Genomic DNA, 89,592 nt, shown 5'->3' on the forward strand with positions numbered 1-89,592 from the left:
GAACTGGGCCATCTGCTCATCCGCCCGGTCCGCCAGGACGAGCCCGAACCCCAGGTGAAGGTGTTCCCGTCCTGGCTGCGCCAGCGGATCGAAGCCGTCATCTGGACGCTGAAGAACCAGCTCGGCCTGGAGCGGCACGCCGCCCGCACCACCGAGGGCCTGTGGGCGCGCACCTGCCAGCGGGTGTGCGCGCTCAACGCCGCGATCTGGCACAACTGGTTGATCGGGGCCCCGGTCAAGCGGTCATTGATCGCTTACGACCACTGACCAGGACACCAATTCCCCATCAACGATCTAGCGGAGGCCCCCGGCGGAGCGACGCGCCCCGCCGGGACCCCGCCCGGCCCGGTCTTCGGCCGGCCCGGCGTTAGGCCGGCCGCTCCGCGCCGCGCGGGGTGTAGACCACCGACCGCGCCCGGCGCGGGGTGACCACCTCGCGCAGGGCGGGGTCGACCAGCAGCACCACGGGGACGATCCGGTTCTCCTCGACCGGGTACCAGGCGGGCAGCGCCGCCTCGATCGCGGCCCAGGCGGCGTCGGTGTCGCCCTCGGCCGCCAGGGCGCGGGCGGCGGCCAGGGCCGCCTCGAACTCGGGCGGCTCGGGGAGTTCCCGCCCGGCCAGCCAGTCCGCCGCGGCGGGGTCGTCCAGGGCGTCGCCCTGGGGCACCGGCACGCCTGGCAGCATCTCGGCGAGCTGGGCGGCCCAGTGCCGCCGGGCGTCGGCCGGGGTGGCGGCGTTGAGGTCGGACTGGCTGCGGTCGAGGTAGAGCGGCACGGCCTCGGCGCGCAGCCGCTCGGCGCCCACGGCGGCGGCCACGTGCTCCCGGTGCAGCACGTGGCGCAGGTCGTGGTGGCTGAAGCGGGGCTCGGTGAACGCCTCCAGCAGGACGCGCAGGTAGGAGGCGGCGCCGGAGCCCTTGTCCTCGGCCTTCTCGTAGGCGTCCAGCGCGCCCTGGACGTCGCCGCGCAGCGCGGCGCGGTTGCCCTCGCGCAGGAGGTCGTCGGCGCCCTCGGGGTGCACCGGGTTGCCCGAGGAGCCCTCCAGGGACTCCCAGCCGCGGCGCTCCTCGACCACGAGGTCGGCGAAGGAGCGGAAGCGGTCGCTCAGGCCGGGGAACCAGCTCGCCCAGATGTAGGCGGCCCACTCGCCGTCGGGCGAGACGTCGCCGGCGTCCAGCACCCAGTACTGGGCGTCGCTCTCGCCGGAGATGAAGAGCGCCGGCCCCTTCAGTCCGTCTTCGTCCAACACGTAGTCGGGCTCCAGGGGCTGGTCCGGGTGCTCGTGCAGCCAGTGGACGTCGGCGGCGCCCAGCAGCTCGTAGGTGAACCCGCTGATGTTGGTCCAGCCGTTGGAGGCGGCGAGGAACGCGCGGTAGCTGGGCGGCAGCGCGGTGCCCAACCGCTCCTCCAGCGCCGCCAGCTCGTCCTCGGTGGCGCCCTCGAACCCCAGCCAGGAGGCGGCGCGCTGGTCGTCGGTGACGTCGATCAGGTCGTCGCCGCTCACCCGCAGCATGTCGGCGCTGTAGGAGGACAGGAAGGCGCGCCAGTCCTCGGGGGTGGTCAGCCGGGACGGGTCGGAGAGGACGGCGGGCGGTCGGCGGCCCTGCTCCACGTAGCCGCGGAAGGGGCCGGAGGCGGGCACGATCGGCTCGGTGGAGGGGCGGGCGGCGACCCCGGCGTAGGGCTCGGGTGCCCGTCCCGGCGCGTGGCGGTGGCCGGCGAAGGACTCGTGGAGGGGGCCGGAGGAGAAGAACCGCACCCGCTCGAGCTGGGTGCAGTCGGCGCCGCCGTTGCGCAGGACGCGCAGCCGGAAGTGGCGGTAGGGGGTCTCGCGCGCGGGGCCGGTGATGTCGAAGCCGCGGAGGTGGTGGCGGTCGGGGAACACCTCGTCGGTGCGGGTGTCCAGCTCGGTCCAGGTCTCGCCGTCGACCGAGCCGCTGAGCACCCACTCGCGGGGGTCGCGCTCGGCGAAGTCGTTGGCGGAGGTCAGCGTGTAGTAGCGGACCACCACGGGTTCGACCATGGTGAAGTGCAGCCAGCAGGGGCCGGGCTCCGGCGCCAGCCACTTGTCGGAGCGCACGTGCAGGACGGACTCGGCGACCTCGCCGGCCTCGGTGAACTCGGCGCTGGCGGCGACCTCGCGCACGCTGCCGGTGACCTCGCCGCCGGCGGGCAGCCCGCCGGTCCGCAGCGCGACGGCGCCCCCGCCGCCGGCGCGGTCCGTCCAGGACAGGCGGGTCAGGGTGGCGCCGCCGTCGGCCACGAGCAGCGCCAACTCATCGCCGTCGGATCCCCCGGTGGTGACGGCGAACCGCTGCGGTTCGGGGTCGACGGCCGGCTGCACGGCGTGGCCGCGCCACTCCTCGGGGGTGCCGCCGGCGGCGGTGCGCACGCCGAGGAAGGCGGACATGTCGGGCGCGAAGGAGACCACCGCGTCGGCGCCGCCGATGTCGCGCCAGGAGAGCTGGGCGAGCGCGACGGGCTCGCCCGGCTCGAAGCGGAGGGTCAGCGTCCGGTAGGCGTGCCACTCCCCGCCGCCGAAGGGGCGGCGCTCCGTGCGGAAGGCGAGGGCGCGCGGTGCGGCGGCGTCCGAGTCGGGGGACTCGGGGGTGTCGGCGGCGCCGGGGGCGTCGGCGGTGTCGGGCATGGTGTTCCTCGTGGGGACGGGCACCCGGGAAAGGGGGCGGGGGGCGGGGGTTTTGACGGTTCGGCTCGAAAGCGCGAGCAGACTACCGCCCGGCTGCGACAACACCCGCCGGCCCGCCGGCGCCGGTCCACTGTGGCGGTGGTCACGGCGTTCCGCGCGTCCGGCTCCCGCCGGGGACCGGCCCCCGGCACCCCCGGCGGCCCCGCTCCACGGGCGCGCGGCACCGCCCGCCCGCCGCCACCTGCACCGCGCCCGCCCCGGTCGCGGGCCGGCGGGGGTGCGGGGGCGTGCCCCGCGCGGCGCGGCGCATCCGGGCCGCGCCGGTTAGGGGCGGGTCGGACCGCACCCCGCCGCCGGCCGAAACACCGGGTGCGGAACCGCGCGGGCCGGCGTGCCGTTGGCGCGGGTGACGACGGACGCGCCGCCGCCCCGGCCGGAGCGGGGCCGCACACGGGCGCGTCCACCCCCTTGAAAGGGTCAGGATGGGCTTCAAACGTTTTCTCGCGGCCTTCGGCGTGGGCGGCCCGAGCGTCGACACGGTGCTCACCGGGCGCGGCACTCGCCCCGGCGCGCTGCTGGAGGGCCACATCGAGTTGACCGGCGGTGAGGCCGAGGCCCGCATCGACGAGATCGCCGTGGCTTTGGCCGCCCGCGTCGAACTGGACTCCGACGACGGCGACCAGGCGGCGGGCGCGGAGTTCGCCCGGGTGCCGGTGGTCGGCCCCCTCACCCTGGCGCCGGGCGAGCGGCGCTCGCTGCCGTTCCGCTACCCCGTGCCCTGGCAGGCGCCCATCACCGACGCCGCCCACGGCCCGCTGCCCGGCGCGGTGCTGGGGCTGCGCACCGAGGTGGTGATCGCGCGCGCCCCCGACAAGGGCGACCTCGACCCGGTGCGGGTCTACCCGCTGGCGGTGCAGGAGCGGGTGCTCGACGCCTTCGCCCGGCTCGGGTTCACCCTCAAGCGCACCGACATCGAGACCGGGCACCTGGCCGGCACCCGGCAGGAGTTCCCGCTGTTCCAGGAGATCGAGTTCCACCCGGCGCCGCACTACGCCCACGAGATCGGCGAGGTCGAACTCACCTTCGTCGCCGACCCGCACGGCATGGACGTGGTGCTGGAGTTCGACCGGCGCGGCGGCATGTTCACCCCGGGCGGCGACCTCTACGGCCTGTTCCGCGTGGAGCACGCCGACGCGGACCGGCTGGACTGGGCCGAGGCGGTGGCGTCGTGGATCGACCACGCGCTGGACCGCCACCGCGCGCTGTTCGGCCACGAGCACCACGGCCACGGCGGCTACCACCCCGGCCACGACGACGACCACGGCGGCGGGATGGGCGCCGTGGCCGGGCTGGCGCTGGGCGCGGCGGGCGGCCTGGCGGCCGGCTACGCCGCCGCCGAGGTCATGGACGAGGTCGGCGACCTCTTCGAGGGCGAGGAAGCCGAGGAGACCGAGGAGTAGGCCGGCGCGGCGCCCGGGGCCGGGCGGACCGGGCGGGGGCGGGCGCCGTCCGTGCGCCCGCCCCGGCGGCCCGCCGCCCGGTTCACCGCCCGGTTCACCGCCCGGTTCACAGCAGGTCGCGCGGGCAGGTCTCCGACCACTCCCGGGAGAACACCCGGCGGTCGCCCTCGTAGGCGTCCAGGGTGGCGTGCACCAGGAACTCCTCGGCCGTGCACGACAGCACCGTGCGCGTCACCGTGGTGGTCTGCCAGTCGCCGCGCCCGAACCGCATGGTCCAGGTGGACTCCCCGCGCGCCGAGGTGAAGTCGTCGGCGAAGGACTCGTACTCCTCGTAGGCGCGCCGGCCCACCTCCATGCCGACGTCGTCGTAGCGCACCGTGCCGTTGTCCTTGACGATCTCCAGCGCCGAGCGGTAGTCGACCAGGTCGCGGCGGACCTCCCAGCGGTGCTCGTCGGGCTCCAGCCGGGTGGCCGAGGCGCGCGGCGTGCCCTCCGGCGCGCCGAAGGGCTCGGGCTCGGTGCCCTGGGGGGCGTCCAGCGGGCGCACCGGCAGCAGCAGCGCGCTCTCGTGCGGATAGACGGTCAGCAGCGCGGGCTCGGGCGGCGGCCAGGCCAGCGGCCAATAGGAGCTGGACAGCGACAGCCGGATACGGTGACCGGCCGGGAACGCCTGCGCCACCCCGTTGAGCTGCACCCGCACCCGGTAGCGGCGGCCGGGCTCCAGCGGCTCGGGGTTGTCGTGGCTGTCGCGGTGGGTGAGGTTGAGCAGGCCGTAGGTCACCCGGGTGGCGCGGCCGTCGGGGGCGACGTCGGACAGCCGCGCGGCGACCATGGCCACCGGCCGGTCGGCCGACACCGACAGCTCCACCACCGGCGCGCCCAGGATCTCGGTGCGCTCGGCGAGCACGGGGGTGTTGAACACCAGCGACCCGCCGTCCTCCTCGCGCTGGTCGTAGGGCAGGTCGGGCGGGGCGTTGTAGGAGGCCCACTTGCCGGCGAACTGGCCCACCGACAGCGGCGAGCGCACGGTGAGCCCGCCGCCGGCGGCCTCGGCACCGGTCTCGGCGTGCAGCTCCGTGGCGGGTCCGCCGCCGGCGGCGGACCCGGGGGGCGCCTGCGAGGGCTCGATGCGGTTCTCGCTGAGGGGGTAGGCCCGCACGTCCACGTTGGGCGAGGGCAGCTCGGGCTCGCCCACCCAGCGGCCCGGCCGCTCCTCGTACGAGGTCGAGGGGGGCACGCTGTCCTGCATCCAGGCGCGCAGCATGGGGCCGTCCATGACCCCGTTGTCGACGCCCTTGAGCCAGTGGTCCCACCAGCGCACCACCTCCTGGAGGTAGCCGATGGCCGGGCCGGGCTCGCCCAGGTGCGGGAACTTGTGCGACCAGGGGCCGATCAGCCCCTTGCGCGGGACCTCCAGGCGGGCCAGCAGCCGGGTCACCGCGTTGGAGTAGCCGTCGGCCCAGCCGCTGGAGGCCAGCACGGGGCAGGCCACCGCCGCGTAGTCCTGGCAGACCGAGGCGTGCCGCCAGTAGTCGTCGCGGCGCTGGTGCTCCAGCCAGCGCAGCACCCAGGGCCGGGTGCCCTCCAGCCGCTCGGTCCACATCTCGCGCCAGCGCTCCCCCACGATCTCGGGGTCGGGCGGGCAGGTGCCGTGGGCGAACATGGTGCCGGCCTCGGCGAGGTTGTCCGACAGCAGGCAGCCGCCCATGTAGTGCATGTCGTCGGCGAAGCGGTCGTCGGTGAAGGACGCGATGACGATCGCCTTGAGGTGCTCGGGCCGCCGCGCGGCGACCTGGAGGGCGGCGAAGGCGCCCCAGGAGATCCCCATCATGCCGACGTTGCCGTCGCACCAGGGCTGGGCGGCGATCCAGTCGATGACGGCCTCGGCGTCGGCCTGCTCCCGCTCCAGGTACTCGTCGGCGAGCACCCCCTCGGAGTCGCCGGTGCCGCGCAGGTCCACACGCACGCACGCGTAGCCGTGGCCGGCGATGTAGGGGTGGTGGATGGAGTCGCGCACGGAGGTGAGGTCGCGTTTGCGGTAGGGGATGTACTCCAGGACCCCGGGCACCGGCTCCTCCTCGGCGGAGGCCGGCCGCCAGATGCGGGCCGACAGCCGGACGCCGTCGGGCATCGGGATCCAGACGTGCTCCTCTTCCTTGATGGCGTGCGGCAGCGCGGTGACCTCGCGCATAAGGCCGTGGTCCTCCCTCTCGGTCCGGGGGCGGCGGTCTGCTCGGGGCGAGCCTGCCCGGGGGCGGCCCCGGGCGGCGGGCCGGCTCAGCTCCCGGGCGCCTCGATGTGGTCGAACTCGAAGGTCAGCTCCTCGACGCAGCGCTCGTACTTGGCGCGCAGGGCGGTCTCGTCCTCGGCGCCGATGAACAGGTGCGCCAGCTCGAAGCTGTAGCTGTCCTGGTCGATCATGTCCGACAGGCGCTGGCCGGGCCGGGGCACGACCTTGATCTTGAGTCCGGGGATCTCGGCGGTGAGCCGGTCGATCTCCTCCTGGTCGGGCACCGCCACCACGCGGGCGTCGGTGAAGCGCCGGTAGTACCACTTGGCGGCCAGCGGGTAGCGGCCGCGGTTCTCCGGCATCCGGGGCTCGCGGCCCAGGCCCAGGCTGATCATGAAGTCGTGGTTGGGCAGGCCGTCGACGTACTCGAACAGCTCCGCGTGGGACTGGGAGTGCCGGGCGTTGATCTCCAGCAGGTTGATGTCGCCGGTCAGGGGGTCGTAGAAGAACTCGATGCTGTAGGTGGCGGAGTCCAGGCCCACCTGGGTGATGACGCGCCGGGAGATGTCGTCCAGCCGGGCCACCACGTCGTCGTCCAGCACCGAGGGGTACTGGTGGCGCAGGAACACGGGGCTGCCCGGGTAGTCGACGGAGTCCAGGACCCCGTAGACCACCACCTCGCCGTTGTGCACGTAGCCCTCGACGGCCACCTGCACGCCGCGCAGCGCCTCCTCGGCCAGGCACGCCTGCCCGCCGGCCTCGGCCACCTCGGGCGGCAGGTCCAGGCGGGAGAGGATGCTCTCGAAGGGCCGCCCGATGCGGCCGATGCCCTCGCGGATCCGGTCGACCGCCTCGGTGAACTCCTTCTCGTCCTCCACCCGGAACGCCAGGTCGGAGGAGAACGACTTCACCGGCTTGAGCCACATGGGGAACTCCAGGCCCTCGGGGGGCCGGGCGGGGCCCTCCAGGTCCACCAGGGCGAAGCGCGGCAGCTCGGAGATGACCTTGCTCTGCTCCAGGCGGCTCCAGTACTTGTGCTCGCACTTGACCACCGACTCCAGGCTGGTGCCCGGCAGGCCGTACTCGGCGGTCAGGATCGGCACCAGCATGCTGACCGGGAAGTCCCAGTAGCCCACGATGGCGTCGATGCTGCCGTCGAAGGAGTCGAGCTGGGAGCGCGCCTTGTCCAGCAGCGCCTCGATGTCCACCTCGCCCTCTTGCAGCTCCCCGGGGTCCAGCAGCCCGTGGAACCGCAGCCGCGCCGCGTCGGGCACGTGCGCCAGGGTCTCGCGGTTCTTGTCGTCGAGTCCGACGACGAAGACGTTCTTGTGCTCACTCGTGTCCATCTGGCCTCATTTCCCGTCGTCCGCTGGGGCGCGGGCTACCCCGACCGGCGCGGAACTACCGTCCGCCCGCGCCGATCCAGGGGGAGACACCCGCCACAGCGGCCCCGGGGCGGCGGTGGGGCGGGTGCCCGCGGGCGGCGGCGGAAGGCGCGCACCACCAGGGGAGGCACGGGTTGCCGCGCACCGCGACGGGCCGGTCGCGGCGCGCGCCGGCGCCGAGGGGAATCGAGGGGATACCGGTGCGCGAATCCGCCGCCCGGTCCGCGCGGCGCGCGGACCGGGCGGCGCGCGGACCGGGCGGCGGGGTCAGTACGCCGAGCCGAGGACGCGCGGCGGCTCGGCGCCCCCGTCCGGCGGGATCCGCGCGGCCGTGCTCGGCGTAGTGCGGCAGGGCCGCCTCGTGGATCGCCGCGACGGGTTCGGCCCCGCGCCGCCGCGTCGGCCGACCGGTTCCGGTCGCTCACCATCACCGCATTTAGATACGCGCACGTATCTTATGGTGATATTGTTGGATACGCTCCCGTAGCTCACCGAACGGCGGTACCACCATGGCCAACGACATCCCCCCGCCCGCCCCCGGCGTGCGGCGGCCCCCCACCGCACCGGCGGCCGGCGCCGCCGCCGCGCCCCCCGCGCCGCTGCCGGCGGCGCGGCGCGACCTCGCGCCCGACCTGGCCCGCGGCTTCATGCTGCTGGTCATCGCCGTCGTGCACGCCCACCTGTTCCGCGTGACCACCGGCGCGGGCGGGCTCACCCTCGACGGCACCCTCGACATCGCCGCCACCGCCGCCGTGGCGCTGTTCGCCGAGAACCGGGGCTACCCGATGTTCGCGGCGCTCTTCGGCTACGGCCTCGCCCAGATCTTCCGGCGCCGCACCGAGGAGGGCCGCGACTGGCCCTGGACCCGCCGCCTGGTGCGCCGACGCGGCCGCTGGCTGATCGTGATCGGCGTGGCCCACACGGCGCTGCTGTTCTACGGCGACATCATCGCCGTCTACGGCCTCATCGCCGTGTGCTTCGCGGCGGCGCTGCGCTTCACCGACCGCCGCCTGCTCACCCACGCCTTCGTGTGGATGGCGGTGGGCAGCCTGGCCTACTCCGCCGTGGAGAACCTGGTCTTCGGCGCCGCCCAGGAGTCGGCGGGCGGCCAGAACCCCGGCCCCCTGCTGGACGCCGTGTTCCGGCTGATGACGCTGCCCGTCATGTGGCCGATGATGATCGCCATCTCGGTGTTCCCGTTCCTCATCGGCGTCTGGGCGGAGCGCCGCCGGCTGCTGGAGGAGCCGGAGCGCCACCGCGCCTTCCTGGTCCGGGTCGCGGCGGGCGGCATCGGCCTGGCGGTGCTCGGCGGGATCCCGCAGGCTCTCGTCAACACCGAGGTGTGGAGCGTCGGCCCGGTGGCCGGCGCGGCGCTCTTCTGGGTGCACGTGCTCACCGGCTACGCCGGCGGGTTCGGCTACGCCGCCGCCATCGCCCTGGTGGCGCTGCGGCTGGGCCGCCGGCGCGGGGCCGTCGTCTCGGCCCTGGCGGCGACCGGTCAGCGCTCCATGACCGCCTACCTCCTCCAGTCGGTGGTCTGGGCGGCGCTCATCCCGCCCTACGCCCTGAACATCGCCCCGCACCTGAGCGACGCCCAGGCCGTGGGCCTGGGCGCGGCGGTGTGGCTGGGCACGGTCGTGGTCTGCGACATCCTGCGCCGCACGGGCTTCCGCCAGGGCCCGGCGGAGTGGTTCCTGCGCCGCATGACCTACGGCCGCCCCGCCCGCACCCCCCGCACCTGAGCGGCCCCCGCAGTGCCCGCAGTCCCCGGAGCCGCCCCCGCCCTAGAGCGTGGGCGGTTCCGGCCGCCTCCCGAGCACCCCGCCGGAGCGCGGGGGCCGCGCGGGCGGGGCGGAGTGACGGGTGGACCGCGGTCCCCGCCGGGGCCGCTGTTGGGAGCGGCGCCCGGTCCGATGCGCGGGGACCGCGGCCGCCGGGGCCGGCCGGGTTCCCCCGGCCGGGGTCGGGGGCCGGGGGCTACCCGGCGCGGTCGGGGCGGAACAGGGAGGTGGGGACCGCCGCCGCCATCGCCGCCATTCCCGCGTCGTTGGGGTGCAGGTGGTCGCCGCTGTCGTAGGCGGGGCGCAGCCGGAGGGGGTCGGCGGGGTCGCGCATGACGCGGTCGAAGTCGATGACCGTGTCGTACTCCCCGCTGGTGCGGATCCAGTCGTTGACCCGCTGGCGCTTGGCCTCGTTCTCCGCCGAGTGGAAGCCGAGGGTGTCGCCCTTGAACGGCAGGATGGTGCCGCCGTGGGCGCGCAGCCCGGCGGCGTGCGCGCGGGCGATGATCTGGCGGTGCGCCCCGATGATCTCCTCGGCGCTGACCTCTTCCGACTCCGGCGCGGAGGTTCCCGGGTGGCCGAGGTCGTTGACCCCCAGCAGCACGATGACGTGCTCGGCGCCGGGCTGGGCCAGCACGTCGCGGTCGAAGCGGCGCAGCGCGCTCTGCCCGAAGAACGCCGCGTAGCCCTCGGCGTCGCTGCCCGGGGGCGGGTTGGGGTCGTGCAGCAGCCGGTTGCCGGCCACGCCGAGGTTGAGGACGCCGGTGTGGCGCAGCCGCTCGGCGAGCAGGTCGGGCCAGCGGTTGTTGGCGTTGACGCGGGTCTCGGCGCCGTCGGTGATGGAGTCGCCCAGGGCCACCACCGCGCCGGCGCCGGGGGTGCGGGTGCGCACGCTGACGCCCGAGAGCAGGTGCCACTGCGTCATGGTCGCGGTGGCCTCGACCGACGCGGCGCCGGTGGCGTTGCCCGAGGCGACCACGTTCTCCTGGTAGGAGAAGGCGTGCAGGGTCGTGACGGGGGTCTCCTCGGGCAGGTAGACGCTGACGACGAGGTCGGCGCGGGGCGGGACGCGGAGGTCGACGGGGTCGCTGAGCAGCGGTGCGCCGGCGGGCACGGTCACCGAGGTCTGCCCGTTGAAGGTCACCGCGCGGTCGGTGGCGGGGTCGATATCGGTCCCCGAGCCGCCGTCGCGGCGGGCCACGCGGACCTCGCCGACGCGCAGCGGGGTGTCGCCGAACTCGTTGGTCAGCCGCAGGCGCAACCGGTCGCCGCCGATGCTGGTGCGCACCACTTGGCGAACCGTCTCGTCGTGGAGCACGGGGGTGGCGGAGGCCGGGGTGGCGGTGGGCACGGTGGCCCAGGTGCCGACCCAGGCGCCGCCGCGCCCGGCGGCGGCGGGGCTGTCGGCGGTGGGACTGTCGGCGGCGGCGGGGCCGGTGGCGGAACCGGTGGCGACCGCGCCGCCGAGCAGGAGCAGCGCACTCACCAGCACGACGGCGACGCGCCGCCGCGCGCGGGAGAGGGCGGAAGTGGAGGTGAAGGCGCGGGTGAAGGCATGGGCGGGGGCGGGGGGCACGGTACCTCCTGGTCCGGGTCCGGGCTCAGCCGCGCCGGGCGGGACCGGTGAAGTGCCAGCCCTCGGCCCTCAGCCGGGGGATGACCTGGTCCACGGCCTCGACGGTCTGGGACCGGTCGCCGCCGCCGTCGTGCAGGAGCACCACCGCGCCGGGGGTCGCGCCCTCCTCCAGGCGCCGGACGAGTTCGCCGGTGCCGGGCGGCTCCCAGTCCTCGACCGCCAGGCGCCAGCCGAGCGGCTGCATGCCCATGTCGGCGGCGACCTGCGGGGTCTGCCCCCAGGCGCCGTAGGGGGCGCGGAAGTAGGGGATGCGGGCGTGGGGCACGGCGTCGCGGATGGCGGCGTTGGTGGCGCGCAGGTCGGCGCGGATGTCGGCGGCCGACCAGGTGCTCATGTCGTCGTGGCGCATGGTGTGGTTGCACAGCGTGTGCCCGGCGCGGGCGATGCGCCGCACCAGGTCGGGGTGTTGGCGGACGTGCTCGCCCCACAGGCAGAAGACGGCCCGGACCCGGTGCTCGCGCAGGACCTCCAGCAGCCGGGGGGTGTTCCTGGGGTCGGGCCCGTCGTCGAAGGTGAGGGCGAGGGCCTGGCCGCCGCGCGCGGTGGAGTCCACGATGTCGGGGGTGGCGCCGGTGGGGCCGGAACCGTTGGCCTGAGCGGGCGCCGCGGCACAGAGGGCGAGGGCGACGGTGGAGGCGAGCATGAGCGCGAGCAGTCGTCCCGGCCCGCGACGGCGAACGGTGGTCACAGGATCTCCTTGACCGCACTGGGGGATGTTTTCCGGAAGTTTCCGGAATGTAAGGGCAACATAAGGAGACGCTGGCGCCCTGTCAACGGTCCTTCACGGATTCGCGCGGCACAAGGGGAGCATGGCGACCGCAAGGAGGAAGGGAGGGGGTGTGACCCGGCGGCGGGCGAGCGGCCATCGCACCGCACGACAGTGGTCGAGGTCGGCGACGAGACAGCAGCGGCAGCAGGGGTCCGGGCGGGCGATCACCGGCCCCGCGCCTCGGGGGCCATGGCCTTCGCCGGAACAGGGCGACAGCCCCCGCCCGGCCTGCCACCAGCCGCACCGCCGACCGGGCCGCCCCCGACGCCACCCGGGCCGTCCGCCCCGCAGCCCGCTGACCGCGCGACTGGACCCGCGCCTCGGCTCGGCGGACCGTCGCCACCCGTTGGACCAGGGACAATCCGCCCGGGAGGTCGGGGAGAGGGCCGTCAGTCCGAAGCGGAGGGCGGTGGAGCCGTGCTGTCGCGGACGACGAGTTCGGTGGCCAGCTCGATGCGCGGGCTCTCGATCGCCTCCCCCCGCATGAGGCGGTGCACCGTGCGGACCGCCAATCGCCCCATCTCCGCCAGGGGCTGGCGGACCGTGGTCAGCGGCGGCGAGGACCACCGGGCCTCCGGAAGGTCGTCGAACCCGACCACGCTGACGTCGGCGGGCACCCGCAGTCCTCGGCGGCGCAGGGCCTCGTACACCCCCAGGGTCATCTGGTCGCTGGCGCCGAACACCGCCGTGGGCGGGTCGGGCAGGGCGAACAGCCGCTCCCCCGCCCGGAAGCCCGACTCGTAGTCGAACTCCCCCTGCATCACCAGCCTGTCGTCCACACTCAGCCCGGCGGTCTCCAGCCCGGCGCGGTAGCCGTCGAGGCGGGCGCGGCTGGACCACAGCTCCGGCCGCCCGGCCACGAACCCGATGCGGCGGTGGCCCAGCCCCGTCAGGTGGTTGGTGGCGCTGAGCCCGCCCGCCCAGTTGGTGCAGCCGATGGTGGGCACGGCCAGGTCGGGCACGCCGACGGGGTCGACGACCACCGAGGGCACGTGCAGTTCCTCCAACTCCGCCCGCAGCGCGGAGTCCAGGTCCGTCGTGACGAGGATGGCGCCGTCGCTCGCGCGCGAGCGGACGTTGTCGAGCCACTGGCGGGCGGAGCTGGCCCGGCGGTGGATCGCCGAGACGACGATCCCGCCGCCCGTGCCGTGGGCGGCGTCCTCCACGCCGCGGATGATCTCGACCGCCCACGGGCTGTCGAGGTCGTTGAAGACGAGGTCGAGCAGCCCCACCCGCGCCTCGGGGCGCGCGCCGACCGCCTCACCGGCCTTGCTGCCGCGCCGCCGGTAGCCCCGGGCGCGCAGCAGCGACTCGATGCGTTCCCGGGTGGCGGGAGCGACGTCGCCCCGGCCGTTGAGCACGCGCGAGACCGTCGGCGCGGACACGCCCGCTTCCGCGGCGATGGCGGAGATGGTCACGGCAGGGGTCGGGGTGTCGGGCACTGCTCCTCCTTCGTACCTGCCCAGCCTACGAGCGCTCGCCCGCCGCGCCACCGGTCGGGACCCCTCGGCGGGAAGCGGTGTCGGCGGCCCGAGCCGTGCCGGACCCGGGTCTGGGCACCGCCCATGCCAACGCGCCGGACCGCCGCCAGGCTCCCGACCGGCGGTATCCCGCACGGTGAGGCCCCGTCCGCGCCCGCCACCGGCGCGCCCCCCGGCGCCTCTGCGCAGGCAGGGGTATTGACGGTCGCCGGGGCACCGCCTAGTGTCCAACGTCGCCGTACTCCGGAATTTTCCGGAAATCTCCGACGGCCGACCGAATGGGAGTCCCCCATGCAACCCATCCGCTTCGTCACCGCCGCCCTCGCCACGACCGCCCTGCTCCTGCCGCTGGCGGCGGCCCCGGCCGCCGCCGAGCGGCACCACGGCCACGACGGCCGCCACACCCCGCCCCACTCCAACGCCAAGTTCGACCGGCTGCGCTGGGCGGCCCCCCAGGACGTCGTCATCGGCACCGCCGTGGCCGGTGGCGGCCACCACCTCGAACAGGACTACCCCGACCCCTTCACCTCCGACGGGCGCTACCGCCGTGTCCTCGCCCAGCAGTTCAGCTCGGTCTCCCCCGAGAACCAGATGAAGTGGGAGTACCTGCGCCCCGAGCGCGACCGCTACGACTTCGCCATGGCCGACCGCATCGTGGACTTCGCCGAGCGCAACGGCCAGGCGGTGCGCGGGCACACGCTGCTGTGGCACAGCCAGAACCCCGCCTGGCTGGAGGAGGGCGACTTCACCGACGCCGAACTTCGCGAGATCCTGCACGACCACATCACCACCGTGGTGGGCCGCTACGCCGGGCGGATCGACCAGTGGGACGTCACCAACGAGATCTTCGACGAGGCGGGCCAACTGCGCACCGAGGAGAACATCTGGCTGCGCGAACTCGGCCCCGGGATCATCGCCGACGCGTTCCGCTGGGCGCACGAGGCCGACCCGCACGCCGAACTCTTCCTCAACGACTACGGCGTGGAGGAGGCCAACGCCAAGAGCGACGCCTACTACGACCTCGCCCAGCAACTCCTGGCCGACGGCGTGCCGCTGCACGGGTTCTCCACCCAGGCCCACCTCAGCCTCGACTACCCGTTCCCGCACGGCCTGGAGGACAACCTCCGCCGGTTCGACGACCTCGGCCTGGCCACCGCCGTAACCGAGATGGACGTGCGCATGAACGTCCCCGAGAACGGCCGCCCCACCCGCGCCCAACTCCGCGAGCAGGCCGACTACTACCGCCAGGGACTGTCGGCCTGCCTCGCCGTCGAGGGCTGCGACTCCTTCACCATCTGGGGCTTCACCGACAAGTACTCCTGGGTCCCCGTCTTCTTCGAGGGCGAGGGCTCGGCCACGGTGATGACCGACGACTACACCCGCAAGCCCGCCTATTACTCCCTGTGGTCCACCCTCAAGCGCGCCAAGTACGACCACGACCGCGAGTGACCCGTACACCCGCCCCCACCTGAACCCACGCCAACCCCCGGGGCTCGGCCGACCGGCCGAGCCCCGAGCCGTGCCCGGGGGTCACCGTCGCGCATGCGTGCGGTCCACCGCGCGGTGGGCGTGTGCTTCCGGGAACCCCGGCCTCGGTTCTGATCGTTCGGATGACGAACCCGGGCGCGGGGCGCCGACGCGCCGCGGATTCGGTGCTCCGGTCGTGGCCGACGGTGGGGGTGGGGTGGTGGGACGGTGGGGTGGTTGTGGGAATACCACTAGCAACCCTGTGGCGGACGGGCTCTGCTGGCGGCTTTAATGAAGCGGCGGGGCTGCGCCCGCTTTCCGCACCCCCTGTGGACTTGAGGAGTACGGTGTCGATCCTGCAACCGGACATGAAGCGCATCAAGCTTGAGGTGCCCGACGCTCCGGAGTTCGCGGACATTCGCGACCTTGACGGTACGTGGACCGAGGTGGCCGATCCCAAGAGCGGCTACCGGTTCAAGCGGGGCAACGTGACCTTCCGTTTCTCCTCGACGGGCCACACCGTTGACGAGAACGGGGTCAAAGCGGAGGTGTTCACCGCCACCAGTGTGCGGTGACCTGCCATAACGGGGAGGACGGCGGGCCGGTCGCGGCCCCTCCGGCCTCCCCGCGGGGGCGGCGGTGACCCCCACCGCCGCCGTCCCCCCACTGTCGTTCCCGCTCCGCCGTGCCCGGCTTCCGACGCCCGGGCTCCCCCGATGCCCGACTCCCGGGTTCCGACGCCCGGCTCCCGCTCCCTGCTCCCCGATCCCCGGCGCCTTCCCTGTGCTTGCTGCTACGGGGGCGGGCTTCCCTGCCCGTCTTCCAATGCGGTGGGTGATTGACCAGCCACCTGGCGCGACCGCGTTCTGATTGACGGTCCCCTTTTGCGCTACAGGCGGTAGATGGTCGCTTACTTAGTTCGATTTTCGTCAAAAGCGGTATTGACTCCCGACACAAGGGCGCGTAGCTTCGTGGCCTGGCTCACAGTGGCGGACCACCCGCCATCGAGGGCCGCCGCACCACCCCCACCACACCCCCGTCGCGTCCGCGCGCCGACCTCCGCAGGAGCAGCCGTGTCCTCTCCGGGCGACATCCTCGACCTCATCAGTCGGGGTGATGCCGGAACCCGCGCCGAACTGGCCCGGGTCACCGGCATGGCGCGCTCCACGGTCGCCCAGCGCGTGGACACCCTCATCGCCTACGGGCTGGTGGAGGAGCACGAGACCGGCGCGTCCACCGGCGGCCGGCCGCCCCGGGTGCTGCGCCTGGCCACCGAGCGCAACTGCGTCGTGGGCGTCGACCTCGGCGCCACGCACTGCCGCGTGGCGCTGATGGACATCGGCGGCCGCCTCCTCGCCGACCGCGAGGACCCCCTGCGCATCACCGAGGGCCCCGAGCCCGTGCTGCGCCACATCGACGACCGCATGCACGAACTCCTCGCCCAGGCCGGCCGCCCCCTGGCCGCCGTCAAGGCCATCGGGATCGGCGTCCCCGGCCCCGTGGAGTTCGCCACCGGGCGACCGGTCAACCCGCCGATCATGCCCGGCTGGCACGAGTACCCCATCCCCGACTACTTCACCAGCCGCTACGACCTGGAAGTCCTGGTCGACAACGACGTCAACGCGCTGGCCCTGGGCGAGGTCCGCCACGGCAGCACCGCCGCCGACAACCTGCTGTTCGTCAAGATCGGCACCGGCATCGGCTGCGGCATCATCGCCGGCGGCCGGCTGCACCGGGGCGCCCAGGGCGCGGCCGGCGACATCGGCCACATCCGGGTGCCCGGCGCCGACTCCGCCGCCTGCCGCTGCGGCAACACCGGCTGCCTGGAGGCGGTGGCCGGCGGCGCCGCCCTGGCCGCGCGGCTCACCCAGGCGGGCGTGCCCGCCGCCGACGGCCGGGCCGTGGTGGACCTGGTCAGCAGCGGCGACCCGATGGCCGTGCGCCTGGTGCGCGAGGCCGGCCGCGACATCGGCGACGTCCTCGCCGGGCTCGTCAACTTCTTCAACCCCGAGGCGATCGTGGTGGGCGGGGTCATGGCCGCCGCCCACGAGCACCTGCTGGCGGGGGTGCGCGAGGTCATCTACCAGCGCTCCCTGCCGCTGGCCACCCACCGGCTCACCGTCGCGCCCACCGAGGCCGGCGAGGCCGGGGGCGCGCTGGGCGCCGGGCGCCTGGCCATCGACCACGTCCTGGCCCCCGACAACATCGACCGGGCACTGGCCGCGCACGCGGCCGGCGCCGCACCGGCGGCGCGGTAGCGGACCCCCGCTCCCGCCCCGACCCCCTCCCCGACTCCCGACTCCCGACCCCATCCCCCGAAGCCGCACCTTCCCGGATCCCCCCGATCCCCCGACCCCGCTATCCCCCCATCCCGTCCGAAGTACATGGAGGCCCCACGATGGGTTCGATTCCGCAATGGCGCACCCGCAGGCACGCGTTCGGCGCGCTGGCGGCGGCCGGCGTGGTGCTCGCCGCGACCGCGTGCAGCACCCCCGAGGCCGGCGGCGGCGACGGCGGTGAGGGGGCGTCCGACGGCCCCTTCACCATCGGCGTCAGCAACGGCTTCATCGGCAGCGAGTGGCGCGAGCAGATGCTCTCCGTCCTTGAGGACGCCTTCGCCGAGTACGAGAGCGAGGGCGTCGTGGACGAACTCGTCGTGGAGAGCGCCGACGTCGACGTCAACGGCCAGATCCAGCAGATCCGCAACCTGATCCGCTCCGACGTCGACGCCATCATCGTCAACCCCAACTCCCCCACGGCGCTGGACGAGGTGTTCGCCGAGGCCGCCGACCAGGGCATCCAGATCGTCGCCATCGACCAGGCCGTGGAGTCCGAGCACGTCACCAACGTGGTCATCGACCAGGCGGAGTGGGCGTCGATCTCGGCGGAGTGGCTGGCCGAGGAGGTCGGCGAGGGCGGCGAGATCATCGCGGTCAACGGCATCGACGGCCACCCCGCCAACGAGGACCGCTGGTCGGGCGCCCAGCAGGTGTTCGAGGAGGCCGGCGTGGAGGTTGTGGCCAACGACTTCGCCGAGTGGGACCAGAGCCAGGGCCAGACCGTCACCCGCGACCTGCTCTCCAGCAACCCCGACGTCGACGGGATCTTCGTCCAGGACGGCATGGCCCTGGGCGCCATGCAGGCCCTCCAGGCCGAGGGCCTGGAGGACGAGGTCGCCATCACCGGCGAGGCGCGCGTGGGCTACATGAAGGAATGGGACCAACTGCGCCAGGACAACGAGGACTTCTCCAGCATCGGCGTGCCCAACCCGCCCTCGGTGTCGGTGTCGGCGCTGCACGTCGTGGTCCGCATGCTCCAGGGCCAGGAGTTCCGCTCCGACGCCCTCGACGGCAACACGCTCTACCTGCCGATGCCCGAGACGGTCACCGACGAGAACTTCGACGAGCGCTTCGCCGAGGTCGAGGACGAGCCCGACGCCTACGCCGTCGACCACAGCATCACCCCCGAGGAAGCCGACTCCTACTTCCAGTAGGCAGCACTTCCGGCAGCCCGCCGCCGGTGCCGGGGCGCGCAAGCGCCGCCCCGGCACCGCCCCGGCACCGGCGACCAGGACAGGGAGACATCGTGGACACACCGCCGTTTCTGCGGATGAGCGGCGTGCGCAAGCGCTACGGCGGCGTCACCGCGCTGGCCGGCGCCGACTTCGAGGCCGAGGCCGGCACGGTGCACGCCGTGCTGGGCCCCAACGGCTCGGGCAAGTCGACGCTGCTGAAGGTGCTCACCGGCGTGGTGGCGCCCGACGCGGGCGAGGTGCTGCTGGAGGGCCGCCGGCTGCGCCCGCGCGGACCCCGCGACACCCTCGCCGCCGGCGTCAGCGCCGTCTACCAGGAACTGTCGCTGATCGAGGAGTTCAGCGTCCTGGACAACCTGGTCCTGGGCGTGGAGCCGACCCGGTTCGGCCTGCGCGACACCCGCGCCGCCCGCGCCCGCGCGCTGCCGTGGCTGGAGCGCTTCGCCCCCGCGTTCGGCGGCCGGGTGCCGGCCGACGAGCGCGCCGCCGACCTCGACCCCGGCGAGCGCCAGATCGTGGAGATCTGCAAGGCCCTGGTGCGCGAGCCCCGCGTGCTGGTGCTGGACGAGGCCACGGCCTCGCTGCGCCGCGCCCAGGTCGACGTGCTGTTCGAGGTGGTGGGCGAGCTGCGCGAGCGCGGTGTGCTCATCCTGTTCATCACCCACCGCCTGGCCGAGATCCTGGCGCTGTGCGACCGCGCCACGGTCATGCGCAACGGCGCGGACGTGGCCACGGTGACGGTGGGCGAGACCCCCGAGCGGGAGCTGGTCGAGCTGATGTCGGGCGGCACCCCCCGCACCCCCGAGACCGATACCGGCACCACCGGCACCGCCGCCGCCGGCGCCGGGTCCGCCGCACCCGCGGGCGCGAGGACGGACGCGTCCCGGGTGCGGCCCCGCGCCGCCGCCGCGGCACCGGGTGGCGAGCCGGCGGCGGCCGAGCCGCTGCTGGAGGTGCGCGACCTCTCCGGCGACCGCGTCGACGGCGTGTCCTTCCAGGTCCGCCCCGGCGAGGTGCTGGGCCTGGGCGGCCTCCAGGGCCAGGGCCAGTCGGAGCTGATGGCCATCCTCTTCGGCGCGCGCCGGCGCTCCGGCGGCACCGTGCTGCTCAACGGCCGCCCGGTCCACCCGCGCTCGCCCAAGCAGGCGGTGCGCGCCGGGTTCGCCTACGTCCCGGGCAACCGGGGCGCCCAGGGGCTGGCGCTGGGCCGACCGATCCTGGAGAACTTCGCGCTGCCCTCGGTGGGCCGGCGCGCCGGGCTGGGCGTGGCGCTGTCGCGGCGCCGCGAGATCGCCGCGGCGCGCGCCGTGGCCGAGCGCATCGGCACCCGCTACGGCTCCCTGGACGACCCGGTGTCCACGCTGTCGGGCGGCAACCAGCAGAAGATCGTCGTCGGCAAGTGGTTCCCCACCGAGCCGGTGGTGGTGCTGATGGACGACCCCGCCAAGGGCATCGACCTGCGTGCCAAGGCGGAGATGTTCGCCGTGGTCGCCGAACTGGCCGCCGCCGGTGCGGCGGTGGTGCTGGGCGCCAGCGACGACCGCGAGCTGGTCGAGGTCTGCGACCGGGTGCTGGTGCTGTTCGAGGGCCGGGTGGTGGACGAGGTGTCCGGCGACCGGCTCACCGAGGACACCCTCATCGCCAGCTCCATGCACATCGCCGGGCGCGACACCGGCACCGGGCACCCCGAGGCGACCTCGGCGCTGCCCGAACCCGACCGGGCGCCCGCGCCCGCCGCCGGAACCGGAACCGGCGGTCCCGCCGGCGCCCCCGGCGCGGCCGACGGCCCCGCGCCCGAGCCCGCACCCTCCGACCCGGGCGGCCGCGCGTGAGCGCCGCCGCCGCGCACTCCCCGACCCCGGCCGCCGCGCGGCCGGCCCGAGACCGAGGAAGGCCATGACAACCCCCAGTCGAACCGAGGCACCGGGCGCCGCGGCGGGCGCGCCACCGCCGCCGCTCCTGCTGCGGGCGGGGCGGTCGGCGCTGTCCGCGCGGATGCCGACCCTGGCGGTCGCCGCGCTGCTGGTGGTGACCGTCGCGGCCTCCGCCGTGCTGCAACCCAACTTCTTCTCGGCCTACTCCATGACGGCCAGCTTCGCGACGTTCCTGCCGCTGGCCACCATCGCCGCCGCCCAGACCATCATCGTGCTGGCCGGCGGGATCGACCTGTCGCTGGGCACGATCGTCACCCTGGCCGCCGCCGTGTCGGTGGTGCTGATGGACGGCGACGACGCCCGCCTGCCGCTGGCGCTGGCCGCCGGGCTGGCCACCGGCGCGGCCTGCGGGCTGGTCAACGGCCTGGTGGTGGCGGGCCTGCGGCTCCAGCCGATCGTGGCGACCTTCGCCACCAGCTCGGTCTTCGGCGGCGCGGCGCTGCTGGTGCTGCCCCAGCCCGGCGGCGAGGCGTCGCCCGCCCTCACCGAGACCTTCCGCATGGTGGTGGCGCTGTACGTGCCCGTGCCGGCCGTGCTGCTGGTGCTGCTGTGGGCGGCCTGGCGGCTGCTGCGCCGGCACCGCTTCGGCCAGTACCTCTACGCCGTGGGCGGCGGCGCCGACGCGGCCTACACCTCGGCGGTGCCGGTGTCGGCGGTGCGGGTGTTCTCCTACACCGCCGGCGGCCTGGTGGCGGCCCTGGCCGGGGTGGCGCTGCTGGCCGACTCCGGCGCGGGCGACCCCACCCTGGGCACCGAGCTGACGCTGGGCTCCATCGCGGCCCTGGTCATCGGCGGCACTCGGCTGCGCGGCGGGGTCGGCGGCGTGGGCGGCGCCCTGGTCGGCGCGGTCGTGCTCTCGCTGATCCAGGGCCTGGTGTTCTTCGCCGGGGTGCCCACCGACGCCCGGGAGTTCGTCTACGGCTGCATCATCATCGCCGCCATCGCGCTGGCCGGGCTGCTGACCGCCCGCGGCGCGCGGCGGCCCGCCCACGCGGGAGGCCCCCGATGACCGTGTCCACCGCGCCCGAGCAGGCGCCCGACCAGCCCGAACGCCCCGACCGGCCCGGCGCGCCCGCGCGCCCGCCCCTGGCCCGCCGCCTGCTGCGCGACCCCGTGGTGGTCTCGGGGGCGCTGGCGGTGCTGCTGTGGGTGGTGGCGGCCCTGTACTCCCCCGAGTTCGCCAGTTGGGGGCAGGTCGTCACCCTGCTCACCGTCGCCTCGTTCCTGGGCGTGATCGCCATCGGCCAGACGCTGGTGATCATCGCCGGCGGTGAGGGCATCGACCTGTCGGTGGGCGCCACGGCCACGCTGTCGGCGATCGTGGCCTCGCGGTTCATGGACGGCTCCAACGAGGGCTTCGTCGTGGCCGTGCTGCTGGCGCTGGGCGCCTGCTGCGTGGTGGGCGTCGTCAACGCGGTGGGCGTGCTGGTGTTCCGGGTGCCGCCGCTGGTGATGACCCTGGGCATGATCGCGGTGGTCACCGGGTTCATCCGGCTCTACACCGGCGGCCGGCCCGAGGGCTCGGCGGCGCCGCTGCTGCGCACGCTGGTCACCGGCGACACCGTCGCGGGGATCCCCGGGGTGCTGTGGCTGTGGCTGGGCCTGGCGGTGCTGGTGGTGTGGCTGCTGCGGCGCACCTCCTTCGGCTGGCGGCTCTACGCCGTGGGCGGCAACCCCACCACCGCCTACCTGTCGGGGGTCAACACCACCGCCGTGCGGTTCTCCGCCTACGTCCTGTCGTCGCTGTTCGCCGGGGTCGGCGGCATGCTGCTGCTGGGCTACGCGCAGAACGTCTACACCAGCCTGGGCACCGACTACATGCTCAACAGCGTGGCGGCGGCCGTGATCGGCGGCACCGCGCTGGTGGGCGGGGTGGGCGGCTACCTCGGCACGGTCATCGGCGCCATCCTGCTCACCGTCCTCGACTCCCTGCTGCGGATCATGCAGATCGGCGGCGGCGAGTGGGGCGACGCGCCCCGCCAGATCATCTACGGCGTGGTGCTGATCATCGTCCTGACCGCCTACGGCAGGCAGAAGCGGCTGCGGCAGTGATCGGCGACCCCGATCACGCCGCGGCACCCGTCCACGGATATGGAGTGACCAACGTGACAGCACAGGCGAGCGGCCGGCTCGGAGTCGGCATCGTCGGCAGCGGGTTCATCGCCGACTTCCACACCCGCGCCTTCCGCGGCGTGCGCGACGCCGACGTGACCGCGGTCTGCGGGCGCACCGAGGAGCGGGTGCGGCGCATCTGCGACCTGGCGCGCGAGCTGCGGGTGGGCGACCCCACCGCCTACGCCGACGTCCGCGACATGGTGCGCGACCCGGCCGTGGACGCCGTGTGGGTGACCACGCCCAACCACGTGCGGGTGGAGACGGTGCGCGCCATCGTGGAGGAGGTGACCTCGGGACGGGCATCCCTGCGCGGGATCGCCATCGAGAAGCCGCTGGGCCGCACGGTCGCCGAGGCCGAGGAGGTGCTGCGGCTGGTGGAGAGCGCCGGGCTGCTGCACGGCTACCTGGAGAACCAGGTGTTCGCGCCCGGGGTGACCCGCGCCCACGAGCTGGCGTGGAAGCGCGGCGCGGCGGCGTCGGGCACCCCCTACCTGGCGCGCTGCGCCGAGGAGCACAGCGGGCCGCACAACGGGTGGTTCTGGCAGGGCGACAAGCAGGGCGGCGGCGTCCTCAACGACATGATGTGCCACAGCGTCGAGGCGGGGCGGTTCCTGCTGACCCCGCCCGGGGTCTCGGCCGACGAGTGGCTGACCCCGGTCAGCGTGGACGCCACCATCGCCAGCCTGAAGTGGTCGCGCCCCTCCTACGCCGACGAGCTGGCGCGCCGCTACGGCCCGGAGGTGGACTACCGCACCCGGCCCTCGGAGGACTACGCGCGCGCCACGGTGGTCTTCCGCAACGGCGACGGCGACGAGGTCGTGGCCGAGGGCACGACCTCGTGGAGCTACGTGGGCGCGGGCCTGCGGCTGACCTTCGAGCTGCTGGGCCCGGAGTACGCGATGTCGGTGAACAGCCTGGACACCGAGGCCCGGGTGTTCCTCAGCCGGGAGATCGCCGGGCGGCCGGGCGAGGACCTGGTCGAGAAGCAGAACGCCGAGGGCGGCCTGATGCCCGTGCTGCCCGACGAGGCCGGGGCCTACGGCTACACCGAGGAGAACCGGCACATGGTGACGCGGTTCCTCGACGGCGTCGCCCCGGCCGAGAGCCTGGCCGACGGCCTCCAAGTGACGCGGCTGCTGATGGCCGCCTACCTGTCGGCCCAGGAGGGCCGCCGGGTGGACCTGACCGATTCGGCCACGGCGGAGAAGCTGGCCGGTTTCGTGCCCGACGTCGCCCAGGGCACCTGGCGCTCGGGCCGCTGACCCGCGCCGGCGTCGGTCCGGCACGAGCGCGCGCGCCCGGTCCCGCGGGGGCCCGGACACGCGAAAACGCCGAGGGGGCGCAGGGCGCCCCCTCGGCGTCGTGCTTCCCACGCGGGTCGGGCCCGGGTGACCAGGTCAAGGAACTCGCAGGCGAACGCGGCGGCACTACGAGGGAGGCGGCGAGGAGTCGGTCCGGTTCACACCTGCCCGGCATCCGCCTTGACCAGGCGCACGAACGCGGCCCACTCCGCACCGGGAAAGGCGATGTGCCCGAGCCGGCGATACCGGGTGTCGCGCACCAACACCGCGCCCGGGGCGTCGGCGACCTCCACGCACTCTCCCCCCGAGGCGTTGCTGTAGCTCGACTTGCGCCACACCGCCTCCATGGCTCTCACGTGAACTCTCCTCTCGCGGCCTCGATCAGCTTCCGTGACTCCCTTGGCGGCAGCGCCACTCCGCGAATGTCACCGAGGAGACGAGCGTACTGCGAGACCTCTTCAAGAGCCTCCACAGGTGCCCCCGACAGCGGAGTCTCCATGTAGAGGATGTCGGCACCCTGCACGTACAAGAGAGTGAAGGGTCCGCTCAGTCCAGGGTTGTTCTCGGTCGCCAGCGGAACGATCTGAAGGGTCACCCGAGAGCTTTCGCTCGCCTCCAGTAGGTGGTCAAGCTGCGCGCGCATGATTCTCGGCCCCCCTACGGGACGCTGAATCGCGGTCTCGTCCAGGACGAGGAGCAAGAGAGGCGCGTGGTCCGAAGCGAGAATCGACTGCCGAGCCATACGCGCCTGCACGAGTTCCTCAATCTCGGCGTCAGTGTCCATAGGCCGACCGTCGCGCAGGATGGTACGCGCGTAGTCCTCTGTTTGAAGCAGGCCGTGAACAAGTAGAGGTTGGAACGACTTGATCTCGGTTGCCTGCTGTTCGAGAGAGACGACACCGCGAAACCATGTCGGAAAACCGTTGTGCTCGCTCAGGCGCTCCAACGCCCGCACGAGAGTGCCACCGGTAGAAAGCACCTGGTCGATTCGTTCCACGTGCTCCCGTCTTGCACCACGGGCTCCACGTTCCATTGCACTGATCATCGCGTGCGACACCGATATCTCCCTGCCCAACTGCTGCTGCGAAAGCCCAGATTGGTCGCGTATCCTGCGGAGTTCCCGACCGAACCTGACCCATTTGGGGTTGGTGCGCTCAACCATGTTCGCATGGTACTCAACCACACTGCTACGCACCTGAATTCTCCTGAACCGAAATCGTCTGTTCGGTCGAATCCCTGGAGATGCGTCCGAGTCGCAGGGATCGTTATCACATCAACGCTCTCTACTTCTCCCGAGAGCGGCCCTGACCAGTGCTGACATCACCGGACAGGGCCTAAGCCCCCAACCTGCCACGGACAGGCGAGGACCTGATGACCAAGATAATCCGCCCACGGCGTTCCGCCCGAATTCGCCGTTATGTGTTGCTCACACCATTCCAGACCCGCCGGGCGGTGCACTGACCATGCAGGTCTACAGCACCACCTTTCCCGGGCGCCCGGAATGCGTCGCCGAAGTGCGGCACTGGCTGGAGAGCATGCTTTCCCCCACCGACCACCCCGCGATTCCCGACGACGCGCGGGCCGCCGCCGTCCTGCTGCTCTCCGAACTGGCCACAAACGCCCTCCGCCACGCCCTCACCTCCGCCACCGGCGGCTACGGCATCCGGGTCGCGCTCGCTCCCGGCAGCATTCGGGTCGAGGTCGAGGACGGCGGGCCGCGCGACGACCCCCACCACCCGCCTCGGCCGCGCGACGCCGGTCCCGACGACGAGTCGGGGCGGGGACTGGTGCTCGTGGCCGCCTTCGCCGACGAGTGGGGCCGCCTGCATCCGCGCCACGGCATGTACTTCCGCCTGCGCTGGCCCGCGCCGCCCGCGCCCGCCCCGCGCGACCGGGCCGCGCTCCGGCCCCGGCGGCCCGCACACGGCCCGCTGCGCATGTAGGGCCACAGGGCGCAGAGCCGTGCGACGGGCTCCTTGACGCCCTCCCGTCGCCGCCGTTTTTGGAGGGGGGTGGCGACGGGAGGGCCTTTCCCGGCCGGTTACGGCTCCGCGGTCGGGTCGTCAGCGGCCCTCCAGGGCTCCTTCCAGGCGGGATTCCAGGGTGGCCAGTTCGCTGTCGGGGGGTTGGCCGTCGGACTGGCGGAGGAGGCGGTTGAGGTCGGTGTAGAGGACCTCGGTGTAGCGGGCGTAGTAGGGGCTCGTGGGGCGGTGGCGGGCGTTGGCGACCTCGTCCAGGAGGAGGCGGGTGTACTCCGCCCCCCGGCGGTCCTCCACCGAGGCGCCGGACTCCCCGGTGCCGCCGGGGCACGGCCCCTCGACCGCGCCGGTGTAGGCGTCCTCGCGGGCGGGCGAGTAGCCGCCGCAGTAGAGCAGGCGGCGCTGCTGCGCGGGCGCCGTCAGGTACTCCACCAGGTCCCAGGCCGCCTTCTCCTGGTCGGAGTCCCGGCTGACCGTGAGGCTCTGGCCCCCCAGGACGCTCTCGCCGGGCAGCGGCACGACGTCGAACTCGATGGGGTCGGCGCCCGCGTCGCCGCCGGGTCCGCCCCCGGCTCCGTCCCCGTCCTGGCCCTCGACCTCGGCCGGCGGGCCGCCCGCCTCCTCGCCGCGCGCCGGTTCGGCGGCCGGATCGCGGGCCAGCACGTCGTACCAGCCGGGCCAGTTGCGCATGGCCACGACCTCGCCGTCCACGAAGTGGCGGAAGCTGTCGTACTCGGTGGCGCCGTCGGTGAGGACGCCGGGGTGCACCGTGCCGTCGGCCAGCCCGCGCGCCACCAGGTCCACCGCCGCGCGGCCCGGCCCCGAGGCGAACGCCACCGGCCGGTCCTCGTCGGCCTGGCCGCCGCGCATGCCGTACATCAGCTCCAGCATGTTCACGGTCAGCCCCTCGTAGGGAGAGAACTGGCCGCTGTAGCCGTAGTGGACCCCCTCGGCCTCGGCGGTGACGCGCAGCAGGTCGAGGGTGCCCGCCCAGTTGCGCCCGTGGAGGTCGGCGGCATCCACCAGGTCCGAGCGGTAGTAGAGCAGCCCCACGTCGGCGATGAAGGGCACCGCCCACACCCGGTCGTCGTAGGTGACCGAGGCGATGGAGGGGCCCAGGACCGCGTCGACCGCGACGTCGCCGGGCACCGGTTCGATCCAGCCGTTGCGCGCGAACTCCGCCGTCCACTGGTTGTCGATGTTGAGGACGTCGTAGGAGAACCCCTCGGTCTGGGTCCAGCGCACGAACTCCGCGTGCACGAGGTCGGCGGCGCTGGAGATCTCGACCAGTTCGGCGCGCGGCTGGCCGGGCGCGCGCCGGTCGTTCCACTCCTCCACGAACATCCGGTAGAGGCCGGTGCCCGAGACGTCCTGCCCGGTGACCACGGTGATGGTGGCCGGGGCGGCCGCGCCCATCGGCCCGGCGGCCAGCAGCGTCCCGGTCACGGCGAGGGCGGTCACGACGGCGGTGACGGCCGTGGCCACCACCACGCGCGGCCGGCGGTGACCCATCAGCAGCCAGTCGAGCGCACGGGCGGACCCGCGCGGACCCGGCGGGCAGGAACGATCGCCGGACGCGGACGGCGGCGATGCGGTCATCCGAAACCTCCCTCTTCCCGCACCGGCATGATTCCGACGCCTTCCCGCACCGGCGTGCGTCCGAGGCCCGGCCGCGCGGTGCCGACGTCGCGGGGCGCGCACCGGGCGGTCACGCGCGGTGCGGCGGCACGGGCAGCGGTCCCGGGAGCGGTCGGGGTCATGGGGTTCGCGCCTCCCCTAGCACCCGTAATGCCGCCTCGCCGGGGCTGTCGGCGTCGGCGGGGACGCACTCGACCAGGGGGTGGGCGGCCAGGCCGGGAAGCCCGGCCACGTCGCAGGGGTCCACGCGGCCCCAGCGGCGGGTCTCGTCGCCGACCGCGACCAGCCGCACGCGCACGCCCGCCGCGTCGAGGCGGTCGGCCGTCTCCCCCGCGCCCAGGCCGCCGCCGGCGGGCTCCCCCACGCCGTCGGTGAAGACGACGAGCACGGGCGCGGCGGCCGCGCCCTCCTCCTCGCCTCCGCCACTTCCGCTGCCGCTTCCGCCGCCGGTACCCTCGGGCGCCTCCTCCCCCGACCGGGACTCCGCCCAGGCCGCCAGCGCCTCCGCGCCCTCGGCGACAACCTCGCGCAGCGGCGTCGACTCCCGGTCGGGCGCGAGCGCGGTCAGCTCCCGCAGGACCAGCCGGCCGGTCTGGTTGGCCGGCTCCACCAGCGCGGCGGCGTCGGCCGCCGCCGCGCCGCGCCCCTGCGGGAACGCCCACAGCCCCAGCGCGTCGCGCGGGCCGGCCGACTGCGCCAGCACGGCGGCCTCCTCCAGCGCCGTGTCGAACTTGCGGTTGGGGGTGCCCATGGACGACGACCGGTCGACCGCCAGCAGCAGCGCCGCGCTGCCCTGCGAGGAGTCGTAGAGGTCGAGCACCGCGCCCGCCGCGTCGCGCCACGCCTCGGGGTCGCCCTCGGGGTTGGGCAACTGCGCGGGCGCCGAGCCGATCCCCATTGTCACGCGCCCGTCGCCGGCCTCGTTGCGGTAGCCCGCGTAGGCGCCGGCCGCCGACGGGCGGGCGCCGGCCTCGCGGTAGGGCCGGTCGAAGGCGTGCGGCGGGTACTCCGTCATGAAGCCGTCGAGGTAGCGCTCGAAGCGGCGCAGCTCGGCGCCGAGCTGGGGCGCCTCCGTCACGGGCCGCGCCGAGCGCGCGTCGGCGCCCGCGCGCACGCCCGTGACGCGCACGAACGGGTGGTCCAGCACGGGCAGCTCGGAGGAGTACAGCGCGGTCAGCTCCGCGCCGGAGTCCGCCGGCTCCGGGCACGCGGCCCGCCAGGTGCCGCCCTCGGCGGCCTCGTACACCGCCGCCTCGGTGGTCAGCGCGGCGACGGGGACGGTGTCGTCGGCGTGCTGGGCGACCTGGCAGACGAGGTCGCGCTCGCTGTGGGCGGTGAGGCCCAGGGAGAGGTCGTGCTCGATCTCGGCGGCGCGGTCGGCGTCGAGCAGTTCGCCGCCGGGCGCGATGGCGCCGTTGGCGGCGTACAGGAAGGCCGTGTGCAGCATGGCGGCGGCGGAGTCGCCGGGGTCGGCGCGGGCGACGCGCACCCCTGCCGGGCCGACCGCCTCGATCAGCGCGGCGTAGGGGTCGTCCACGACCACGGCGTCGGGGTCGTCGCCGGTGACCTCGTCGGCGAGTTCGCGCGGCACGGCCAGCACGAGCGGGGTCAGGCGGGTGGCCTCGCCGACGTCGATCGCGGTGACCTGGGCCAGCGGCGCACCGCCGTCGGGCGAGGCGGTGGCGGCGGGGCTGTCGGCGCTCCCGCCCGCTCCGGCGGCGCTCCCGCCGTCCGCCTCGCCGGCCACCGTGGGCGCGCCGCCCGCGCCGCGCTGGGCGAGGGCGTCGCGCACCATCAGCGCCTCGACGGTGGAGTCGGGGATCCAGACGTGCGGCAGCGGCCCGAGCCGGGAGTCCCAGGTGCCCAGGAGGGCGTTGCGCATGCGCTGGCCGTCGTCGACGGCGTAGACGGTGACGCGGACCCCGCGGCAGCGCTCACCGGGCTCGGCGGCGCCCGAGCCGCCCTCGGCCGCGCGCTCCTCGGCGAAGGCGGCGGCGACGGCCTCGACGGCGGGCTCGCTGTCGGGGGTGGTGGCCACGACGATCTCGGTCGGCGGCGCGCAGGCGTCCTCGAACGGGGCGGCGAGCAGGGCGCCCAGCAGGACGAAGACGGCGACCGGCACGAGCACGTAGCGGACCAGGGGCACGGCGATGCGCGGTCTGCCGTCGCGCTGCGGGAAGAGGGCGGCCAGTCGCCGCCGCAGCCGCTTCGCGCGCGTGCCGGAGCGGGAATCCCCGGAGTCCGCCGGCGCGGGCGGCGCCAGCAGCGCCCACCACCACACCCCCGCCACCAGCCACACGAACACCGACCCGGCGAGCAGGTACCAGAGGGCCCGCACCCCCCACTCGGGCGCCGAATCCGGCACCCCGGCCCCCAGGACACCGGAGGTCAGCGTGGCGATGCCCAGGCTCAACCAGGTCAGCTCGCGCAGCAGCCCGGTCAGCGGCGTTTCGCCGCCCCGCGGACTCGACTCCTGCACGCCGCCGACCTCCTGCCAATGCCGCCCGCCCGCACCGGGGGACGACGGTCGCCGCCACGGCGGATGTGTGGTCCGAAATATACGGTGTTCCCTTATAACGGAAACAGCACCGAAATCGCGTGGCCGGATGCGGACTGATCGGATCAGTACGAGCGCGGCAACCGGCACCGCGAAGCCGTGCACCCAGCGCCACCACCGCTTTTCCCTCACCGGTCGGCGAATGGATCTTGTCCGGAGCGGGCGCCTTTCCGCCGATGGAGCGGTGCCATTGCGGATCCGCCCCCGGATTCCGCGTAATACGTCCGCAATGCGGCCCCGAGGACGCGTTAGGGCCGCGCGCCGCCCCGGTGCCCGTTTCCTTTCGAGAGGTTTCCGAGAGCGGGGCGGGTGCGGGCGGCGGGGCGGCTCTCGGTGGCCACCCCGCCGGGCTCTTTCTCGGCGGGCGGGCTCAGCGGCGGTGGCGGCCCTGGTGGCGGGCGGTGGGGCGGCACCTGCGGCGGGTGGCGAGGGCGACCACCGTGGCGGCCGCCGCCAAGGCCGCGAACGCGGTGATCAGCAGGCGGCGACTTTCCGGCGGAATCAGGGCGGGGCGGGTACGCTGGGATTTCATGGTTCTCCCTCTTCGGGTGGATCGCCGAGGGGGTCGCGTTCGTTGCCGGCAAGCTGGGACGCGGCCCTCTTCTTTTCCGGTGCGGACGGCGGTGGCGGGCCGGTCGGGTCGGCGCGGCCGTTCACCGCTGCGCGATGAGCGTCATTTGCACGTGCATATGCACGCCGATTCTATGCCGTCGCCACTTCCCCGGCATCAGGTTCGGCGAATTTCGCCGTGCGGCCGATAGGGTGCGGATCGGGCGCCCGCTTCCTGAGCCTTTCCGGGCCACGTCCTGCGCTTTTTGAGGGTGCGTCCCTTGACTTTCCAGGTCACGGGGCCGCGCACCTTTCCCCCGGCGCGACCCGCACGCTTCCGGGGCGTGCCGAACGCTTCCCCCGGCGCTACCCGCGCGCTTCGGGGGCACGGCGCACACCTTTCCCGGCGCGACCCGCGCCCTTCCGGGTCACTCCCCGCGCGGGGCTAGCCCGTCGAACGCCAGTGTGGTGACCGCCTCGGCGATGGCCGCCGCGTCGTAGCGGCCCTCCGGGCGGTACCACTCCACCAGCGAGTTCACCATGCCGAACAGCAGCCGCGCGGCGAGGTCCGGCGGGATGTCGGTGCGCAGGGCGCCCTCCTGTGCCGCCGCGCGGACCAGCCCGGCCAGGGCTGCGTCGATCCGGCGGCGCCGCCGCAGCGCCTCCTGCTCCGCCTCGCTGTTGCCGCGCACCCGCAGCAGCAGCGTCACGGCCGGCAGGTGCTCCACCAGCACCACCACGCTGCCGCGCACCGCCTCCTCCAGCCGCTCGTAAGCGGTGCCACCGCCCTGCTCGGCCCGGGCTGCGGTGTCGATCACGGCCGTCAGCGCGTCCAGCGCCTCGTCCAGCGCCGCCTGGAGCAGGTGCGCCTTGCTCGGGAAGTGGTGGTAGATGGCCGACTTGGTCAGCCCCAGCTCCCGCGCGAGGTCGCCCACGCTCGTGCCGTCGTAGCCGCGCCGGTTGAACAGGTCGATCGCGCGGCGCAGCACGGCCTCCTGGTCGTACCCGGGCCTTCCGCGCCGCGCCGCCGTGGTGGTGGGCGATGGCCGTGGCATGGGAACAGGCTCTCATATCGGACGTCGCGCCTCGCGGCGGGCGCCGCCGAGCCGGCCGCGCCGCCATGGCGGAGAATGCCCGTCATGAGTGACCACTACGAAGTCGTCTTCTCCTGCTTCCTGCGCGACGACACTCCCCGCCCGGTCCTCGCGGAGCTGCGCTGGCACCTGGGCGTGGACCCCGAGCCCCCCGAGACCGTCGACGTGGACCGCGACCCCGACCCCCTGCTGGACCCCGACCCCGACAGCCCGCTGCCCGGCGGCGACGTGGGCCACCTGCGCCGCCAGACCCGCGCCGAGGAGCCCGACGCCGACCCCGGGCTGCTGGAGCGCCTCCTCGACGGCCGCGAGGAGCGCCACGCGTGGGGCCTCTACAGCCGCAGCTACTGGCTGGACGACGACCTCGGCCGCGTCTCCGACGTGCTGGACCTGGTGGCGCCCCACGCCGACCACTCCGGCTACGCCGGGCACCACCGCGACGTCTACGGCACCGAGGTCACCCTGTTCGTGCTGGACGGCCGCGGCGGCTACGAGGTGCGCAAACCCGGAGCCTGAGGCCGCACCCGCCCGTCCCCGCCCTGTCCGCGCGCCCGCGCCCGGCACCGCGCCCGGCGGCACCCGGCCGGACCTGTCCCGAGATCGGGTCCGGCCGGGGCCGCCCCGGGCCGCGCGCCGCGCGGCCGCTAGAACTCCAGCACCAGCCGCCCCCGCACGCCCCCGGCCTCCAGCAGCCGGTGCGCCTCGGGGGCCTCCTCGGCCGGCAGGGTGCGCGCCACGCGCAGGGTCACCACGCCGTCCTCGGCCTGCTGCCGCAGGCGGTCGAGCTTGGCCCGCTCGCGGGCGTAGCGCACCACCAGCACGGGGTGGTAGGTGATGCCGCGCGCCGCGGCCGGGGGGTCGTCCGCGCCGTCGTAGCCCCGCACGGTGACGATGCCGCCGCCATCGCGCACCGCGCCGCTCACCGCCGCGTCCAGCACCGCGCCGTCGGCGAGGGCGTCGACCCCCTCGGGCACGGCTTCGCGGATGCGCTCGGCCACGCCGGCGCCGCGCGGCACGACCACGTCGGCGCCCAGCTCCGCCACCAACTGCTCGTCCTTGGGCGCGGCGTCGGCCACCACGCGCAGCCCGTCGGCCTTGGCCAACTGCACGACGTAGCCGCCGAAGGCGCCCGCCGCCCCGGTGACGGCGATGGTCTGGCCGGGCCGCAGGTCGAGCACGTCCAGGGCCAGGCGCGCGGTCAGCCCGTTCATGGGCAGGGTGGCCGCCGCCGCGTGGTCGGCGCCGGAGGGCGCGCGCACCACCGACTCCGCCGGCAGCACCAGGCTCTCGCTGTAGGCGCCGTGCGCGCCGTCGGGCACCACCACGGCCATCACCCGGTCGCCCACGGCGAGGTCGGTGCCGGTGCCCTCGCCGATCTCGTCCACGACGCCGGCGGCGTCCATGCCCGGGACGTAGGGCGGCGGGTCCTTGCGCTGGTGCCTGGCCCGCGCGCCGTTGCGGACGAAGGTGTCGGTGGGGTTGACCGCCGCCGCGCGCACGCGGACCCGGACCTCCCCCGGCCCCGCGTGGCGCTCGGGTACGTCGAAGGGGCGCAAAGCTTCCGGTCCGCCGTACTCGGCTACTCCGATGACTCGCATACCCCCGCCAACACGGGGGCCCGGGCGCCGGATTCCCGGGGCGCGACGCCGCAGCGGGGTCCGCCGCCTGGAGGCACGGGAGGCGGTGGAGCCCCGCCGCGGCGGTGCGGCGCTACGGGTAGCGCTTCCCCATCCCGCCGGACCGCCCGCCCGCACGGGGGCGGCGGGCCGGCGCCTGGCGGCCGCGCAATGCGCGGCGGGGCGGGCACGGGAAACGCTTTCCGCAGCGGCGCGGCATCCCGTCCGCCCCGACGAGCCTACGCCGACCCGCTCTGATCTGTAAACACGGGACTACGAGGAGTGTTGACAGCCCCGGGCGGCTCGCGCAGACTTTCCAGCGGGGTGTGCGCGGCAGCCGGAATCCCGGCCCCGGCCGCCGCGCGCCAGCGCCCACGCGAAAGCCGGGCGGTGGCGCCCACGAAACGCCACCGCCCGGCCCGTTCACCACCTTCCGGCGCGGCCCCGCCGGGGCCGCGCCGGCCGCCTCAGGAGGACATGAACTCCTCGTAGGCGGCCAGCACCTCGTCGGTCTCGCCGTCCATCACCAGGTTGCCGCTCTCCAGCCACAGCACCCGGTTGCAGGTGTCCTTGATCGACTTGTTGCTGTGGCTGACCAGGAACACCGTGCCGGCCTCCTCGCGCAGCTTGCGGATCCGCGCCTCCGACCGCTTGCGGAACTTGCGGTCGCCGGTGGCCAGCGCCTCGTCGATCATCAGCACGTCGTGCTTCTTGGCCGAGGCGATCGAGAACCGCAGCCGCGCCGCCATGCCCGAGGAGTAGGCGCGCATCGGCAGCGAGGAGAAGTCGCCCTTCTCGTTGATCCCGGAGAACTTGATGATCTCGTCGCGCTTGGCGCGCGCCTCCTCGGGCGTCATGCCCATCGCCAGGCAGCCCAGGATCACGTTGCGCTCGCCGCTGAGGTCGTTCATCAGCGCCGCGTTGACGCCCAGCAGCGAGGGCTGGCCGTTGGTGTAGACCCGCCCGCTCTCCGGCGGCAGCAGCCCGGCGATGGCGCGCAGCATCGTGGACTTGCCCGAGCCGTTGGAGCCGATCAGGCCGATCGCCTCGCCCCGGTAGGCGGTGAAGCTGACGCCCTTGACGGCGTGCACCTGGCGGCCGCCCTTGGGCTGGCGCCCGGTGACGAACCGCTTGAGCCGGGTGCGGGCGCCCTCCTTGGCGGCGGGCGCGGCGCGGCCCTTGGCCCCGGCGCCGCGCAGCCGGTAGACCACGTGCAGGTCGTCCACGATGACGGTGGGCCGGCGGTCCTCGGCGGCCGCCGCCTCGGCGGCGGGGGCGGCCTGCTCCCCCCGCTCGGTGGTGTCCTCGGTGCGCTGCTCAGTCACGGCCGTACTCCTCCTCAGCCCGCCAGAAGTAGATGAATCCGCCGACGAACGCGAGCAGGGCCCAGCCCAGCGCGAGCGCCCAGACGTGCGGGGGGAGCTGGGCGGAGGTGAAGCTGTCGATGAGCGCGAAGCGCATCAGGTCGATGTAGACGGCGGCGGGGTTGACGTCGAGCACCACCTGCACCCAGCGCGGGGCGTCGGCGGCCATGATGTCGATGCTGTACATGACGCCCGAGGCGTACATCCAGGTCCGCAGCACGAACGGCAGGAGCTGCGAGGCGTCGCTGACCTTGCTGCCGATGCGCGCGGCCCACATGGCCAGCCCGGTGTTGAACAGCAACTGCACCAGCAGCACCGGCACGATCAGCAGCCAGTGCAGCCGGGGCACCTGCCCCATGGCCACCACGATGACCGCCAGCACCGCCATCGACACCAGCATCTCGCGGAGCTGGATGATGACGGCCGAGATCGGCATGGCCGCACGGGGGAAGTGCAGCGCCCGGATCAGGCCGCGGTCCCCGGAGATCGCCTTGACGCCCGCCATCACGGAGTTGCGGGTGAAGGTGAAGATGAAGACCCCGGTGACGAGGAAGGGGATGAAGTCGGGGACCCCGCGGCTGGTGCCCAGGAGCAGGCCGAAGATGAGGTAGTAGACCGCCGCGTTCAGCAGCGGGGTGAAGACGTGCCAGAGCTGGCCGAGTCGGGCGCGGGTGTACTTCGTGGTGGAGCGCGCCTTGGCGAACTCCGTGATGAAGTAGCGGTGCTGCCATAACCTGCGGATGTACTCGACCAGGTTGGGCCGGGCGCCGCTGACGGACAGGCCGTACCTTGCGGCCCGCTCCGCGGCGTCGGACTCCGGCCGCTGGTGGGCGGCGACTCCGTCTAGTGCCACGCGTCTGCTCACTTCGGATCTTTCGGCGATTAAGGGTGGGCCGGGCTCCCGGCCGGCTCGGCGCCCAAGCGCATACGACAGAACGCAACCGTTTCGTCGCCTCGTAGCGTAGGGCGGAGTAGGACAGAACGCAACCGTTTCGTCCCTACGTTAGTATGGCCGCGTGACCGCCGCTGAGAGACCCACGTCGCGCCGCGCCCCGGCCGGGGCCGCGGTGCTGCAACGGGATGTCACACTGGCGATCCAGGCCGCCGTCTTCGCCGAACTGGCCGAGCACGGATACGGGCGCATGTCGATCGAAGCGGTGGCCCGCCGCGCGGGGGTCGGCAAGACCGCAATCTATCGCCGCTGGAACTCCAAGCTGCAAATGGTGATCGACGTGGTCTCGACGGCCGCCGTGAAGGTCATGCCGGTGCCCGACACCGGCAGCCTGCGCGGCGACATCCGCGAACTGCTCGACGCCGGCGCCCAGGCGATGCGGCACCCGCTGGCCTCGCAGATCGTACCCGACCTCCTGGCCGAGGCCGCCCGCAACCCCGACATCGCCGAGACCCTGGAGAAGGCGCTGCGCGAGACCCAGCAGGGGGTCAGCGCCGTCATGATCGGCAACGCCGTGGAGCGCGGCGAGCTTCCCGCCGACACCGACGTCGAACTCGCGCTCGACATGGTCTTCGGCCCGCTCTACTGGCGCGTGGCCGTCACCCGCAGCCCGGTCTCCCCCGACTACCTGGACCGCCTCGCCCAGGGCGCCGCCGCCGCCCTCGTCGGCGCGCACGGCGTCGCGCCCTAGCCGCGCCCCTCGATCCCGCCCTTCCGGGTCCGGCCGGCCCCCGCCGCGCGCCCCTCGCGCGCCCGCCGGAACCCCCGCTGTGCCGCCGCGCGCACCGCCCGCCGCCCGTGCACACCGCCCTTCCCGGGTTGTCAGCACGCCCCACTTGAGACCGGTTTGTTACGGAACATCGGCCGCCGGAACGGAAGCCGAGCTGGGAAACACCGCCCCGCTAGCAGGTGAACCGCTTCGACGGACGGCGGCGCGCCGGTGCTCACTGTGTGTGCATTGACACATCCGCAATGCCGCTGTCACGATTCGGCTACGTGTGGGAGCGCTCCCAATCCCGTTCCCGATCCGGCTTCCGACCCGCTCCCGCACGCGTGGAGACCCGCGCAGGAACCCTCGTCCATCCCCCTCATCCCCCATCCCCCTCAACGCGAGGACTCTCAATGAGCCCAGTTTCCCCCCGCGTCCGACACGCGGCGGGGGCGGTCACGGCCGCCTCCGCCCTGGCCCTCTCCCTGCTCGCCGGCGCGCCCGCCGCCGCCGACGAGGCCGAGCAGGTCGTCAACGGCGGCTTCGACAACGGCACCACCGGCTGGTGGCACACCGAGAACACCCCGGCCGAGGTGGTCGACGGCCGCCTGTGCGCCGAGGTCGAGGGCGGCACCGTCAACGCCTGGGACGCCATCGTCGGCCAGGACGACATCAACCTCACCGAGGGCGAGTCCTACGAACTCACCTTCACCGCCTCGGCGACCACCGACGTGGCCGTGCGCGCCCTGGTGCAGGAGCCGGTCGAGCCCTACACCGCCTACCTCGCCGAGCGCCCCGTGCTGAGCGGCGAGGCCCAGACCTTCAGCTACGTCTTCACCTCCGGGGCCACCCGCGACGACGCCCAGCTCGCCTTCCAGCTCGGCGGCGCCGACGAGGCGTGGACGTTCTGCCTGGACGACGTGTCGCTGACCGGCGGCGCCGAGCCGCCGGTGTACGACCCCGACACCGGCCCGCCGGTGCGCGTCAACCAGGTCGGCTACCTGCCCGACGGACCCAAGAACGCCACGCTGGTCACCGAGGCCACCTCGGCGCTGCCCTGGGAGCTGGCCGACGCCTCCGGCGAGGTGGTGGCCGAGGGCCAGACCGTGCCCGAGGGCGAGGACCCCAGCTCCGGCGAGAACGTGCACTCCATCGACTTCGGCGACTACACCGGCGAGGGCACGGGGTACACGCTGACCGCCGACGGCGCCACCAGCCACCCCTTCGACATCTCCGGCGCCTTCTACGAGGACCTGCGGGTGGACTCGCTGTCGCTGTACTACCCCCAGCGCAGCGGCATCGAGATCAGCGACGAGATCATGCCCGGCTACGGCCGCGAGGCCGGCCACGTGGGCGTGCCTCCCAACCAGGGCGACACCAGCGTGCCGTGCGCCCCGGGCTCGGGCTGCGACTACGAGCTGGACGTCTCCGGCGGCTGGTACGACGCCGGCGACCACGGCAAGTACGTGGTCAACGGCGGCATCTCCGCCTCCCAGATCATGAGCGTGTGGGAGCGCACCACCTACGCCGACACCGCCCGCCCCGACCGCCTCGGCGACAACACGCTGCCGGTGCCCGAGCACGACAACGGCGTGCCCGACGTGCTGGACGAGGCGCGCTGGGAGATGGAGTTCCTGCTCAGCATGCAGGTGCCCGAGGGCGAGGAGCTGGCGGGCATGGCCCACCACAAGATCCACGACGCGGAGTGGACCGGCCTGCCGCTGATGCCGGCCGACGACCCCCAGCCGCGCTACCTCCAGCCGCCCTCCACGGCGGCCACGCTCAACCTGGCGGCCACCGGCGCCCAGTGCGCCCGCGTGTTCGAGCCCTACGACGCCGACTTCGCCGCGCGCTGCCTGGCGGCGGCCGAGACGGCGTGGCAGGCGGCGCTGGACAACCCGGAGATCTACGCCCCGGCCACCGGTGTCGGCGGCGGCCCCTACAACGACGACAACGTCGAGGACGAGTTCTACTGGGCGGCGGCCGAGCTGTTCCTCGCCACCGGTGAGCAGTCCTACGAGGACGCCGTCATGGACTCCCCCCAGCACACCGCCGACGTCTTCACCGCCGCCGGCGCGAGCTGGGGCGCGGTGGCGCCGCTGGGCCGGATGAACCTGGCGGCCGTGCCCAACGACCTGCCCGACCGCGACCGCGTGGCCGAGTCGGTCGTGGCCGGCGCCGACCAGTACCTGGAGGCGATGGCCGAGCACCCCTACGGCCTGCCCTACGCCCCCGAGGACGGCGAGTTCGTCTGGGGCTCCAACAGCCAGGTCCTCAACAACATGGTGGTCATGGCCGCGGCCTTCGACCTCACCGGCGACCGCGTCTACCGCGACGGCGTCGTGGAGGGCATGGACTACATCCTGGGCCGCAACGCCCTCAACCAGTCCTATGTGACCGGCTACGGCGAGAACGCGGCGGAGAACCAGCACAGCCGCTGGTACGCCCACCAGCTCGACCCGGACCTGCCCAACCCGCCGCCCGGCACGCTCTCGGGCGGGCCGAACTCGGTGGAGAGCACCTGGGACCCGGTCGCCCAGGAGAACCTGGAAGGCTGCGCGCCGCAGTTCTGCTACATCGACGACATCGAGTCCTGGGCCACCAACGAGCTGACCATCAACTGGAACGCGCCGCTGGCGATCGTGTCCTCGTTCATCGCCGACCAGACCGGCGGCGGGGGCGACCCGGAGGACCGCACGCCGCCCAGCGCGCCGGGGGCGCCCACCGCCTCCGACATCACCGCCGACGGCGCGGTGCTGAGCTGGGACGCGGCCACCGACGAGGGCGGCAGCGGGCTGGCGGGCTACGACGTCTACCGGCAGACGGGCGAGGGCGCCGAGCGGGTGGGCTCCCCTGAGGAGCCGGAGTTCGCGCTGAGCGGGCTGGAGCCCGAGACCGAGTACACCTACCACGTGGTCGCGCGCGACGGGGCGGGCAACGAGTCCGAGCCCAGCGCGAGCGTCACGTTCACCACCGCGCCCGAGGGCGGCGGGGACGCCACGTGCGCCGTGGACTACCGCACCCACGACTGGAGCGGCGGGTTCACCGGGTCGGTGACGGTCACCAACACCGGTGAGGAGCCCATCCGCGCCTGGGAGCTGGCGTTCGACTTCACGGCCGGACAGACGCTCACCCACGGCTGGAGCGCGGAGTGGGCGCAGCGCGGCACCACCGTCACGGCCAAGGGGATGTCGTGGAACCGCGACATCGCCCCGGGCGCCTCGGTGACCGCCGGCTTCAACGGCCGGTGGAACGGGAGCAACCCCGCGCCCGAGGAGTTCACCGTCAACGGCGAGAGCTGCGCCTGACGGCGGACCGGCCGGGCGTCCCGGCGCGGCGGCGCCGCGCCGGGACGCTGACCCCCATCGGCCGGCCCGCGGCGGCCGGGGCGCCCCCCACCCCCGCCCCGGCCGCCGTTCCCGCCGCCCCTTGCCGCGTTGGCGCGGGGGCGGGCGGCGGGAACACCTCATGGTCCGGCGGGGGCGAGCGCGCACGGGCCGGGGCGGGGACACGGCACACTGCCCGAGGGCCGGAACCCGGCGCATGGCCCGAGGGCACCTGGGCAGCCGTCCCCCATGGACACCACGCGGACGCTTTCCGTCCTGGCCTCCGCCGCCGGGCGGGGCATGCTCGCCGGCGTGGCGGGCACGGCGGCGATGACGGTCTCCAGCACCCTGGAGGCGCGGCTGCGCGGCCGGGGCTCCAGCTCCGCCCCCGAGCAGGCGGCGGGCACCGTGCTGGGGGTGCGCCCCCGCGACGAGCAGGGCGAGCGGCGCTTCAGCACCCTGGCCCACTGGGGCTACGGCACGATGTGGGGCGCGGTGCGCGGCGTCATCGGAGCGGCCACCGGCGCCGCCGGGGCACCGGCGGCCCTGGCCCACCTCCTCGTGGTCTGGGGCGCCGAGCAGGTCGTGCTGCCGTCCACCGGCGCCGCTCCCCCGGCCTGGCGCTGGGGCGCCGCCGAGGTCGGCATCGACCTGCTGCACCACGCGGTGTACGCGGCCGCGACCGGCGCGGCCTACGACCTGCTGACAGCGGCGGCGCCGCGCTAGGGGCGGCGGCGGCCGAGGCGGCGCACCGGCCGCTGGGGCGGCCGCCGTTTCGGTCTCCGGGCAGGGCGGGCCGGCCGCGACGCCGGGCATTTCCCGCTCCGGGCGGGGTAGGCCCATCCGCGCGCCCGCCGGACACGCGCGCGGGCGACGCACCGCCGGGCGGGAGCGGCGCCCGCTCCCACCGCCGCCCGGCCCCACCCCTCGCCGCCGCAGCGCGGCCCGGACCAGGAGCACGCCCATGCCCCACCACGACGCCCGCCCGCCCGTCGTCCTGCTGCCCGGTTTCTGGCACGGCACCTGGTGCTGGAGCCCGGTGGCCGCCGAACTCACCGCGCGCGGGCGGCGCGCCGTCGCGGTGGACCTGCCCGGGCACGGGCTGGAGGCCCGGCCGCCGGCGTCCGCACGGGCGCGGCCCTTCGACCCCGAGGACTTCGCCACCGAGCCGTCGCTGACGGCCGGGATCACCCTGGAGTCGGCGACCGAGCACCTGCTGGAGCGCGTGGAGCGCATCGGCGGCGGCGGGCCGTGCGTGGTGGTGGCCCACAGCGGGGCCGGGCCGGTGGCCGTCCAGGCGGTCGAGAAGGCGCCGCACCTGTTCGCCCGCGCGGTGTACGTGTGCGCGTTCATGCCCACCGCCGGGCTGCCCGCCATGGCCTACATCAGCGCGCCGGAGAACGCCGGGGAGAAGGCCACGCCCGCGCTGCGCGCCGACCTCTCGACCGTGGGGACGATGCGGCTCGACCCGGGGTCCCCCGATCCCGACTACCGGGTGCACCTGCGCGACCTGTTCTACAACGACGTGGACGCCGCCGTGGCCGACGCGGCGATCGCCCTGCTCTCCCCCGACGGCCCGATCGGGATCATGGCGGGCACCACCGAGGTCACCGACAAGGGCTGGGGTTCGGTGCCGCGCACCTTCGTGGTGGGCACCCGCGACAACGCCGTGCGCCCCGACCTCCAGCGCCGGTTCATCGCCGAGGCCGACGCCCGCTTCCCGCGGACCGCCACCGACATCGTCGAACTGGACAGCTCCCACGCGCCGTTCCTGTCGATGCCGGAGCGCCTGGCCGAGGTGATCGACACGGCCGACGAACGCGACGGTCGAGACGGGCGTGCCTGAGGCGGCGGGGGCGGCGGGCGTGAGGAGCACGGCGGGCCGCCTGACCGCCCTCAGCCGTAGCGGTCGAACCGCTCGTCGTCGGCGAAGCCCCGACGGGCGCGGCGGGGGGCCGGGCGGGCGGCGCCCGCGCGGCGCTCGGCGACGGCGAGCATCAGCAGGATCGCGAACACCGCCGCGCCCACGCCCACCATCCACACCACCGTGGGCGCGTCGGCGCCCCGGTCCCCCGGAACCGCAGCCGCGCCCGGCGGCAGGGTGGCGGCCAGCAGCAGGCCCTCGCCCGCCCGCAGCGGACCGGCGGTGAACTCGGCGCGCTGGTCCCCCGGCTCCGCCGCGCAGGGGCGGCGGGCGCCGGGCGCGCCCGCGCGGCACTCGGCCGCCGCCACGCCCCCGGCCGCACCAAGGCGCGCGCGCACCCGGTCCACCGGGAGCGTCCCGCCGGTCGGCCACAGGGCGTGCTCCAGGCGCGTCCGGCCGCCCGGGAGGGCGGACAGCAGGCGGTCGTAGCGGTAGTGCAGGACGACCGTGCGCGGGCCGCGCGCGTCGGTCGGGGCGGCGGTGGGAGCCAAGGCAGGGGCGGCGGTGGGCGAGGCAGTGGGCGCGGTGGGCGCGCCGCCCAGGCGCACCGTGGTCGCCGCCGCCGTGGCGGTGACCGCGACCGGCCCCAGTCCCGCGTCGTCGGCCACGCGCACCCCGGTCAGGCCCAGCGGCCGTACCTGCCCGCCCACCCGCCCGCGCGCCGGGATCTCGCGGCGCACCGGGCGGGCGGACGGCCCGCCGAGGCGCAGGGTGACCTCCTCGCGCACCCGCACCGCGCCCTCCTCGGTGACGGTGATGTCGACGTCCAGCCGCGCGACGGCGTGCCCGGCCGCCGCCGGCCCCGGTGCCCGCTCGACCGCTCCGGCGGCCGGTGCCCCCGGCCCGGCCGCCGCCAGCAGCGCCACGGCACACACCGCCGCCGCCCGCACCACCCACCCCGCGCGCCGCCGCGCGCGGCCCGCCGCGACCCCCGGCCCGGTCCCCGCCCCCATCGCCCGCCTCATACCCCTTCGGATCGATCCGGCGCCGCCGGGGTTCCCGCGCCGCGCGGGCGCGCGGCGTCCGCATGCGGACACGCTCGCGGGAACCGACGTCACGCTGCGCGTCGTGACGCACCCCACTCAACGCGCGGGCCGCGTGACGGATGAAGACGACATATCGGGTAGGGACCCTCCGGACCGCACCGTCGTAGGGAAAAGGGGTCTGGCACATGCAGGGGTGGCCGTGGTGGGCCAGTGCGCTGGTGATGGTGGCCGCCGCCGCGGCGCTGTTCATCGGGGGCGGACCGTTCACCCGCCTGGTGGACCGCCTCGCCGACCGGACCGGCATGGGCGGGACCCTGGCCGGGATCATCCTGGTGGGCGCGGTGACCGCGCTGCCCGGCCTGATCACCAGCGTGCTGGGCGCGGCCCGGGGCGACGCCGAGTTCGCGATGAACAACGCGCTGGGCGGTATCGCCCTCCAGACGGTGTTCATCGCGCTGGCCGACGTGTTCTACCGGCGCGCCAACCTGGAGCACGCGGCGGCCTCGCTGCCCAACCTGCTCGCGCCCATCGGGCTGTCGATCATGCTGTCGACCGTCCTGCTGGCGGGCGCCGGACCGCAGATCACCGTGTTCGGCGTCCATCCGGTGTCGCTGCTGCTGGTGTTCCTGTACTGGTACTGGCTGCGGCTGTCGCGCAAGGTCGGCGACCACCCCATGTGGCGGGTCGAACCCACGCGGAACACCCAGCACGACGACCCCGACCCCTCCGCGCGGCGGCCCGGGGAGTCGCTGCGGTCGATGTGGCTGAAGTTCGCCGGGCTGGCGGCGCTGGTGGCCCTCACCGGGTACGCCACCGGCGAGGCGGGCCTGGCGCTGACCGAGCAGACGGGGCTGTCCAGCGGCGTGGTGGGCGCGGTGATCACCGGCTTCGTGACCTCGCTGCCCGAACTGGTGACCGTGCTCTACGCGGTGCGCATCCGCGCCCTGCACCTGGCCATCGGCGACATCATCGGCGGCAACGGGTTCGACGTGCTGTTCCTGTCGGCCAGCGACGTCGCCTACCGCGAGGGCTCGGTCTACGGCGCCATGACCGAGGGCGTGGTGCTGCTGGTGGCCCTGGGCATCGTGCTGAACCTGCTGGTGGCTGCCGGGCTGATCCGCCGCCAGGAGCACGGGATCGGCTTCGAGGGCGTGGCGATGTTCGCCTTCTACGCGCTGGGCATCGGCTTCCTGATGGCCATGGGGTAGGGCAGCGGCCGCCCCCCATGGGCGGCCGCGACGACCGCCGCCCCCAGCCTCCGCCCGCCCTCGGCGCCCCCGGCCCTCATCCCGGCTGGGCGCCGCCGGGGGCCGCGGTGCTGCCCGGGGTGGCGCGGAGCAGGTCGGGTTCGATGTAGATCAGTCCGGCGATGGGCACCGCCGCGCGGATGCGCTCCTCGGCGGCGTTGATGGCGCGCACCACGTCGCCCGCGTCGTCCCGGACGTCCACGGCGATCTTGGCGGCCACCAGCAGCTCCTCGGGGCCGAGGTGCAGGGTGCGCATGTGGATCACGGTGTCGACGTCCTCGCCCGCCAGCAGCGCCCGGCGGATGCGCCCCACGTGCTCGGGGCTGGCCGACTCCCCGATGAGCAGGCTCTTGACCTCCAGCGCCAGCACCACGGCGATGGCCACCAGCAGCAGCCCGATCGCGCCGGTGCCCAGGCCGTCCCACACGCCGTTGCCGGTGACCAGCGTCAGCCCCACGCCCAGCAGCGCGAACACCAGGCCCAGCAGGGCGCCGGTGTCCTCCAGCAGGATCACGGGCAGCTCGGGCGCCTTGGCGCGGCGGATGAAGGCGAACCATCCCGAGTCGCCGCGCACCTGGTTGGACTCGCGCACGGCCGTGCGCAGCGCGGTGCCCTCCATCGCCATCGACACCAGCAGCACGGCCACCGGGACCCAGTGCCAGGCGGTGATGGGGTGGGGGTCGGCGATCTTGTGCCACGCCTCGTACAGCGCGAAGCACCCGCCCAGCGAGAACAGCACGATGGCCACGAGGAAGGCGTAGATGTAGCGCTCGCGGCCGTAGCCGAAGGGGTGCTCGGCGTCGGGGCGGCGGCGCGCCCGGTGGCCGCCCACCAGCAGCAGGGCCTGGTTGCCGGAGTCGGCGACGGAGTGGATGGACTCCGCCAGCATCGCCGACGACCCCGTCAGCAGGTAGGCGACGAACTTGGTGGCGGCGATTCCCAGGTTGGCGCCCAGCGCCGTGACCACCGCCCGTGTGCTTCCCTCAGCGCTCATGACTTCCCCCGTCGGCGTCCGAGATCCCCGCGGTCTGCGCGAACCCGCGCATCCTACGCTCGTATCCGCCGACGTGCGCAGGCGCCCCGCCGGTCCTTGCCCGGCCCCCCGGACCCCCGTCCCCTCGACCCCCTCAGTCCGCCGTGGCCGCCAGCACCACCACCGGCCGGGTGCCGAGGGTGTGAGAGAAGCCCATGGGCCCGGGGTTCTCCACGGGCTCGGCGACGGTGCAGTCGCCCAGCACGCGCCCCACCCGGCCGCCCTCCGGCAGGGACGGGGTGATCTGCTCGCAGGCGTAGTCGCCGATCAGCAGGGTCTGCACGCCGGTGCCCGAGTAGTCCATCAGCATCTCGCCCTCGCCCGCCGCGAACGCCTCGGCCAGATCCATGGCCTGGCCGCAGGACATGTCCCACACCTGGGGCCGGACCTCGTAGCTCTCGCCGTCGGCCTCGACCCGACCGCAGACCGGCGTGACGATGAGGGAGCTCACCTGGGGCAGCGCGCCCTCCGTCGCCATGGTGGTGTCGGGCGGCTGGGGGTCGGCGATCTCGGGCGCCTCGTCCACCGCCGTGAACTCGACGCTGATGCGCCACTCCTCGTGGGTGTGCTCCAGCCGCAGCGGGTCGCCGGTCTCGGCGTCCACCCACAGCCGCCCGGTGGTCTGCGAGCGCTCCACCCGGCCCTCCGACAGCACGCGGGCGGTCATGGGGCCGGAGAACACCTGCGCCGCCACCCCGCCGACGTCCTCGGTCTCCTCCTGCTCCACCAGTTCGCCCGACTCCGCCAGGGAGGTGAGGGCGTCGGCGACCATCTGGGGGCCGTAGTCGCCGGCCGGGTAGTCGGCGGGGTCGGCGTAGGCGGGCGCCTCGCCGGTGGCCTCGTCGGCCGCGCCGTAGACGTAGACGGCGCCGTCGACGTTGGCCACGGCCACCACCGACTCCGCCGGCCGGCCGCGGCCCCGGGTGGAGGCGTCGCCGGGGGTGAAGTAGCCGCTGGCCAGGAACACCGGCCGCGCTCCGCCGGCGTAGGCGTACTCCATCTCGGTGCGGCTCGCCTCCACCGCCTCCTCGGGCGAGACGCCCAGGGCGGCGGCCTCCTGCTCGGCGTGCTCGGCGGTGTACTGCCGCACGACCTCGGCGGAGAACCCGCGCCCCTGCTCCAGGCGCTGCGCCGCCGCCTGCACGGTCTCCTCGGGGCTCGGCCCGGCCCAGGCGGTGTAGCCGGCGATCCCCCCGGCCACCACTCCCCCGCCCACCACGATGGTGGCGGTGGCCGCCGCGATCTTGCCCAGCGCGATACCGGCGGCCCCCTGGGCGGCCGCGCCGCCGGCGCCGGTGGTGCCGGCGCCGCCCAGGCCGCCCAGCGCACCCGCGCCCGCTGCGGTGCCGCCCGCTCCGGAGCCTCCGGCGCCCGCACCGGCGCCGCCGGCCGCACCGGCCAGGGCGTTGGCCCCGGCCAGGGTCGCGCCGACCGCGGCGGTGCCCGCCCCCAGGGTGACGCCGGCGGCGGCCGCCCACAGCGCGGGCTCGTGCCAGCCGGCGTCGATACCGCGCCAGTGCCGGGCCAGCGCCGAGCGCAGCCGGTCGGCCAGTGGCCGGGCGCGCTCGGGCCGCCCGTCGGGCGACTCCTCGTCCTCGCCCTGGACCAGGTCCAGCAGCGCGGTGAACGCCTCCAGCGCGGCGGGGCGGTCCTCGGGCCGCTTGGCCAGCGCCCGCTCCACCAGCGGCAGCAGGTCCGCGGGCACCCCGTCGAGGTCGGGCTCGCCGGTGAGGACGCGCTCCTTGAGTTCGGCGGCACTGCCCGTGCCGAAGGGGGCGCGCCCGGTCGCGGCGAGCACGACCAGGCCGCCCCAGGCGAACATGTCGACCGGCGGCGCGGCGGGCGCGCCCCGGTAGCGCTCGGGCGCCACCCAGCCGGGGGTGCCGTAGGAGGCGCCCGCGTCGGCGCCCTCGGCGTCGTCGGGCGCGGTCGCGATCCCGAAGTCGACGATTTTGGGGCCGTCGGGCGCCAGGATGACGTTGCCGGGCTTGATGTCGCGGTGCACGATCCCGGCGGCGTGGACGGCGGCCAGCGCCTCGGCGGTGCCGGCGGCGAAGGCCCGCAGCATGTCGCCGTCGAGCGTGCCGACCTGGCGGACGTGCTGGTGGAGGGTGCGGCCGGCGATGTAGTCGGTGGCCACCCACGGGCTGGGCGCGTCGGGGTCGGCGGCGTGCACGGCGGCGGTGCAGACGCCGTTGGCGCGGCGCAGCAGCGCGACCTCGCGGGCGAAGGCGGCGCGGAAGGCGGGGTCGGCGGCGTGGTCGGCGTGGACGGTCTTGACGGCCAGGCAGCGGCCGTGCGGGTCCAGCCCGCCGTAGACGGCGCCCATGCCGCCGGCGCCGATGCGGCCGACGATCCGGTAGGGGCCGATCGCGCGGGGGTCCTCGGGCCGCAGGGGGTTCAGCTCCACGGGGAGCGGGGCGGCGGCGGGCGCGTCGTCGCGGGGGTGTGAGGGCTCGCCGGGAGTGGCGGAGGCGCCGCTCATGGGGTGGGGGGGCCTTTCTGGTGGTACGGGCCAAAGCGCGCGGTGGCGCGCCGGGGGTCGGGTGGGCCCGGCCGCACCGGCGCGGCACCGGCGGACCGGGTGTGTGTGCCGCCGCGGCCGTGGCGCCGCGGAACGGACGGGATTCAGCGGGCCGCGCCGCCGCGCGCCCACACACCGGTCGTGAGGGTGGCCTTGCAGCGAAACGGTAGATTACGGCACTGACCGCCGTCGCGCCGCTGGCCACAGGCGGCCACGCGGCCGGCGCCGCCGGCGCGGGGCGCGGGCGGCTCAGCCGCCCGCGCCCCGCCCCGCGGCCGGCTTCTCGCCCGCTCCCGCGTCCGGTCCCCCGCCGTCGGCGGCGGTGCGGTACTGCGCGGTCTCCAGGTGGGCGAACTCGGTGCGGCGGTAGGCGGTGTGGGCGGCCAGCGCCCGCTGCCATGAGTCGGGGGTGGCGCGCTCGGCCTCGCGCAGCCGGGCGTTGGGCAGGGCGATCAGCGGCACGAACGGGGCGATGTCCTCGGCGGGGATCCCCAGCGCGTCGGCGGCGGTGTCGCCCTGCATCAGCCGGGTCAGGGCGTGCAGCATGCGGCGCGCCTCGGGCTCGGCCAGGCCCAGCAGGGAGCCCAGTTGGCCGCCGGCCAGGGCGTCGATGAGGGCGTGCACCAGGGCGCGGGCGTGGTCGTCGGGGGGGTCGTTGGCCGCCTCCAGCAGGTCGAGCAGGGCGCCGGCCGTGGCGTGGTCGGCGGCGCCGGCGTGGAAGTCGGGGTCCACGCCCATCAGCGCGGCGACGGTGTGCCAGTAGCGGTAGAGGTCGCGCTCCTCCTCAGGGGTGAGGGCGATCCCCACGCGCGCCAGCGCGCGGAAGGGCACCACGGTGAAGTCCAGCCAGGTGCGCGCCAGGTCGACCTGGTTGACGGGCACGCCCCACCGCGCGGTGTCCCAGCCGCGCCTCTGGGCGGCCGCGCGCACGCGGGCGTGCAGCAGGCGCACCTGGACGCTGTCGACGTAGCCGGGCGCGCCCACGCGCAGCCCGCCGGGCAGGATCGCGTTGACCCGCCACAGGCCGGTCTCGGCCAGCCGCCGCTCGGCGTCGCCGGTCAGGCGGCCCGTGCCGGTGAGGACCCGGGCGATGGCCGGCGCGCTGTAGGTGTGCACCAGCGAGCCCAGCGCGAAGCTGATGCGGCTCCAGAAGGCGTCGACGGTCATGGACGCGACGTCGCCGCGCTCCAGCAGGGCGGGGTCGGCCGCCGCGACGGCGGCCTCGGCGTCGGCGAGCAGGGCGGCGACGGCGGGCGGGGGGTCGGTGAGGGCGGCCAGGCCCTCGCGCAGGCCGGTGGCGAGCGCGGCGCGGGCGGGCGCGGCCGCGCCGCCGGAGAGTTCGGCGACGGCGGCGTCGGCGAGGGGGTCGCCCATGGCCAGGCCCCGGCTCAGCAGCCGCGGGCCGGCCGCGCCGTGGCGGGCCGCCACCGCCTCGGGGTCGCGCAGCCGCGGCGCAGCGGTGGTCGAGGGGTTGTCGGTCATGGCTGCCTTCCCACCGTCGGCCCACGCCGTGGGCATGATCACCGAGCGCAGACTACCGACTACGCGAACGTGTCGGCGCCGGGGTCGGTTCCCGGCGCGGTGGAGGGCGCCACGGGGCGGCAGGGGGCGGGCCGGCAGTGGAACTGGAACCCGCAAATCGCGAAATTCCTTCACATCTCACCGCGGAAGTGCGGCGGACCGGCTCCCCGGACGGGCGAAGGGGGCGAAAAAGGGTTCGACCGAATTACCCGGAGAGGAGGTGTACATACGGTTCGCCGGTGTCCATCCCGGCTATTTTCCCCGCGCCGTTGCCCCGAGAATAGCGCGAACCGGCGGCGGTCACCGAGGGTCACGTCCGGGGCGGCCGAGCGGCCCCGCGCACGGCATCACCCAATGCGCGGGCACATGCAGTGTTTCCTGGTGGTTCGCCCCCGCCTCGGCCGATGCGGATGCAAACACACCGGCGGAATTGCGCAAGTTGATCTTCGGGCGCCGGCGCGGCATTCCGGTCGCGGACGCGGGCCGGCGGCAATGAGTTCGGCCGCTGGCCGACATCGGCCGGTGGACGGCGGCCACCTTGCGTGCGTGCCAGGATACAAAGGGAGAGGCCACCGGCACCCCGGCAGGTCAGCACCATGATCGAATCCGGGGCAGGTGCGCGGAATGCCGGATCGGCGCGCCCGCGCACCGCGTTTTCCCCGGCTTATCGCCGGGGCCGTCCGGGCGGTGGCCTATGCTGATCGACGTGCGGGCGGTTCACAATGACCGCGCCCACCTGGGGAAAGCAACGGCGCCGTCCCCGCATCCGGCCACGGCATATGTCCGGCACGGCCCCGCCCCCTCGGGCCGTCGAAACTTCAACTTCCCGAAACAATGGCAGCAGGACAGGGAAATCCGGCCGTGATAGGAAATCCGAAAGCATGAATGAGTCTTCAATTCCTGTTCACCCGGACACCGCCGCCGCTATGGTGGAGTCGCATCGGGGCGCCCGCCGAGCCCGGTATCCCAGTGCCCCCGGCACGTGAACTCCCCCACCGCGGCCACCCCGCCCGGTTCGCTGCCAAAACCCGCAGAGGAATGGCTCACGGTCATGATGGTAAAGTCCGGAAGGCAGCCGAGTAAGCCCCCGCGCGGCGCACGGGCCGCGCAGTCGCCACCCTTCTCCCACCGTCCCGCAGTTGCACCGACCGCACAGCGTGACCGTATTCCCTTCGTGGCACACCGCAACTTCCGGCAAAGCGCTCCGTGAGGTTCCGTTGACTATTCGGATTGTCTTGGCAGACGACCACACACTTTTGCGTGAAGCGCTCCGTGAGGTTTTGCTGACGGAAGGCGACTTCCGAATCGTCGGTGAGGCCGGCGACGGCGAGTCCGTCGTCGACTGCGTCTCGCGGGTGCGCCCCGACGTGGTCCTGCTCGACGTCGACATGCCGCGCAGCTCCCCCGTGCAGACCGCCACCCGGCTCCAGGCGGTGTCGCCGGGCACGGCCGTGATCGTGCTGACCATGTACGACGAGCCCCAACTGGTCAAGGACATGCTCCAGGTGGGCATCAGCGGCTACCTGCACAAGGGGATCAGCCGCCGCGACCTGATCGCGGCCATCCACAGCGCCGCCAACGGCCAGCAGCAGGTCACCATGTCGGTCTCGCGCGACACCATGGTGTCGGTGGGCTCGGGCTCCTCGGGCCTGCTCTCCGAGCGCGAGCAGGAGGTGCTGTCGCTGGTGGCCGTGGCCATGAGCAACCGGCAGATCGCCATGCGGCTGTCCATCACCGAGGGCACCGTCAAGCGGCACCTGCGCAACATCTTCGGCAAGCTCGGCGCCGAGTCGCGCATGGACGCGGTCAACAAGAACAAGGCCGTGGTGGCCGAGCGCTACCACCGCCGGGCCTGACCGCCGCCCCGCCCGGCCCGCCCGCCGCGCCGCCGCCCCCGCTGTCCCCGCCCCGCGCCCCGGCGGGTCCCTCCTGGTGGAGCACGCGGTGCGCCGCCCCGGCCAGCAGGCGAAGTGGGCTACCATACACGCCGGTACGCCCGGAAACGCGCAGCGGGCAAGGGGACGGCCGCCTGGGGAACCGCGGCACGGAGAGTGTAACCTTATGGATAGCGATACTGTCCGCTATCACAGTGGACCGTGCGCGTGGCCACCGAAGGCGGCGACAACGTAGGGAGGCCGGTCCATGCGGATCGCGGAGCTGAGTCGGAGTACAGGCGTGCCCGCGCCCACGATCAAGTACTACCTGCGCGAAGGACTCCTTCCCCCGGGCGAGCGCACCAGCCGCAACCAGGCCCAGTACGACGAGCGCCACGTGCGCCGCATCAAGCTGGTACGCGCGCTCGTGGAGGTCGGCGGCCTGTCCATCGCCACCGCGCGCGACGTGCTGGCCCGCATGGACGCCCCCGAGCACGGCCTGCTCACCTCCCTGGGCAAGGTCCAGTTCGCCATGTCCACCCCGCCCTCGGCCACCGTCGAGGACGAGGTGTGGGACGAGGCCGTGCGCCGCGTGGACGAACTGATCGAGCGCCGGGGCTGGCGGTCGGTGCCCTCCAACCCCGCCCGCAGAACCCTCGCCTCGGTCCTGGCCACCCTCCAGCGCCTGGGCCAGACCGACAAGCTCGACCTCCTCGACAGCTACGCCGACGCCGCCGAGCGGATCGTGGACGACGAGATCGAGGTGCTGCTGCGCCGCCCCGACCTCGACAGCCTCGCCGAGGGCCTGGTGGTGTGGATCGCCCTGGGCGACGTCATGTTCAGCGCGCTGCGCCGCATCGCCCAGGAGAGCGCCGCCACGCCGCGGGTGCCCGACTCCAACGGCCAGGCGCCCGCCGGGGCCGGGGCCGACGCGGCGGACACCGACGCCGACGCCGACGGCGACGGCGAGGACCCCGGTCCCGAGCCCGCGAGCCCGGCACCGGAGTCCTGATCCCTCCGGCGCTCCGCCCGCGCGGGCGGAGCGCCGCTCAGCCGGCGGCCGGCGCCGCGTCCATCAGCCGGCGCAGCTCGGCCACCGCCGCGCCGGTGTCGGCGAACCGGATCGCCTGCCAGCCCGCGGCCACCGCGCCCTCGCAGTTGTTGGCCAGGTCGTCCACCAGCAGGCACTCCTCGGGGCGCACCCCGGCGCGCTCGGCGGCCAGGTCGAACATGTCCCTGCCGGGCTTGCGCCGGCCCACCTCGAAGGACATCACCACGTCGTCGAAGACCGACTCCGGCGGCACCATGCGCCGCCAGTGCGCGTCCCAGGCCGGGGGCATGTTGGAGAGCATGCCGACGAACACGCCCCGCGCGCGCAGCGCGTGCAGCTCGTCCAGCCACGCCTGGTTGGTCTCGCGGTCGTCGAACCAGGTGTCGGCCAGCGAGATCAGGGAGGCGTCGATGCCGTCGGACTCGCGCAGCACCTGGGCCACCTCGTCCAGCCACTCCCGCTCGGTCACCAGCGGGGTGTCCAGCGGCAGCATCATGTCGTCGGTGCCGTAGCGGGCGGTCACCGCGAACACGGCGCGCATCAGCGGCTCGGGCGGCAGCTTGGTCTTGGCGCAGAACGCGGCGAAGGTGTGCTCGACCGGCGGGGTGAGGACACCGCCGAAGTCGGTCCAGACGGCCTTGATGGTGGTCGGTTCGATCGTCACTGGGGTGTCCCCGTTCAACTGTGCGCGCGCTGGGCGCGGCCGGTGGCGTGGGTGGTCGGGCGGACGGCGGGTGGCGGGGGTGGGGGGTGCGGCGGGGCGCGGCGCGGGGCGGGGGGGGGGGCGCCCCCCCCCGCCGGGGGGGGGGGGGCCCCGGGGGGGGGGGGGGGGGTGGGGGGGGCGCCCCCCCCCCCCCCGGCCGGGGGGGGGGCCCCCCGGGGGGGGGGGCGGCGGTGGTGCGGGGTCAGGCCGCCGGCGCCGAGGTGGTGGGGCGGGCGGTGCCGGTGCCGGTGCCCGCGCCGGCGGGCGCGCCGTACTCGGCCGGGCGCGTGGCCAGGCCGCCCAGCAGGGCGCCCAGGCAGGCGGTGAACACCACGGTGCCGGTCCACATCTCGGCCGGCCAGCGGATGCCCTCGGCCAGGTGCAGGCCCAGCAACTGGAAGGACCACACCAGGGCGGGGAACAGCGCGCCGGCCAGCGGCAGGCGCAGCAGCGCGGTGGTGCCCCGGCGCCGGTCCAGCAGCACCAGCAGGCCGTCGGCCGCGGCCGCGCCGGCGATGGCCATGACGGCGGCCAGGGTGTGGACGTCGGGGAGCTGGTTGATCGCCAGGAAGTAGACGATCACGCCGGTGGTCACGGCGGTGCCCATGCCCGGCAGGGCGGCGCGGCGGCGCAGCATCAGGATCAGCGGGATGGTCAGCAGCAGGGTGGTGATGAAGTAGGCGGTCACGCCCTGCACCGCCACGTACTCGTCGGGGGTGTCGACGATGCCGCCGTAGTCGCCGAGTTGGGGCGCGTAGGCCACGGTGGGCGCGCCGGTCATGAACGCCGACACGTAGGTGAGCAGCACGGTGGCGGCGATGGCGGACATGGCCGCCGAGATGATGCCGGTCGCCGCGCGCCAGCCGTTCTCGCCCGAGGCCCACCAGGACCGCAGCGGGCTGGTGACCAGCAGCAGGCCGCCGATGCTGACCAGGGTGTGGCTGGGGCTGAAGGAGGGCAGCAGGCCGATCTCGATGCCCAGGATCTGGTGCCAGAGCATGTCGCCCACGCCGCCGGCGCCGAAGACCAGCACGCCCAGCGCGCCCACGCGGTAGCCGTTGGGCCAGCCGTCCCACCACCAGCGGGGATGGCGGTCGCGGCGGCGGTAGGCCAGCAGGAACGTCCAGACCACGGTGGCCAGGAACCCGGTGTAGAGCACGGCGTGCCACCAGGTGAAGAAGCCCTCCAGGGTCTCAATGACGTTCTTGTGCGCCCAGCCGTCGAGGGTCACGCCGAGGGTCATGACGCCGCCCAGCGCGACGGTGACCCAGTCGTCGCGCTGGGACGCCATTCCGCTGCCGGCGCTGAGCGGGCCGGAATCCCGGCCGAGAACGGTGCTGCGGTCCATGTGGCCTGCCTCCTCGGATTCCGTCGGGGTCGCCGCCCGCCGGCCGCGGCGCTGTTTTCCCCCGGCCCGGCGGTGTTCGCGTCGTACGCGCACGCCCGGTGGCCGAGAGTAAGCGGCGGACCCGCCCGAAAACCAGCTTGGAATTACTTTGCCAATGGATTCTCGCACGCAGTGCTCAAGCAGCGGTGAATCGCCGATCAAAGTGCGATGCAATGGCCATACAGGTGCTCCTACACCGCAATGACGCCGCTTGCGCAGGTCATCGCCGCAGCTAGATTATGGCGTTGGTGGCGAATCCAGCAAGAGCCGACGCCGTTGACGCGGCTCCCTCAGCGGATTTCCCCGTTGATTTTCCGGCACTCCCCAGCATTACCCGGATTTCCCCAGCTTTCCAGTTCCCCCCTGTTTTCCAGTCCCCGGCCAGCTAAGGGTAGGCGTAGATGAAGGTTGTCCCGAAGGCGTCGACTCTCGTCGAATCGCTTTCCGCACAGGCGCGGGAGCGCGGTTCGGCGACCGTCTACCGGTTCCTGCCGGACGGCGAGAACGAAAAACGCGCGCTCACCTTCGCCGAACTCGACCTGGAGGTGCGGGCGATCGCCGCGCACCTCCAGCGGGCCGTGGCCCCCGGCGCGCGGGCGCTGGTGCTGACCTCGGAGGCGGAGGACTTCGTCCGCGCGTTCCTGGCCTGCCAGTACGCCGGGGTGGTGGCGGTGCCGGTCTACCCGCCGCTGCCGCTGAACTCCCCGCGCAAGGTCGAGACGCTGCGCGCCATCGCCCGCGACGCCGGGGTCGCGGCGGTGCTGTCCAGCTCCACCGCCGGCTACCGGGCGCACTTCGCCGAGGCGGCCCCCGAACTGGCCGCCGCCGCCTGGATCGCGGTGGACACCGTGCCCGACCACGACGCCGCCGACTTCCGGGCGCACCGCGCCGAGTCGTCCGACGCGGCGTTCCTCCAGTACACCTCGGGCTCCACCGCCCTGCCCAAGGGCGTGGTGGTGACCCACGAGGCGCTGATGCACAACCAGGAGTACATCCGCCGCGCCGGGGACTACACCCCGGACACGACGATCGTGAGCTGGCTGCCGCTGTTCCACGACATGGGCCTGATCGGCACCGTGCTGCCGGCGGTCTACGTGGGCCTGGAGGCGGTGCTGATGCCGCCGCTGGCGTTCGTGCAGCGGCCGGTGCGCTGGCTGCGCGCCATCACCCGCTACCGCGCCACGGTGGCCGGCGGCCCCAACTCCGGCTACGACCTGTGCGTGCGCCGGGTGCGCCGCGAGGACCGCGAGGGCCTGGACCTGAGCGGCTGGCGCATCGCCTTCAACGGCGCCGAGCCGGTGCGGGCGGCGACCCTGGACGCCTTCGCCGCGGAGTTCGCCCCCCAGGGGTTCGCCGCGCGGGCGTTCTACCCCTGCTACGGGCTGGCGGAGAACACGCTGATGGTCACCGGCTCGCGGATCTCGGGCGGGGCGTCGGTGGTGGACGTGGACCTGGCGGTGCTCCAGAGCGAGCGGCGGCTGGCCCTGGGCGGCGGCCACCGGCTGGTGGGCTCGGGCCGCCCGCTGGCGGGCCGGCGGCTGGCGGTCGTGGACCCCGACACGCACCTGGAGGTGCCCGCCGGCGCGGTCGGCGAGATCTGGTCGGCCGGCCCCGACGTGGCCGCCGGCTACTGGAACAACCCCGAGGAGACCGAGCGCACCTTCCGGGCGCGCCTGGCCGACACCGGTGAGGGGCCGTTCCTGCGCACCGGCGACCTGGGGGTCATGCACGAGGGCGAGCTGTATGTGTGCGGCCGGATGAAGGACGTGGTGATCGTCGAGGGCCGCAACCACTACCCGCAGGACATCGAGGCCACCGTGGAGGCCGCGCACCCGGCGGTGCGCGTCAACTGCGTCGCCGCCTTCGCCGTGGAGCGCGACGACGCCGAGCGCCTGGTGGTGGTCGCCGAGATCGACCCCGCCCACCGGACCGTGGACCTGGCCGAGGTCGACCGCGCGGTGCGCGGCGCGGTCGCCGCCGCCCACAGCGTGCCCGTCGGCGAGGTCGCCTTCGTGGCGCCCGGTGCCGTACCCAAGACCACCAGCGGCAAGGTGCAGCGCCGCGCCTGCCGCGCCGCGTTCGAGCAGGGCGCGCTGACCCCGGCCCGCGGGGCGTCCGCCCAGGGGTCGCGGCACTACGAGGGAGCCAAGTGATGTTTGACCGCGATGCCGTCGCCGACTGGCTGATCCAGCGGATCTCGGAGGTGCTGGAGGTGCCGGCCGAGACGGTGCTGCCCGACACCCCGTTCATGCAGATCGGCCTGTCCTCGGTGCAGGCGGTGGAGCTGACCGACGACCTCCAGCGCTGGACCGGGCTGACCATCCCCCCGACCTTCGCCTACGACTACCCCACCATCGCCGAGGCCGCCGCGTTCGTCGCGGCCGAGGCGGCCGGCGCCGTGCCCGGCGCCCCGCCCCGGGCGGCCGCGCCGGCGGTGTCCTCCGGCGAGCCCGTCGCGATCGTGGGCATGGGCGCCCGCATGCCCGGCGGCGGCGGGCTCGCGGGCTACTGGGCGACCCTGCTGGAGGGCGTGGACGCCATCAGCGAGGTCCCCGCCGACCGCTGGGACGCCGCGGCGCTGTACGACCCCGACCCGGCGGTGCCGGGGAGGATGAACACCCGCTGGGGCGGGTTCGTGGAGGGCGTCACCGACTTCGACAACGCGTTCTTCGGGCTGACCGCGCGCGAGGCCGGGCGGATGGACCCCCAGCAGCGCATGGTGCTGGAGGTCGCCTGGGAGGCGCTGGAGAACGCCGGGATCGCCCCGGCCGGGCTGGCGGAGTCGGCCACCGGGGTGTTCATGGGCGCCTCCACCTACGACCACGGCGCGGCGCTGCTGGCCTCGGGCGGGGAGTCCGAGCCCTACGACGGCACGGGCGGCGCGCTGAGCGTGGTCGCCAACCGGCTGTCCTACTGCCTGAACCTGCGCGGCCCCAGCATGGCCGTTGACACCGCCTGCTCCTCCTCGCTGGTGGCCGTGCACCTGGCCTGCCAGGCGCTGCGCAACGGCGAGGCCGACCTGGCGATCGCCGGCGGCGTCAACGTCATCACCAGCCCCAAGATCGCGCTGAGCTTCAGCAAGGGCGGCCTGATGGCGCCCGACGGCCGGTGCAAGACCTTCGACCACCGCGCCGACGGCTACGTGCGCAGCGAGGGCGTGGGCGCGGTGGTGCTCAAGCCGCTCTCGCGCGCGCTGGCCGACGGCGACCGGATCTACGCCCTGGTGCGCGGCGGCGCCGTCAACCAGGACGGGCGCACCAACGGGCTGGCCGCGCCCAACCGCCTGGCCCAGGAGGCGGTGCTGCGCGCGGCCTACGCGGCCGCCGGGGTGGACCCGGCCGAGGTCGACTACGTCGAGGCGCACGGCACCGGCACCGCCGTGGGCGACCCCATCGAGGTGGGCGCCCTGGGCACGGTGCTGGGCGCCGGGCGGCCCGCCGACCGGCCGCTGCGGGTGGGCTCGGCCAAGTCCAACGTGGGCCACCTGGAGGCCGCGGCGGGGGTGGCCGGGCTGATCAAGACGGCCCTGGCCCTGTACCACCGCACGCTCCCGCCCAGCCTGCACTTCGAGAAGCCCAACCCGATGCTGGGCCTGGACCGGCTGCCCGTCGCCGTGCAGACCGAGGCGGCTCCCTGGCCCGAGCGCGCGGGCGGCGCGCCCCTGGCCGGGGTCAGCTCCTTCGGGTTCGGCGGCACCAACTCCCACCTGGTGCTGGCCGCCGCGCCCGAGCCGGCCGGCGGCGCCCGCTCGGTCGCCCCGGCCGAGGCCGCCGCCGAGACCCCCGGCGTCACCGCCGAGGAGCCGGCCCCCGCGCGCACCCACCTGGTGCCGGTGTCGGCGCGCACGGAGGCCGCGCTGGCCCGCCGCGCCCGGGAGTGGGCGCGCCTGGCCCGCGCCAACGCCCACGACCCCTCCTGGCTGCCGCGCGCCGCCGCTGCCGCCGCCCTGCGCGGCGACCACGACCGGCACCGCGCCGCCGTGGTGGCCGCCGACGCCGCCGAACTGGCGGCCGGGATGGACGCCGTGGCCGCCGGGGAGCGCTCCGCCGACGTCTGCGGCCCCAACACGGTGTCGCGCCGGACCCGCCGCCCGGTGCTGGTGTTCCCCGGCCAGGGCTCCCAGTGGGAGGGCATGGGCCGGGAGCTGGCCGCGGCGGTGCCGGCGTTCCGCGCGGCGATCCGCCGCTGCGACGCCGAGATCGCGCGCTGGCTGGGCCGCTCCCTGTGGAGCGACGACACCGGGCTGGTCGCCAAGGGCACGGCCGAGGTGCAGCCGGCGCTGTTCGCCATCGAGGTCGCCCTGGCCCGCACCTGGCAGGCGTGGGGGCTGGCCCCGGCCGCCGTGGTCGGCCACAGCATGGGCGAGATCGCGGCGGCCCACGTGTCGGGCGCGCTGTCGCTGACCGACGCCGCGCGGATCGTGGTGGAGCGCAGCGGCCTGCTCACCGAGCTGTCGGGCAAGGGCGGGCTGGCGCTGGCCGAGCTGGACCTGGCCGAGGCCGAGGAGATGGTGCGCGGCCGCGAGCACGAACTGGCCATCGCCGCGCTCAACGGCCCCCGGGCGACCGTGCTCTCGGGCGACCCCCAGGCGCTGGACGCGGTCATCGCCGACCTGGAGGGGCGCGGGGTGTTCGCCCGCCGCATCACGGTGGAGTTCGCCGCGCACAGCCCCCAGGTGGAGCCGATCCAGCCGCGCCTGCGCGCGGCGCTGGCCGGGATCGCGCCCGGCCCGGCCGACACCGACCTGTACTCCACGGTCACCGGCGAGCCGGTCGACGGCCGCGACCTGGGGCCAAAGTACTGGGAGCGCAACGTGCGCGCCACCGTGCGGTTCGCCCCGGCGCTGGAGCGGGTGCTGGCCGACGGCCACGACACGTTCATCGAGGTCGCGCCGCACCCGGTGCTGATCCGCTCGGTCACCGAGACCGCCGGCGCCTCCGGCGGCGCCGAGGTGGCGGTGGTGTCCTCGGTGCGCCGCGACGAGGACGAGGCGCGCGGCATGCTGCGCGCCCTGGGCGAGCTGTACACCGTGGGCGTGGCCGTGGACTGGACCGCCCTGTACGGCACCGCCGCCGCGCACGTGGACCTGCCCCCGCACGGCTGGGAGCACCGGAGCTTCCCGCTGCTGCGGCCCAGCGGCACCCCCGCCGGGCTGCCGGGCGCCGGTGCGGCGGCCGGCGGACTGCTGGGGCCGCGCGTCCCCGTGGGCGCCGACCCCGCACTGCGGCTGTGGGGCCTGCCGCTGGAGGTGGCCTCGGCCCCCGAACTGGCCGACCACGTGGTGGACGACATCCCGGTGGTGCCGGGCGCCTACTGGCTGGCGGCCGCCGCCCAGGCCGCCTCCGCCGTCGCGCCGGGCGGGCCGGTGCTGCTGGAGGAGGTCACCTTCGTGCAGCCCTGCCCGCTGGCGGGCGAGCGCGACCCCGGCCTCCAACTGGCGCTGCGCCCCGCCCCCGAAGGCGGCGACACCCTGCTGATCACCTCCTTCCGCGCCGGCGCGCCCGTGGTGCACGCCCAGGGCGTGGTGGGCGGCGCCGCCGAGGGCGCGCCCGCGCACCCGCCGCTGGCCGAACTGCGGGCCGCCTGCACCGCGCCGGAGTCCGTCGAGGACCTGTACGAGCGGCTGGGCGGCACCGGCCTGCACTACGGCCCGCGCTTCCGCGGGCTGGCCGAGCTGTGGGCGGGCGCCGGGCAGGCGCTGGGCCGCATCGCGCTGCCCGAGGGCCTGGGCGCCGGCGCGCCGCCGCTGCACCCGGCGCTGCTGGACGCCTGCTTCCACACCGTGGCGGCGGCCGTGGGCGAGCGCCGGGGCGAACTGCCGCTGCCCTCGGGCGCCGAGGGGGTGTGGTCGCGCCAGGACGGCGCGCCGCTGCGCGCGGGCTGGGCGCACGCCCGGGTGGTGGACTCCCGGGGCCGCGACCTGGTCACCGAGGTCACCGTGTACGACGACGCCGGGGAGCCGGTGTGGTCGGCGCGGCGGCTGCGGGTGACCATGGCCGCGCGCCGCCGCGACGTCGAGGAGGGCCGCCTCTACCAGGTGCGCTGGCAGCCGGTGGAGCCGCCGCGCCCGGCGGCCGGCGCGGGGGCCTGGCTGCTGCTGGCCGACCGCGACGGCGCCGCGCGCGCCCTGGCCGACCGGCTCGCCGCCGCCGGCGGGCGCAGCCTCATCGCCGTGTCCGGTCCGGCCACCGCGCCCGACGAGCGCTCGCTGGAGACGGCGGGCTACGCCGGCCTGCTCGCCGAGGCCGCCGGACTGGGCGCGCCGCTGCGCGGCGCGGTGGACCTGCGGGCGCTGTCGGGCGGACCCGACGCCCCCAGCGCCGAGGCGCTCGTCGGCCGCGCCGCCGACGCGCTGGAGCTGACCCGGGCGCTGGCCGGCGCCGCCCGCGAGGGCGAGGCGCCGCGCCTGTGGCTGGCCACCTCCGGCGCCCAGACCGCGTTCGGCCCCGCCGGCGCCGCCGGGCTGCCCGGCGCCGCCCTGTGGGGCCTGGGCCGGGTCGTCGCCAACGAGCACCCCGAGACGGCGTGCACCGTGGTCGACCTGGACAGCCCGGTGCGCCGCACCGACCTGGAGGCGCTGGCGGCGCTGCTGCGCGCCGAGGACGTGCCCGGCCAGGTGGTGCTGCGCGAGGGGGTGCTGACGCCCCGGCTGGCGCCGCTGCCCTCGGCGGCGGGCGCGGCCGAGGCGCCCGTGCGCGGCGACCGCACCTACCTGGTCACCGGCGGCCTGGGCGCCCTGGGCCTCCAGACCGCCCGGTGGCTGGTGGAGCGCGGCGCCCGCCACCTGCTCCTGCTGGGCCGGTCGGCGCCCTCCGACCGGGCGCGGGCCGCCGTCGCCGAACTGGCCGCCGCCGGCGCCCAGGTGCGCGTGGAGCGGGCCGACACCGCCGACGCCGCCGCCCTGGGCGCGGTCCTGGCCGGCCTGGGCACCGGCTCCTCCCCCGCCCTGGCCGGGGTGTTCCACCTGGCGGGGGTGCTGGAGGACACCCTGGTCACCGACCTGGGCGCCGAGGGCCTGCGCCGCGCCATGGCGGGCAAGGCGCTGGGCGCCTGGAACCTGCACACCCTCACCCGCGACCAGCCCGTCGAGCACTTCGTGCTCTTCTCGTCCATGGCCGCCGTGCTGGGCTCGCCGGGGCAGGGCGCCTACGCCGCCGCCAACGCGGTCCTGGGCGCGCTGGCCGGGGAGCGCGCCGCGCTGGGGCTGCCCGCGCTGTGCGTGGACTGGGGGCCGTGGGGCGGCTCGGGCCTGGCGGTGAGCGCGGGCGGCGTGGACCGGCTGGCCGCGCGCGGCGTGCCGCCGCTGTCGGGCGAGGTCGCCTTCGAACTGCTGGAGGAGGCCATGCGCGCCGGCGCGCCCTCGGTGGTCGCCGCCGCGTTCAACTGGGCCGACATCACCCGCACCGGCGCGCTGCCCAGCGTCCGGCTGCTGCTGGCCGACCTGCTGCCCGCCGAGGGCGCGGCGGCGGGCCTGCGCGGCACCGCCCGCCAGGCGGTGCTGGCGCTGGAGACCCACGAGGCGCGCGCCGAGGCGCTGCGCGGCTTCCTGCTGGAGCAGGTCGGCTCGGTGCTGGGCGTCCCGGCCGCCCGCCTGGACAGCGCGGTGCCCTTCCAGGAGCTGGGCTTCGACTCCCTGATGGCGGTGGAGCTGCGCAACCGGCTGGAGTCGGCGCTGGAGGTCCGCCTCTCGGCCACCATGGTCTTCGCCCACCCCACCGTGGACGAGCTGACCGCCGGCCTGCTGGACCGGCTGGCACCCGACATCACCGCCGCCGCACCCGCCCCGTCCGCCGCGGGCGGCGCGGGCGGCGCGGACGGCGACGCCGACGGCCTCGCCGAACTGGACGACGACCAGCTCTGCGCGCTCCTGGCCGAGGAGCTGGGCGTGCTCGACACGATGGAGGAGCAATGAGCCAGCGAGCCCCCCAGGACCAGCGCCGCCTGCTGGAGCAGGCGGTGCGCCAGTTGCGCGAGACCCGGTCCCGGCTGGAGGCGGCCGAGCGGGTGCGCGACGAGCCCGTGGCCGTGCTGGGCGCCGGCCTGCGGATGCCCGGCGGCGCCGACGACCTCGACTCCTTCTGGGAGCTGCTGAGCACCGGCGCCGACACGGTCGCGCCGCTGACCGACAGCCCCGACGGGGTGCGTCCGCCGGTCGCCGAGCGCCCGGCCACCCGCCACCAGGCGGGCCAACTGGACCAGGTCGACGCCTTCGACTCCGGGTTCTTCGGGATCTCCCCCGAGGAGGCCGACCGGATGGACCCCCAGCAGCGCCTGGTGCTGGAGGCCGCGTGGGAGGCCGCCGAGGACGCCGGCCTGCCCGCCGATGCGCTGCGGGAGGCCAACACCGGGGTGTTCCTCGGCGTGTACGGCACCGACTACCTGACGATGCAGCTCACCCGGACCGGCATCAACGCCTACACCGCGCCCGGCGGCGCGCACAGCATCGCCGCCAACCGGCTGTCCTACCTGCTGGACCTGCACGGCCCCAGCGTCGCGGTGGACACCGCCTGCTCCTCCTCGCTGATGGCGGTGCACCTGGCCGTCCGGGCGCTGCGCCAGGGCGACTGCGACCTGGCCCTGGTGGGCGGGGTCAACCTGGTGCTGTCCCCGCTGTCCACCGAGGTCACCGGGCGGGTGCTGCCGCTGGCGCCGGGCGGGCGCTGCCGCGCCTTCGACGCCGCCGCCGACGGCATCGTGCGCGGCGAGGGCTGCGGCATGCTGGTGCTGGCCCGGCTGGGCGACGCCCGCGAGCGGGGCGGGCGGATCCGCGGCGTCATCCGCGGCAGCGCCGCCAACCACGACGGGCGCACCAACGGGCTGACCGCGCCCAACCCCCGCGCCCAGGCCGACCTGCTGCGGCGGGCGCTGGCCGACGCCTCGGCCGCGCCCGAGGACGTCGTCTACATCGAGGCGCACGGCACCGGCACCCCGCTGGGCGACCCCATCGAGGTGGAGGGCCTGCGCGAGGTCTACGGCAAGGGCGACCGGCCCTGCGCGGTGGGGTCGGTCAAGACCAACTTCGGCCACCAGGAGGCCGCGGCCGGGATCACCGGGCTGATCAAGTCGCTGCTGGTGCTGGAGCGCGGCGTGGTGCCGCCGCTGCTGCACCTGACCCGCCTCAACCCCGAGATCGACCTGGCGGGCAGCCGCATGACGCTGCCCACCGCCCCGGCGGCGCTGCCCGACGACGGCCGGCCGCGCCTGGCGGCGGTGAGCAGCTTCGGGTTCGGCGGCGCCAACGTGCACACCGTGCTGGAGGCCGCGCCGCCGGCCGCGCCGCTGGGCGGACCCGAGCCGCACAAGCTGCTGCTGCCGCTGTCGGCGCGCGGCGGCGCGGCGCTGACCGCGCTGGCCGCCCGCTACGCCGAGCGGCTGGCCGGCGCCGACGACGCCGAGGCCGCCCGGGTCTGCGCCGCCGCCGCGACCGGGCGCACCCACCACGGTCACCGGGTGGCGCTGAGCGCCGCCGACGCCGAGGGCCTGCGCGCCCAACTGGCGTCGGTGGCCGCCCCGGCCCTGCCGGTGCGCACCGGGGCACGCCCGCGCCTGGCGTTCGTGTTCAGCGGCCAGGGCTCGCAGTGGGCGGGCATGGGCCGCGCGGTGCTGGAGCGCGAGCCGGTCGTGCGCGCCGAGGTGGAGGCGTGGGACGCCGCCGTCTCCGCGCGCGCCGGGTGGTCGGTGCTGGAGCAGCTCACCGCCGGCGAGGAGACCAGCCGGGTCAACGAGACCGAGATCGCCCAGGTCACCATCGCCGCGCTCCAGGCCGGCCTGGCCGCCCTGTGGCGCTCCTGGGGCGTGCGGCCGCACGCCGTCGTGGGCCACAGCATGGGCGAGATCACCGCCGCGGCGGCGGCCGGCCTGCTCGACCGCGACCAGGCGGTCGAACTGCTGCTCAAGCGGGCGCGGCTGACCGAGACCGGCGCGCGCGGTGGCGCCATGGCCAGCGTGGCGCTGCCGCTGGAGGAGGTGGAGCCGCTGGTCGCAGGCGTGCCCGGGGTGGGCATCGGCGCCGTCAACGGCCCGCGCTCCACCGTGGTCTCCGGCGCGCCCGAGGGCGTCGACCGGGTGCTGGCCAGGGTCGCCGAGCGCGGCGCGGCCAGCCGCCGGCTGCGCGTGGAGTACGGGTTCCACAGCCCCCTGCTGGAGGAGCAGGGCCGGGAGCTGGCCGGCGCGGTCGGCCACATCGCGGCCCGGCCCGGCGCCGAGGGGATCCACTTCTACTCCACGGTCACCGGCACCCGGCTGGAGGCCGCCGCGCTGGACGGCGGCCACTGGGCGCGCAACCTGCGCGACGCGGTGTACTTCGCGCCCGCCATCACCGCGCTGGCCGAGGCCGGGGTGACGATGTTCGTGGAGATCGGCCCGCACCCGGTGCTGGTGCGCGACATCGCCACCACGGCTGAGCGCGCCGGCGCCTCCCCCGTCGCGGTGGGCAGCCTGCGGCGCGGGCACACCCCCGCCACCTCGCTGGACGCGTCGCTGGGCCGGCTCTACACCGCCGGGCTGGACCCCGCCTGGGACCGGGTGCTGGGCGTGCCGCCGGTCCCGGTGGCGCTGCCGCTCTACCCCTGGCAGCGGCAGCGGCACTGGCTGCCGGCCGAGGTCGTGGACGCCTCGGCGGCCGCGGCCCAGGCCGCCGAGGCAGCCGAGGCGGCCGCCGCGCCGGAGGCCGCCGAGGCCGCGCTGGCCCCGGGCGCGGCCGGCGGCGAGGTCTCCGTGGAGGAGCGGGTGGCGGCGCTGTCGCTGTTCGTCCGCGAGCGCATCGCCAAGGCGCTGGGGCGGCCCGGCGCCGGCGACGTGCCCGGCGACGCGGTCCTGGAGACCCTGGCCCTGGACTCGCTGGTGATCGTGGAACTCAAGAACCAGGTCGAGACGCGGCTGGGCGCGCTGGTGCGCCTCCAGACGCTGCTGGAGGTGCTGGAGGGCGGCACGGTGGACGACCTGGCCCGCGCCATCGCCGCCGACGAGGCCGCCACCCGCGCCGCGGCGGGCGCCCCGGCCGCCGCCGGGGAGGCCCGATGAGCACCGGCCCCCGCACCGCCGCCGCCCGACCCGCCACCGCACCCGCCGTCCCCGCACGCGCCGCATCCGCACCCACCACCGCACCCGCTGTCCCCACCCCCGCACCCACCACCGCCCCCGCACCACGACTGGCCGGCGCCGGGTCCGCCCCGGACGCCGGGAGGGAGTCCAGATGACCGTCGCCTCCGCACCGCAGCGGACCACCGCCCTGCTGCGCACCCGGCCCGCGGTGCTGCGGGCCGCCGTTCCCCAGCCCGCCGCCACCGTGCGGCTGGTGTGCTTCCCGCACTCCGGCGGCGGACCGGCCGGCTACCACCGGTGGGCCGCCGCACTCGCCCCCGACATCGAGGTGTGGCCGGTCACCCTGCCCGGCCGCGCCGGGCGCGCCCGGGAGCCGCTGGCCCGCGAGTGGGGCCCGCTGGTCGAGGAGGCCGCCGCGGCCGTCCTGGAGGAGGTCCCCGGCCCGGTCGCGCTGTTCGGCCACAGCCTGGGCGCCGCCCTGGCCTTCGAGGTGGCGCGGGCCATGACCCGCGCCGGCGAGCCGCCCGCGCACCTGCTGGTGTCGGCGCGCACCGCGCCGCAGCAGCCCCGGTTCCGGCTGGAGCTGCCGGCGGGCAACGCCGAACTGCTCGACGTGGTCGACCGGGCGTACGCGGGCGTGCCCGCGGCGGTCCGCGACTCCGCCGAGCTGCGCGACCACTTCACCCCGATCCTGCGGGCCGACCTGGAGCTGTCCAACTCCTACGCCTTCCGGCCCGGCCCGGCGCTGCCCTGCCCGATCACCGCGCTGGGCGGGGAGACCGACGCCACCGTGTCGGCCGCCGACCTGGCGGGGTGGGGCGACCACACGCGGGCGCGGTTCGAGGCCCACCTGTTCCCCGGCGGCCACTTCTACCTGGAGGAGGCCCCGGCGCCGGTGCTGGACACCGTCTGGCGCAGCGTCGTCCGCCCGGCCTGACCCGCGCCGCCCCCGCGCGCCCGCCCCGGCGCGCGGGCACGGCTCCCGGCCGCCGGGGCGGACGGCGCCGGACCGCCTCGGCGCGGCCCGGCCGCCCCGGCGGGCACCCCGACCCCGTTCCGATCCGCAGTCCGCGCCGAGCAGGAGATGACACGCCCTATGACCGAATCGACCCAGGCCCTCGCGCCGCCCGTCGCCGCCCTCAGCTTCGAGCAGACCGTGCCGTGCTCGGTGGCCCACCGCCGGGCGCTGGGCGAGGTGTTCGTCGCCGACTCCGCGGCGGGCCCCGACGGCGACGTCTTCCTCGCCCTCCAACTGCCCCGGGCGCACACGCTGTGGTTCGACCGCACCACGCCCTTCCACGACACGTTCTCGGTGGCCGAGGCCGCCCGCCAGGGGTCGTTCGTGGCCTTGCACCGGCACCTGGGCGTGCCGGTGGGGCTGCCCTTCACCCTCCAGCGCTTCGAGTTCGCGGTGGCCGACCTGGAGTGCTACCGCGACAGCGGGACCGCCCCGCTGGAGGGGATCCTGCGCTACACGGTGGCCGACCGCGCCGACCGGGGCACCGACTTCAGCGAGATGCGGCTGCGCGGCGAGGTCACGGTCGGCGGCCGGCCGGCCATGACCATCGACGCCGACGTGGTGTTCCTGGCCCGCGACGACTACGCCGCGCTGCGGCGCTTCCAGCTCTCCCGCAAGCCCGCCGGTGAGCCCTTCACCCCGCCGCCGCCCTTCCCGCCGGAACTGGTGGGCCGGCTGGACCGGCGCAACGTGGTGGTGGGCGACTCCCCCGTGGCGAGCGAGGGCGGCGAGGCGCGGTTCGCGTTCGTCGTGGACCGCACCCACCCCTCCTTCTTCGACCACGACTACGACCACGTGCCCGGACCCTTCATCGTGGAGGGGTTCCGCCAGGCCGCGCTGGTCACCGCCGTCCGCACCGGCGCCGCGGCCTCCCCGCTGATGGCGGTCACCGGCTGCGCCACCCGCTTCACCAACTTCGGGGAGTTCGACTCCCTGCTGGAGTGCACGGCGGACGTGGGCGAGGTGACGGCCGAGGGCGCGGTCACCGTCGAGGTGGGGCTGCACCAGTTCGGCAAGCGCCTGGCCGAGGGGCGGGTCGAGCTGACCCCCCTTCCGGAGAGGTGAGCGTGCCCGCGGTCGCGGAGGTCCCCGGCCCCGGCGACGCCGAGGACGTCACCGAGGTCGTGCTGGTCGGCGGCCCCGCGGACATCCCCGCGGAGCTGCGCGTCCACCGGCTCCGGGCCGGGGAGTCCACGATCAAGCTCCTGCACAACGGCGGCTACGAGCACTTCGAGTGCGTGGTCTCCACCCTCGGGCGCGGCCGGCCCCCGGTCTTCCAGTGGACCGGGCGCACCCGCATCGCCGAGTGAGCCCGCCGCCCCGAGCCCCGACGCCCCGATCTTCCTCCGACCGCCTCCGAGCCCCCAATCCCCCACCGCCCCGCGGCATCCGCGCCGCGGGGCGGCCCGGCACGCAGACCCTGAGCGCCCCCGTCCGGCGCCGAAGAGAACCGGGCCGAGTGCCCGGTTCTTTTCGGTTGACCGCGCGCGGCGCGCGCGGCGGGCGGCCCCCTTCACCGGGGGCCGGCCGGCGCCGGGACGCCCCGCCCGGACGCACCCGCCCGCTCACCGCACGCGGCAGGCACCCGTGCACCCACACGCCATGACGCTAGGCAAGGAACGGGAGACAACGTGAAATCGACAGGTGGACCCTCACCTGGCCCGGTGGACGTCCGGACGCGCTCGCTGGCGCCGGATCTGACCCGGGGCTACATGCTGCTGCTCATCGCGCTGGCCCACGCGCCGCTGTTCATCTCCGCCACCGGCGACGCCACCGGCGCCGACCGGTTGGTGGAGACGGTGCGCTCGCTGCTGGTGGACCAGCGGGCCCGGCCGCTGTTCGCCTTCCTGTTCGGCTACGGCCTGGTGCAGATCATGATGCGCCAGCAGGCGCGCGGCACCGAGGAGTGGGGGCCGATCCGCCGGCTCATCAGCCGCCGGGGGGTGTGGATGATGGCCATCGGGCTGGTCCACACCGTGCTGTTCGTGGACATCATCGCCGTCTACGGGCTGGTGTCGATCCTGTTCGTGGGGCTGCTGCGAGTCTCCGACCGCGCGCTGCTGTGGGGCGCGGGCCTGGCCATGCTGCCCACGCTGGGCATCGGCTGGATCGTGGCGGGCGGCGCCCTGGCCGGGGAGCCGGGGATCATCACCACCTCCATGACCATGCAGGACCCGTGGGTGTCGGCGGCCCACCGCTTCCAGTCGCTGCCAGTGGAGTTCGCCGGGCGCATCCTGGGGGTCACGCCCGCGCTGCTGATGGGCTTCTGGGCGGCGCGGCGGCGGATCCTGGACGAGCCCGCGCGCTACCGCCGCCCCCTGGTCGCCACGGCCGTGGCGGGGCTGGGCACCGCCGTGCTCGGCGGGCTGCCCGCAGCGCTGATGTACTCGGGCCTGTGGACCCCGCCGCCCGCACCCCTGGGCCAGTTGCTGGCGACCCTGCACTACCCGGCCGGGTTCGCGGGCGGGCTGGGGTGGGCGGCGCTGATGGGCCTGCTGGCCCTGCGCCTGGACGCGGCCCGGGGGCGGATCGCCACCGCCGTGGAGGCGCTGGGCCAGCGGTCGATGAGCTTCTACCTGCTCCAGTCGGTGGTGTTCGTGGGCCTGTTCACCCCCTACGCGCTGAACCTGGGCGCCGAACTCAGCGTCACCGAGGCGTCCCTGGTGGCGGTGGGCGTGTGGGTGGCGTCGCTGGTGCTGGCCGACCTGATGCGCCGAGCGTCCCACCGGGGCCCGGCCGAGATCCTGCTGCGCCGCCTGACCTACGGCCGCCCGGCGGCGGCTGCGGCGGGCGCTGCGGCGGGGGTGGCGGGACCTGCGGGCGGCGGCCCGGGCGCCAGCCCGGGCACCGGCCCGGGCACCGGCCCGGGCACCGGCCCGGGCACCGGCCCAGGGCGGCCCGACAGCCCGGGAGCGCGCACCGGGGGGTGAGCCCCGGCCCTGAGAGGCGAGAGGTGGAGGGCCGTCCGGCGCTGTGCGCCGGGCGGCCCTTCGGCGTGGCAGGAAATGAGAAGAGCTGGTGGGGCCGCGACTCGGGGACGGCGACCACCGCCTCTCACGGCAGGGGGTGAGGTAGCGACGAGGGCGGCGAAGGGCGGAAGGGGTCGGGGCTGCGGGCAACGGTGCTCTTAGCGAGGGTTCGGGTGCCGACGGGGGCAGCGAAGGCCAGCGGGGGTCGGGGGCGGCGACCACCGCCTCTCACGGCAGAGGTTGAGGTAGCGACGGGGGCAGCGAACGCCGGAGGGGGTCGGGGCTGCGGGCAACGGTGCTCATAGCGAGGGTTTGGGGTTGCGACGAGGGCAGCGAACGCAGGCAGGGGCCGGGGCCGCGGCGATCGGTGCTGTCCGTGGGCGGTTGCGGCCGCATCGGAGGCGGCTGCAGCGGCCGGGGCGGGCCGCGGCGGGCTTGGTGCGCGGCGCGGCCGAGGGCGGGGCGAGCAAACTCGCATGTCTACGGTATACAGACCGCCCATTTGTCAATCTTTGCCCTGTTTGTGCCCACGCACCCCAGCGCCAAGGGCGCCCGGGAGGCCACCCAGGCACCCGAGTGACCGCATGGCGAGACACCCAGGGTGGACACCACGACCTTTTGTCCGCAATGCCCGTTCCAATGAGCGGCGAACACGCTCTACCCGCCGATACGACGGACCGCAGTGGCAGTTCGCGGCGAAAGAGGCCGTTCTCGTCTCACCATGTGAGATTTCAAAGGCGTGGCGCCCGATATGCCCGGTTCGGGGAATCGCCGGTCGCGGCCATCGCACACTTGCGCACGGCACGCCGCGCCGAGCCGGTCCCGCCCGCCCCGGCCATCCGCCCGCCGTCGTCGCCTCGTCGCGACATCAGCCATCCGCCCGCAAGGCGGAAAACGCTTACCGTCGCCCCCGGTGGCCCTCGCTGCCCCGCCGCCATCCCCACCACCCACCCCCCGCAGCGGAATCCGCCTGCCCCGCCAACGGACACAACGGCGGAGCCCGCCGCTCCGGCTGGGGCCGGGGCGGCGGGCTCCTGGTCTCGGCGGTGGACGGAGCCGCCGGCCGCGCGGGGTCAGGTCGCGGCGGTCTGGCCCTTGGGGGCCACGGCCGAGTCTCGGGCGGGCGGCGGCGGGGTCCCGGGCGCGGCCGGGTCGTCATCGTCGTCGCCGCTCTCCTCGGGGATGCCCCAGCGCTGCCACCAGCGGGCCATGGGCGCCGGCGCCCACCAGGCCCACCGGCCCAGCAGGCGCATGGTGGCGGGCACGAGGAGTCCGCGCACGATGGTGACGTCGACGGCCAGCGCGATCACCAGGCCGACGCCGATCATCATCAGCACGCTGATGCGGGTGAGCATGAAGGAGGCGACCACCACGCCCAGCAGGATCGCCGCGGCCGTCACGATGCGCGCGGTGTGCTGGACGCCGTAGGCCACCGACTCCACGGTGTCGCCCGTCTTGAGGTAGTTCTCCCTGATGCGGGCCAGCATGAACACCTCGTAGTCCATGGCCAGGCCGAAGGCCACGGCCGCCACGAGGAGTGGCATGTTGGCGTCGATGTAGCCGGGTGACTCGAACCTCAGCAGTCCTGAGAAGTACCCCTCCTGGAAGATCAGCACCATGCCGCCGTAGGCCGCCGACAGCGACAGGGCGTTGAGGATCAGTGTCTTGATCGGCAGGATCACCGACCCGAAGGCCATGAACAGCACCACGAACGACACAACCGCGATGATGACGCCCATCCAGATGAGCCGCTCCCAGAGCATGTCGAGCATGTCGACAACGCCGAACGGGCGGTTGGTGAACAGCGCCTCGGCGCCCTCCGGCGGGTCGAGGGCGCGCAACTCCTCGGTCATGGGCCCGGCCTCAGGACCCATGGGGTCCATCAGGTAGTACAGCGTGATCCGGGCGAGGTCGCCGTCGGCGCCGGTGACCGACCCGCGGGTGATGCCCTCGGTGGCCACCATCTCGTCGGTGAACTCCTCCAACTGCGCCTGCGCCTCGGGCGTCTCTGCGGAGCCGGGCATGCGCACGACCACGGTGACGATCTTGCTGGGGTCGAACCCGAAGTCCTCGGCCAGTTCCTCGGTGACCACCAGGCTGTCGGTGCCCGGCGGCAGCGCCCACTCGGCGGGGCGCGCCCAGTTGGCGCTGAGCAGCGGCAGGCCCAGGGTGATCAGCACGATCACCAGCGACACCGTGGTCAGCACCGGGCGGCGCATGACGGCGTGGGCGGTGCGGTACCAGCCCTGGCCGCCCTCGGCGCCGTGCCGCGCGTCGCGGCGGCGGCCGAACCGGGGCAGCGGCACCCGCAGGGAGTTCACGCGGGGGCCGACGATGTAGAGCAGGGCGGGCAGCACGGTGACGGCCGCGATGACCGCGAAGATGACCACGCTGACACCGGCCCAGGCCAGCGACATCAGGAACCGCGACGGGAACACCAGCAGGCCGCCCAGGGTGGCGGCGACGGTCAGGCCCGACACCACGACGGTGCGCCCGGCGGTGGCCATGGTGCGGGTGACCGCCTCGGCCACCGGCTGGCCCTTGTCCAACTGCTCGCGGAAGCGGTTGACGATCAGCAGCGCGTAGTCGGTGGCCAGGCCCAGGCCCAGCACGATGACGACGTTGATCGCGATGGTGGACAGGTCGACGAACCCGCCGACCAGGCGCAGCACGGCCAGGGAGCCGACGGCCACGACGATGGCGATGGCCAGCGGCAGCAGGGCGGCGACCACACTGCGGAAGACGAACAGCAGCAGCACCAGCAGCAGCGGCGTGGCGACCAGCTCGATGACGCCGAGGTCCTCGGCGCTGATGCCGTTGAACTGGTCGTTGACCGCGATCAGGCCGCCGAAGCGCTCCTCCAGCTCCTCGACCTCCAGCAGCGCCTCGAAGTCGGTGTTCTGGTAGTGCTCGACCCGCTCCTCCTCGCTGCTTCCGGGCAACTGGAAGGTGATGTAGGTCTTGTGGCCGTCCTCCGACACGTAGTCGTCGGCCTCGATGGGCCCGGGTCCGGGGTCCCAGTGGCTGCGCTGCCAGTCGTAGGCGTCGGCGGGGACGTGGGCCACCGCCTCCTCGACCAGGCGGCGGAACTCGGGGTCGTCCACCGTCATGTCGTCGCTCTCGTAGACGACGATGACGTCGGCGGTGTTGCGGCCGAGGTCGCCCTCCTGGAGGATCTCGTCGGCCTGCGTGGACTCGGCGTGGGGGTCGTCGAGCCCGCCCCCGCCGCCGAGCGTGCCTCCCGCGCCGGCCCCCCAGACCCCGCCGAGGACGATGAACAGGACGGCGACGGCTAACACCCATCGACGGTGCCGGATGCAGAACTGGCCTAGTGCGGAAAACATGGTCGTCCTTGCCTCTCCCTCGGTGATCGCCCGCCGTCGGACTGGAGCGAAGATCAAACGGTACGAATAGCAGCGCTAACCACTATCGGTACCTACCCTATCCATATTCTCGCCAAGTCGGGGAACATGCAAGGGGAAAACAGATAGCGGAACTACTCGCTATCGTAGCGACGGGCCCCCGTCAGAGGAAGGCCATGGCGCGTACCGGTGCGCCGAATCCCCCGCGCAGCTTGGGCACGCCGACGATGAGGGTGGCCCCGCGCTCGGGCACCTCGTCCAGCGCCGCCAGGTTCTCCAGCCCGTAGCGGCCGGTGGTCAGCAGCGTGCGGTGGGTCAGCGGCTCCACCCGGGTGCCCACGTCCAGGCTGGTGGTGTCGGTGCCGAACCCGACGATGTCGCGCTCGGCGATCAGGAACTCCGCCGCCTCCACGCTGACGCCGGGAAAGCGCATGACCTCGGCCGCCCGGTCGAACTGGAGGAACGCCTCGGCGTCGTCCACCCGCCGGTACCAGCCGCTGTCCATGGCCACGAACGCGCCCTCGGGGATGCGGCCGTGCTCGCGCTCCCAGGCGCGCAGGTCGTCCACCGTCAGCTCGGTGGTGTTCTCCCGCTCGGCGCGGTCGGCGATGCGCACCACCACCAGCGGGGCCACCAGGTCCTCCAGCCGGATCTCGTCGGCGGTGGCCAGGCCCGCCTCGGAGTGCGCGGGGACGTCCATGTGGGTGCCGGCGTGCTCGTTGAAGGTCCACTCCGCGGAGTTGAACCCCATCACGTCCTCGAACATGACCTGCCGCTGCTCGGGCTTGCGCACGTAGAACTGGAACACCGGGAAGTCGGCGCTGAGCGGGTGGGTGAGGTCCACGATCCGCCGGCCGCCGCGCCGCAGCATGTCGGGGACCGACTCCGGATAGTCGGAGGGGGCCGGCGGGTCGGCCGGGGCGGGCGCGGCCGCCGCCGGGGAGGCCGCCAGCACGGCGGTCCCGGCCAGGCCCAGCGCGCCGGCCACGGCCGCCCGCAGCGCGGTGCGCCGCGAGGTGGCGGAGCGGCCGGGCGCGGCGGAGGCGTCCGCCTCGGCCGCCTCGCGCGCCTCGGCGGCCGAGGCACCGCGGTGGGCGTGGTCGTGTGACGCGTGGCCGTCGGCGGCGGGGCGGCCGGCGGTGCGGGCGCCGGCCTCCGGCGCGCTGTGCCTGGCCGGGACCGCCTGGTGGCACCGGCACACCTGCTGGTCCTGTGCGCCGATCGCGGCCAGGATCACTTGGGGCGAGCACATGGTGTGACTCCTCAGTCGTGGGGGTGGTCAGGTCCGGCCGGTGGGCCCGGACGGCTCCATGGAGGGCTCGGCGGGCGGTTCGCCACCGGGGCCGGCCGCGCCGGCCGCGTTCCCGATGTCAGGGCCGGAGGTCGCAGAGCTGGGGAGCGCGGCGGCGGGCGCGGTCGAGGGGACGGGGCGGCGCGGGGCGGGGTCCGCCCCGCCGGGGACCGTGCCCTCAGGGGCGCCGGGCGGCGCCGGCTCGTCGCGCAGGCCGAAGCGCTCCTGGAAGCGCTTCAGCGGTGCGGGCGCCCACCAGGTGGCGCGCCCGGTCAGCGCCATCAGGGCGGGCAGCAGGAACCCGCGCACCACGGTGGCGTCCATGAGGATCGCCAGGGCCACGCCGATGCCCAGCATCTGCATGTTGGTGATCTGGGAGGAGCCGATGCCGAACAGCACCACGGCCAGGATCAGCGCGGCGGCCGTGACCAGCCCGCCCGTGCGCTGGAGGCCCAGGGCGATCGCGGCGCGGTGGTCGCCGCCGCGGTCGTACTCCTCCTTGATGCGCGACAGGACGATGATGTTGTAGTCCATCGACAGCCCGAAGGTCAGGCAGAACATCAGCACCGGCAGCGTGGTCTCGATCTGGCCGATGGGGTCGAACCCCAGCAGCGCCGCGCCGTTGCCGTCCTGCCAGATCCACACGGCCGCGCCGAACATCACGGTCAGGCTCAGCCCGTTGAGGACCAGGGTCTGCACCGACACCAGGACGCTGCCGGTGAACAGGAACATCAGCACCAGGGCGGCCACGACGATGATCGCCAGCGCCACCGGCAGCCGCTCGGCGAGCGCGTCCTGGGCGTCGAAGAAGGTCGCGGCCTGCCCGGTCACCAGCGCGCCGGGGATCTCCCGCAGCTCCTCCACCATGGCGCGACTCTCCGGTGAGACCGCGGCGATGTCCTCCTCGGGCACCACCGAGAACGCCATGCGGTCCCCGGCGATGCGCTCGGTGTCCACGGGGGTGGGCGCGAAGGCCAGCGCGCCCTCCTGGAAGGTGCCCAGCGGGGTGACGACCGCGAACACCCCCTCCATCTCCGACAGCTCGGCGGCCCGGGTGGGCACCAGCAGCGGGTCCTCGGCGGGGTCGTCCACGGGGACGGGCAGCAGCACGTCGATGCTGCCGTCGGCGCGGCCGGGGAACTCCTCCTGGGCGGCCTCGGCGACCTGGCGCGACTCGGAGTGGCCGGGCAGTTGGCGGTGGTCGGCCGGCCCCAGCTCCACCCGCAGGAACGGCACGGCCAGCAGCAGGAGCAGCGCGGTGGTACCCACGGCGAACAGCGGCGCGCGGCGCATGACCGCCATGGCCAGGCGGTACCAGGTGCGCCCGCTCTGCCGCTCGTCGGACTCGCTGACGGCGGCGCGGCGGCGCAGCCGCAGCATCCGGTAGACGTCGAGGGCGTCGATGCGGTGGCCCAGCAGCACCAGCGCGGCCGGCACCATCACCAGCACGGCCGCCGCGCAGAACAGCACCACCGGGATCCCGGCGTAGGCGAAGGAGCGCAGGAAGTACTGCGGGAAGACGAGCATGGAGGACAGCGCCACGGCGACCGTCAGGGCCGAGAACACCACGGTGCGCCCCGCCGTGGCGATGGTGGCGCCCACGGCGCCGCGCACGTCGGGCCGGCGTTCGCGCTCCTCGCGGTAGCGGCGCAGGAACAGCAGCGCGTAGTCGATGGCCAGGCCCAGCCCCAGGCCGGTGGCGAGGTTCTGGGCGAAGATCGACACGTCGGCGAACTCGGTGATCACCCGCAGCACGCCGTTGGTGGTGGCGATGGTGACCAGGCCGACGACCAGCGGCACCAGCGCGGCCACCACGCTGCGGAAGACGAAGAGCAGGATGACCAGGGTGATCGGCAGCGCGAACAGCTCGCCGCGCACGGTGTCGGCCTCGACGGTGGACTCGGTCTCGGTGCGCACCGCCGCCTCGCCGCCCAGCTCCACGCCGACGTCGCCCTGCTCGCCCCGGTACTCCGGTGCCAGGCGGGTGAAGGTCTCGGAGACGGTGTTCTCGTCGCCGGTGATGCGGGCGGTGATCATGGCGGCCCGGCCGTCGGTGGAGCGCAGCGGCAGGGCGCCGCTGGTCCAGTAGGAGGTCACCCCGGTGACCCCTTCCTCGGCCGCCAGCCGCTCCACCAGCTCCTCCCCCGCCGCGACCACGTCGGGGTGCTCCACGGGGGTGTCCTCGGCGGTGGGCCGCACCAGCAGGACGAGGTTGGGCCGGCTGCCGGGGAAGCGCTCGTCGACGATCTCGGTGGCGCGGGCCGACTCCGAGGACAGGTCCTCGGTGCCGCCGCTGAGCAGGCGGGAGGCGGCGCCGGAGCCCAGCACCATCATGGCCGCCACGAAGGCGAACGAGACGACGAGCACGAGCACGGGCCGCGCTGTCAGCTTGTCGAGTCTTGCGAACATCAGGTTTCTCTCCGGCTCGAACAGGCGGGTGGGTGCGCTCGGTCGGTCGTGCGGTGGGGGCGCGTGAGAGCGGCGGGCCGGATTCCGACCCGCCGCCGGGTGCAGGCAGGTGCCGCCGCGTTGGGCGGCGGCGGGGTGTCAGGCGCCGGGCGCCTGCGCCAGGCGCGGCGCGGCGGGGGCCACCGGCCGCAGCAGCTCGGCGGCGGCGGTCAGCTCCGCGGAGGTGCCGGCGACGTAGCCGTCGGGGCGCACCAGCACCAGCCGGGCGCCGGCGAGGTCGCCGGTGGGGCCGGGGTGGTCGGCCGGCAGCAGGTAGGTGTGCTCGGGCGGCAGGCCGCCGCCCTCGACGCGGGCGTGGTCGGCGGCGGTCAGCAGCACGTGCGCGCTGAGGCGGTCGGCCATGGGCGCGGCCTCGGCGAGCACGGCGGCGGCGCCGGCGGTGTCGGCGCCGGGCAGGACGAGCAGGGTGTGCCGGGGCGCCTGGAGGAGCGTGGAGAGGCGGGTGCGCGCGCCGCCGTCGGCGGGCACCAGCTCGGCGTCGGCCAGCCCGCGGCGCAGCGCGCGGCGCCCGCCGCCGGGGCCCACGGCCGGGCTCTTGCGGTAGTCCAGGTCGATCTGGGCCATGGCGGGCACCAGGCGGCGCTCCAGCAGGCCGCTGCGGGCGGCGCGGCCCATGAGGGTGTCGCGCGCCCAGCGGCCGACGGGCGAGCGCACCGTCCACAGCCGGGTCTGGGTGTGGGAGGAGCGCATGACGTCGGCGGCGACGGGTTCGCGCTCGGCCTCGTAGCTGTCCAGCAGCGCGTCGGCGCCCGCGCAGCCGCGCTGCACCAGGGCGAGCTTGAAGGCGAGGTTGGCGGCGTCCTGGATGCCGGTGTTGAGCCCCTGCCCGCCGGCGGGGCTGTGCACGTGGGCGGCGTCGCCGGCGACCAGGCAGCGCCCGGCGCGGTAGCTGGTGGCCTGGCGCAGGTGCACCAGGAAGCGGGTGCTCCACTGGAGGTCGTGGATCTTGAGGGGGAAGGGGGCGCGCTCGTCGGCGAGGCGCTGCAACTCCTCGGCGGTGGGCGCGGTGTCCAGGTCGCCCACGGTGGTGGCGTCGGCGAAGACGCGCAGCTTGCCGTCGGGCAGCGGCACCAGGACCAGGACGCCGGCGGGGTCGAGGACGTAGTGGGCCTCGCCGGGGACGACGGGGTTGTCGATGTCGCCGTCGCCGAGGATGAAGCTGCGCCCGTAGGTGCTGCCGCCGAAGGTGATGCCCGACAGCTCGCGGACGGTGCTGTGGTTGCCGTCGCAGCCCACCACCCAGCTCGCGGTCAGCTCCTCCTCGTCGCCGTCGGGGCCCTCCAGGCGGACCTCGACGTGGTCGCCGCGGTCGGTGAGGGCGGTCAGGGCGGTGCTCCACTCCACGGCGCCGCCCAGCTCGGCCAGGCGGGCCACCATGACCTCCTCGACCTGGGGCTGGGTGATGATGAGGGGGTTGGCGGCGCCCTCGGCGACCGATCCGGCGCCGAAGCGCACGGTGGCGAAGTTGCGGCCGCGCGACCAGTAGCGGGCGGCGGTCATGGGGATGCCGCGGGCGATGACCTCGTCGGCGATGCCGTGGCGGGCGAGCACGTCGAGCGCGCCGTCCCACATGGTGAGCGCCCGGGCCTGGTGGGTGGGCCGGCTCGCGGCGCGGTCGACGACGCGGCACTCCACGCCCTGGCGCAGCAGCTCGCCGGCCAGCGCGAGTCCGGTGGGGCCGGCGCCGACGACGAGCACCGGGACGGTTGGCTTCACGGGATCGGCTCCTTCGTGTGACAAACGGCGGGCTGCGCAGGTGTACTCCTACGTGCTCAAGGATTGAGCAGGTGCAAGGCGCCGTTCATCGCCACGCGGACGCATTCGGTGTGCCACTTCCGGTCCGCGCAATACCACTAAGGAAACATTTTCTTCCCACCTTGGATGCTTCTACCTGTTGGCCTGCGGACCCCGCTGCTAGAAATGTCGTTGAAGCCCGTTTTCCAGGGAAGCCCCGAAAGTCCAGCCAGCATACACGTGGTCTGCGTCACAGAGAACCCGTCCTGAAAAAGCTCTGTGCGAACAGTAACCGATCGCTCACGCATTCGACAATCGCTTACTTCCGAATTGATGAAGATACGAGGGCTTAGATGATTTACTTCAGCGTTCTCGGCTCGTTGGAGCTGAGGACGGATTTCGGAGTCCGGTTACCGAACGGCGTCAAGGTGCGCAAGGTTCTCGCACTGCTGCTGCTCCGCGCCAACCAGGTCGTCGACGTCGACACCCTGGCCGAGGAGCTGTGGGACGACCGCCCGCCGCAGAACGGCACGGGCACCATCCGCACGCACGTCTACCACCTGCGCCGGGCCCTGGCCCAGGACCCGGCCACCCGCGAACTGGCCGAGATGCTCACCACCGAGCGCACCGGCTACCTGCTGCGGCTCCAGCCCGAGCAGCTCGACGCCACCCTCTTCACCGAGTACGTCGAGCAGGGCCGCGCCCTGCTGCGGCAGGACCGGGTGGAGGACGCCGCGCGCCGGCTGCGCGAGGCGCTGGGGCTGTGGCGGGGCCGGGCGCTGGCCAACACCTCGGTGGGGCCGGTGCTGGCGCGCCACGTGACTTACCTGGACGAGGTGCACCACCACGCCCTGGAGCTGCGCATCGAGGCCGACATGCTGCTGGGCCGGCACCGCGAGCTGGTGCCCGAGCTGCGCTCCCTGATCGCCACCAACCCGCTCAACGAGTGGTACCACGACCAGCTCATCACCGCGCTGCACCGCTCGGGGCGCCGCGGCGAGGCGCTGGCCGCCTTCCACGACCTGCGCCGCGTGCTCAACGAGGAGCTGGGCCTGGAACCGTCCCAGGAGGCGCAGCGCCTCCAGCACGAGATCCTGATGGCCGACAGCCGCCGGGGCGCCCGCGCCGTCGCGGTGCCGGCGCGCTTCCGCGCGGTCTCGTGAGCGTCCGCCCCACCCCGGCCGCGCCGCTTCGCCCGGCCCCGTCGGCCACGGGAGGCGCGGCCCACCGCGCCTCACCGCGCACGATCCTGAGGAGTGCAGTGCAGATCGAGACGCAGATCGAGATCCTTGGCAACGTGTCCATCGTGGCGCGCGGCCAGCGCCACCCGGTCCGCGCCAACAAGGTGCGGACGATGCTGGCAACGCTGGCCCTCAGCCCCGGCGTGGCCATCTCCCACGACGAGCTGTGCGACGAGCTGTGGTCCACCGCCACGCTCGGCAACTCCCGCAACGCGCTCCAGGCGCACGCCACGCGGCTGCGGCGGCTGCTGGAGGGGCAGGCCACCACCCGGGGCGCGGGCGCCGGCCTGCTGCGCAGCGTGCGCAACGGCTACGTGCTGGACGTCGCGCCCGAGGCGGTCGACGGCAACCGGTTCCTCGACCTGGCCGCGCAGGGGGGCGCGGCCGTGGCCGACCGCCCCGAGCGCGCCGTCGACCTCCTCCAGCGCGGCCTGGAGCTGTGGCGCGGCCCGGCGCTGCTGGACGCCGGCGACGGCCTGCGCTGCCGCGCCGCCGCCGCGCTGTTCGACGAGCGCCGACTGACCGCCTGGGAGGACCTGGTGGCCGCCCGGCTGGCCGTGGGCGACGAGCGCCGCGCCGTGCCCGAGCTGCGGCTGCTGGTCGCCCAGCACCCGCTGCACGAGCGCTTCTGCGAGCAGTTGATGCTCGCGCTGTACCGCTGCGGCCGCCAGGGCGAGGCGCTGGAGCTGTTCCACCGCACCCGCCGCCTGCTCAACGCCGAGCTGGGCCTGGAGCCGGGGCTGCCGCTCCAGCGCCGCTACTCCGAGATCCTCAACCACGACCCGGCGCTGGCGCCGACCGGCTGAGACCGGTCGGGCGCCCCGCCGCACCGCCGCGGACCCGCCAATGCGTAAGCCCGCACCTGCTGGTGCGGGCTTACGCGTTGGCGGGTCCGTGCCCGTGCCAGGTGGCGCGCGCCTGTCTTCGGGCGTCCTCTTTCCCGCTGGGGGGCGCGTCCCCGCTTCCCGTGTGTCCCGTGCCTCGTCCCGTTCGCGCGCCCGCGCCCGCGCGACGGCGGCCGCGCCGGCGCCGCTCGCCGTCCGGCCCGCTGTGCTGGGCGAACGCGCCCGCGGCGGCGTCAGCCCGACGTCAGCGGCGTGTCAATCGGCGATCAGCGCCCTGGGTCAGACTCAAAGTGCGACTCGCCGGACCGCCGACCGGCCCGCGATCCCAGCCGCCGTGCCGCCGAAGGAGCGCGCGACCATGACCGCACACCGCTGTTCCCCCCACCCCGCCGGCCCGTGCCGGCGCCCCGGCCGCGCGGACGCGCGATGACGCGCGCCGCCGTGCTCGCCGGGGTGGGCTCCTTCCTGCCGCCGCGCCGGGTGACCAACGACGACCTGGCCGCGTCCATGGACACCAGCGACACCTGGATCCGCACGCGCACCGGGATCCGGCAGCGGTTCTTCGCCTCCGAGGGCATGGCCACCTCCGATCTCGCGGTCGAGGCCGGCGCCCAGGCGCTGAAGTCGGCCGGCGAGACCTCCGCCGACGCCGTGGTGGTGGCCACCATGACCCCCGACCGCCCCTGCCCGGGCACCGCGCCCACCGTGGCCACCCGGTTGGGGCTGGGCGGGGTGATGGCCTTCGACATCAACGCCGTGTGCACGGGCTTCGTCTACGGCCTGGCCACCGCGCAGGGCCTGATCAGCGCGGGCACGGCCGACCGGGTGCTGCTGATCGGCGCCGAGACCCACTCCAGCGTCCTCAACCCCGACGACCGCTCCACCTCGGTGATCTTCGGCGACGGCGCGGGCGCGGTGCTGCTGCGCGCGGGCGGCGGCGACGAACTGGGCGCGCTCGGCCCCACCGTGCTCGGCAGCGACGGCGAGGGCGCCGACCTGATCACGGTGCGGGCCGGCGGCTCGCGCCAGCGGCTGTCGGGCACCGCGCCCGACCCCGCCGACCACTACTTCGCCATGCAGGGCAAGGCGGTGTTCTGGCACGCCGTGACCCGCATGGCCGAGTCCTGCCGGGCGGTGCTGGAGCGCGCCGGCCGGCGGCTGGACGAGGTGGACCGGCTGGTCAGCCACCAGGCCAACCTGCGGATCATCAACCACCTCGCCGACGAACTGGGCGTCCCCCGCGACCGGGCGCTCGTCAACATCGACCGCGTCGGCAACACCGGCGCGGCCTCCATCCCGATCGCGCTCGCCGAGGCCGACGCCGAGGGAGTGCTGCGCGCGGGCGAGCACGTCCTGCTCACCGCCTTCGGCGGCGGGCTGACCTGGGGCTCGACCGTGCTGACCTGGCCGGGGCTCCAGCGGACCTGACCCGGCCCGCCCCGGCCGCGCCGCGACACGCGGCCGGCACCGACCACGCAAGACCCGACCAACGAGGAGCCTGGACCATGAGCACGACCACGACCTACGACCAGCTTGTCGACATCCTGGTCACCCGCTTCGAGGTGAGCCGCGAGGACATCTCCCCCGACGTCACGTTCGAGGCGCTGGAGATGGACTCCCTGTTCCTGGTGGAGCTGCTGCTGGTGATCCAGTCCGAGATGGGCGTGACCATCAGCGAGGACTCCGCCTCGCCCAGCGACACCGTGGGCCAGGCCGCCAAGCTCATCGACGCCGCGACCGCCGCGGCGGGATCGTGAGGCGCCCCGATGTCGCGGTGACCGGGCTGGGCCTGGTCACCGCGGCGGGGATCGGCACCGAGGCCAGTTGGGCGGGGGTGTGCTCGGGGGTCTCCGCGGCCTCCCGCAACCCCGAACTGGCGGGCCTGCCGGTCGACATCTCCTGCACCGTCCCCGACTTCAACCCCAACAAGCTGGTGGGCCGGCGGGCCTCGCTCATCTACGACCGGTTCGTGCAGATGGCGATCGTGGCCGCGCGCGAGGCGGTCGCCGACTCCGGCCTGGACCCCGAGACCTGGGACGGCGCCCGGGTGGGCGTGGTGCTGGGCTGCGGCATGGGCGGGCTGCGCAGCTACGACCAGCAGCACAAGCGGATGAACGAGGTCGGCCCGCAGGCGGTGTCGGCCCTGCTCATCCCGATGATGATCCCCAACATGGCCGCCGGGCACCTGGCGCTCCAGTTCGGCGCCACCGGCCCCAACTTCGTGACCGCCACCGCGTGCGCCTCGGGCGCCACCGCGATCGGGTGCGCGCTGGGGCTGCTGCGCGACGGCACCTGCGACGTGGTGATCACCGGCGGGACCGAGGCGGGCGTGCTGCCGGTAGTGACCACCGGGTTCGCCCAGATGGGCGCGCTGTCCACCAAGCGGCTCGACGCGCCCGAGACGGCGTCGCGGCCCTTCGACGCCGACCGCGACGGGTTCGTGATCGGCGAGGGCAGCGGCATCCTGGTGCTGGAGCGCGCCGAGCACGCGCGGGCGCGGGGCGCGCGCGTGCACGCCCGGCTGGCGGGCTACGGCGCCTCCGACGACGCCCACCACATCACCGCCCCCGACCCCGAGGGCACGGGCGTGACCCGGGCGCTGACGGCGGCCCTGGCCGACGCGGGGGTCTCCCCCGCCGAGGTCGACCACGTCAACGCCCACGGCACCTCCACCCCGCTCAACGACGCCGCGGAGGCGCGGGTGCTGCGCCGGCTCATCGGGGACCGAGCGGCGGTGACCTCCACCAAGGGGGTCGTGGGGCACACGCTGGGCGCGGCCGGCGCGATCGAGGCGGTGTTCTCGGTCCTGGCGATCGAGCACAGCACCGTTCCGCCGACCGCCAATCTGGAACTCCAGGATCCCGAGATCGAACTCGACGTGGTCGCGGGCGCGGCGCGCGAGCACAAGTCGAATGTCGCGGTAAGCAACTCGTTCGGCTTCGGCGGACAGAACGCGGTTCTGGTTTTCACGTCGGCGGCCTAGCCGCCGACCGGCCGGAAGTCGCGGTGCGCGCGACGGACGCGGCGGGTGTGTAACACGGTTGAAACACCCCGCCGCGTTCTCGTGCCGCGACGATGGAAAGGGAATCAAACTTTCCACTTGGCATCCGCATCCGGCCATTCCGGGAAAGCGAATCTGGCGCCGATTATGCCGATTTCTCCGGTAACCGCGTATCGTATGATTCCGACACCGCGGCCGAATGGAGGAGGTTCCCACGTCCGCCTCGCGCTTTCCGTGGCACACGGTCGCGGCCGGTTCGCACACCCACCGTCGCGGGCCGTTCGGGGGCACGGAGAGCCGGTCCGGCGCCGCGCGCCGGGCACACGGCCGCCTCGGCGGGACGGGCGGGGACCATGGGCCAGCAAGCGGCGACCGGGGCGATCGCGCCCAGCGGCTCGCTTGGGCACGACGAGCAGGCGGGGGCGGGCGCCGGGGCGCGGCATGCGGCCGGCGGTCCACGGACCGCGCGCGCGAGGGGCGCCGCCCTGTTGAGGGGCGAACCCCCACGCGGCCGAGCGCGCACCCCCCGAGGTCGGAGGGGCATGCCAGGCAACAGTAGGGCGAAGAGCGTACGCCGGGGGATGCTGCGCAAGGCGCGCGGGCACTCCCACCGCGACCGCAAGGAGAGGGTGCTGGAGGCGTTCCGGTCCCGGCTGCTGACGCTGGGCAACGCCGTACCCGACCCCAAATCAATGGAGGAGATCCTGCGGCAGGCCGACGCCGCGCTGGAGGACTGCTTCGCCAGCGTGCGCAGCGGCACCGTCATCATCGACCACGGCAGCATCCCGCGCCGGTCGATGGCCCAGGACCGCGCCGACTGCGGCGAACTCGACACCGCCGAGATGCTGCGGGTCACCGACATCCTGTTCCAGGTCGCCTCCGAGGCCGCCACCGAGCTGTTCCGCGAGGAGCCCGACGGCGTGCACGCGGTGGCGCTGTGGCTGCGGGCGCTGCACGAGAGCATCTCGGTGCGGGTGGTGGGCCTCATGCAGGGCCACGACGGCGGGGTGCGCCGCCCCAGCCAGGAGATGCTGGCGGCCGACCGGCGGCGGCTGGCGCGCGACGTCCACGACTGGATCGGCAGCGGGATCAGCCTGGTGCACCGCAACCTCGACCTGTACGAGGTCTACAGCGAGCGCGGTTCGCCCGAGGCCAAGACGCGTTTCACCATGGCCCGCAAGGCGCTCAACGACCTCATGGACGACGCCCGGCGGCTGGTGGCCGAGCTGCGCACCTACCGCGCCAACGGCGACATCGCCGAGAAGCTGCGCATGTTCGCCCGCTGCGCGCTGCCCGAGACCAAGTTCGACGTGCGCGTCAGCGGCGACGAGTCGCTGGTCCCCCGCCACCAGCGCGAGGAGCTGTTCGTGATCATTCGCGAGTGCATACGCAACGTCGACAAGCACGCCGACGCCTCGCGGGCGTCGGTGGTCGTGGAGATCATGCCCGAGACGGTGAGCGTGGTGGTGGAGGACAACGGGGTGGGCTTCGCCCCCGAGGACCTGCCGGGCCTCGCCGACCCGACGCGCGGGCACGGGCTCATCTCCATGCGGGAGCGGGTGGAGCAGCTCGGCGGCGACATCAAGATCGGCAGCGGCCCCACGGAGGGCACCCGCGTCGAACTGACCGTCCCCCTCCCCTGGGCCCAGCGCGCGGCGTCGTGAAGGTCGTGAGGTAGGGGCGGCGGGCCCTGCCCGTTCCCAACGCGCGCGGCGGGAACGGGCGGGGCCGGGCGGAAGCCGGGGACCGCGGCCATCGGTTCCGCTCGCGGATGGCCGGGGTGGTCACGGGGCGCGAGCCGGACCGATGCCCGCCGGACCGGTTCTCATGTGTTTCTCATCCGACTCCGATTCCCTGGACGCCCGATGACCACCCGACCCACCACCCCAGCGCCCACCCGGCCGGCCCCGCACGCCCGGCCCGGGCGATCCCCCCGCCCCGGCCCGCCCTCCGCCCGCGTGACGCCGCGCCCCCAGGTCCTCGTCGTGGACGACGAACCCAACATCGTGGACATGGTGACCACCGTGCTGGACTTCCACGGCTTCGCGACGTCGTCGGCCGCCACCGCCGCCGAGGCGGTCCAGGCCGCGCGCCTGCACCGGCCCGACCTGGTGGTGCTCGACGTCATGCTGCCCGACGGCGACGGCTTCGAGGTGTGCCGCGTGCTGCGGCGGGAGCTGCCCCGGCTGGGCATCGTGTTCCTCACCGCCAGGGACGCCCACAGCGAGCGCGTGGCCGGGCTGACGTTCGGCGGCGACGACTACGTCACCAAGCCGTTCAACATCGACGAACTGCTGGCACGCGTGCGCGCGGTGCTGCGCCGCACCCTGCCCGAGGGCGGCGACGAGCCGGCGGATCCGGTGCTGCGCTTCGCCGACGTCGAACTGGACGAGCGCGCCGCGACCGTGCGCCGCGCCGGGCACCCCGTCGCGCTCTCGCGCACCGAGTTCGACCTGCTGCGCTACCTGATGATCAACCGGGGCCACGTGCTCTCGCGGGGCCAGATCATCGACGCCGTGTGGAGCGCCGACTACACCGGCAGCTCCAACATCGTCGACACCTACGTCGGCTACCTGCGCCGCAAGCTGGGCGCCCACGGCCCCAACCTCATCCAGACCCAGCGCGGGTTCGGCTACGTGCTGCGCGAGGAGGGCGGGTGAGGACCCGGTTCGGCCGCCCGCGCACGCTGCGCGGCCGCATCCTGGTGGCCATCACCGCGCTGATGGCCGTCGCGCTGACCACCGTGGCCGCCGTCAGCGCGGTCTCGCTGCACGACTACCTGATGAAGCGCACCGACGAACGCGTCACGGTGGCCGCCGAACTGGTCCGCGCCGGCCAGAACCAGGTGTTCTCCCACGTGCCGGCGGAGCTGGTGCGGCGCGTGGCGGTGCCCTCCGACTTCGTCATCGAGATGCGGACCGACCCGCCCGGCGGGGGCGCGCCGCGCGTGGAGCGCCTCCAGGGGCGGGGGCCGCTGCTGATGGCGGGCCTGGACCCCGCCTCGGCCCCGGACGACGTGTTCACCGTGCGGCGCGACCACCGCCCCTACCGGGTGGAGCTGGTGCCGCTGCCGTCCTATGACGCGACGGTGCTGATCGGGCTGCCGCTGGAGCCCGTGCACGCCATCGTGCGGCGGCTGCTGCTGATCGAGGCGCTGGCGGGCACGGGCGTGCTGCTGGCCGTGGCCGCCGCGGGCTCGGCCGCCGTGCGGCGGGGGCTGCGCCCCCTGGACGACGTGGTGGCCACGGCCGAGGCCATCGCCTCGGGCGAGCTGGACCGGCGGGTGCCGGTGCCCTCGGCCGAGGCCGCCACCGAGGCGGGGCGGCTGACCGCCTCGATCAACCGGATGCTGGAGCGGCTCCAGGCCGCCCTCAGCGCCCGCGCGGAGTCGGAGGAGCGCATGCGCCGCTTCGTCGCCGACGCCTCCCACGAGCTGCGCACCCCGCTGACCTCGATCCGGGGCTACCTCCAGATGGTGGCCCAGGGCGTGGTGGACGTGCGGCGCCGCCCCGACGTCATCACCCGCTCCGAGCAGGAGTCGGCGCGCATGGCCGCGATCGTGGACGACCTGCTGTACCTGGCACGGCTGGACGAGCACCCGGTGCCGCGCCGGGAGGTGGTGGCGCTGGGCCGGATCGTGGCCGACAGCGTCGCCGACGCCCGCGCCGCCCAGCCCGCGCGGGCCTGGCGCGCCGAGATCGCGGTGGAGGGGCTGGTACTGGGCGACGAGCAGGGCCTGCGCCAGGCCGTGGCCAACCTGCTGGCCAACGTGCGGGTGCACACCCCCGACACCAGTCCGGCGGCGGCCGTGCTGCGCCGGGAGGGGGACCGCCTGGTGCTGTCGGTCAGCGACTCCGGGCCGGGCGTGCCCGAGGAGTCCGCGCGGTTCGTGTTCGAGCGGTTCTACCGGGGCGCGGCCTCCACCCGGCGGCCCGGCAGCGGGCTGGGCCTGCCCATCGTGCGGGCGGTGATGCGCGCCCACGGCGGCGACGCGGAGTTCACCTCCTCGGTGGCGGGGGGCACCACCGTGCGCCTGGTGTTCCCGCCCCTGGGCGCCGCGCGGTCCGGGACGCCGGCGCGCCACGGCGCCGACCTCCGCGGCGACCTCCCCGCCGGTCTCCCCGGCGCCCCCGCCGGGCGCGGGCCGGCGGCCGCGCCCGGCGGCGCCGACCGTGACGACTCTCTCGCCGCCGCGTCCGGGTTCTCATCGCCCTCTCATCGTCCTCGGGATGCCGCCTCATCCGCATCCGGTGTGCTGTCGGCAGACCGCAGCACACCGGTACGGAGAGGACAGACGAGCATGGCCCAACTGCTGTATCGCCTGGGGAGGTTCGCGTTCCGCAGGCGGTGGCTGGTGCTGGTGACCTGGCTGGTCGTCCTCGCCGGCGCGGCCGGCGCCGCCGCCGCGTTCCGCGTGCCGCTGGACGACACCTTCAGCATCCCCGGCACCGAGTCCCAGGAGACCCAGGACCTGCTGCGGGAGCGCTTCCCGGCGGCCGAGGGCAGCACCGTCACCGTGGTGCTGCGCGCGCCCGACGGCGCCGACATCGTGGAGGAGGAGCGCTACGCCGACGCCGTGCGCGCGACGGCCGCCGAGCTTGAGGACGTCGCGGGCGTGGAGTCGGTCACCGACCCCTACGCGGCGCTGGCGCAGGCGCGCGACACCTACGACCAGGAGATCGCCGACGCCGAGGCGGAGGCGGTCGAGCAGGCCCGCGAGCAGGTGGAGCAGCAGGTCCCGCCGGGCACGCCCGGCCGCGACCAGGTGGTCGCCGGGCTGCTGCCCGAAGCGGAGGACCAGGCGCGCGCCCAGGTCGCGCGCGAGGCGCCGGAGTTCGACCGCGACGAGGTGGTCTCGCGGATCCCGCTGTTCGCCGAGAGCCGCACCACCGCCCTGCTCCAGGTGCGGCTGGACCAGCCCGACGGCCAGGTGGACCGCGACACGGTCGAGGCGGTGGTGGCCACCGACGGCCCGGCCCGCGACGCCGGGATGGACGTGGAGTACGGCGGCCAGGCGGTGTCGGTCACCCCGCCGACCGTGGGCGCCGGCGAGGCCGTCGGCGTGGGCGCCGCGCTGGTGGTGCTGCTGGTCAACTTCGGCGCCGTGGTGGCGGCCGGCCTGCCGGTGCTGATCGCGCTGTTCGGCGTGGGCGTGGGCATGGCCCTGCTGCTGGCGACCTCCAGCCTGCTGGAGCTGACCAGCACCGCGCCGATCATGGCGATGATGCTGGGCCTGGCCGTGGGCATCGACTACGTGCTGTTCGTGCTGTCGCGGCACCGCCGGCAGTTGGCCGATGGCATGGAGCCCGAGGAGTCGGCGGCCCGCGCGATCGGCACGGCCGGCAGCGCGGTGGTGTTCGCGGGCGTGACGGTGGCCATCGCCCTGCTGGGCCTGCTCGTGGTGGGAATCCCCTTCCTCACCGTGATGGGCCTGGCCTCGGTGGTGACCGTGGCGGTGGCGGTGCTGACGGCCATCACCCTGCTCCCGGCGCTGCTGGGCTTCCTGGGCCGGCGCGTGACCGCGTGCCGGCTGCCGGTGCTGGGGCGGCGCGCCGACGCCGCGATGCGCTCGGAGCGCACGGTCAGCGCCCGCTGGGTGCGGCTGGTGACCCGCCGCCCGCTGGTGCCGATGCTGGCGGTGCTGGCCATCCTGGTGGCCGCGCTGGTGCCGCTGCGCGACCTGCACCTGGGGCTGGTCAACGACTCCACCAGCGCCGAGGACACCACCCAGCGCCAGGCGTACGAGATCATCACCGAGGAGTTCGGCCCCGGGTTCAGCGCGCCGCTGGTGGTGGTCGCCGACCTCACCGGGGTGCCCGACGCCGCCGCGGCGGCCGAGGACGCGGCCGAGCACCTGGGCGACCTGGAGGGCGTGGCGGAGGTCGCGCCCCCGCAGCTCAACGACATCGGGGACACCGCGATCGTGTCGGTGGTGCCCGAGCACGGGCCGTCGTCCCATGCGACGGAGGACCTGCTGCACGAGGTCCGCGCGCAGGCCGGCGACATCGACCGCGACACCGGCGCGCGGATCACGGTGACCGGCTCCACCGCCTCGGCGATCGACGTGTCCCAGCGCCTCCAGGACGCGCTGCCGGTGTTCCTCGCGGTGGTGGTCGGCCTGGCGCTGGTGCTGATGGCGATGGTGTTCCGCTCGGTGCTGGTGCCGCTCAAGGCCGCGCTGGGGTTCGTGCTCAGCGCCGGGGCCGCGCTCGGTGTCACCGTGGCGGTGTTCCAGTGGGGATACGGCGCCGAGCTGATCAACGTGGTGCCGGCGCCGACGCTGCTGGCGTTCATGCCGATCCTGCTGATCGGCATCCTGTTCGGCCTGGCCATGGACTACGAGGTGTTCCTGGTCTCGCGGATGCGCGAGGAGTACGTGCACGGCGGTGACGCCCGCGCGGCCATCACCACCGGGTTCACGCAGGGGGCGCGGGTGGTCACCGCGGCGGCGGTGATCATGGTGGCGGTGTTCGCGGCGTTCGTGTTCGGCCACAACGAGATGGTCAAGCCGATCGCGTTCGCGCTGGCCGCCGGTGTGCTGTTCGACGCCTTCCTGGTGCGGATGACCCTGGTGCCGGCGGTGATGGCGCTGTTCGGGCGGGCGGCGTGGTGGCTGCCGCGCTGGCTGGACGCGCTGCTGCCCAACGTCGACGTCGAGGGCGAAGGGCTGGCACCGGTACCGGCGCCCTCCGGCGCGGCCGGCGGGGCCGGCGCGCCCGGTGCCGGTGCCGGCGAGGCGGACGGCGCCGAGGCCGTGCCGGCCGCTGAGGCGGAGCGGGGCGCCGCCCGCCGCTGACGGGCGGCGCGGCGGGGCGCATGGGGGGCGGGGCGGCGGCCCGGACGGTGT

General features: G+C 74.9%; 59 protein-coding genes and 1 pseudogene. 35 read left to right on the forward strand and 25 right to left on the reverse strand.

The genetic code is table 11. The features are described from left to right. Positions 1 to 267 (forward strand): annotated as a pseudogene (locus tag LG943_RS17025) (IS982 family transposase); the annotation flags it as partial. 100 nt (positions 268 to 367) lie between these two features. On the opposite strand, the gene LG943_RS17030 reads toward LG943_RS17025, so the two are convergent. Further along, a complete protein-coding gene (locus LG943_RS17030) occupies positions 368 to 2,647 on the reverse strand; it encodes an SMI1/KNR4 family protein (RefSeq protein ID WP_270073283.1) in 2,280 nt (759 codons plus the stop codon). Between the two features lie 482 nt (positions 2,648 to 3,129). Between LG943_RS17030 and LG943_RS17035 the strand changes: the two genes are divergently transcribed. Beyond that, positions 3,130 to 4,107, forward strand: coding sequence for a sporulation protein (locus LG943_RS17035; protein WP_270073284.1), 978 nt, complete (start codon positions 3,130 to 3,132; stop codon positions 4,105 to 4,107). A gap of 106 nt (positions 4,108 to 4,213) precedes the next feature. Here the strand turns inward: LG943_RS17035 and LG943_RS17040 are convergent, their stop codons facing one another. Both LG943_RS17040 and LG943_RS17045 read right to left on the reverse strand, forming a co-directional pair. After that, positions 4,214 to 6,298 (reverse strand): CocE/NonD family hydrolase, encoded by a 2,085-nt coding sequence (locus tag LG943_RS17040; protein WP_270073285.1) that lies wholly within the window; start codon positions 6,296 to 6,298, stop codon positions 4,214 to 4,216. Between the two features lie 86 nt (positions 6,299 to 6,384). Continuing rightward, a complete protein-coding gene (locus LG943_RS17045; RefSeq protein WP_270073286.1) occupies positions 6,385 to 7,683 on the reverse strand; it encodes an ATP-grasp domain-containing protein in 1,299 nt (432 codons plus the stop codon). Between the two features lie 548 nt (positions 7,684 to 8,231). On the opposite strand from LG943_RS17045, the gene LG943_RS17050 reads away from it, so the two are divergent. Then, a complete protein-coding gene (locus LG943_RS17050) occupies positions 8,232 to 9,464 on the forward strand; it encodes a DUF418 domain-containing protein (protein ID WP_408648602.1) in 1,233 nt (410 codons plus the stop codon). 235 nt (positions 9,465 to 9,699) lie between these two features. On the opposite strand, the gene LG943_RS17055 is transcribed toward LG943_RS17050, so the two are convergent. From LG943_RS17055 to LG943_RS17065, 3 genes are all read right to left on the reverse strand, one after another. Further along, the gene (locus LG943_RS17055) at positions 9,700 to 11,079 is read right to left on the reverse strand and encodes an SGNH/GDSL hydrolase family protein (RefSeq protein ID WP_270073287.1); all 1,380 of its coding nucleotides are present in this window, start codon (positions 11,077 to 11,079) and stop codon (positions 9,700 to 9,702) included. Positions 11,080 to 11,104: 25 nt separating this feature from the next. After that, positions 11,105 to 11,827 (reverse strand): polysaccharide deacetylase family protein, encoded by a 723-nt coding sequence (locus LG943_RS17060; RefSeq protein ID WP_270073288.1) that lies wholly within the window; start codon positions 11,825 to 11,827, stop codon positions 11,105 to 11,107. Between the two features lie 470 nt (positions 11,828 to 12,297). Continuing rightward, entirely contained in the window at positions 12,298 to 13,350 is a 1,053-nt protein-coding gene (locus LG943_RS17065; RefSeq protein WP_270073289.1) for a LacI family DNA-binding transcriptional regulator, read from the reverse strand. Between the two features lie 330 nt (positions 13,351 to 13,680). On the opposite strand from LG943_RS17065, the gene LG943_RS17070 reads away from it, so the two are divergent. The 8 genes from LG943_RS17070 to LG943_RS17105 all read left to right on the forward strand — a co-directional run bounded on the left by LG943_RS17070 (position 13,681) and on the right by LG943_RS17105 (position 23,699). Further along, positions 13,681 to 14,838 carry an endo-1,4-beta-xylanase gene (locus tag LG943_RS17070; RefSeq protein ID WP_270073290.1) on the forward strand — a complete coding sequence of 386 codons (1,158 nt, stop codon included), beginning with the start codon at positions 13,681 to 13,683 and terminating at the stop codon, positions 14,836 to 14,838. Positions 14,839 to 15,203: 365 nt separating this feature from the next. Continuing rightward, positions 15,204 to 15,431, forward strand: a complete 228-nt coding sequence (locus LG943_RS17075; protein WP_270073291.1) for a hypothetical protein — start codon at positions 15,204 to 15,206, stop codon at positions 15,429 to 15,431. 498 nt (positions 15,432 to 15,929) lie between these two features. Then, the gene (locus LG943_RS17080; RefSeq protein WP_270073292.1) at positions 15,930 to 17,114 is read left to right on the forward strand and encodes an ROK family transcriptional regulator; all 1,185 of its coding nucleotides are present in this window, start codon (positions 15,930 to 15,932) and stop codon (positions 17,112 to 17,114) included. A gap of 140 nt (positions 17,115 to 17,254) precedes the next feature. Next, the gene (locus LG943_RS17085) at positions 17,255 to 18,349 is read left to right on the forward strand and encodes an ABC transporter substrate-binding protein (RefSeq protein ID WP_270073293.1); all 1,095 of its coding nucleotides are present in this window, start codon (positions 17,255 to 17,257) and stop codon (positions 18,347 to 18,349) included. 92 nt (positions 18,350 to 18,441) lie between these two features. Further along, entirely contained in the window at positions 18,442 to 20,220 is a 1,779-nt protein-coding gene (locus tag LG943_RS17090) for a sugar ABC transporter ATP-binding protein (protein ID WP_270073294.1), read from the forward strand. A gap of 64 nt (positions 20,221 to 20,284) precedes the next feature. After that, the gene (locus tag LG943_RS17095; protein WP_270073295.1) at positions 20,285 to 21,331 is read left to right on the forward strand and encodes an ABC transporter permease; all 1,047 of its coding nucleotides are present in this window, start codon (positions 20,285 to 20,287) and stop codon (positions 21,329 to 21,331) included. Continuing rightward, a complete protein-coding gene (locus LG943_RS17100; RefSeq protein ID WP_270073296.1) occupies positions 21,328 to 22,374 on the forward strand; it encodes an ABC transporter permease in 1,047 nt (348 codons plus the stop codon). The genes LG943_RS17095 and LG943_RS17100 overlap by 4 nt, the downstream gene beginning before the upstream one ends. A 53-nt stretch (positions 22,375 to 22,427) precedes the next feature. Then, positions 22,428 to 23,699: a Gfo/Idh/MocA family protein gene (locus LG943_RS17105; RefSeq protein ID WP_270073297.1), complete on the forward strand. Its 1,272-nt coding sequence runs from the start codon at positions 22,428 to 22,430 to the stop codon at positions 23,697 to 23,699. A gap of 197 nt (positions 23,700 to 23,896) precedes the next feature. Here the strand turns inward: LG943_RS17105 and LG943_RS17110 are convergent, their stop codons facing one another. Both LG943_RS17110 and LG943_RS17115 read right to left on the reverse strand, forming a co-directional pair. Beyond that, positions 23,897 to 24,085 (reverse strand): DUF397 domain-containing protein, encoded by a 189-nt coding sequence (locus LG943_RS17110; protein WP_270073340.1) that lies wholly within the window; start codon positions 24,083 to 24,085, stop codon positions 23,897 to 23,899. A 5-nt stretch (positions 24,086 to 24,090) separates the two neighbouring features. Beyond that, positions 24,091 to 24,900 (reverse strand): helix-turn-helix domain-containing protein, encoded by an 810-nt coding sequence (locus LG943_RS17115; protein ID WP_270073298.1) that lies wholly within the window; start codon positions 24,898 to 24,900, stop codon positions 24,091 to 24,093. A gap of 301 nt (positions 24,901 to 25,201) precedes the next feature. Here LG943_RS17115 and LG943_RS17120 point away from each other — a divergent pair, with 301 nt between their 5' ends. After that, entirely contained in the window at positions 25,202 to 25,681 is a 480-nt protein-coding gene (locus LG943_RS17120; protein WP_270073299.1) for an ATP-binding protein, read from the forward strand. A 120-nt stretch (positions 25,682 to 25,801) separates the two neighbouring features. Here the strand turns inward: LG943_RS17120 and LG943_RS17125 are convergent, their stop codons facing one another. From LG943_RS17125 to LG943_RS17140, 4 genes are all read right to left on the reverse strand, one after another. Beyond that, entirely contained in the window at positions 25,802 to 27,229 is a 1,428-nt protein-coding gene (locus LG943_RS17125; protein WP_270073300.1) for an extracellular solute-binding protein, read from the reverse strand. 244 nt (positions 27,230 to 27,473) lie between these two features. After that, on the reverse strand, positions 27,474 to 29,834 hold the full coding sequence (locus tag LG943_RS17130; protein WP_270073301.1) for a vWA domain-containing protein: 2,361 nt from the start codon (positions 29,832 to 29,834) through the stop codon (positions 27,474 to 27,476). 448 nt (positions 29,835 to 30,282) lie between these two features. Continuing rightward, positions 30,283 to 30,444 (reverse strand): hypothetical protein, encoded by a 162-nt coding sequence (locus tag LG943_RS17135; protein WP_270073302.1) that lies wholly within the window; start codon positions 30,442 to 30,444, stop codon positions 30,283 to 30,285. A 445-nt stretch (positions 30,445 to 30,889) separates the two neighbouring features. After that, complete coding sequence (locus tag LG943_RS17140; protein WP_270073303.1) at positions 30,890 to 31,516, reverse strand: TetR/AcrR family transcriptional regulator; 627 nt, start codon at positions 31,514 to 31,516, stop codon at positions 30,890 to 30,892. Between the two features lie 84 nt (positions 31,517 to 31,600). On the opposite strand from LG943_RS17140, the gene LG943_RS17145 reads away from it, so the two are divergent. After that, on the forward strand, positions 31,601 to 32,071 hold the full coding sequence (locus LG943_RS17145; protein ID WP_270073304.1) for a hypothetical protein: 471 nt from the start codon (positions 31,601 to 31,603) through the stop codon (positions 32,069 to 32,071). 128 nt (positions 32,072 to 32,199) lie between these two features. Here LG943_RS17145 and LG943_RS17150 read toward each other — a convergent pair whose 3' ends face one another. The 3 genes from LG943_RS17150 to LG943_RS17160 all read right to left on the reverse strand — a co-directional run bounded on the left by LG943_RS17150 (position 32,200) and on the right by LG943_RS17160 (position 35,388). Further along, positions 32,200 to 33,153: an NADP-dependent oxidoreductase gene (locus LG943_RS17150; RefSeq protein ID WP_270073305.1), complete on the reverse strand. Its 954-nt coding sequence runs from the start codon at positions 33,151 to 33,153 to the stop codon at positions 32,200 to 32,202. A 485-nt stretch (positions 33,154 to 33,638) separates the two neighbouring features. Continuing rightward, entirely contained in the window at positions 33,639 to 34,496 is an 858-nt protein-coding gene (locus tag LG943_RS17155; RefSeq protein WP_408648603.1) for an ABC transporter ATP-binding protein, read from the reverse strand. Beyond that, entirely contained in the window at positions 34,489 to 35,388 is a 900-nt protein-coding gene (locus LG943_RS17160; RefSeq protein ID WP_270073306.1) for an ABC transporter permease, read from the reverse strand. Before LG943_RS17160 ends, LG943_RS17155 begins: the two co-directional genes overlap by 8 nt. Positions 35,389 to 35,551: 163 nt before the next feature. Between LG943_RS17160 and LG943_RS17165 the strand changes: the two genes are divergently transcribed. The 4 genes from LG943_RS17165 to LG943_RS17180 all read left to right on the forward strand — a co-directional run bounded on the left by LG943_RS17165 (position 35,552) and on the right by LG943_RS17180 (position 41,368). After that, positions 35,552 to 36,178 (forward strand): TetR/AcrR family transcriptional regulator, encoded by a 627-nt coding sequence (locus tag LG943_RS17165; RefSeq protein ID WP_270073307.1) that lies wholly within the window; start codon positions 35,552 to 35,554, stop codon positions 36,176 to 36,178. 431 nt (positions 36,179 to 36,609) lie between these two features. Beyond that, entirely contained in the window at positions 36,610 to 39,504 is a 2,895-nt protein-coding gene (locus LG943_RS17170; RefSeq protein WP_270073308.1) for a glycoside hydrolase family 9 protein, read from the forward strand. A 267-nt stretch (positions 39,505 to 39,771) separates the two neighbouring features. After that, a complete protein-coding gene (locus tag LG943_RS17175) occupies positions 39,772 to 40,248 on the forward strand; it encodes a hypothetical protein (RefSeq protein WP_270073309.1) in 477 nt (158 codons plus the stop codon). Between the two features lie 238 nt (positions 40,249 to 40,486). After that, positions 40,487 to 41,368 carry an alpha/beta fold hydrolase gene (locus LG943_RS17180; protein ID WP_270073310.1) on the forward strand — a complete coding sequence of 294 codons (882 nt, stop codon included), beginning with the start codon at positions 40,487 to 40,489 and terminating at the stop codon, positions 41,366 to 41,368. Between the two features lie 50 nt (positions 41,369 to 41,418). On the opposite strand, the gene LG943_RS17185 is transcribed toward LG943_RS17180, so the two are convergent. Continuing rightward, positions 41,419 to 42,399, reverse strand: a complete 981-nt coding sequence (locus LG943_RS17185; RefSeq protein WP_270073311.1) for a DUF2207 domain-containing protein — start codon at positions 42,397 to 42,399, stop codon at positions 41,419 to 41,421. A 218-nt stretch (positions 42,400 to 42,617) separates the two neighbouring features. Here LG943_RS17185 and LG943_RS17190 point away from each other — a divergent pair, with 218 nt between their 5' ends. Next, positions 42,618 to 43,640, forward strand: a complete 1,023-nt coding sequence (locus tag LG943_RS17190) for a sodium:calcium antiporter (RefSeq protein WP_270073312.1) — start codon at positions 42,618 to 42,620, stop codon at positions 43,638 to 43,640. A 76-nt stretch (positions 43,641 to 43,716) separates the two neighbouring features. On the opposite strand, the gene LG943_RS17195 is transcribed toward LG943_RS17190, so the two are convergent. From LG943_RS17195 to LG943_RS17205, 3 genes are all read right to left on the reverse strand, one after another. Next, complete coding sequence (locus LG943_RS17195; RefSeq protein ID WP_270073313.1) at positions 43,717 to 44,673, reverse strand: cation diffusion facilitator family transporter; 957 nt, start codon at positions 44,671 to 44,673, stop codon at positions 43,717 to 43,719. A gap of 133 nt (positions 44,674 to 44,806) precedes the next feature. Continuing rightward, on the reverse strand, positions 44,807 to 47,197 hold the full coding sequence (locus tag LG943_RS17200; RefSeq protein ID WP_270073314.1) for a serine/threonine-protein kinase: 2,391 nt from the start codon (positions 47,195 to 47,197) through the stop codon (positions 44,807 to 44,809). A gap of 288 nt (positions 47,198 to 47,485) precedes the next feature. After that, positions 47,486 to 48,718 carry an oxygenase MpaB family protein gene (locus tag LG943_RS17205; RefSeq protein WP_270073315.1) on the reverse strand — a complete coding sequence of 411 codons (1,233 nt, stop codon included), beginning with the start codon at positions 48,716 to 48,718 and terminating at the stop codon, positions 47,486 to 47,488. A 1,196-nt stretch (positions 48,719 to 49,914) separates the two neighbouring features. Here LG943_RS17205 and LG943_RS17210 point away from each other — a divergent pair. Then, the gene (locus tag LG943_RS17210; RefSeq protein ID WP_408648604.1) at positions 49,915 to 50,613 is read left to right on the forward strand and encodes a response regulator; all 699 of its coding nucleotides are present in this window, start codon (positions 49,915 to 49,917) and stop codon (positions 50,611 to 50,613) included. Between the two features lie 286 nt (positions 50,614 to 50,899). After that, a complete protein-coding gene (locus LG943_RS17215) occupies positions 50,900 to 51,643 on the forward strand; it encodes a MerR family transcriptional regulator (protein ID WP_270073317.1) in 744 nt (247 codons plus the stop codon). A gap of 37 nt (positions 51,644 to 51,680) precedes the next feature. On the opposite strand, the gene LG943_RS17220 is transcribed toward LG943_RS17215, so the two are convergent. Together LG943_RS17220 and LG943_RS17225 are read right to left on the reverse strand one after the other, a co-directional pair. After that, a complete protein-coding gene (locus LG943_RS17220; protein ID WP_270073318.1) occupies positions 51,681 to 52,346 on the reverse strand; it encodes an HAD family hydrolase in 666 nt (221 codons plus the stop codon). 241 nt (positions 52,347 to 52,587) lie between these two features. Next, positions 52,588 to 53,733 (reverse strand): hypothetical protein, encoded by a 1,146-nt coding sequence (locus tag LG943_RS17225; RefSeq protein WP_270073319.1) that lies wholly within the window; start codon positions 53,731 to 53,733, stop codon positions 52,588 to 52,590. Positions 53,734 to 54,173: 440 nt separating this feature from the next. Here LG943_RS17225 and LG943_RS17230 point away from each other — a divergent pair, with 440 nt between their 5' ends. The 7 genes from LG943_RS17230 to LG943_RS17260 all read left to right on the forward strand — a co-directional run bounded on the left by LG943_RS17230 (position 54,174) and on the right by LG943_RS17260 (position 68,763). Beyond that, the gene (locus LG943_RS17230; RefSeq protein ID WP_270073320.1) at positions 54,174 to 55,925 is read left to right on the forward strand and encodes a fatty acyl-AMP ligase; all 1,752 of its coding nucleotides are present in this window, start codon (positions 54,174 to 54,176) and stop codon (positions 55,923 to 55,925) included. Continuing rightward, positions 55,925 to 61,684, forward strand: a complete 5,760-nt coding sequence (locus LG943_RS17235) for a type I polyketide synthase (RefSeq protein WP_270073321.1) — start codon at positions 55,925 to 55,927, stop codon at positions 61,682 to 61,684. The genes LG943_RS17230 and LG943_RS17235 overlap by 1 nt, the downstream gene beginning before the upstream one ends. After that, complete coding sequence (locus tag LG943_RS17240; RefSeq protein ID WP_270073322.1) at positions 61,681 to 64,794, forward strand: type I polyketide synthase; 3,114 nt, start codon at positions 61,681 to 61,683, stop codon at positions 64,792 to 64,794. The genes LG943_RS17235 and LG943_RS17240 overlap by 4 nt, the downstream gene beginning before the upstream one ends. Positions 64,795 to 64,966: 172 nt before the next feature. Then, positions 64,967 to 65,752, forward strand: a complete 786-nt coding sequence (locus LG943_RS17245; RefSeq protein WP_270073323.1) for a thioesterase II family protein — start codon at positions 64,967 to 64,969, stop codon at positions 65,750 to 65,752. Positions 65,753 to 65,911: 159 nt separating this feature from the next. After that, complete coding sequence (locus LG943_RS17250; RefSeq protein ID WP_270073324.1) at positions 65,912 to 66,898, forward strand: AfsA-related hotdog domain-containing protein; 987 nt, start codon at positions 65,912 to 65,914, stop codon at positions 66,896 to 66,898. 2 nt (positions 66,899 to 66,900) lie between these two features. After that, entirely contained in the window at positions 66,901 to 67,143 is a 243-nt protein-coding gene (locus tag LG943_RS17255) for a DUF5988 family protein (protein WP_270073325.1), read from the forward strand. 354 nt (positions 67,144 to 67,497) lie between these two features. Continuing rightward, a complete protein-coding gene (locus LG943_RS17260) occupies positions 67,498 to 68,763 on the forward strand; it encodes a DUF418 domain-containing protein (RefSeq protein WP_270073326.1) in 1,266 nt (421 codons plus the stop codon). Positions 68,764 to 69,875: 1,112 nt separating this feature from the next. Here LG943_RS17260 and LG943_RS17265 read toward each other — a convergent pair. From LG943_RS17265 to LG943_RS17280, 4 genes are all read right to left on the reverse strand, one after another. Next, entirely contained in the window at positions 69,876 to 72,101 is a 2,226-nt protein-coding gene (locus tag LG943_RS17265) for an MMPL family transporter (protein ID WP_270073327.1), read from the reverse strand. A 226-nt stretch (positions 72,102 to 72,327) separates the two neighbouring features. Then, a complete protein-coding gene (locus LG943_RS17270) occupies positions 72,328 to 73,416 on the reverse strand; it encodes a cyclase family protein (protein WP_270073328.1) in 1,089 nt (362 codons plus the stop codon). A gap of 27 nt (positions 73,417 to 73,443) precedes the next feature. After that, entirely contained in the window at positions 73,444 to 75,864 is a 2,421-nt protein-coding gene (locus LG943_RS17275; protein ID WP_270073329.1) for an MMPL family transporter, read from the reverse strand. A 138-nt stretch (positions 75,865 to 76,002) separates the two neighbouring features. After that, complete coding sequence (locus LG943_RS17280) at positions 76,003 to 77,640, reverse strand: FAD-dependent monooxygenase (protein WP_270073330.1); 1,638 nt, start codon at positions 77,638 to 77,640, stop codon at positions 76,003 to 76,005. A gap of 446 nt (positions 77,641 to 78,086) precedes the next feature. Between LG943_RS17280 and LG943_RS17285 the strand changes: the two genes are divergently transcribed. The 8 genes from LG943_RS17285 (at position 78,087) to LG943_RS17320 (ending at position 89,541) form a co-directional block, all read left to right on the forward strand. Further along, positions 78,087 to 78,821, forward strand: a complete 735-nt coding sequence (locus LG943_RS17285) for an AfsR/SARP family transcriptional regulator (protein WP_270073331.1) — start codon at positions 78,087 to 78,089, stop codon at positions 78,819 to 78,821. Between the two features lie 98 nt (positions 78,822 to 78,919). Continuing rightward, positions 78,920 to 79,705, forward strand: a complete 786-nt coding sequence (locus LG943_RS17290; protein WP_270073332.1) for an AfsR/SARP family transcriptional regulator — start codon at positions 78,920 to 78,922, stop codon at positions 79,703 to 79,705. 465 nt (positions 79,706 to 80,170) lie between these two features. Beyond that, a complete protein-coding gene (locus LG943_RS17295) occupies positions 80,171 to 81,172 on the forward strand; it encodes a beta-ketoacyl-ACP synthase III (RefSeq protein WP_270073333.1) in 1,002 nt (333 codons plus the stop codon). Positions 81,173 to 81,249: 77 nt separating this feature from the next. Further along, positions 81,250 to 81,501: an acyl carrier protein gene (locus LG943_RS17300; protein ID WP_270073334.1), complete on the forward strand. Its 252-nt coding sequence runs from the start codon at positions 81,250 to 81,252 to the stop codon at positions 81,499 to 81,501. Beyond that, the gene (gene fabF, locus LG943_RS17305) at positions 81,498 to 82,727 is read left to right on the forward strand and encodes a beta-ketoacyl-ACP synthase II (protein WP_270073335.1); all 1,230 of its coding nucleotides are present in this window, start codon (positions 81,498 to 81,500) and stop codon (positions 82,725 to 82,727) included. Before LG943_RS17300 ends, fabF begins: the two co-directional genes overlap by 4 nt. Positions 82,728 to 83,326: 599 nt before the next feature. Beyond that, a complete protein-coding gene (locus LG943_RS17310; protein ID WP_270073336.1) occupies positions 83,327 to 84,409 on the forward strand; it encodes a sensor histidine kinase in 1,083 nt (360 codons plus the stop codon). Positions 84,410 to 84,703: 294 nt separating this feature from the next. Next, a complete protein-coding gene (locus LG943_RS17315; RefSeq protein ID WP_270073337.1) occupies positions 84,704 to 85,405 on the forward strand; it encodes a response regulator transcription factor in 702 nt (233 codons plus the stop codon). Then, complete coding sequence (locus LG943_RS17320; protein WP_270073338.1) at positions 85,402 to 89,541, forward strand: MMPL family transporter; 4,140 nt, start codon at positions 85,402 to 85,404, stop codon at positions 89,539 to 89,541. Before LG943_RS17315 ends, LG943_RS17320 begins: the two co-directional genes overlap by 4 nt. Positions 89,542 to 89,592 lie beyond the last annotated feature (51 nt).

The sequence above is a fragment of the Streptomonospora mangrovi genome, from assembly GCF_027604915.1.
GTDB classification, from domain to species: domain Bacteria; phylum Actinomycetota; class Actinomycetes; order Streptosporangiales; family Streptosporangiaceae; genus Streptomonospora; species Streptomonospora mangrovi.

Coding starts and splice junctions, on each gene's coding strand:
- LG943_RS17115 (WP_270073298.1), bottom strand. CDS start 24,900: ATGGTTGAGCGCACCAACCCCAAATGGGTCAGGTTCGGTCGGGAACTC.
- LG943_RS17205 (WP_270073315.1), bottom strand. CDS start 48,718: ATGACCGACAACCCCTCGACCACCGCTGCGCCGCGGCTGCGCGACCCC.
- LG943_RS17045 (WP_270073286.1), bottom strand. CDS start 7,683: ATGGACACGAGTGAGCACAAGAACGTCTTCGTCGTCGGACTCGACGAC.
- LG943_RS17225 (WP_270073319.1), bottom strand. CDS start 53,733: ATGGACCGCAGCACCGTTCTCGGCCGGGATTCCGGCCCGCTCAGCGCC.
- LG943_RS17140 (WP_270073303.1), bottom strand. CDS start 31,516: ATGCCACGGCCATCGCCCACCACCACGGCGGCGCGGCGCGGAAGGCCC.
- LG943_RS17245 (WP_270073323.1), top strand. CDS start 64,967: ATGACCGTCGCCTCCGCACCGCAGCGGACCACCGCCCTGCTGCGCACC.
- LG943_RS17095 (WP_270073295.1), top strand. CDS start 20,285: ATGACAACCCCCAGTCGAACCGAGGCACCGGGCGCCGCGGCGGGCGCG.
- LG943_RS17100 (WP_270073296.1), top strand. CDS start 21,328: ATGACCGTGTCCACCGCGCCCGAGCAGGCGCCCGACCAGCCCGAACGC.
- LG943_RS17030 (WP_270073283.1), bottom strand. CDS start 2,647: ATGCCCGACACCGCCGACGCCCCCGGCGCCGCCGACACCCCCGAGTCC.
- LG943_RS17190 (WP_270073312.1), top strand. CDS start 42,618: ATGCAGGGGTGGCCGTGGTGGGCCAGTGCGCTGGTGATGGTGGCCGCC.
- LG943_RS17240 (WP_270073322.1), top strand. CDS start 61,681: ATGAGCCAGCGAGCCCCCCAGGACCAGCGCCGCCTGCTGGAGCAGGCG.
- LG943_RS17215 (WP_270073317.1), top strand. CDS start 50,900: ATGCGGATCGCGGAGCTGAGTCGGAGTACAGGCGTGCCCGCGCCCACG.
- LG943_RS17180 (WP_270073310.1), top strand. CDS start 40,487: ATGCCCCACCACGACGCCCGCCCGCCCGTCGTCCTGCTGCCCGGTTTC.
- LG943_RS17200 (WP_270073314.1), bottom strand. CDS start 47,197: ATGAGCGGCGCCTCCGCCACTCCCGGCGAGCCCTCACACCCCCGCGAC.
- LG943_RS17135 (WP_270073302.1), bottom strand. CDS start 30,444: ATGAAATCCCAGCGTACCCGCCCCGCCCTGATTCCGCCGGAAAGTCGC.
- LG943_RS17120 (WP_270073299.1), top strand. CDS start 25,202: ATGCAGGTCTACAGCACCACCTTTCCCGGGCGCCCGGAATGCGTCGCC.
- LG943_RS17270 (WP_270073328.1), bottom strand. CDS start 73,416: ATGTGCTCGCCCCAAGTGATCCTGGCCGCGATCGGCGCACAGGACCAG.
- LG943_RS17050 (WP_408648602.1), top strand. CDS start 8,232: ATGGCCAACGACATCCCCCCGCCCGCCCCCGGCGTGCGGCGGCCCCCC.
- LG943_RS17195 (WP_270073313.1), bottom strand. CDS start 44,673: ATGAGCGCTGAGGGAAGCACACGGGCGGTGGTCACGGCGCTGGGCGCC.
- LG943_RS17150 (WP_270073305.1), bottom strand. CDS start 33,153: ATGCGAGTCATCGGAGTAGCCGAGTACGGCGGACCGGAAGCTTTGCGC.
- LG943_RS17250 (WP_270073324.1), top strand. CDS start 65,912: ATGACCGAATCGACCCAGGCCCTCGCGCCGCCCGTCGCCGCCCTCAGC.
- LG943_RS17085 (WP_270073293.1), top strand. CDS start 17,255: ATGGGTTCGATTCCGCAATGGCGCACCCGCAGGCACGCGTTCGGCGCG.
- LG943_RS17235 (WP_270073321.1), top strand. CDS start 55,925: ATGTTTGACCGCGATGCCGTCGCCGACTGGCTGATCCAGCGGATCTCG.
- LG943_RS17310 (WP_270073336.1), top strand. CDS start 83,327: ATGCTGCGCAAGGCGCGCGGGCACTCCCACCGCGACCGCAAGGAGAGG.
- LG943_RS17125 (WP_270073300.1), bottom strand. CDS start 27,229: ATGGGTCACCGCCGGCCGCGCGTGGTGGTGGCCACGGCCGTCACCGCC.
- LG943_RS17185 (WP_270073311.1), bottom strand. CDS start 42,399: ATGGGGGCGGGGACCGGGCCGGGGGTCGCGGCGGGCCGCGCGCGGCGG.
- LG943_RS17230 (WP_270073320.1), top strand. CDS start 54,174: ATGAAGGTTGTCCCGAAGGCGTCGACTCTCGTCGAATCGCTTTCCGCA.
- LG943_RS17275 (WP_270073329.1), bottom strand. CDS start 75,864: ATGTTCGCAAGACTCGACAAGCTGACAGCGCGGCCCGTGCTCGTGCTC.
- LG943_RS17070 (WP_270073290.1), top strand. CDS start 13,681: ATGCAACCCATCCGCTTCGTCACCGCCGCCCTCGCCACGACCGCCCTG.
- LG943_RS17175 (WP_270073309.1), top strand. CDS start 39,772: ATGGACACCACGCGGACGCTTTCCGTCCTGGCCTCCGCCGCCGGGCGG.
- LG943_RS17110 (WP_270073340.1), bottom strand. CDS start 24,085: ATGGAGGCGGTGTGGCGCAAGTCGAGCTACAGCAACGCCTCGGGGGGA.
- LG943_RS17035 (WP_270073284.1), top strand. CDS start 3,130: ATGGGCTTCAAACGTTTTCTCGCGGCCTTCGGCGTGGGCGGCCCGAGC.
- LG943_RS17170 (WP_270073308.1), top strand. CDS start 36,610: ATGAGCCCAGTTTCCCCCCGCGTCCGACACGCGGCGGGGGCGGTCACG.
- LG943_RS17300 (WP_270073334.1), top strand. CDS start 81,250: ATGAGCACGACCACGACCTACGACCAGCTTGTCGACATCCTGGTCACC.
- LG943_RS17040 (WP_270073285.1), bottom strand. CDS start 6,298: ATGCGCGAGGTCACCGCGCTGCCGCACGCCATCAAGGAAGAGGAGCAC.
- LG943_RS17145 (WP_270073304.1), top strand. CDS start 31,601: ATGAGTGACCACTACGAAGTCGTCTTCTCCTGCTTCCTGCGCGACGAC.
- LG943_RS17295 (WP_270073333.1), top strand. CDS start 80,171: ATGACGCGCGCCGCCGTGCTCGCCGGGGTGGGCTCCTTCCTGCCGCCG.